This is a genomic window from Pedobacter sp. W3I1 (assembly GCF_030816015.1).
In the GTDB taxonomy this organism is placed as follows: domain Bacteria; phylum Bacteroidota; class Bacteroidia; order Sphingobacteriales; family Sphingobacteriaceae; genus Pedobacter.
This window is the reverse complement of the sequence record NZ_JAUSXN010000001.1, coordinates 576,716-692,058: the sequence shown is the minus strand read 5'-3', so window position 1 is coordinate 692,058 and position 115,343 is coordinate 576,716. Positions and strand designations below refer to the sequence as shown.

The 115,343-nt window shown below is 38.6% G+C and carries 99 protein-coding genes and 1 pseudogene (2 of these 100 running past the window's edge); 49 read left to right on the top strand and 51 right to left on the bottom strand.

All coding sequences use genetic code 11. The annotated features are described in order from the left end of the window. Both QF042_RS02990 and uvrB read right to left on the bottom strand, forming a co-directional pair. Window positions 1-936, bottom strand: partial view of a DUF3472 domain-containing protein gene (locus QF042_RS02990; RefSeq protein WP_307525218.1) — the 5' portion only. Its footprint begins 357 nt before the window's first position; only the first 936 of its 1,293 coding nucleotides appear in the window; the start codon lies at window positions 934-936; its stop codon lies beyond the left edge, outside the window. Between the two features lie 77 nt (window positions 937-1,013). Continuing rightward, a complete protein-coding gene (gene uvrB, locus QF042_RS02985; RefSeq protein WP_307525216.1) occupies window positions 1,014-3,056 on the bottom strand; it encodes an excinuclease ABC subunit UvrB in 2,043 nt (680 codons plus the stop codon). 335 nt (window positions 3,057-3,391) lie between these two features. Here uvrB and QF042_RS02980 point away from each other — a divergent pair, with 335 nt between their 5' ends. Then, complete coding sequence (locus QF042_RS02980) at window positions 3,392-4,492, top strand: ATP-binding protein (RefSeq protein ID WP_307533240.1); 1,101 nt, start codon at window positions 3,392-3,394, stop codon at window positions 4,490-4,492. A 132-nt stretch (window positions 4,493-4,624) separates the two neighbouring features. Here QF042_RS02980 and QF042_RS02975 read toward each other — a convergent pair whose 3' ends face one another. Both QF042_RS02975 and QF042_RS02970 read right to left on the bottom strand, forming a co-directional pair. Then, window positions 4,625-6,994, bottom strand: coding sequence for a M1 family metallopeptidase (locus tag QF042_RS02975; RefSeq protein ID WP_307525214.1), 2,370 nt, complete (start codon window positions 6,992-6,994; stop codon window positions 4,625-4,627). A gap of 11 nt (window positions 6,995-7,005) precedes the next feature. After that, window positions 7,006-7,557: a HupE/UreJ family protein gene (locus tag QF042_RS02970; protein WP_307525212.1), complete on the bottom strand. Its 552-nt coding sequence runs from the start codon at window positions 7,555-7,557 to the stop codon at window positions 7,006-7,008. 289 nt (window positions 7,558-7,846) lie between these two features. Between QF042_RS02970 and QF042_RS02965 the strand changes: the two genes are divergently transcribed. The 14 genes from QF042_RS02965 to QF042_RS02900 all read left to right on the top strand — a co-directional run bounded on the left by QF042_RS02965 (window position 7,847) and on the right by QF042_RS02900 (window position 18,773). Next, entirely contained in the window at window positions 7,847-8,512 is a 666-nt protein-coding gene (locus tag QF042_RS02965; protein WP_307525209.1) for a class I SAM-dependent methyltransferase, read from the top strand. Between the two features lie 59 nt (window positions 8,513-8,571). Next, entirely contained in the window at window positions 8,572-9,078 is a 507-nt protein-coding gene (locus QF042_RS02960) for a DUF6702 family protein (protein WP_307525207.1), read from the top strand. A gap of 134 nt (window positions 9,079-9,212) precedes the next feature. Then, window positions 9,213-10,481, top strand: a complete 1,269-nt coding sequence (locus tag QF042_RS02955; RefSeq protein ID WP_307525205.1) for a hypothetical protein — start codon at window positions 9,213-9,215, stop codon at window positions 10,479-10,481. A gap of 85 nt (window positions 10,482-10,566) precedes the next feature. After that, entirely contained in the window at window positions 10,567-11,211 is a 645-nt protein-coding gene (gene upp / locus QF042_RS02950) for a uracil phosphoribosyltransferase (protein ID WP_307525203.1), read from the top strand. A gap of 38 nt (window positions 11,212-11,249) precedes the next feature. After that, window positions 11,250-11,567: a low molecular weight protein tyrosine phosphatase family protein gene (locus tag QF042_RS02945; protein WP_307525201.1), complete on the top strand. Its 318-nt coding sequence runs from the start codon at window positions 11,250-11,252 to the stop codon at window positions 11,565-11,567. Between the two features lie 40 nt (window positions 11,568-11,607). Further along, window positions 11,608-12,297 (top strand): YjjG family noncanonical pyrimidine nucleotidase, encoded by a 690-nt coding sequence (locus QF042_RS02940; protein WP_307525199.1) that lies wholly within the window; start codon window positions 11,608-11,610, stop codon window positions 12,295-12,297. A gap of 77 nt (window positions 12,298-12,374) precedes the next feature. Beyond that, window positions 12,375-13,079: a DUF4476 domain-containing protein gene (locus tag QF042_RS02935; RefSeq protein ID WP_307525197.1), complete on the top strand. Its 705-nt coding sequence runs from the start codon at window positions 12,375-12,377 to the stop codon at window positions 13,077-13,079. Between the two features lie 19 nt (window positions 13,080-13,098). Beyond that, window positions 13,099-13,611, top strand: a complete 513-nt coding sequence (locus tag QF042_RS02930; RefSeq protein ID WP_307525194.1) for a DinB family protein — start codon at window positions 13,099-13,101, stop codon at window positions 13,609-13,611. A 44-nt stretch (window positions 13,612-13,655) separates the two neighbouring features. Then, window positions 13,656-14,273 carry a hypothetical protein gene (locus QF042_RS02925; RefSeq protein WP_307525192.1) on the top strand — a complete coding sequence of 206 codons (618 nt, stop codon included), beginning with the start codon at window positions 13,656-13,658 and terminating at the stop codon, window positions 14,271-14,273. A 78-nt stretch (window positions 14,274-14,351) separates the two neighbouring features. After that, a complete protein-coding gene (locus tag QF042_RS02920) occupies window positions 14,352-15,671 on the top strand; it encodes a flippase (protein ID WP_307525190.1) in 1,320 nt (439 codons plus the stop codon). Beyond that, on the top strand, window positions 15,668-16,315 hold the full coding sequence (locus QF042_RS02915) for an FkbM family methyltransferase (protein WP_307525188.1): 648 nt from the start codon (window positions 15,668-15,670) through the stop codon (window positions 16,313-16,315). The genes QF042_RS02920 and QF042_RS02915 overlap by 4 nt, the downstream gene beginning before the upstream one ends. 13 nt (window positions 16,316-16,328) lie before the next feature. Further along, window positions 16,329-17,090: a class I SAM-dependent methyltransferase gene (locus QF042_RS02910; RefSeq protein ID WP_307525186.1), complete on the top strand. Its 762-nt coding sequence runs from the start codon at window positions 16,329-16,331 to the stop codon at window positions 17,088-17,090. Window positions 17,091-17,258: 168 nt separating this feature from the next. Continuing rightward, window positions 17,259-18,176 carry a sugar transferase gene (locus tag QF042_RS02905; protein WP_307525184.1) on the top strand — a complete coding sequence of 306 codons (918 nt, stop codon included), beginning with the start codon at window positions 17,259-17,261 and terminating at the stop codon, window positions 18,174-18,176. A gap of 141 nt (window positions 18,177-18,317) precedes the next feature. Further along, window positions 18,318-18,773 carry a PA2169 family four-helix-bundle protein gene (locus QF042_RS02900; protein WP_307525181.1) on the top strand — a complete coding sequence of 152 codons (456 nt, stop codon included), beginning with the start codon at window positions 18,318-18,320 and terminating at the stop codon, window positions 18,771-18,773. Between the two features lie 197 nt (window positions 18,774-18,970). On the opposite strand, the gene cphA is transcribed toward QF042_RS02900, so the two are convergent. Continuing rightward, on the bottom strand, window positions 18,971-21,586 hold the full coding sequence (gene cphA, locus QF042_RS02895; RefSeq protein ID WP_307525179.1) for a cyanophycin synthetase: 2,616 nt from the start codon (window positions 21,584-21,586) through the stop codon (window positions 18,971-18,973). Window positions 21,587-21,856: 270 nt separating this feature from the next. Between cphA and QF042_RS02890 the strand changes: the two genes are divergently transcribed. From QF042_RS02890 to QF042_RS02875, 4 genes are all read left to right on the top strand, one after another. Further along, complete coding sequence (locus QF042_RS02890) at window positions 21,857-22,756, top strand: cyanophycinase (RefSeq protein WP_307525177.1); 900 nt, start codon at window positions 21,857-21,859, stop codon at window positions 22,754-22,756. Window positions 22,757-22,834: 78 nt separating this feature from the next. Next, window positions 22,835-23,677, top strand: coding sequence for an isoaspartyl peptidase/L-asparaginase (locus QF042_RS02885; protein ID WP_307525175.1), 843 nt, complete (start codon window positions 22,835-22,837; stop codon window positions 23,675-23,677). 29 nt (window positions 23,678-23,706) lie between these two features. Further along, window positions 23,707-24,396: a hypothetical protein gene (locus QF042_RS02880; RefSeq protein ID WP_307525173.1), complete on the top strand. Its 690-nt coding sequence runs from the start codon at window positions 23,707-23,709 to the stop codon at window positions 24,394-24,396. Window positions 24,397-24,661: 265 nt separating this feature from the next. After that, window positions 24,662-26,827 (top strand): carboxy terminal-processing peptidase, encoded by a 2,166-nt coding sequence (locus QF042_RS02875; protein WP_307525171.1) that lies wholly within the window; start codon window positions 24,662-24,664, stop codon window positions 26,825-26,827. Window positions 26,828-27,113: 286 nt separating this feature from the next. Here QF042_RS02875 and QF042_RS02870 read toward each other — a convergent pair whose 3' ends face one another. Then, window positions 27,114-28,052: an SPFH domain-containing protein gene (locus tag QF042_RS02870; RefSeq protein WP_307525169.1), complete on the bottom strand. Its 939-nt coding sequence runs from the start codon at window positions 28,050-28,052 to the stop codon at window positions 27,114-27,116. A 90-nt stretch (window positions 28,053-28,142) separates the two neighbouring features. Between QF042_RS02870 and QF042_RS02865 the strand changes: the two genes are divergently transcribed. Beyond that, window positions 28,143-30,185 (top strand): M13 family metallopeptidase, encoded by a 2,043-nt coding sequence (locus QF042_RS02865; protein WP_307525167.1) that lies wholly within the window; start codon window positions 28,143-28,145, stop codon window positions 30,183-30,185. A gap of 238 nt (window positions 30,186-30,423) precedes the next feature. Continuing rightward, window positions 30,424-30,609 (top strand): hypothetical protein, encoded by a 186-nt coding sequence (locus QF042_RS02860; RefSeq protein ID WP_029274977.1) that lies wholly within the window; start codon window positions 30,424-30,426, stop codon window positions 30,607-30,609. A 126-nt stretch (window positions 30,610-30,735) separates the two neighbouring features. On the opposite strand, the gene QF042_RS02855 is transcribed toward QF042_RS02860, so the two are convergent. The 3 genes from QF042_RS02855 to QF042_RS02845 all read right to left on the bottom strand — a co-directional run bounded on the left by QF042_RS02855 (window position 30,736) and on the right by QF042_RS02845 (window position 32,807). Next, entirely contained in the window at window positions 30,736-30,918 is a 183-nt protein-coding gene (locus QF042_RS02855; protein ID WP_307525163.1) for a hypothetical protein, read from the bottom strand. A 44-nt stretch (window positions 30,919-30,962) separates the two neighbouring features. Next, entirely contained in the window at window positions 30,963-32,060 is a 1,098-nt protein-coding gene (locus tag QF042_RS02850; RefSeq protein WP_307525162.1) for a CapA family protein, read from the bottom strand. A 189-nt stretch (window positions 32,061-32,249) separates the two neighbouring features. Continuing rightward, window positions 32,250-32,807 carry a C40 family peptidase gene (locus tag QF042_RS02845; protein WP_029274974.1) on the bottom strand — a complete coding sequence of 186 codons (558 nt, stop codon included), beginning with the start codon at window positions 32,805-32,807 and terminating at the stop codon, window positions 32,250-32,252. A gap of 494 nt (window positions 32,808-33,301) precedes the next feature. On the opposite strand from QF042_RS02845, the gene pdhA reads away from it, so the two are divergent. The 4 genes from pdhA (at window position 33,302) to QF042_RS02825 (ending at window position 39,310) form a co-directional block, all read left to right on the top strand. Then, window positions 33,302-34,297: a pyruvate dehydrogenase (acetyl-transferring) E1 component subunit alpha gene (gene pdhA / locus QF042_RS02840; RefSeq protein WP_029274973.1), complete on the top strand. Its 996-nt coding sequence runs from the start codon at window positions 33,302-33,304 to the stop codon at window positions 34,295-34,297. Window positions 34,298-34,327: 30 nt separating this feature from the next. Beyond that, window positions 34,328-36,001 carry a pyruvate dehydrogenase complex dihydrolipoamide acetyltransferase gene (locus tag QF042_RS02835; protein WP_307525156.1) on the top strand — a complete coding sequence of 558 codons (1,674 nt, stop codon included), beginning with the start codon at window positions 34,328-34,330 and terminating at the stop codon, window positions 35,999-36,001. Between the two features lie 162 nt (window positions 36,002-36,163). Continuing rightward, window positions 36,164-37,942 carry a DUF885 family protein gene (locus QF042_RS02830; protein WP_307525154.1) on the top strand — a complete coding sequence of 593 codons (1,779 nt, stop codon included), beginning with the start codon at window positions 36,164-36,166 and terminating at the stop codon, window positions 37,940-37,942. Window positions 37,943-38,143: 201 nt separating this feature from the next. Beyond that, window positions 38,144-39,310, top strand: a complete 1,167-nt coding sequence (locus QF042_RS02825; protein WP_307525152.1) for a DUF418 domain-containing protein — start codon at window positions 38,144-38,146, stop codon at window positions 39,308-39,310. A gap of 139 nt (window positions 39,311-39,449) precedes the next feature. Here QF042_RS02825 and QF042_RS02820 read toward each other — a convergent pair whose 3' ends face one another. Continuing rightward, complete coding sequence (locus QF042_RS02820; RefSeq protein ID WP_307525150.1) at window positions 39,450-39,827, bottom strand: GxxExxY protein; 378 nt, start codon at window positions 39,825-39,827, stop codon at window positions 39,450-39,452. Window positions 39,828-40,014: 187 nt separating this feature from the next. On the opposite strand from QF042_RS02820, the gene QF042_RS02815 reads away from it, so the two are divergent. From QF042_RS02815 to QF042_RS02795, 5 genes are all read left to right on the top strand, one after another. Further along, window positions 40,015-40,566, top strand: coding sequence for a cupin domain-containing protein (locus QF042_RS02815; RefSeq protein WP_307525148.1), 552 nt, complete (start codon window positions 40,015-40,017; stop codon window positions 40,564-40,566). A gap of 68 nt (window positions 40,567-40,634) precedes the next feature. Beyond that, window positions 40,635-41,867: a serine hydrolase gene (locus QF042_RS02810; protein ID WP_029274967.1), complete on the top strand. Its 1,233-nt coding sequence runs from the start codon at window positions 40,635-40,637 to the stop codon at window positions 41,865-41,867. Between the two features lie 5 nt (window positions 41,868-41,872). Next, window positions 41,873-42,856, top strand: coding sequence for a hypothetical protein (locus QF042_RS02805; protein WP_307525145.1), 984 nt, complete (start codon window positions 41,873-41,875; stop codon window positions 42,854-42,856). Window positions 42,857-42,879: 23 nt separating this feature from the next. Continuing rightward, entirely contained in the window at window positions 42,880-43,185 is a 306-nt protein-coding gene (locus QF042_RS02800; RefSeq protein ID WP_057930731.1) for a YbaB/EbfC family nucleoid-associated protein, read from the top strand. A 78-nt stretch (window positions 43,186-43,263) separates the two neighbouring features. Further along, window positions 43,264-43,941: a metal-dependent hydrolase gene (locus tag QF042_RS02795; RefSeq protein WP_307525141.1), complete on the top strand. Its 678-nt coding sequence runs from the start codon at window positions 43,264-43,266 to the stop codon at window positions 43,939-43,941. A 173-nt stretch (window positions 43,942-44,114) separates the two neighbouring features. Here QF042_RS02795 and QF042_RS02790 read toward each other — a convergent pair whose 3' ends face one another. The 3 genes from QF042_RS02790 to QF042_RS02780 form a co-directional block, all read right to left on the bottom strand. Continuing rightward, entirely contained in the window at window positions 44,115-44,456 is a 342-nt protein-coding gene (locus QF042_RS02790) for a hypothetical protein (protein ID WP_307525139.1), read from the bottom strand. A gap of 94 nt (window positions 44,457-44,550) precedes the next feature. After that, on the bottom strand, window positions 44,551-47,358 hold the full coding sequence (gene polA / locus QF042_RS02785; protein ID WP_307525137.1) for a DNA polymerase I: 2,808 nt from the start codon (window positions 47,356-47,358) through the stop codon (window positions 44,551-44,553). Window positions 47,359-47,448: 90 nt separating this feature from the next. Next, on the bottom strand, window positions 47,449-48,153 hold the full coding sequence (locus QF042_RS02780) for a type II CAAX prenyl endopeptidase Rce1 family protein (protein WP_307525135.1): 705 nt from the start codon (window positions 48,151-48,153) through the stop codon (window positions 47,449-47,451). 57 nt (window positions 48,154-48,210) lie between these two features. On the opposite strand from QF042_RS02780, the gene QF042_RS02775 reads away from it, so the two are divergent. Then, entirely contained in the window at window positions 48,211-48,891 is a 681-nt protein-coding gene (locus tag QF042_RS02775; RefSeq protein ID WP_307525134.1) for a hypothetical protein, read from the top strand. Window positions 48,892-48,960: 69 nt separating this feature from the next. Here QF042_RS02775 and QF042_RS02770 read toward each other — a convergent pair whose 3' ends face one another. From QF042_RS02770 to QF042_RS02745, 6 genes are all read right to left on the bottom strand, one after another. Then, entirely contained in the window at window positions 48,961-49,548 is a 588-nt protein-coding gene (locus tag QF042_RS02770) for a DNA-3-methyladenine glycosylase I (RefSeq protein ID WP_307525132.1), read from the bottom strand. Window position 49,549: 1 nt separating this feature from the next. Continuing rightward, complete coding sequence (locus QF042_RS02765; protein ID WP_307525130.1) at window positions 49,550-49,912, bottom strand: four helix bundle protein; 363 nt, start codon at window positions 49,910-49,912, stop codon at window positions 49,550-49,552. 57 nt (window positions 49,913-49,969) lie between these two features. Next, window positions 49,970-50,311: a carboxymuconolactone decarboxylase family protein gene (locus tag QF042_RS02760; protein ID WP_307525127.1), complete on the bottom strand. Its 342-nt coding sequence runs from the start codon at window positions 50,309-50,311 to the stop codon at window positions 49,970-49,972. 67 nt (window positions 50,312-50,378) lie between these two features. Then, window positions 50,379-50,714 carry an MGMT family protein gene (locus tag QF042_RS02755; RefSeq protein ID WP_307525125.1) on the bottom strand — a complete coding sequence of 112 codons (336 nt, stop codon included), beginning with the start codon at window positions 50,712-50,714 and terminating at the stop codon, window positions 50,379-50,381. Then, complete coding sequence (gene trmB / locus QF042_RS02750; protein ID WP_307525123.1) at window positions 50,714-51,304, bottom strand: tRNA (guanosine(46)-N7)-methyltransferase TrmB; 591 nt, start codon at window positions 51,302-51,304, stop codon at window positions 50,714-50,716. The genes QF042_RS02755 and trmB overlap by 1 nt, the downstream gene beginning before the upstream one ends. Further along, the gene (locus QF042_RS02745; RefSeq protein ID WP_307525121.1) at window positions 51,283-51,435 is read right to left on the bottom strand and encodes a hypothetical protein; all 153 of its coding nucleotides are present in this window, start codon (window positions 51,433-51,435) and stop codon (window positions 51,283-51,285) included. Before QF042_RS02745 ends, trmB begins: the two co-directional genes overlap by 22 nt. A gap of 42 nt (window positions 51,436-51,477) precedes the next feature. Here QF042_RS02745 and QF042_RS02740 point away from each other — a divergent pair, with 42 nt between their 5' ends. Beyond that, window positions 51,478-52,404: a GDP-L-fucose synthase gene (locus QF042_RS02740; RefSeq protein WP_307525119.1), complete on the top strand. Its 927-nt coding sequence runs from the start codon at window positions 51,478-51,480 to the stop codon at window positions 52,402-52,404. A gap of 54 nt (window positions 52,405-52,458) precedes the next feature. Here QF042_RS02740 and QF042_RS02735 read toward each other — a convergent pair whose 3' ends face one another. Next, a complete protein-coding gene (locus tag QF042_RS02735) occupies window positions 52,459-53,586 on the bottom strand; it encodes a glycoside hydrolase family 130 protein (RefSeq protein ID WP_307525117.1) in 1,128 nt (375 codons plus the stop codon). 218 nt (window positions 53,587-53,804) lie between these two features. On the opposite strand from QF042_RS02735, the gene QF042_RS02730 reads away from it, so the two are divergent. Next, entirely contained in the window at window positions 53,805-54,737 is a 933-nt protein-coding gene (locus QF042_RS02730; protein WP_307533238.1) for a hydrogen peroxide-inducible genes activator, read from the top strand. 167 nt (window positions 54,738-54,904) lie between these two features. Here the strand turns inward: QF042_RS02730 and QF042_RS02725 are convergent, their stop codons facing one another. The 5 genes from QF042_RS02725 to QF042_RS02705 form a co-directional block, all read right to left on the bottom strand. Further along, on the bottom strand, window positions 54,905-55,144 hold the full coding sequence (locus QF042_RS02725) for a hypothetical protein (RefSeq protein WP_307525115.1): 240 nt from the start codon (window positions 55,142-55,144) through the stop codon (window positions 54,905-54,907). Between the two features lie 47 nt (window positions 55,145-55,191). Continuing rightward, window positions 55,192-55,653: a hypothetical protein gene (locus tag QF042_RS02720; RefSeq protein ID WP_307525113.1), complete on the bottom strand. Its 462-nt coding sequence runs from the start codon at window positions 55,651-55,653 to the stop codon at window positions 55,192-55,194. A gap of 98 nt (window positions 55,654-55,751) precedes the next feature. Then, window positions 55,752-56,360, bottom strand: a complete 609-nt coding sequence (locus QF042_RS02715; protein WP_057930745.1) for a superoxide dismutase — start codon at window positions 56,358-56,360, stop codon at window positions 55,752-55,754. A gap of 261 nt (window positions 56,361-56,621) precedes the next feature. Next, window positions 56,622-57,089, bottom strand: a complete 468-nt coding sequence (locus QF042_RS02710) for a nucleoside deaminase (RefSeq protein ID WP_307525108.1) — start codon at window positions 57,087-57,089, stop codon at window positions 56,622-56,624. A 268-nt stretch (window positions 57,090-57,357) separates the two neighbouring features. After that, a complete protein-coding gene (locus QF042_RS02705) occupies window positions 57,358-57,693 on the bottom strand; it encodes a tRNA-binding protein (RefSeq protein WP_307525106.1) in 336 nt (111 codons plus the stop codon). A gap of 192 nt (window positions 57,694-57,885) precedes the next feature. Between QF042_RS02705 and QF042_RS02700 the strand changes: the two genes are divergently transcribed. The 3 genes from QF042_RS02700 to QF042_RS02690 all read left to right on the top strand — a co-directional run bounded on the left by QF042_RS02700 (window position 57,886) and on the right by QF042_RS02690 (window position 62,768). After that, entirely contained in the window at window positions 57,886-59,370 is a 1,485-nt protein-coding gene (locus QF042_RS02700; RefSeq protein WP_307525104.1) for a xylulokinase, read from the top strand. 62 nt (window positions 59,371-59,432) lie between these two features. Further along, entirely contained in the window at window positions 59,433-60,764 is a 1,332-nt protein-coding gene (gene xylA / locus QF042_RS02695; protein WP_307525102.1) for a xylose isomerase, read from the top strand. Window positions 60,765-61,091: 327 nt separating this feature from the next. After that, the gene (locus QF042_RS02690; RefSeq protein WP_307525100.1) at window positions 61,092-62,768 is read left to right on the top strand and encodes a sodium/sugar symporter; all 1,677 of its coding nucleotides are present in this window, start codon (window positions 61,092-61,094) and stop codon (window positions 62,766-62,768) included. Between the two features lie 958 nt (window positions 62,769-63,726). Here the strand turns inward: QF042_RS02690 and QF042_RS02685 are convergent. The 7 genes from QF042_RS02685 to QF042_RS02655 all read right to left on the bottom strand — a co-directional run bounded on the left by QF042_RS02685 (window position 63,727) and on the right by QF042_RS02655 (window position 69,951). Further along, complete coding sequence (locus QF042_RS02685; RefSeq protein ID WP_307525098.1) at window positions 63,727-64,107, bottom strand: hypothetical protein; 381 nt, start codon at window positions 64,105-64,107, stop codon at window positions 63,727-63,729. Between the two features lies 1 nt (window position 64,108). After that, complete coding sequence (locus QF042_RS02680) at window positions 64,109-65,344, bottom strand: ABC transporter permease (RefSeq protein WP_307525097.1); 1,236 nt, start codon at window positions 65,342-65,344, stop codon at window positions 64,109-64,111. Window positions 65,345-65,432: 88 nt separating this feature from the next. Beyond that, window positions 65,433-66,071: an MBL fold metallo-hydrolase gene (locus QF042_RS02675; protein ID WP_307525094.1), complete on the bottom strand. Its 639-nt coding sequence runs from the start codon at window positions 66,069-66,071 to the stop codon at window positions 65,433-65,435. Between the two features lie 48 nt (window positions 66,072-66,119). After that, window positions 66,120-66,710 (bottom strand): gliding motility lipoprotein GldD, encoded by a 591-nt coding sequence (locus QF042_RS02670; protein ID WP_307525092.1) that lies wholly within the window; start codon window positions 66,708-66,710, stop codon window positions 66,120-66,122. Window positions 66,711-66,786: 76 nt separating this feature from the next. Continuing rightward, window positions 66,787-67,530, bottom strand: a complete 744-nt coding sequence (locus tag QF042_RS02665) for a shikimate dehydrogenase (RefSeq protein ID WP_307525090.1) — start codon at window positions 67,528-67,530, stop codon at window positions 66,787-66,789. Window positions 67,531-67,719: 189 nt separating this feature from the next. After that, window positions 67,720-68,487 (bottom strand): phosphosulfolactate synthase, encoded by a 768-nt coding sequence (locus tag QF042_RS02660; protein WP_307525088.1) that lies wholly within the window; start codon window positions 68,485-68,487, stop codon window positions 67,720-67,722. Between the two features lie 60 nt (window positions 68,488-68,547). Next, the gene (locus QF042_RS02655) at window positions 68,548-69,951 is read right to left on the bottom strand and encodes a tetratricopeptide repeat protein (protein ID WP_307525086.1); all 1,404 of its coding nucleotides are present in this window, start codon (window positions 69,949-69,951) and stop codon (window positions 68,548-68,550) included. Between the two features lie 250 nt (window positions 69,952-70,201). Here QF042_RS02655 and QF042_RS02650 point away from each other — a divergent pair, with 250 nt between their 5' ends. Then, window positions 70,202-70,657 carry a nuclear transport factor 2 family protein gene (locus tag QF042_RS02650; protein ID WP_307525084.1) on the top strand — a complete coding sequence of 152 codons (456 nt, stop codon included), beginning with the start codon at window positions 70,202-70,204 and terminating at the stop codon, window positions 70,655-70,657. 9 nt (window positions 70,658-70,666) lie between these two features. Here the strand turns inward: QF042_RS02650 and QF042_RS02645 are convergent, their stop codons facing one another. The 3 genes from QF042_RS02645 to QF042_RS02635 form a co-directional block, all read right to left on the bottom strand. Continuing rightward, the gene (locus QF042_RS02645) at window positions 70,667-71,017 is read right to left on the bottom strand and encodes a hypothetical protein (protein ID WP_307525081.1); all 351 of its coding nucleotides are present in this window, start codon (window positions 71,015-71,017) and stop codon (window positions 70,667-70,669) included. A gap of 516 nt (window positions 71,018-71,533) precedes the next feature. Further along, window positions 71,534-74,044 (bottom strand): M1 family metallopeptidase, encoded by a 2,511-nt coding sequence (locus QF042_RS02640; RefSeq protein WP_307525079.1) that lies wholly within the window; start codon window positions 74,042-74,044, stop codon window positions 71,534-71,536. A gap of 296 nt (window positions 74,045-74,340) precedes the next feature. Continuing rightward, window positions 74,341-75,222, bottom strand: coding sequence for a TraB/GumN family protein (locus tag QF042_RS02635; protein WP_307525077.1), 882 nt, complete (start codon window positions 75,220-75,222; stop codon window positions 74,341-74,343). Window positions 75,223-75,573: 351 nt separating this feature from the next. Here QF042_RS02635 and QF042_RS02630 point away from each other — a divergent pair, with 351 nt between their 5' ends. Further along, complete coding sequence (locus QF042_RS02630; protein ID WP_307525076.1) at window positions 75,574-77,115, top strand: aldehyde dehydrogenase family protein; 1,542 nt, start codon at window positions 75,574-75,576, stop codon at window positions 77,113-77,115. 111 nt (window positions 77,116-77,226) lie between these two features. Here the strand turns inward: QF042_RS02630 and QF042_RS02625 are convergent, their stop codons facing one another. Continuing rightward, window positions 77,227-79,038 (bottom strand): DUF4153 domain-containing protein, encoded by a 1,812-nt coding sequence (locus QF042_RS02625; protein WP_307525075.1) that lies wholly within the window; start codon window positions 79,036-79,038, stop codon window positions 77,227-77,229. Between the two features lie 138 nt (window positions 79,039-79,176). On the opposite strand from QF042_RS02625, the gene QF042_RS02620 reads away from it, so the two are divergent. From QF042_RS02620 to QF042_RS02605, 4 genes are all read left to right on the top strand, one after another. Then, on the top strand, window positions 79,177-81,981 hold the full coding sequence (locus QF042_RS02620) for an outer membrane beta-barrel family protein (RefSeq protein ID WP_307525073.1): 2,805 nt from the start codon (window positions 79,177-79,179) through the stop codon (window positions 81,979-81,981). A 5-nt stretch (window positions 81,982-81,986) separates the two neighbouring features. Next, complete coding sequence (locus QF042_RS02615; protein ID WP_307525071.1) at window positions 81,987-82,769, top strand: GLPGLI family protein; 783 nt, start codon at window positions 81,987-81,989, stop codon at window positions 82,767-82,769. A gap of 96 nt (window positions 82,770-82,865) precedes the next feature. Then, window positions 82,866-83,393, top strand: a complete 528-nt coding sequence (locus QF042_RS02610; protein ID WP_307525070.1) for a Crp/Fnr family transcriptional regulator — start codon at window positions 82,866-82,868, stop codon at window positions 83,391-83,393. Window positions 83,394-83,736: 343 nt separating this feature from the next. Continuing rightward, a complete protein-coding gene (locus QF042_RS02605; protein WP_307525068.1) occupies window positions 83,737-84,171 on the top strand; it encodes a carboxymuconolactone decarboxylase family protein in 435 nt (144 codons plus the stop codon). 108 nt (window positions 84,172-84,279) lie between these two features. On the opposite strand, the pseudogene QF042_RS02600 reads toward QF042_RS02605, so the two are convergent. Together QF042_RS02600 and QF042_RS02595 are read right to left on the bottom strand one after the other, a co-directional pair. Beyond that, window positions 84,280-85,465: pseudogene (locus tag QF042_RS02600) on the bottom strand (class I SAM-dependent rRNA methyltransferase). An 82-nt stretch (window positions 85,466-85,547) separates the two neighbouring features. After that, entirely contained in the window at window positions 85,548-86,564 is a 1,017-nt protein-coding gene (locus tag QF042_RS02595; RefSeq protein WP_307525067.1) for a LacI family DNA-binding transcriptional regulator, read from the bottom strand. 265 nt (window positions 86,565-86,829) lie between these two features. On the opposite strand from QF042_RS02595, the gene QF042_RS02590 reads away from it, so the two are divergent. From QF042_RS02590 to QF042_RS02570, 5 genes are all read left to right on the top strand, one after another. Further along, entirely contained in the window at window positions 86,830-90,051 is a 3,222-nt protein-coding gene (locus QF042_RS02590) for a TonB-dependent receptor (RefSeq protein WP_307525064.1), read from the top strand. A gap of 12 nt (window positions 90,052-90,063) precedes the next feature. Then, a complete protein-coding gene (locus QF042_RS02585) occupies window positions 90,064-91,905 on the top strand; it encodes a RagB/SusD family nutrient uptake outer membrane protein (RefSeq protein WP_307525062.1) in 1,842 nt (613 codons plus the stop codon). 18 nt (window positions 91,906-91,923) lie between these two features. Then, window positions 91,924-93,573 (top strand): DUF4957 domain-containing protein, encoded by a 1,650-nt coding sequence (locus QF042_RS02580; RefSeq protein WP_307525060.1) that lies wholly within the window; start codon window positions 91,924-91,926, stop codon window positions 93,571-93,573. A gap of 73 nt (window positions 93,574-93,646) precedes the next feature. Continuing rightward, window positions 93,647-94,669 (top strand): pectinesterase family protein, encoded by a 1,023-nt coding sequence (locus QF042_RS02575; RefSeq protein WP_307525058.1) that lies wholly within the window; start codon window positions 93,647-93,649, stop codon window positions 94,667-94,669. A 14-nt stretch (window positions 94,670-94,683) separates the two neighbouring features. Beyond that, a complete protein-coding gene (locus tag QF042_RS02570; RefSeq protein WP_307525057.1) occupies window positions 94,684-95,424 on the top strand; it encodes a rhamnogalacturonan acetylesterase in 741 nt (246 codons plus the stop codon). Window positions 95,425-95,725: 301 nt separating this feature from the next. On the opposite strand, the gene QF042_RS02565 is transcribed toward QF042_RS02570, so the two are convergent. The 11 genes from QF042_RS02565 to QF042_RS02515 all read right to left on the bottom strand — a co-directional run bounded on the left by QF042_RS02565 (window position 95,726) and on the right by QF042_RS02515 (window position 111,704). Continuing rightward, window positions 95,726-97,351: an NADP-dependent glyceraldehyde-3-phosphate dehydrogenase gene (locus QF042_RS02565; RefSeq protein WP_307525055.1), complete on the bottom strand. Its 1,626-nt coding sequence runs from the start codon at window positions 97,349-97,351 to the stop codon at window positions 95,726-95,728. A 115-nt stretch (window positions 97,352-97,466) separates the two neighbouring features. Beyond that, window positions 97,467-98,906, bottom strand: a complete 1,440-nt coding sequence (locus QF042_RS02560; protein ID WP_307525053.1) for an MFS transporter — start codon at window positions 98,904-98,906, stop codon at window positions 97,467-97,469. A gap of 21 nt (window positions 98,907-98,927) precedes the next feature. Beyond that, window positions 98,928-99,590, bottom strand: a complete 663-nt coding sequence (locus QF042_RS02555) for a bifunctional 4-hydroxy-2-oxoglutarate aldolase/2-dehydro-3-deoxy-phosphogluconate aldolase (protein WP_307525051.1) — start codon at window positions 99,588-99,590, stop codon at window positions 98,928-98,930. Beyond that, entirely contained in the window at window positions 99,583-100,638 is a 1,056-nt protein-coding gene (locus tag QF042_RS02550) for a sugar kinase (RefSeq protein WP_307525049.1), read from the bottom strand. Before QF042_RS02550 ends, QF042_RS02555 begins: the two co-directional genes overlap by 8 nt. Before the next feature lie 114 nt (window positions 100,639-100,752). Next, a complete protein-coding gene (gene uxaC / locus QF042_RS02545; protein ID WP_307525047.1) occupies window positions 100,753-102,153 on the bottom strand; it encodes a glucuronate isomerase in 1,401 nt (466 codons plus the stop codon). A gap of 230 nt (window positions 102,154-102,383) precedes the next feature. Further along, a complete protein-coding gene (locus QF042_RS02540; protein ID WP_307525045.1) occupies window positions 102,384-104,030 on the bottom strand; it encodes a UxaA family hydrolase in 1,647 nt (548 codons plus the stop codon). A 1-nt stretch (window position 104,031) separates the two neighbouring features. Next, on the bottom strand, window positions 104,032-105,543 hold the full coding sequence (locus QF042_RS02535; RefSeq protein WP_307525042.1) for a tagaturonate reductase: 1,512 nt from the start codon (window positions 105,541-105,543) through the stop codon (window positions 104,032-104,034). A gap of 24 nt (window positions 105,544-105,567) precedes the next feature. Then, on the bottom strand, window positions 105,568-106,578 hold the full coding sequence (gene pelA / locus QF042_RS02530; RefSeq protein ID WP_307525040.1) for a pectate lyase: 1,011 nt from the start codon (window positions 106,576-106,578) through the stop codon (window positions 105,568-105,570). 399 nt (window positions 106,579-106,977) lie between these two features. Beyond that, a complete protein-coding gene (locus tag QF042_RS02525) occupies window positions 106,978-108,909 on the bottom strand; it encodes a glycoside hydrolase family 88 protein (RefSeq protein WP_307525038.1) in 1,932 nt (643 codons plus the stop codon). A 5-nt stretch (window positions 108,910-108,914) separates the two neighbouring features. After that, window positions 108,915-110,588 carry a glycoside hydrolase family 28 protein gene (locus QF042_RS02520; RefSeq protein WP_307525036.1) on the bottom strand — a complete coding sequence of 558 codons (1,674 nt, stop codon included), beginning with the start codon at window positions 110,586-110,588 and terminating at the stop codon, window positions 108,915-108,917. A 159-nt stretch (window positions 110,589-110,747) separates the two neighbouring features. Beyond that, window positions 110,748-111,704: a pectinesterase family protein gene (locus QF042_RS02515; RefSeq protein ID WP_307525034.1), complete on the bottom strand. Its 957-nt coding sequence runs from the start codon at window positions 111,702-111,704 to the stop codon at window positions 110,748-110,750. 360 nt (window positions 111,705-112,064) lie between these two features. Here QF042_RS02515 and QF042_RS02510 point away from each other — a divergent pair, with 360 nt between their 5' ends. After that, a complete protein-coding gene (locus tag QF042_RS02510; RefSeq protein ID WP_307525033.1) occupies window positions 112,065-113,705 on the top strand; it encodes a glycoside hydrolase 43 family protein in 1,641 nt (546 codons plus the stop codon). Window positions 113,706-113,709: 4 nt separating this feature from the next. Continuing rightward, entirely contained in the window at window positions 113,710-114,501 is a 792-nt protein-coding gene (locus QF042_RS02505; RefSeq protein WP_307525031.1) for a rhamnogalacturonan acetylesterase, read from the top strand. 21 nt (window positions 114,502-114,522) lie between these two features. Here the strand turns inward: QF042_RS02505 and QF042_RS02500 are convergent, their stop codons facing one another. Both QF042_RS02500 and QF042_RS02495 read right to left on the bottom strand, forming a co-directional pair. Next, window positions 114,523-114,774 carry a DUF6814 family protein gene (locus QF042_RS02500; RefSeq protein WP_307525029.1) on the bottom strand — a complete coding sequence of 84 codons (252 nt, stop codon included), beginning with the start codon at window positions 114,772-114,774 and terminating at the stop codon, window positions 114,523-114,525. A gap of 11 nt (window positions 114,775-114,785) precedes the next feature. Then, a protein-coding gene (locus QF042_RS02495; protein ID WP_307525025.1) for an MFS transporter crosses the window boundary here: on the bottom strand, window positions 114,786-115,343 show its end. The gene runs 966 nt beyond the window's last position; the window shows 558 of its 1,524 coding nt (coding positions 967-1,524); the start codon falls outside the window, past its right edge; the stop codon is at window positions 114,786-114,788.

Sequence of the window (115,343 nt, the reverse complement as noted above, 5' to 3'; positions counted from 1 at the left end):
ATTGGTTTCGGGCGCAAAGAAATAAGCCGTATACGTGGTTAGGCTATCTTTTCCAGGCGCACCATGCAACAAGAATTTATAGGTGTTTCCTGCCTTCCACATATAGTTCAGGTAACTCTGACCTCCTGCGCCTTCATTACCAAATTCTCCTGTGTGTACACCTTCTCCTTTCTTAAGCATTTTAATCTTATGCGATTCCGGAATGCTTTTAGGATCATCGGTATGGAAAGGGCTCCATACCGAAAACAAGATATGTCGTTCTGTTGGACTATTTACCTGCATACCGAAATAACCTTCACCAAATCCATTCGCCATAAAGTAAGAGCCTAAAATATCTTCACCTTTTGGTACGGTTACCTCATTGTAGTACCACTCTGCATTTACATTTTCTGGTTGTTGGTAGTTTAAATGAACTGATGGCCCGCGTCTGCCCCAATGAAAGAAGTTACCTTCGTTGTTTTTAACATAGGCCGTTTTGCCTTCAAGAGCTGTACCGCTGATGGTTAAGGTTTGTATTGAAGGAAATCTGCCAGCACTTTTGCTAATTCCTTTAATGGTTAGGGCAACATAGCCGGTATCTTTAACGGTCCATTCGCCAATCTTGCCATCGAAAGCTTTAGTTTCATCGATACTTACTTTTTTAGGTTGATTATTGATCGCAAATTCCAGGATAGATTGGCCCTCGGCAATAGGTTTATCGTTTAGTGAAATAACTACGGTACCCGGCCTGGAAACCCTGAAATACACCGTAAAATATTCTTTTGGATTAGACCAGTTTATAATTCCTCTATTAGACAGGGTCCTTTCAGAATCCTGATGTAGAGAACTGTAAGCATTGCCTGCAAGCGGCAGGGATATTGTCGCAGAATTTTGGGCCTGACTTTTCAGACCCATAACGCCGAGTACGATCAGCGTCACTAGTTTTAAAGATTTCATTTGATGATTTTTAGATAACTTATTGAATTGCAATTGTAATCCAAATTATCTAAAAATCATTCTTTAAAACTAAAACGTTACTTGCCGAACTTCTCGTTAAACATTTTCTCTAAAGCAAACATTTCATCACGCAGTTTGGCTGCCTGCAAAAAGTCCATGTCTTTTGCGGCTTTTTGCATATCCTTCCTGGTCGTATCAATTGCCCTCTGCAGTTCCGCTTTACCCATATACTGTACAATTGGATCTGCTGCAATACTGATTTCTGCATTTTCGACATAAGCTCTTGCTTTGTTATCGCTTGCTTTTTGCGAGAAATCGAGCACTGAGGTCTGTTCTAAAATTGCTTCTCTTGATTTACCAACGGTTTTAGGCGTAATGCCATGTTCAAGATTATAAGCAATCTGTATATCCCTACGCCTGTTCGTTTCAGAGATGGTTTTCGACATGCTATCTGTAATGCTATCGGCGTACATAATTACACGGCCTTTATCGTTCCGGGCAGCGCGTCCAATGGTTTGGATCAGCGATTTTTCAGACCTCAAGAAACCTTCTTTATCTGCATCTAAAATAGCCACCAAAGTAACCTCAGGTAAATCCAAACCTTCACGCAAGAGGTTAATCCCAACTAACACATCAAATTCTCCTAAACGTAAACCACGAAGAATTTCTACACGTTCTAAGGTTTTAATTTCGGAGTGGATATACCTGGTTTTGATATTTAAACGATCCAGGTATTTCGTTAATTCTTCAGCCATACGTTTGGTTAAAGTAGTAACCAGAATACGTCCACCCTCTTTGATGGTAATATCGATTTCATCTAAAAGATCATCAACCTGGTTAATTGCAGGTCTAATCTCTATAACAGGGTCCAATAATCCGGTTGGCCTAATTACCTGCTCTACTACCACACCTTCTGACTTTTCCAGTTCGTATTCGGCAGGCGTTGCACTTACATAAATGGTTTGTGGGGCAAGGGCTTCGAATTCGTTAAAGTTTAAAGGTCGGTTATCCAATGCGGCTGGTAAACGGAAGCCATATTCAACCAAAGATAATTTTCGAGACCTATCTCCGCCATACATGGCCCTGATTTGCGGAACGGTAACATGACTTTCATCTATCACCATTAAATAATCTTCCGGAAAATAATCTAACAAACAGAAAGGGCGCATGCCGGGTTGCCTTCCATCGAAGAAACGGGAGTAGTTTTCGATACCAGAACAATAACCCAATTCTTTCATCATTTCGATATCGAAATTAGTACGTTCTTCCAGACGTTTTGCTTCCAACAAATGCCTGTCTGCAATTAATTGGTTCTTACGAATTTCCAGCTCTTCTTGTATTCCCCAGATAGATGAATTAAATCTGTCTTTTGGCGTGACGAAAAGATTGGCAGGATAAATGGCCATGTCTTCCAGCTTCTCTATTGTTTTACCAGAAACGGGATCAATGGCTGAAAGTTCTTCAATATCATCACCGAAAAATGAAATCCGATAAGCATGATCAAGATATGCAGGATAGATATCGACCGTATCACCTTTAACCCTAAAGGTTCCGCGCTTGAAGTCTGTTGTAGTTCTGGAATATAAAATCTCTACCAAGCTATGCAAAAAAGCATTCCTCGAAATCCGTAAGCCCACGCCAAAACGGAAAACCATCCGTGAAAAATCTTCCGGATTACCCATACCATAAATACAGGAGATGGATGATACCACTATAATATCGCGTCTACCGCTCATTAACGAAGATGTAGTGCGTAACCGGAGTTTTTCAATTTCTTCGTTTATACTCAGATCTTTTTCGATATAAGTATTGCTTGATGCGATAAAAGCTTCTGGTTGATAATAATCGTAATAAGAAACAAAATAATTCACTGAGTTTTCAGGAAAGAAATTTTTGAACTCGCCGTAAAGCTGCGCCGCCAAAGTTTTATTGTGACTTAAAATTAAGGTGGGTTTCTGTGTCTGCTCAATCACATTGGCTATCGTAAATGTTTTTCCCGATCCCGTAACCCCTAATAAAGTTTGATAATGTTCGTTGGCATTTACGCCATCTACCAATTGTTTTATAGCGCTTGGCTGATCTCCGGTGGGTTGATATTCTGAGGTGATTTTAAATTTCATGAGTATACCAAACTTAGTTAAAATTGATCTTTAAATCAATTTTAATGTTCTCTCCTCCGCTTATAAAAACATAAACGGCCGGGAGGAAATATACGATTTAGGCTGCAAAGTCTAAAACAGGAGAAAGTCAGGAAAGTTGTGGTAAGAAGAAATTATTCCCATCAGAATTTTATACCTTCAATATTCAAATTTCTATTTAAATAAATTAAAGACACACTAACCTAGTAAATCAAAAGTTAAACTTTTGATTTACTAGGTTAGTACATATATTTGTGTATGTTGATTATTAGAAATCTTGCATCCCAATTAAGAAATAGGCTTAAAAAACTCCAGCTATTGCTATTCTCGGACCGCGACAGGTCGGAAAAACTGCGCTGGGAAAAGATTTAAGCAATGAGTATATATATCTTGATATGGAAAATCCTAGGGATGTTGCCAAACTACAAGATGCTTATACTTTTCTCGAAAGCCTCCAGGATTATACTGTAATTATTGATGAGGTACAGCTATTGCCAATATTGTTTTCCTTATTACGGCCATTAATTGATGCTAAAAGAACACCAAGAAGATTTATCTTGCTAGGATCTGCTTCACCTGAATTGGTCAAAGGTGTTTCTGAAACGCTGGCTGGTAGAATTTCTTATAATGAATTGTGTCCCATCGGATTAACCGAACTACCCGATACAATAGGTTTTGAACAACACTGGTTTCGTGGCGGATTTCCAGAATCCTTACTATCAGAAAACGACTTGCTTAGCAAAGAATGGATTGATGATTTTATCGTAAGTTATGTTGAAAGAGACTTAGCAAAGATGTTTGGTGTCGATTTAGCCCCGATGCTCCTAAGAAATTTCTGGAGTATGCTTGCGCATTTAAACGGAAATCTATTTAATGGGGAATCCTTTGCAAGATCTTTAGGAGTGAGTGCACCCACTGTAAACCGGTATTTAGATTTTTTAGAGGGAGGTTTTTTGATCAGAAGATTACAGCCATGGTTTGTTAATGCCAAAAAGCGCTTAATTAAGTCGCCAAAAACATATATCAGAGATACCGGCATTTTACACCGTTTATTAAACATCCCAAGTTACAGTGATTTGTTTGGCCATCCAGGCATTGGCGCATCCTGGGAAGGTTATGTAGTTGAGCAGATTTATCAAATAAAGGATAAGCAAACGGACCTTTTTTTTTACCGTACACAAACTGGGGCAGAATGTGATTTAATCCTTGTACAGGGGATTACCCCAATTGCATGTATTGAAATCAAACTATCAAATGCACCCACCATATCTAAAGGATTTATCAGCTGTATAAAAGATCTTGAGCCAAAATACAAGTATATTATTACGCCGAATAGTGAAACCTATACTTCATCAAATGATATTACAGTAACAAATATTAAAAACTTCTTACTGAATATTCTCCCTCAAATACAATAAAAATCCCCGTTGGTTTTCAACAGGGATTTTTATTGAACAAGGTCATTCTCGCAAAAACGGAAATCGTAATCCCATTAGCTTAAAGATTCTCCGATACGGTCGAAATGACGATCGCTCGGGATAAAAATACAACTATTTACTAGCGGCCTGCATTGGGTTTTTACCAACCGATTGGCCTCTTACTGCTCCGCCAGCTTTAGTTTTATATACTTTAAATTTGCTTTCTTTAACCTTACCGCCCCAAGCATTATTCGATGTATCAATATCGGCAGTTTCGCGTAATGGATCAATTAAGATTGAAGCTACTTCTTTATCTTTCACATAAAATTTAGCTGTTTTCAATTCATTATGTCTCCAAATCTGAGCTGGAATACGGTCTATTTCCTTTGTACCATCTTTATAGGTAAACTCAACAATTACTGGCATTACTAAGCCGCCTTTATTGCCAAAGCTCAATTCGTAAAGGAATTTGTTGTCATATTTACCCTGCTCTGCTGAGGGAACAGCTTCCAGCGTTGCAGCGGGTTGCGTTTTAGTGGCAACAGTAGTATCAACATTAACCATTCCCCTATCATATTTATAGTAGAAATCTTGTGCTGCAGGCGTTTTATCTACATAAAAATTAATCTTTTTATCCTCACGGTTTCTGATTTTCGAAATATCTTCAAAGGCATTAACAGCAGGTTTATCAATTTTAACCATTTTCGATTTAGCTTCTGGTAAATCCTTAGGAAAATCGGCTTTTGCAAATTTCACGCTATCTAAAGATATATCACATGGATCGGTTCCATAAAACCAACCTCTCCAAAACCAATCTAAATCTTCGCCACTGGCATCTTCCATCGTACGGAAAAGATCAGCAGGTTCTGGATGTTTAAAAGCCCATCTTCTCGAATATTCTTTAAATGCATAATCGAAAAGCTCCCTTCCCATGATGGTTTCGCGAAGGATATTTAAACCTGTAGCAGGTTTCGAATACGCATTCGGGCCGAAACGGGTAATATTTTCAGAGTTGGTCATAATTGGTTCCAGCTCATCTTTTGGCAGTTTCATGTAATCAACAATGGTATATGCCGGTCCTTTTTTACTTGGAAATTTGTTATCCCAAAGTTCTTCGGTTAAATACTCAACAAAAGAATTTAGTCCTTCATCCATCCAGGTCCATTGGCGCTCATCACTATTTACAATCATTGGGAAGAAGTTATGCCCAACCTCGTGAATAATTACACCTAACATGCCATTTTTTGTGCTTTCGCTGTATGTACCGTCAGTATCCGTACGGCCATAGTTAAAACAGATCATTGGGTATTCCATTCCGTTTGCAGCCTCAATACTTTGTGCAACCGGGTAAGGATAAGGGATGGTGAAATCTGAATAGGTTTTAATGGTATGTGCCACCGCACGGGTAGAAAACTTGCTGTACAGATTGTAGGCTTCTTTTCCATAAAAACTCATGCACATTACGGTATTGTTATTGGCCTGAATTTTTTGTGGCATGGCATCCCATATAAACTTACGGGAAGATGTCCATGCAAAATCGCGGACGTTACTGGCATTAAAAACCCAGGTTTTCTTAGTAGTAGATTTTTTAGTTTCCGCAGCTTTAGCTTCAGCTAAAGTTTGAATTTCTACAGGTGCAGCCGCAGTTTTTGCAGCATTGTACCTGCTTAACTGTGTTGGATTTAAAACAGCGCTATAATTGATGCACTCTCCTGTTGAACCCACCAGGTGATCTGCCGGAACAGTCATCTGCACTTTAAAATCGCCAAAAGTTAAAGCAAATTCGCCTCTGCCAGTAAATTGATGGTTTTGCCATCCCTGAAAATCGCTATATACACATAAGCGTGGGTACCACTGCGTCATGGTAAACAGGTAGTTTCCATCCGTTGGAAAAAACTCGTAACCTCCACGGCCACCAACACTCATCCGGTCAGAAATTTTATAGTTCCAATCGATATTGAAGATAAATTTTTGCCCGGTTCTCAGCGCAACTGGCAAATCTATCCTCATCATGGTTTTGTTAACCGTATAGGATAAGTTTTTACCTGCTGCATCGGTTAATCTGGTGATATTTATTCCAAAACCGTTGTTTCCTGTTGCACTTAACTGATCTAAATTTTTAGTAGTTCCGGTGGCAGGCATCTTAGTCGCATCCTGATAATTGGCATTTCTATCGGTACTGTGCTCGTTTTCATCAAGCTGCAACCAGATATAAGTTAACGGATCGGGAGAATTGTTGGTATAGGTAATTGTTTCAGATCCCGTTAACAACAGATTTTTTTCATCCAGCTCACATTTAATATTATAATCGGCCCGTTGCTGCCAATATTTAACACCAGGCGCCCCACTGGCGGTACGTTGTTCGTTAGGTGTTGGCAAAATGGTGCCCAACTGCTCAAACTTATTCCCATGGTTACTCCCTGGATTATTCTGAATATTTTGAGCCATAGCCAAACTACCAGAGAAGAATAGCAGGCCAGTTAAAGTAAATAGTTTATTCATGATACGATTTATTAAAAAGGAATACGTTCTAAAGCCATTTTTAAAGCCAGGCTAAATACGGCTGCTGATATAAATAAAACCCAGCTCATACGCTTGATGTGGGTATAATTAAAAATTAAAAAGGTAATCAGAAGAATGATCATCACCATAAAAATCTGTCCGGCTTCTAAGCCCACATTAAAGCCAAATAAGCCCCAGCCAATATTCTGATCTTTGGCCAGCATGATTCTGATGGAGTTGGCAAAGCCCATTCCGTGAATAAGCCCAAAGCCCAGTGCCAAAAAATAATTGATCTTAATGGATTTTAAGGAGAAATTCTTTCTAAACAAATTGCTGATCGCGGTAATTACAATGGTACAGGGAATCAAAAATTCTACCCATTTACTATCAAACCTGATCATATCCAATACGCTTAAAAGTAAGGTAAATGAATGACCGATGGTAAAGGCCGTAACCAAAATGAGCACCTGCTTTAAATTGACATAGCTGTAAATAGCCACCAGAGCTAAAACAAACAACTGGTGATCTAAAGCGTCGGCGCTGATAATGTGCGTCCAACCCAATTTAAAATAAAAAGATAAAATCTTGTAACGGCATGAATAATAAGCTAACTATTGAGAATGAAATAGTTTACAATAGCTAAAATTATATTTTTAATTACAAAAACCCGAAATATCCTTCAAAAAAACCCTAAATACCAAATTTGTTACTAATTTTTAACGCATTTGATGCTTTTTGATAAAATTTTATCATAAACAACTGGGTTTACAGTTGTAAACAAAATTGTTGTTTAATAAACATAGCCAATGCAGTAACTTGGTACTTATAACTATTGGTCTTCTATTCAACACTATGCTTTGGCTTAAATATTATTTCCAAAAACCAGAAAAAGGTTTCGATCCGGTTCCAAAAGCTTTTGCAGAAAAATATGCAGCAAACGAATACAAAAAAATTGACAGCAAAATAATAGAGGTTATAAAAACCCAATTAGGTGATTTCGAAGATAAAACTTTACTTGATCTCGGTGCTGGCCCAGGGCAATATAGTATTGAATTTGCCAGGAGGGGAGCAAAAGTTACCTGGCACGACATTAGCCTGAATTATTTAACCATAGCAAAAGCTAAAGCTAAGGAAGAAAATATGGTTATCAATTTTTCGTTGGGCTATTTAGAGGAAGCCCGGGGCAAGTTCGATATTATTTTTAATCGCATATGTTGGTATTACTGCATCAATGATTACCGGTTTGCAAAATGCATCTACAGCTTAGTCAAAAAAAACGGGTGCGGTTTTATTGTGGTTAACAATGAGAAGTACCTTCAGGAAGAACTTGTAAAAGAATCGGGTTTTAGAAAATTAGCCATTAAAACGAGCTATTGGCTCAATGAAAAATTTAACATTAAGCTTACGCATGTTCATCCATCCCATAAAAAACTCAGTAAAATATTTGCCAGCTTAAATTTCAGGCACTTACATTTAGAACAATGTGGGCACAACACCTTAATTACATTTAACAAGTAGACCGATTATCTGTTAACTTTGCCTCCTTAACTTTTTTAAGAAAAGATTTAAATATGTTGATGCGTAAGTTAAAATATAGCCTTTTGCTTTTGTGTGTTGCTTTTTTTTCTGTCAGTGCTGGAATAAAACATCCATTGCATGTGAGCACAACCGAAGTGAACTTTAATGCAAAGGATAAAACTTTAGAAGTAAGCTGCAAAATTTTTTCAGACGACTTTGAGGCAATTTTAACCAAATTATACAAACAAAAAACCGATCTGAGCAATCCGAATATGAAGAGTACGATGGATGAACTGGTAAAAAAATACCTGCTTTCTCATTTACAGCTAAAAGCCAATGGCAAAGCTGTTGCCATGAACTACATCGGATTTGAGATCGATCATGAGGCCACTAATATTTATCTTGAAGTGGAGAAAATTTCATCCATAAAATCGATTGAAGTGAGTAATACTATTTTATACGATATGTTTGATGATCAGATGAGCATTGTACATATTGTAAAAGGTCCTATCCGTAAAAGCACAAAAATCCTTTACCCTGAAAAAAAGTTCACAGCAAACTTTTAATTGTAATTTTTGTATTAGATAACGGTTCAATGTTAAATTACCGTTAATTTAGAAGGCAATATTATTTAGGTTAATATCTGCTGAGAAATATTTCTTGTACTCTTTTTTTAAATACCGTGTCGTTAAAATAAGTTATGCATCTAATCATCTTCTCCAATATATTAACGCCTCGGATAAAATATATCTTTAATTTTATTTTTAAAGATATTCTTAAAGCAGAATTAGAATTTACGGGCAATAGCCAGTATTTTCTACAGAGCGAGCACATCAAAGTCAGTTATGGGGAGGAGCCCTTAGGTGAGGAACTTTTTTTTAAGCGTACCGCTTTACTCTTCTCCAATAAATTAGAAGAAATTAAGCCAAAAACTATTCCTTTTGGCGAATATCAGGCTCCTTTTCCGGTTGCACAATCAGCCTTGCCATTTGATGTTTTTGCTGCCTCATTTTTTATATTAAGCCGGTATGAGGAATATTTTTATCCAAAAAAGAACGAAGAAGACTTTAAGCCATCCAAAAGCTACCAGCATAAATGGAAGATGTTAGATAAACCGATTATTGATGAATGGGCATTGATCATTAAAAGTTTGATCAAAAAAAAACATCCACATTTTAAGTTCCACGAAAAGAAATTCCAACATCAACCAACCATTCATTTTAATATTTTTCCCAACTTACCCGAGGGGTTATTAAATAGAACCAAATTTATTTTCAGTGCCCTCTTTAAAAAAGAAAACAATTACCTGAGTTCGAAATTCGACAGGCTAACAGGAATAGGAATTAATAATGAGCAGGTTTTGGGGGAGGTGAACCAACTATTTTCTTCGAAAAAAAGTAATCCTCTGTATTTTGTCGATTTCCCTGATGTGCCGATCAATTACATTAAAATAGACGGTGTTTCAAAAATGCTTACCGATCAATCAGTTGGATTATTAAGACCTTGCGCCAGCGATAAGCAAAAAATGCTCGAGATTAAGGAAGGCCTGATTAAACTCAAAAAAATCCATTCAAACCCTGCTTCAGTAAGTAGCCAGCAATTGGAAGTATTAAAATTCCCCATTTGCTATTTAAACATCCTCAATTCTGGCATTACTTCCGATTATTCTATGGGCTACAGCAATGTATTGGGTTTCAGGGCCGGAACCTGTACACCATTTAACTGGTACGACCTTCAGCTTGAAAAAGTAACTCCCTTAATCGTTAATTCTTATTGTATTACTGATCATATTCTTCAATTTTTGACGCATGATGCGGCTGTAAAAACAATACACCAATATGTCGATGCGGTGAAGATGGTAAACGGCACTTTTTATAGCAGCTGGAGCTTAAAAAGCCTGTCTGCAAATGCTAAATACAAAAAATTAAAATCGCTGTTCGCAGAAATGCTTAATTATGCCGGAAATTGATTTAGTTTAAATTATTCGGCTTAAAATTATTAAATTTAAGGAATAAACATCCCTTAGGATAAACCTTTGAGATACCGAAAACATTATGATTTTTGATGTAAGCAAGACAAAATCTATTGCCAATACCTTTGTTGCCGAACTTCGGGATGAAAATATCCAGAAGGATTCGATGCGTTTCCGCAAAAACATGGAAAGGCTTGGTGAATTTTTTGCCTACGAGATCAGCAAATCATTGAAATATACCAGCCAGGAAATTGTAACCCCATTAGGTGTATCGCCTTGCGAAGTTTTAACCGAGCAGCCCGTTTTGGCTACAATACTCCGGGCAGGGTTGCCACTTCAACAAGGTTTGCTCAACATCTTCGACAAAGCCGAATGCTGTTTTATTTCTGCCTATCGCAAAATAAAAAAGAGTGGCGATTTTGTGATCCAGATGGACTACATTTCTACCCCGGATTTAGAAGGAAAAGTTTTGATTATGGCCGATCCGATGTTGGCAACCGGACAAAGCATGGTGATGTGCTGTAAAGAACTGATCAACCGCTACAAAATTGCAGAACTTCATGTTGTTGCGGCAATAGCCAGTACAGAAGGTGTTGCACATGTTCGCGCTAATCTGCCTAAAGCAAAACTTTGGCTGGGAGCAATCGACGAGGAAATGACCAGTAAATCTTATATCGTACCCGGGCTTGGCGATGCCGGCGATCTGGCCTATGGGGAGAAGGTTTAGTTTTTAGTCCAAAGTCCTTTGTCTTAAGTCCAGAGCCAGTGAACATCCTCTTTGTCTGCAGCAGAAATAAATGGCGTAGTGCTACCGCCGAAAACATCTATAAAAACCATCCCGATCACCAGGTAAGATCAGCGGGAACAGCGCCATCGGCCAGGATTAAAATCAATGCAAAATTGATTACCTGGGCCGATCTGATCTTTGTGATGGAGAAAAAGCATAAGCAAAGGATCACTGAACGTTTTCCTGAAGAAACCTACGATAAGGAAATTATTACGCTTCATATCCCAGATGATTATCAGTATATGGATGAAGAACTTATTGAGGAGCTAAACGCAAAAGTTGCTGATTATTTATAAATCAAAAATCATTAGGCTACCTTTGTGAAAATAATTACCCATGAAAAAGCACATTTTCTTCGACCTTGACCACACCATTTGGGATTTTGACCGCAATGCCGAAGAAACATTAAATGAACTTTATCACGCTTACAAATTAGACACGCTTGGCCTTAAATCCTGTGCCGATTTTATCATTACTTATACGGAAAATAACCATCAGTTATGGGCCGATTATCACCTGGGCAAAATCACCAAAGATTTTTTAAGATCGGAGCGCTTTAGCAAAACTTTTATTCAGCTGGGTGTTCATCCTGACGTAGTGCCTCATCAGTTTGAGGATGATTACGTAAATATTTCGCCTACCAAAACCAATTTGTTCGAAGGGGCAGAGAACGTTCTGGCTTACTTACAGCAAAAATATACACTCCATATTATTTCTAACGGCTTTAAGGAAACGACCTTAACCAAAATGAATCTTTCGAATCTTAACCCCTATTTCGAAAATGTAATTATCTCAGAAGATGTAGGCGTAAATAAGCCAAATCCTATTATTTTCGAATATGCGTTGGATAAGGCCAAAGCCTTAAAGGCAGAAAGCATTATGATTGGCGATAGCCTTGAAGCCGATATTTATGGCGCATTAAACTTTGGTATGGAAGCGATATTTTTTAATCCTTTACAGAAAGAGAAACCTGATTATGTACAGCAAGAAATTAGGCATCTTGAAGAATTATTAAAACTTTTTTGACGTTACGTCTTTTTTCTTTGATTTTGGCATTTGTTTGGCAATAACTAAATACACACACAAATGAAACCTTAATTAAAATGAAGAAAACCATCTTTTTAGGATTGGCAATACTTTTTGCTACCCTAACTTTCGCTCAAAACAACCGCAGTTCGGCAGAAGTATTTCTGCAAATCGTTAATCCGGGCAAATATAACGCATATTTAGATGAAGAACTGGTTGGATCAGCCAACGGTAGGTTCCGTTTTTACGATGTATACAATTCTGCACCTATGTTATCTATTATTCTGGGCAATACAGTAGTGCTAAAACAGCGAATCAGGGTTATTCCGCAACAAAGGCTTGTATTAAGTTTTGAAGATAAAAGATTAATCACTTTAAAACAGCTAAATATCTATCGCAACAGGCAGTATGCCCTTAATGATTTTGATGGCTATACCGCAGATTACAATACCGGTATTGTTCCACCAATCCAACCACAACCTGATTTCAATTACAGATTGCTCTCTGATGAAGCTTTTCAGACTTTTTTAAGCCAGTACAAAAAAGAAAGTTTTGATGACGGCAGAACAAGAATGATTAATGTAGTGAGTAAAAATGCCTCATTGCTAAGTGCTCAGGCCAGGGTGCTTTTGAAATCTTTCGCCTTTGATGATGAACGCCTAAAAGTGGCGAGGAATCTTTACAAAACCATTGCCGACCCGCAGAATTACTTTACCTTATCTGATATTTTTATTTTTCCATCTAATAAGGACGACTTCTTAAAATATTTGGAGAACCAGTAATTCGGCTTATCTTTATTACATGACGGCTGCAAAAATAAAGGCATCGATCCATAAAATTGTCGATGCCTATAAATTGAAATTATCTCACTATTCTGAAGATATTTTTCAAACCACGCCACCCATTGCCGGATGGAGTTACAGCGAAGTATATTCGCATATTTTCGATTCAAGTCTGCTCTCTTTAATTGCACTCGAACATGCAGCAAATGGTAAAGGCGAAAGCAAATCCACCCATTTTATTGTAAAACTGATTTTAGCTTTAGGCACTTTACCGCCGGCAAAAAAGTATAAAGTTCCGAAAAGACTGGCCGAGCGTGTAAAAAAAATCAGTAAAACAGAAGCCCTCGATTTTATTTTGGAGTTTGAAAAAGGTCTTGATGATAATTATCCTGTAATTGCCAACGCAAAAGCCGATTGCAAAACAAAACACCCACGACTAGGATACTTAAATGCCAAACAATGGCTAAGATTTATCGAAATTCATTTAAAACATCATCTCAAGCAGTTAGAAAGGATAGAAAAGAGTTTTTAGACGTAAATTAATTTCGCCATATTTGGGTAAATAAATTCAGCGCCATGAAACATGTTTTTTATCTGTTCGCATTAACTCTACTTTGCGCCTGTAACAGCGAAAAGAAAGAAACTGCTCAAGCGGTTATTCCAACACCTACGGGAATACAGGGACTTCAAAAAAGCAATACTGTGCAGCCTGCAGCGCAAAGCGCTAAAACTAACCTTATTTTCAACCCTCCACATGGTGTGGCGGGACATACCTGTGCATTAGCTGTTGGTGCGCCCTTACACCAAACAGCTGCCGTTCAACCACAAAAAAGCGCTACTCCACAACCAGTAACCGTTCCAGCACCTTCTGTTGTAGTAAATACATCAGGTAAAAAACTTAATCCTAAACACGGAGAGCCTGGCCACAGATGTGACATTGCTATTGGCGCACCGCTGGATAGTAAACCAACACAAGTTGTAACTACACAGCCTGTAGTAAAACAAACCGTAGCCATAAAAACAGGAAAGGGCTTGAACCCACCACACGGTCAACCCAATCATAGATGCGATATTGCTGTTGGTGCACCTTTAAACAGCAAACCTGCCCAAGCTGTAAATACGGTTCCCGTACCAGCTCCTGAAACTAAAACTTCAGAAACTAAAATAGTGGAGACAAAAAGTGAAGGAAAATAATAGTACATATTTAGTGTACTTAATATTTTGAATTTCCAGCACCTAACTTAACGCACATTTTTTTACATCTTTGCGTTAATGAAATTACCCACCATAAAAGGTTTTGACGAAGAAGCATTTAACAAGTATTTAAAAAATACAGGGTGGGTGATATTTGGCAAGGGGCTCAGCCTTATTGTAAATGTATTAATTACAAGCTACCTGGGGCCTATTTTATTTGGAGATTTAAGTTTCGGATTGTCTTTGGTGGCTATACTTGCAGCAGTAGGTGCCTTGGGGCTTGATACTTTCATTATCCGGGAAATTATTCAGGAACCCGATAAGCGCGATGAAATCCTTGGCACTTCATTATGGCTCAGAATAGCTACAAACGGTTTGCTTATTCCAGTTGCTATTGGTATTTATTTAATCAGCCACAATTTATCATCAAACCCCGGCACTCCTTTAACTTTACTTGTTGGCCTACTTGCTTTCGCATCTTTTTTTAAATCATTTAATGTTATAGATGCGTATTTTCAGTCTCAGGTACAATCTAAATATGTTGTACAGGTTCAGAACGTCTGCCTGGTTACAGTTTCAATAATTAAGGTAGCCATTATTGTGCTGTCGCTTCCCTTGATTTATATTGTATTTGCATATGTTTTAGAAGGATTAATCTTGGCGATAGGCCTGATAATCGTTTATCAGAAACGGGGCTTTAGTATTTTTAACTGGCGTTTCGACAAACAACGAGCGAAATCATTATTAAGAAAATCATCTCCACTTATCCTTTCGGCAGTAATGGTTTCCATTTATATGAAGATAGACGTGGTGATGCTTAAAAGTGTTGGCAGTAAAGCCATCGGGATTTACAGTTCTGCACAAAATCTCAGCGAGGCCTGGTATTTCATTCCGGTAGCAATTGTTACCTCTGTATTCCCTGCTTTATTGAATGCCCGGAAAACAGATCTAAACCGTTACCAAAAGCGGCTTAAAAACCTTTACGATCTACTAATTTTTATAAGTTTACCTGTTGCCTTATTTATCAGCTTTTTTGCTGCAGATATTATTCACCTTATTTACAGAGGTAAATATGATGGCGCCGGGCCTATGCTGGCCATTCATATCTGGTCAGGGATTTTTGTATTTCTAGGTACTGCAAGTTCCCAGTATTTAGTTGCCGAGGGCTTTACCAAAATCTCATTTTACAGAACAGCCGCAGGTGCTATAGTCAATATTCTACTTAATCTTTGGTTAATTCCAAAATATGGCGGTGTAGGAGCATCAGTTGCGACCCTTATAGCTTGTTGTGTATCAACATTTTATCTTTTATTAATCCCCAAAACCAGGCAACAAGGTATAATGATGTTAAAATCATTATTTTTGGTCACCGCATTTCAAAAAATATTTAAACGTTGAGTACTCTTAAAGCATTAACTACATTAATTGCAAAGCCAAATAGGCTTAAGGCATTATTATCATACGGACATAAAGGCTACCTGAACAGCATTGGCTGGTTTACTGCTTTTGATAAGAAACAAGCCGTAGATGGCAAAGGAAAAGCACTGCCTTGGGTAACCTATTCGTTTATCGATTTTATTAAGGAGCGGATAAACAAAACACAGCATGTTTTTGAATATGGCTCTGGTAGTTCTACTATTTTTTATGCTGAAAGAGCTGGCTCGGTAACTTCTGTGGAGCACGACAAAGGCTGGTTTGATAAAGTAAAAAATACAAGCCCAGCCAATGCCGAGATGATATTCTGCCAATTGGAAAAAGATGGAGAATACGCTAAAAAAGCAACTTTGATCGATAAAAAGTTCGACATTATTATTGTTGATGGGCGCGATCGTGTAAACTGTTGCAAGTATAGCGTTGCTGCGTTATCCTCAAATGGTGTATTGGTTTTAGATGATAGTGAACGCGAAGCCTATAATCCTGCCCGTGTGCTTTTAAAGGCCCAGGGGTTTAAAGAAATCAGCTTCAGTGGGATTTCGCCAGGCCTTTTTTACGAAAAAGCAACCTCAGTTTTTTATAAGCAGGATAATTGTTTAGGTATTTAAATCAGTAAGCACCATGTTAAGCGAAGAAGTAAAAACGGCCTACGATAATTTTTATACCAATAGCGATGTAGCATGGAGAATGCTCGGTGCAAAATATAAAGCGCAAAACATTGTTGATGTTTGCAAAGGCTTAAAGCCTAAAAAAGTGCTTGAGGTTGGTGCCGGAGATGGTAGTATTCTGCATTTTTTAAATGAATGGCATTTCGCACCAGAATTGTATGCTTTGGAAATTGCACAAAGTGGTGTCGACATTATAAAAGACCGTAACCTCGCCAGTTTAAAAGAAGCACAAACTTTTGATGGATATAAAATCCCTTATGAAGATGATGCATTTGATCTGATTATTCTTGCGCACGTTTTAGAGCATGTAGAACATGAACGGATCCTAATCCGCGAATTGAAAAGAGTAGCAAAATACATTGTAGTAGAAGTACCTAAAGATTATCGCTTTGGTGTAGACCAAAGAATGAAACATTTTTTAGATTATGGACACATTAACATGTATACGCCAACTTCTTTAAGGTTTTTGTTGCAGAGTGAGGGTTTAGAAATTCTAGAAGATAAAGTTTCGATGACTGCACCAGAAACAGTAAAATTTAATGAGTTTATCAATAAAAAAGCACCAAAAACATTTGCTAAAAACTTAAAAATAGAGCTGGAATACCGGATCAAGAAAACTTTAGGTAAATGGTTTGGAAAGAAAAAGCAAGAACAGTTTGCCAATGCCTATACCGTATTAACTAAAAAGTCTGACCATAACCTGCAGATATTTTAGGGAATTAATCGGTAATTTAGAGAGTCGTCATTTCGAGCGGAGTGCAACGGAGCCGAGAAATCTTAACGCTTAATTTTATTTATAGATTTCTCCATTCCGCTTTGCTCCAGTCGAAATGACGGAGGAACTGAACAGTTTATTGATAGGCTTAATTGATAAAAAAACAAAATGCAAAACCTTGCCCCAATAGCACTTTTCGTATATAACCGTCCGCAACATACCGAGCGGACGCTACAATTTCTGCAACAAAATGGACTGGCTGCACAAAGCCATTTGTATATCTTTTCAGATGGCGCCAAAACAGTTCAGGATGAAGAAAAAGTTGCTGCGGTAAGAAAAATCATCAAAAAAGCAGATGGTTTTAAATCGGTTAAGGTAATTGAAAGTAAGGCAAATGCAGGCTTAGCCAATTCGGTAATTGCAGGGGTAACCCAATTAATAACAGAATACGATCAGGTAATTGTTTTTGAAGATGACCTGATTACTTCTCCACATACTTTAGCCTATTTCAACAATGCTTTAAACCATTACCGCGAGGAGGAAAAAGTAATGCATATCGGCGCCTATATGTACCCCTTAAAACCAGATAAACTTCCGCAATCTTTTTTCTACAGGGCAGCCACAAGTTGGGGTTGGGCCACATGGGGAAGGGCATGGAAAAACTTTGAACCGGATATTGATATCCTTTTAAAACAGTTTGACAAAAAGAAAAGAACTGCATTTTCCATTGATAATAAAATGAATTTCTGGAAACAGATGCAAGAGTTTAAGAAAGGGAAAAACAATAGCTGGGCCATTAGATGGTATGCTTCCATCTTTTTAAAAGGAGGAATCACCCTTAATCCATCGCAATCATTGGTTAACAATATTGGCCATGATGGCACAGGTGTGCATTCAGGGATAAACGATATTTATAACGTCATTATCAACCCTAAACCAATTGTCGAATTTCCAACTGTAATAGGTGAAGACCCCATTGCTTATAAAGCCATCAAAAGCTTTTTGATTAAACGGAAAGGTAATATGGTAACACGAGTTAGGCGTTTTGTAAAAGAAAAGCTGGCACAATACTTTTCGAAGAAATAATTAACCAACCACCATTCACACAGTCTGCTGATAAAAAATAGCTGATATAGCTACCTGTTGTAGACAATTAAAAAAAATGACAAACCTTTTTTTAATTGGTCATGTTGCTTTTATACATCGAAACTATAAAAAAATAAAAACATGAAAACGACAACAGCAACAGTAGAGGTATTAAACGATCTGGTTCAAATTAATAACGATCGTATTGAAGGTTATGAAAAAGCTCGTCAGGAATTAAAAGAGGGCGATGCCGATTTAAAGACTCTATTTTTAAATATGATAGGCGAAAGTCAAAAATATAAAATGGCTTTGGCAACCGAAATATCGGCTTTGGGTGAAGATATTGAAACAGGAACCACCAATTCGGGTAAAATTTACCGGGCCTGGATGGATGTTAAAGCACTATTTACTGGCCACGACCGTAAAACTGTTTTAAATAATTGTGAGTTTGGAGAGGATGCTGCACAAAATGCATATAAAATGGCATTAGAGGAAGAAGATATCCCTTCAAATATCAGGGATTTAATTTCAGAACAAAAGGCATCTTTAAGAGAATCGCATGATGAGATTAAAAGATTACGTGATGTTGAGGCATAGTAAACTTTAAAAATGAAAAAACCTCCTTCGATAATAAATCGAAGGAGGTTTTTTTATAGTATTTCGTCATCTCGACTGGAGCAACGCGGAACGGAGAGATCTATCTAGATAGATTTAGCTTCGCTGAGCACTACGTGGTTCTCGGCTTCATTGCATTCCGCTCGAAATGACGATCAGTGGCAGAATACATTAGTTACTTACGACTCTAATTCCCGATCTAAATGTTCGGTAACGCGTTGGATTGTATTGTCGATTGTGTTACTTAAAATCGTTAGATAAGAACCCTTTTTAGCGGTTTCAATAGCGATCTGCAAACACTCAGTGCTTTTATTGTTAATGATGATCTCCTTATTCGGATCAACTTCCTTAACGCCTTTTACCAGCAGATCAACCAATTCTTGTTGCTGTCTGCCTCGAAGGTATTTCTCCTGACAAATATAAATTTTATCAAACATCTGAGCAGAAATACGGGCAGTTTCAATAATATCCTCATCTCTTCTATCTCCGGTTGCCGAAATAATACCCACATGTTCGGTAGCTTCCACCCCTTGTAAAAAACCTTTTATGCCATTAAATCCATCAGGATTATGCGCAAAATCGACCAGTACTTTAAAATCTTTGAACCTGAAAATATTCATCCTTCCTGGGGTATGCGCTGCAGAAGGAATAAATGTTTCCAGCGATAAACGGATATCTTCAGGTTTATAGCCCCATAAATAGGTTGCTAACGTTGCTGCAAGTACATTCTGGATCATAAAGTTTACAGAACCACCAAAGGTTAAGGGAATATGGGTGGCTTTATCTACCCTTAATTTCCAGTCGCCTGTTTTAATGGTAATGTATCCGTTTTCATAAATGGCTGCAATTCCACCTTTTCTGCAATGCTCTTTAATCACAGGATTATTTTCATCCATGCTAAAATAAGCAACATTACAGCGGGCATCTTTGCCAATGCGAACACAATAACCATTGTCGGCATTCAATACTGCCCAACCTTTACGGCGCACGGCCCCAATTACAACTGCTTTAACCCGGGTTAAATCGTCAAGATTGTGGATATCAGAAATACCCAGGTGATCTTCCTGAATATTGGTGACTACGCCAATATCGCAGGCATTAAATCCCAGCCCTGCTCTTAAAATTCCGCCACGGGCAGTTTCCAGTACGGCAAACTCTACTGTCGGGTCTTTTAAAATGAACTCGGCACTTACCGGACCCGTGGTATCGCCCTTCATCAACATGGTGTTGTGTACATACACCCCATCACTGGTGGTAAAACCTACACGTTTACCATTGCTACGGATAATGTGCGCAATTAAACGCGTTGTAGTGGTTTTCCCATTTGTTCCGGTTACCGCAATAATTGGGATTTGCGATAGCTTTCCTTGAGGATAAAGCATATCGATAACCGATGCGGCTACGTTTCTAGGCAAACCTTCACTTGGTGCCAGGTGCATCCTGAATCCCGGCGCTGCATTTACCTCTAAAACCACACCTCCATTTTCGGTTAACGGCTGGGTAAGGTTCTGTGCCATGATGTCGATACCGCAGATATCCAATCCGATTACCCTCGAAATCCTTTCACAGATAAAAATATTCTGTGGGTGAACAATGTCTGTTACATCAATCGATGTTCCTCCTGTACTTAAATTCGCTGTAGATTTTAAGTAAACCACTTCTCCCTTTTCCGGGATGGTTTCTAAGGTATATTCCTTTTTGGCCAGCAGATCCAAAGTATCCCGGTCAACAGCAATTTCTGTTAACACATTCTCGTGGCCATAACCGCGGCGTGGATCTTCATTTTCCTTATCAATTAACTCTTGAATGGTATGAATTCCATTGCCCTTAACGTGTGCAGGATCGCGTTGTGCCGCAGCAATAACTTTATGATCAATTACCAGCACCCGAAAATCGAATCCTGTAATAAATTTCTCAATAATTACCTTTCTCGAATAGGTTTTGGCATATTCAAAAGCTGCCAAAGCATCTTCCATCGTTTTCACATTAATGGTTGCACCTTTACCATGGTTACCATCGAGTGGTTTAAAAACCAGCGGAAATCCAACTTTTTTAACAGACGCTTCCAGATCATCAGGGTTTGAAATGGTTACCCCTGAGGCTACCGGAATGGCGGCTTCGGTAAGCAAACGTTTCGTCTCTTCCTTGTTGCTCGCAATATCTACAGCGATACTACTGGTTTTTTCGGTCATGGTTGCCCTAAAGCGGACCTGGTTCTTACCATATCCTAACTGTACCAACGAACTTTTATTCAGCCTGATCCAGGGAATGCTTCTGCTTACGGCCTCTTCTACAATAGAGCCTGTACTTGGGCCTAATGCTTCTAGCTCGCGTATTTCCTTCATCCTTCGGATATCGTGCTCCAAATCGTACTCTTCGTTATTAATCAGGGCTTCGGCAATTTTAACAGCAGCTTCGGCAGCGTAAACACCAACCTTTTCCTCCAGATAACTGAATACTACATTATAAATGCCTTCAGTTTTAGTTTGGCGTGTTCTGCCAAAACCGGTTTCCATGCCAGCCAGTGTTTGTATTTCTAAGGCAATATGTTCAATTACATGCCCCATCCATGTTCCTTCTTTCACACGTGTAAAAAAACCTCCTTCTACGCCTTTAGAACAACGGTGTGTAAACATGCTAGGCAACAATTTCTCTATCCGCTCACTAAACCCCTCAATTACGTTAGTTGGTTTTTGCTCTAAATCTTCCAGATCTAAACGCATTTGGATCAATTTTTTTCGGCTAATTGACCATATGTTTGGCCCTCTTAATACTTGTATGTTTGATATCTTCATGTAATGTTTTATTCGTTTTTTTATTTAAACAAGGATTTGGGATAGCCTTTTTAACTCAATTTTTAGAATGAAATTGATGACTGTAAATTATGCATTTATTTTGAAATTAGGCGCCCCATTTACCTAAATCAATTTTAACGCCTATTTGTTTTATTTTCAAGCACAACACCGTTAATTTTATGTTATAATATTTTAACGTTTGTTAATAAATTGAATATTCTTGACAAAAAAAGTCGTGTTTTTTATCTTAAGCCTATATATTTGGGCTTTTTGATACAATTATATACACAAAGAATGGTTCCGAAAGGTAAACTCATCATCATTGGTGGCGCAATAAACACAGGTAGCTTCGCAGAAACGCAATTTGGACTGCCTGAGAATATGAATTTTTTTGAGCGTGGCATTTTAAAACGGATTACTACTGAATCATTAAGAGATACTTTATCTCGCTTTGAGATCATCACCACAGCATCATTAATGCCCGAAAAGGTTGGCGAAGAATATATCAAGGCTTATGCACAATTAGACGTGCATAATGTTGGCGTACTTAATATTACCAACCGTGAAGAAGCCAATTCTGATGAAAATTATGAACGTATCAAAGCAGCAGAGGTAATTATCTTTACCGGCGGAGATCAGCTCCGTCTTTCTTCAATTTTTGGCGGAACAAAAATCCACCAGATCCTGTTAGAAAAATATAGAAATGAACCTGTGGTAATTGCGGGTACTTCGGCTGGAGCCGCGGCAAGCTCTAAAAACATGATTTATCAGGGTAGCAGCAAAGATGCCTTACTTAAGGGAGAGGTTAAAATTACCGGCGGACTAGGCTTTATTGATGATGTTATTGTAGATACACATTTTGTTCAACGCGGCAGAATTGGCCGTTTGTTATATGCTGCTGCCAGCAATCCTGGTATTTTAGGGATTGGGCTTGGCGAAGATACCGGGCTTTTCATTTCTGATGGTCATACAATGGAAGCCATTGGCTCTGGCATGGTAATTTTAGTAGATGGCCGCAATATGGCCGATACCAATTTAACCGATGTAGAAATGGGGCAGCCTGTTTCGATTAAAAATATGGTGGTACACGTCATGTGCGATGGCGACGTTTATGATTTAACAGACCATAGCCTAGTGATTCATCATCCAAAGGTTATTCCGATAGGATAGTTCAGTTAGCAGTTAACAGTGGGCGATTTTCAGTTAGGATTTACCAATCTTGAATACTACAATAGTCAAATCTAACAAATGAAATTAATTATACACGGTGGCTTCTTCAGCGAATCATCTACCAACCAGGAAACAAAAAAGGCTAAACAAGATGCTTTAGCCTCGATTGTTACACTCGGACACGAATATTTAAAAACGCATACTGCATTAGAAACCGTGGTTTATACGGTGGCGTTGTTAGAAGATAACGAGCTGTTTAACGCAGGTATAGGCTCTCAGATCCAAAGCGATGGAAAAGTGAGGTTAAGTGCTGCCTTAATGGAGGGTAAAACAGAAAAATTTAGTGGTGTAATTAATGTAGAAGATGTTAAAAACCCTATACAAATTGCACAGCACCTGCTCACTTACGATGACCGGGTGCTAAGTGGCGATGGTGCCCGGCAATTTGCAAGGGCAAATGGATTTGAATATTTCAACCCCATTACCCCACAACGCCAATCCGAATACGAAGCCAAATTAAACCAAAAAAACAATAAAGGAACCGTAGGCTGTGTAGCACTCGATGCGGATGGGAACTTGGCAGCGGCAACCTCCACAGGGGGGAAAGGATTCGAAATCCCTTGCCGGGTTAGCGATTCTGCAACTGTGGCAGGCAACTACGCCAATCAATATGCAGGTATTTCTTGTACAGGAGTTGGCGAAGATATTGTAAGTGGCGCCTTAGCTGCAAAAATTGTAACCCGTGTTACCGATGGATTTTCTTTAAAGGAAGCATCAGATAAATCTTTTGCAGAACTTAAAGCTTTTGATGGCTTTGCAGGCGTTGTAGGCATTTCTGCAACAGGCGAAGTGTATCATTGCGACTCGCATCCATACATGGTTTGGGCATCTTTCGATGTTAATTTACAGGTATTTAGCTGAAATTAGATTTAAAGTATTATTTTTGTTGCATGACCAAAATTGTATTGGCTTTAATTGGCCTTTTTGCATCATTACAACTACAAGCTCAAAATATAGATAAATCTGAGGCACAAGAACCCAATGGCAGTGCTATAAATATAGCCGTATCTAAATTTGATTTGGAGGATGGGAATTCTTTTTTTGAGGAAGCAGAAGATTTAGAACGAAAAGGAGATTACAATGAAGCCCTCACCTTATTTGGCAAAGCCGCTTTCGAATATAATGCCGTAAAAAACTTCAACAGGTACGGACAGGCCGTTATCAAGATGAGCAGTATGCATTATCAACTTGGCCGTTTCACTGATGCAGAGCAGATTCTTTTAAATGTGGCGTTAAAAAATTATTCTAAAACCGGAAACAGAGCAGGAGTAATGAACACCTATAACCTTTTAGGCAAAGTTTATCTGGCAAATACCAAGTATACCCAATCGATGTGGTTTTACACGCAACAAGGTATTCTGGCAAAACAATTAAAAAGCAACAATTCTTACATTGAATCTATTTTAGGCATTGTTCAGGTTAAAATTAAAAAGAAAGATTTTACACTTGCACTCAGAGATCTAAAATCAGCTGAATGGCTTGCCAACTCGATTAAAACCACCCAATACAAAGCGCAAATTAAAGATGCCAGGGAAATTATTGCTAGCAAAACCACCAGTAAAAAGGTAAATCCAAGCTAAAGACTTATTTTTTCTTAAATCTTGCTCCATTACTGATCATATAGATTTTAAAGGTCTGTAATTGGTCAAATTTTGAGTATCGATCAAAACAAAAAATAACGCTCAACGTTCTACATAAGAAATTGTTAAATAAAAAGCTTTTAGTTAGATTTGATAAAGTTTTAACAAGAGACGGTAATAATGCTGTCTCTTTTTTGTTTTTTTGCTAAAATGGTATCATATTGGCTATATAGAATTGGAAATGGATTTTAAATCATTTAAAGAGATGTTAAAGAGAATATTTTTTGTAATTTTTACTGCGGCAGTACTTGCTTGTCATGCTGCACCTAAAACTCAGCCTATGGTTGAGGGGGTTACCAATGTGAAACCTGATGAGCAGCAACAACTTGTTATAAAAGAGGTTGTAAATTTGATCGAGAGTTATAATTATAAAAAAATTCAGATCAACGATTCTATATCTTCGATCATTTTAGATAAGTATATCAAGTCTCTGGATCAGGGTAAAAATTACTTTTTGGCTTCAGATATCAAAGAATTTGAAAAATACAGATATACTTTGGATGATGATTTTAAAAATGGCGATCTAAGTGGTCCATTTTTCATCTATAACGTTTACGCCAAAAGATTAAACGAATATTTTACCTATTCTTTAGCACAGATTAAAACCAAATATGATTTTAATCAAACCGACAGCTATGTATACGATAGAGAGAAGCAGCCTTGGGCAACTTCTTCAGCAGCATTAAACGATACCTGGAAAAAACGTGTTAAATACGAGCTGATCAATTTAAATTTAGCTGGAACAGCTGAAGCAAAGAACGTAGAAACATTAACTAAACGTTATCAAAACCTACAGTCGCAAACTTCAAAAACCAATAATCAAGATGTATTTCAGATTTTAATGGATGCTTTTACCGAATCGATTGATCCGCATACCAATTATTTTAATCCAACTAATGCTGCAGCATTTAACGAAGATATGTCTCGTTCTTTCGAAGGCATTGGTGCCCGTTTACAATTAGAAAACGAGGTAGTGAAAATTTCGGAAATTATTGCTGGCGGACCAGCGTTTAAAGGTAAACAACTGAGTGCCGGCGATCGTATTATTGCCGTGGCCCAGGGTGATGGAGAATTTGTTGATGTAGTAGGTTGGAGATTGGATAACACGGTATCGAAAATTAAAGGCCCGAAAGGGACTAAAGTGCGTTTAAAAGTAATCCCTGTGGGAAAAGAAATGTCATCTAAACCAGTAATTATAGAATTGGTTCGTGATAAAATTGTTTTGGAAGAAACATCTGCCAAGAAAAAAGTTAAAACCATTAACAATAATGGTAAAGATTATAAAATCGGGATTATTACGCTACCGGCATTTTATGCTGATTTTAAAGCGGCTAATGCAGGCGATAAAAATTACAAAAGTACCACCCGCGATGTTAGAAGACTAATCGACTCCCTAAAAACTTACGATAAGGTAAATGCAATAGTGATGGATTTACGTGGAAACGGCGGAGGTTCATTGGTTGAAGCCATCTCACTAACCGGTTTATTTATCGATAGAGGTCCGGTAGTTCAGGTGAAAGATTTACGCGGTAAAATTGAAGTGGATGAGGATGAAAATAGTGGTGTAACATGGGATGGGCCTTTTGGTGTTATCGTAGACCGCTTAAGTGCATCAGCATCTGAAATCTTTGCCGGTGCAATACAGGATTATGGCCGTGGTATTATTATGGGTAGCCAAACTTATGGTAAAGGTACCGTTCAGTCTTCTATCGATTTAAACAAATTAGTAAACCCAGGTATGTTGCAAAGGGTAGCAGGATTAATTTCTAAAGATAAAACTGTTGGCACATCGCCAAGCGGATCAAGTGCGGCTGATATTAACTTAGGTCAGATTAACCTAACCATGGCTAAATTTTACCGTGTAGCTGGTAGCAGCACCCAACATAAAGGGGTAACACCTGACGTTGTTTTCCCTTCAGTTTATCCAATGGATAAAATTGGAGAGGATACTGAATCATCTGCCTTACCATGGGATGTTATTCCAAGCTCAAACTTTAAACCGGTTGCAAATTTAACTCCTGTTAAAGCTCAATTGATTAAAAATAGCGAGCAACGTATTGCAAATTCATTGGATTTTAAATACTTGAAACAAGATATTGCCGATCTTAAAAAACGTGACAATGAAGTTTCTGTAACTTTAAACGAGGCAAAACTTAAAGCTGAGCGCGATGCGCAAGAAGCTAAAACACTTGCCAGACAAAATGAATTGAGGGCATTAAGAGGATTGCCAGCCATTAAAAAAGGTGATAAAATTACCAAACAAGATGCCTTCGATTTTATTGAAGATGAGTCGTTAAAAGTAATGGGCGATTTTATGCAACAATCGGGCAATTATGTGATGAATTTAGGCGTGATGCCGAAAAATAACTAGTTAGAAACATCTTTAACGTCAAAGGCCGCTTTAGTTTTGCTAAAGCGGCCTTTTTTGTAATTGGATTTCAGAGTTGTCAACTTTCTAGCCAATTGGTTATTAAAGTTGACAACTCTAAAGGTATATTAGACATTGGAATTTCGTGGTGTCGGATATTCCTATCCGACACTAAACCATTTATCTTTAATCTATTTAATCATCAGATGGTAACATCTGATAGCACTTCAAAAGACCCTGTGAGGTTTGATAGGCAAGGTGCTTATCAAACCTCACAGGTCTAAAATGGTTATTTCTTCGCCGTTGGCTCAGTCTGTTTGTTTAATTGCATGGCCATCATTTCTTTCATGGTTTTATTCATGCCATCGGCACTACCGTCAAGAAAAATAACGTTTCCATCGCCATTTTCAGCAAAATGTTTAATCGATTCAGTCCACATGGTGAATAAGATTACCGAAATATCCAGATTAGCCTGCTCCATTTCCTGAGCGGCTTTACTCATCCCATGCGCAACCTCTGCGCGGAATAGAGCAATACCCTGCCCGCGTAACTGTGCAGCCTCACGCTCGGCTGTGGCAGCAATTTTGATCGCATTACCATCCGCTTCAGCAGCTTTGGTTTTCGTAATCAATAATGCCTGACCTTCATTTTCAGCCGCTGCTTTTAAGTTGTTCGAAGCAACTACACGACTCATTGAACGCATAATTTCTTCATCAAAAGTAATATCATTCAATTGAAGATCCTGAAGATGGTAACCCCATCCGTCTAAAACCTGATCAATCTGTTCCTTAACATGAAGTACAATTTCGTTACGCTGTGCCAATACATTTGCCTGCTTTTGCGTAGCTACATAAGCCCTGATCGAACCTTCAATGGTTCTGATTAATGCCTGCATTAAGTTGGTCGCATCTACAAATTTAAAAGCCACATTTTTGATCGTTTCTTCATCCTGATTCACAACAGAATATAAAAGCATGGCCTTAAAGTAAACATTAGCCTGATCTTGTGTTACCGCTTGAAACGATAGCTCTACAGAGCGGTTTTGAATGGAAATGCGCGAATAAATCTGCTCTATTAATGGGATTTTAAAATTTAAACCTGGCCTTAACTGACGGCGGTACTTACCGAAAACCGTTACCACCGCAATGGTTCCCTGTTTAACGGTAACGAACGAGCTGAGTAGGATAATAAATGCTACGACGGCTACAATGTAAATGGTGTATTGCATAATTAGATTTTTTTATGAAGTTATAAAAAATTCATACAAACTACATGAGGCATTTTGTAGCTTTAAGTTTTCTAACTAATTCATAAACAAATGAAAATTAAATTAATTCTTCCGGCGGCAGGCATTTTGCTATTTGCTGCCTGCCAGAATAAAAGCCATCAAGATGCCGTTGTGGCGAATGCACGCACCGAATTTTTCGATAAAGCCGGCATGGATACCACTATAAAACCTGGTGATAACTTTTTCCTCTATGCCAATGGCAAATGGATGAAAAACACCGAAATTCCAAAAACCGAAACGGGATGGGGATCTTTTTATACTCTATATAACGATAACCTGAAGCATCTGAACAACATCCTTGAAAACGCTTCAAAAGTAAATGCAGCCAAAGGAAGTACCGAGCAGAAAGTTGGCGATTTTTACACCAGTGGAATGGACACCCTTACCATCGAAAAGTTGGGGATCGAACCTATAAAGCCGCTGTTAAGTAAAATAGAAGGGATTAAAAACGATAAGGATTTAATTAATTTTGTTGCCGAGGGCTACAAAAACGGCGAAGGAGATTTATTGGGTTTTGGCGTAGAACCAGATGATAAATTAAGCACCAAAAATGCCTTATCATTTTCGCAGGCCGGCCTTACCTTGCCTGATCGTAGTTATTATTTAGAACAAGATGATAAGGCAAAAAAAATCCGGGCCGAGTACATCAAATACATCACAAAAATTTTTAGCCTGTCAGGCGATTCTGCGAATGCAGCTCAATATGCCAGCGATATTTTAAAACTGGAAACAGCGATTGCACAGTCGCATTCAACTCCTGTCCAACTGCGCGATCCACAGAAAAATTATAACAAAATGACGGTGGCTGATTTTCAAAAACAGACCCCAAACATGGAGTGGAAATCCGTTTTAAATAAATTAGGTGCAAGTACGGATACCGTTATTGTGAGGCAGCCAAAATACTATCAAACCTTATCAGCCCTGGTAAAAAGCCAGCCTATCGAAATCTGGAAAGAAAAATTAAAGTTTGATGCCCTGAACAGATCAGCCAATGCTTTTACCAAAAAATTCAGGGCTGCTAAATTCGATTTTTTCTCTAAAACACTGTATGGTCAACAAGCACCAACAGAAAGATGGAAAGCTATTGTAAATGCTACCGATCGTAATTTAGGCGAGCTTTTAGGTCAATTATATGCCGAAAAGTATTTCAAACCAGAGGCTAAAGAGCGTATGTTAACCTTAGTAAACAATTTACAGAAAGTATATGCAGAAAGAATCCAGAAGGTTGATTGGATGACACCTGAAACCAAGAAGAAAGCTTTAGAAAAACTAAATGCATTCATCAAAAAAATCGGCTATCCAGATAAATGGAAAAAGTACGATGATGTGGAGGTTTCGAAAAATGCTTACTATGCAAACCTTCAGTCAGCAAGTAAACATGCCTACAAAGAAATGATGGATAAATTGGGCAAAAATGTTGATAAAACAGAGTGGGGAATGACTCCGCCAACCGTTAATGCCTATTACAATCCCTCTTTCAACGAAATTGTTTTCCCGGCAGGAATTTTACAGTTTCCGTTCTTTGATTTTGCCGCAGATGATGCCATTAACTATGGTGCAATAGGTGCAGTAATTGGTCACGAAATGACACATGGTTTTGACGATCAAGGTCGCCAGTATGATGCAGTAGGCAACTTAAAAGAATGGTGGACAAAGGCCGATGCTGATAAATTTAAAGCCAAAGCTGGTAAAGTAGAGACCTTTTATAACAACTTCTCATTATTGGATAATCAGCATGTAAACGGTTCATTAACATTGGGCGAAAACCTGGCTGATATTGGCGGATTAAACATTGCATACGATGCTTTTAAATTAACCGAACAAGGAAAAGGCGATCAGAAGATTGATGGTTTTACACCCGATCAACGTTTTTTCTTAAGTTTTGCACAGGTTTGGAGAATCAAATCCCGCGACGAAAGCATGCGTGTAAGATTAAAAACAGATCCACATAGCCCGGAGATGTTCCGTGTAAACGGCCCTGTTTATAATATGGAAGCCTTTTACAAAGCATTCAACATTCCTACAACAGCAAAAATGTATGTAACTCCGGCAAATAGATTAGGTGTTTGGTAAGTTATCTTTCACCTCATAAAAGAAGTGGCTGTATCATAAGTACAGAATTGTCATCCTGAGCATGTCGAAGGACCCGTTTAAATGCTCCGCAAAGCGTTTCGACTACTTGTCCCGATTCTTCGGGAAGCTCAACATGACAAGTTTGAATGGAATCAAAACTTATGAGACAGCCTCTTCTTTATTTGTTTAAAACAAAAACGGTAATATTTTGTCTTAATCATACTAAATAGATAACCATATGAATGTAAAACGCACTTTTGGAACCATCTTAACCGTACTTGGTATAATTGGTTTAATATACGCTGGCTATGGCTTTGTAAGCCACAGTGAAAACACAAGGGGATTAATGGTTTATGGCATCATCGGACTTATATTCTTTGTATCCGGAATTGGCCTGGTAAAGAACACAAAGGACGAAAGCTAAACCAGGCTTTCTTCCTTAACTTTTTGGATAGCAGAAATTTACTACCGCTGCACCGATTGCAAGTCCGAGATAGATCCCATCTTTAAATTTTCAGCCTTTGTAGCTTGTAGCGTGATAGCCACCTTGCTACTGCTTCTTTTTGTGTTTGATGATCTGGTACTGGCTAAAAGCAACCAGGCAACCCGCCAGGATAATAATTCCTGCAGACAATAAGTTCTCAGAATTTTGATTGATGTAGTATGCTGCTGCAAGCACTAAAATTGCAGCTGCAATACCTATAATATAATGAAGTATTAATCCTTTTTTCATACAACAAATATTCAGAAATAAGTTGAGATTGATGTCGCAGAAAATTAATCTTTTAAACTGATTCTGTTATCAGTGAATTTCAGCTGATGGCCGGTGAAATCAATATTTGTCAGTTCTTTAATACGTTTAAAGGCACCATGATTTTCGTCCAGGGTTAAACGGTTAATCTTATCCTGTTTAACCGATACAATATCAGCATATAGAAAATCGCCTTTGGCATTTATTTTTAGCTGAAGCAATGGCGCAATACCATTATTGCCTTTTAAGCTGAACATCCCATATGTACAGAAATTACCCAAACTGTAGGCAATGAATTTGTTTTTATAAACTTCAACGGCTCTGGTTACATGCGGACCATGCCCCAGCACTACATCGGCACCGGCATCAATAACAGCGTGTGCAAAGGCATAAACATTGCCTCTGTTCTCTTTATAAAAAATCTCATTTTTACGGGGAACATGCTCAAACCTTGCGCCTTCACCGCCGCCATGAAAAGAAACAATCACAATATCAGCCATCAATTTTAAACGGGCGACTAAAGCCTTAGCGCTGTCGATTTTATTAATCGATACCGTATTCTCATTAGGTGCAAAAGCACAGAACGCGTACTTTACACTATCTTTTTCAAAAACTTCAAAAGGTTTGTTTACCTGTCCGGCATAATGAATCTGCAACGAATCTAAAATCCTTGCTGTATTTTTTCTTCCCTTAGCATCAAAATCACCAACATGGTTATTGGCGATGCTCAAAACATTAAATCCTGCATTCTTGTATATCCCGGCATAGCGCTCGGGCATTCTAAAAGCGTAGCAGTTATTCGGGTTAATGCCATTGCATTTGTTCGAATTGCCTGAGTTGAGGAAACAACCTTCCAGGTTTCCAAAAACAATATCACCTTTCAATAAACTATCAACCGCCTGGAAGCTGTTTACAGCATCATCGGGGGGGAGGTTTGTTTTAGATGGAAATGCCGAGCCGAGCATCATATCGCCTACGGCAGTAATGGATATCGTATCCTTTATCTTTCTGATTACTGTATCTTGTTTGGCTACAGGCGTAGTAATCTGTGCATTATTGCTGGTGCAACTGATTAAAACAATTAGGATAATAGGTAAGATTAAAGTTGTGTTAATAAGCTTCATTGGATGTTCTGCAGGTTGTTTGGCTTCTTCTAACAATAATAAAAATACTGATCCAGAAGTTTCGGGACAGGATGACGATTGCTTGAGAGAAAATGCTAGTTCAATAAAAAATCCTCCAAAATTTCTTTAGGAGGATTGTATATTTTTAATTTATAACTGTCAACTGAAAATTGCCGACTGTATACTGGTCTATTCTACTGTAAACTCTTTCTTAAACGATTCCAAAACGCGACCGCCCTTGTAAAAATAACGGCTGTAATAAGGTTCGTTAAGGTTGCTAATTACTACACCACGGGAACTTGACGCATGTGCAAACCTATTATCACCGAGGTAAATACCAACATGTGAGATACTTCTGCTTTTAATCTTAAAGAAAACCAAATCGCCTTCTTTTAAATCTTCTTTTGATAATGGATCCACCATGCTAAAAATATCGCGTGAATTTCTCCTGATGGTAGTGTTGAAAACTTTATCGTAAATCGCTTTAGTAAAAGCCGAACAATCTATCCCTCTTTTGGTGTTTCCACCATAACTATAAGGGGTTCCGATCCATTCGTAAATAAACTTGTACAGTTTTAAATTCGAAGTCGCATCTACCGCAACACCCATAACCTGCGAAAAATATTGAGATGCAAGGTTGTCGGGATCATTTAATTCTTTACCAGATTCTTTTGTTTTTGTTTGCGCAAATGCGGCTGAGAGCGTGCATATAGCAATTAGAGTTGAAAACAAAAATTTTTTAATCATGTTATACAGTTATGTTTGGGTATTCACTTACACATTAACGTACACCACATGGGCTTATTGTTGGTTGCCAAAAGTATTAATTATACAAATGTTATCCAAATGTTAGACGTTAAAAAACGAAAGTTATTAACATTTTTGTTTTTCACCCACCATTTTTTGTTTATAAACTCCTTCTAAAAATTATCTTTTCCAAAAAAACGATGCAATCAATATTCCAAATAGGAATAAATGATTTTTATTTTAAATTAGGAGAATAAGCACATATGCAGAATTAAATTTCAGAATAATTTGATTCCATATTATGATAAAGGGTGTTGATTTAATTATAAGAAATCGCCATTAAATCAATATTGGTAGCCAGAGTTTATATTTAATTGTAAAACAACTGTTAAATCTGATTACAACCCTAATACTATGATGTTTTTACACTAAAAAGTGCCAAAAATTACAATAAAAAAATTAGATTTGCTGTCGCAAAAAACAAATACCCTAAAATGAGTGCAGTAGAAATAAATAAAGATACCTGGTTAAAGTGGTTTGAGTCGATGTTGCTAATGCGCAAGTTCGAAGAAAAAACTGGCCAGTTATACGGACAACAAAAAATACGTGGCTTTTGTCATTTATACATTGGACAAGAAGCTGTAGTTGCAGGTGCAATATCTGCCATGCAAAAAGGTGATTCAATGATTACTACATACCGTGATCATGCTCATGCCTTAGCTTTAGGAGTTAGTGCTGATAGTATTATGGCAGAAATGTACGGTAAAGCTACAGGTTGCTCTAAAGGTAAAGGTGGTTCAATGCACATGTTCAGCAAAGAGCATAACTTCTACGGTGGTCATGCAATTGTTGGCGGTCAGATTCCACTAGGTGCTGGCGTTGCTTTTGCAGAAAAATACAAAGGAACTGATAATGTTAACATTTGTTATATGGGCGATGGTGCTGTGCGCCAGGGTGCATTAAACGAAACTTTTAACATGGCCATGCTCTGGAAATTGCCTGTTATTTTTGTTTGCGAAAACAATGGTTATGCAATGGGTACCTCGGTACAACGTACGACTAACATGACCGATATTTATAAAATAGGTTTAGGTTTTGATATGCCATGTGCACCAGTTGATGGTATGGATCCGGTTGCTGTGCACAATGCAATGGACGAAGCGATTCAACGTGCACGTAAAGGTGAAGGACCTACTTTCTTAGAAATGAGAACTTACCGTTACCGTGGTCACTCCATGTCAGATCCGGCAAAATATCGTACCAAAGAAGAATTAGAAGATTATAAAGCAAAAGATCCGGTTGAGCATGCAAGAGAAACTATTCTTAAAGAAAAGTATGCAGATCAAGCCTGGATTGAAGAGGTAGAAGCTAAAGTAAAAGCAATTGTAGATCAGGCAGTAAAATTTGCTGAAGAATCTCCTTGGCCTGATGCATCTGAATTATATAAAGATGTATATATGCAACAGGACTACCCTTACGTAATGGACTAATATTAATAAGATTTCAATTAATTAGATATAATGGCTGATGTAATTAAAATGCCCAAAATGAGCGACACCATGACCGAAGGGGTTTTGGCAAAGTGGCATAAAAAAGTGGGCGATAAAGTGAAAAGCGGCGATGTTTTGGCAGAAGTAGAAACTGACAAAGCAACAATGGATATGGAATCTTATTGGGATGGTACGCTTTTATACGTAGGTATAGAAGAAGGAACAGCTGTTCCTGTTGATGCTGTCATGGCCGTTATTGGTAAAGAAGGCGAAGATTATAAAGCAGCACTGGAAGCAGAACAATCGGCAAGTCCGAAGTCTGAAAGCAAAGATGAAGCCCCTAAAGCTGAAGATAAAAAAGAAGAGGCTGCACCTGCTCAAGGCGGTGGCTTAAGTGAAGAAGAATTAGCAGCAAAAGGTGTTACGGTTATCCGCATGCCTTTGTTAAGCGATACCATGACTGAAGGCGTAATTGCCGAATGGCATAAAAAAGTTGGCGACAAAGTAAAAGATGATGATGTTCTTGCTGATGTAGAAACCGATAAGGCAACTATGGAAGTAATGGGCTACGCAACAGGAACTTTATTACACATTGGTGTAGAAAAAGGCCAGGCTGCTAAAGTAAACGGAATTATCGCCATTGTTGGTCCTGAAGGAACTGATGTAAGTGGAATTTTAGCTGGAGGAGCTCAAAGTCCAAAGGCTAAAGACCAAAGCGAAGAGAAAGCAGAGACCCCTAAAGAAGAAAAACAAGCTATAAGCGCTGATACAAGTGCATCTGCTCCAATTGCAGAAAGCGCTTCAGATAGCCGTGTTAAAGCGTCTCCTTTGGCTAAGAAAATTGCTAAAGATAAAGGGATCGATTTAGCACAGGTTGCAGGTAGCGCAGAAGGTGGTCGTATCATTAAAAAAGATATCGAAAACTTTAAACCAGCTGCTGCTCCGGCAAAAGCAGAATCTGCATCAGCTCCTGCTGAGAAAACTACAGCTGCTGCGCCAGTTATTCCTACATTTGTTGGTGAGGTTAAATACACCGAACAACCTGTTTCGCAAATGCGTAAAGTAATTGCAAAACGTTTAGCTGAAAGTTTATTTACTGCTCCACACTTTTACCTAACGGTAAGTATCGATATGGACAATGCAATGGCTGCACGTACAGCAATCAACGCAGTTGCTCCTGTTAAGGTTTCTTTCAACGATATCGTAATTAAAGCAGTTGCCGTTGCACTGAAAAAACACCCTGCTGTTAACTCATCATGGGGTGGCGATAAAATCAGGTTTAACGAACATACCAACATTGGTGTAGCTATGGCTGTTGAAGATGGTTTATTGGTACCAGTAGTGCGTTTCGCTGATGGCAAATCTTTATCACACATATCTGCAGAAGTAAAAGATTTTGGTGGTAAAGCAAAAGCTAAAAAATTACAACCAGCAGATTGGGAAGGTTCTACTTTCACCGTTTCTAACTTAGGTATGTTTGGTATTGACGAGTTTACTTCAATTATCAACTCTCCTGATGGTGCCATTTTATCAGTAGGTGCTATACAACAAGTTCCGGTGGTAAAAAACGGCGCTGTTGTTCCTGGTAACGTAATGAAATTGACTTTAGGCTGCGATCACCGTGTGGTTGATGGCGCAACCGGAGCACAGTTCTTACAAACCTTAAAAGGTTTATTAGAAGAACCAATCAGATTATTAGCTTAATGTATTTGTCATGCTGAGCTAGCCTGCACTGAGCAAGTCGAAGTGAAGGATCTCATTATAAATTTAAAGCCATCCTAAGGGATGGCTTTTTTGCGTTAAGGCGAACACTAGCAAATGGTGACTTAATTTCCTATTTTTGGTTAAAACCTTAAACCAAAATAAATGAAAAAGATATTTCTTTTTGCAGCCTGCATCACGGTAGTGATCGCTTGTAAGCAAAAAAGCAATTCGGATGGTACTGTAGAAAATAAAACTTTTGCTGCCCTATGTGAACAATATTATCAGGATGGACTAAAACTGAATCCCCTTAACGCTACCTACATTGGCGATGAGCGTTATAATGATCTTTTAGCCAACGATGGGTCGCAAGCTTATATTAAAGAATTTAAAAGCTATAACGAACGTTATTTAGATAGCCTGGGCAAATACGATCGGGAAAGCCTAAGCGCAAACGACAGATTATCTTTCGATTATTTAAAAGATCAATTGAATATTAATATCGAAGGATTTAAATATCACTTCGAATACCTGCCGTTTAACCAGATGTTTGCTTTGCCCTTAACCATTGGCCAGTTTGGTTCCGGTACGGGCATACAGCCTTTTAAAACGGTAAAAAATTATGAAGATTGGTTAAAACGGATTAATGCATTTTCGGTATGGGCCGATACCGCTATTGGCAATTTTAAAAAAGGTGCTGCCGCCGGTATTGTATTGCCAAAAGCATTGGTGATAAAAATGATCCCTCAAATGCAGAGTATGGTTGTGGCTACACCCGAAGAAAGTTTATTTTACGGGCCAATTAAATTAATGCCAGCAAATTTTTCTGCAGCAGATAAACAAAAGTTAACAGAAGCTTACCGAAATTCGATCACCAAAGTAATTATCCCGACCTATAAAAAGTTGGGCGATTACCTGCAGAACGAATACCTGCCAAAATCAAGAACTACCTCTGGTTATTCTGCCATGCCAGGTGGTTTGGCCTGGTACACCTATTTGGTTAAACAGCAAACTACCACGAATAAAACACCTGAAGAGATTTATCAAACGGGTTTAAAAGAGGTTGCCCGCATTAAAGGCCAAATGGATAGCATCAAAACCTTAGAGGGCTTTAAGGGCGATTTAAAGGCTTTTTTCGAATACATGAAAACGGATAAAAAATTCATGCCTTATAAAACACCAAAAGAAGTTTTAGCGGCCTTTGAGAATATCCATCAGCGCATGAAACCCAATTTGAAAAAGATGTTTGATGTTGAACCTAAAACACCTTTTGAAATCCGGCAAACAGAAGCTTTCAGAGCAGCATCTGCCAGTGCAGAGTATAATCAGGGTTCGGCTGACGGATCACGTCCAGGGATCTTTTATGTGCCAATTTTAGATGCTAAAACATTTAACACTACCTCGGGCATGGAATCTCTTTTTTTGCATGAAGCTATACCTGGTCACCATTATCAGATTTCTTTAACCCAGGAAAATAAATCGCTACCTAATTTCCGCCGTTTTGGTGGCCATAATGCTTATGTAGAAGGCTGGGCCTTATATTGCGAATCGTTGGGGAAAGAACTAGGCCTGTATCAAGATCCTTACCAGCATATGGGTGCTTTGGGCGATGAAATGCACAGGGCCATCCGTTTAGTGGTTGATGTGGCCATCCATACCAAAAACATGAGTAGAGAAGAAGCCATAAAATACATGACAGACAATGAAGCCATTAGTACTGAAGGTGCAACAGCGGAAATCGAACGTTATATGGGTATACCTGCACAAGCTTTAGGCTATAAAACAGGTGCAATGAAAATAAGAGCGTTGAGAACCAAATATGAGAAAGCATTAGGTCCGAAGTTTAAATTAGCAGCTTTTCATACTGCCGTTTTAAAAGATGGATCCTTTCCCTTATCGGTGTTTGAAGCCAAGATGGATACCTGGGCAGAAAGCCAGAAGTAAAAAAAGAGGATATCAGAAATGGTATCCTCTTTTTTACTTTCATTGTCCTCGTTTGCAACGAGGATTTATGAGAAAGGCGATTTCATCGCTATTTGAGTTCTTGTCCAGCATTATAAATGCAGATTTCACTAATCCTCGTTGCAAACGAGGACTATTAAGTCTAAAAACATTCTATAGTACATTCTAATTAATCCTTACTCTATGAATAACTTGTCAAGCCAACCTATCCAACTCAATCAGCGTACAATGATTGTTGATATACTTAGAGGCTGGGCGCTTTTGGGTGTTGTTTTGATGAACTATTATGATTTTTTTGTACTGGATAAAGACCCCGTTCTCTTTAAGCCCGATGATATAACCGACGGCTTAATGTATTTCGCAAGAACGGTTTTTGCAGCCAAATCGTGGACAATGCTCAGCCTGCTCTTTGGTTATGGTTTTGCTGTTTTAATGAACAACATAAGCAATAAAGGGCAGAATCCTTATACTTTTTTTGCTGGACGCATGTTCTGGCTACTGGTGCTTGCATTAATTAATAGTGCGCTTTTTTTTGGCGACATTCTAAAAGATTATGCCATTTTAGGGCTGTTACTGTTATTTTTCTACCGAAGCTCGGCCAAAACCACTATTGTGGTAAGCTTAGTGCTATTGTTGATCATCCCGGCATTAAGTGCTTTTATCAATTCGCTGCATGATACCGGCCGGGAAGATTTCACAAAGCTGTTTTATCTATATAGGAGCAATCGACTGTCAGATGTGCTGTACTTCGGGTTAAAAGGCACCTATGTTGCCCAAATGGTCAGCAAACCATACTTATATACAGTGCATGTTGTAATGTTCTGTTGTTTCTTATGGGGTTTTAGTTTGTATAAAATCAATTTCTTTAATGCGTTGCCAACCAAAATAAAGCTGGTAAAAAAAATGTTCTGGATTTCATTGGGTGTCACCCTATTACTTTCTGCCTATTTCCCTATTATCGACAAATTAAAGTGGAACGTTAAAGATTATTATAACATACGTTATTGGCTGATTTTAAGCACCATGTTATTTATTTCCAGTGCCATTTGCTGGCTATACATTTCAGGCAAATGCAAAGTTTTTTTTGGCAACTTGGCTATTATGGGCAAAATGACGTTGACAAATTATATGGTGCAAAATCTGATTGGGCTGCTTATTTTTTCTGGCTTTGGTCTTGGCATTTGGACATCTATGCCAATAGGCTTTTATTTAATATTTGCCATTATTATTTATACGATGCAGGTTTACTTTAGCAAATGGTGGCTTTCCAGGTATAATTATGGCCCCATCGAATGGATCTGGCGGCAATTAAGCTATTGGAAGAGATTGCCGCTAAGAAAAACAGTTTAAAAGATCCAACTCTGCGGTGGTCATCTTAAATCTGCGGGACAAAACCAAATAGCAAAATTGTTTCCCGCAGATATCGCAAAGTACGCAGATAAAATAGTTGAATCTGTATTAATCTTCTTAGATCCATAGAAAACACTTGTTAAAGCCCATTTACTTTTCTCCAGATTGATTGTGATATGTTTGAAGAATTAAAATTAACAAGCAGTCCAAGTTTTAGTCCCGAAAGCTTTAGATAAGTAAGTACCTGCTTATGGTGAACAGGCGCAAGTGTTTCTACTGATTTTACTTCGATAATGACCAGATCGTTTATTAATAAATCTATCCGATAGCCAGCATCGAGGGTTATACCTTCAAAAACAACCGGTAATTTTACCTGTTGCTTAACATCTAAGCCATTTTCGGTTAAAACATAAGCTAGTACCGTTTCATAAACAGATTCTAATAGTCCTGGGCCTAATGCATTGTAAACTGTAAATACTGCACCCCTTATTTGATAGGAGATATCGTTCTCATCCATGTAGAAAAATTAATTAGGTATTCTTAAATCAGGATGATGAAATAAAAATATTATAATCTCTGTAATTAAATTCAGTTTGGAAAAAAGAGAACAGCTCTGCGTCAATCTTCTTAAATCTGCAGGAGAAAACCTGATAACGCTAAACCCTTTGCCTATTACTTTGTTAACTATTAAACACCCCAAAATCATGGACAAAGAAAAATTGATACAAGAAGCTTACTTAGTTGCGCATAAAATAGAGGAGAATGGCAATTTTCCAAACAACCCCACTTTACCATTAATGATTTACAAAGGTACATTCAGGTTGCACCCTGATGATACCGAAGAAGTGATCAAGAAAGTTTTCGCCCAGAATGGTTATACCAATGCCTGGGTAGATGGTATTTTTGATTACCACCATTACCATAGCAATACGCATGAAGTAATGGGCGTATTTTGTGGCAAGGCCGATGTGCAGTTTGGGGGCGATCATGGTGTTTGCATAGAGCTGGATAAAGGTGATGTAATTATCATTCCTGCAGGTGTAGCCCATAAAAAACTGAACTCAACCGAGGACTTCACTGTTGTTGGAGCATATCCAAATGGCTCAGATTATGACATTAAATATGGCAAAGCTGAGGAGCGGCCTGAAGCAGATGAAACCATTGCCAAAGTGAAAAATCCAGACAGCGACCCTGTTTATGGAAGTAAAGGTCACCTATTTGAATGCTGGTATAATCAAAATTGCGAAAATGTGTAAAACTCTTTCGTTTTAACCGTCTAAAATTCTTTAATTTTCGGGTTTTAAATACACTATCCTTAATATAAATGAATTTTCGATATATATGTTCAGCATTAGCCCTCTCTGTAACTTTACTAACCGCATGTTCAAGCAAAAAATCTGAAGAGAAAAAGGCTGCTGAAAAAAAAATCCGCACCAAAGACGACGACAAAGCAGACAGCCTCTTACTGGTCTATAATCCGCAAAAAGGCGATAAATGGATTGCTGATTTTGTAGATAATCTACACCGGAAATTCAATTTCAACGGAAATATGCTGGTAGCCAAAGATGGAAAAATTCTTTACGAAAAAGCCGTAGGCTGGGCTGATTACCTGCACCGCGATAGTTTAACCATCAACTCAGAATTTGAGTTGGCCTCAATTACCAAAACCTTTACCGGTACAGCCATTATGCAATTGGTAGAAGCCGGGAAGCTTTCGTTAAACGATAATGTAAAAAAATTCTATCCTAACTTCCCATACGAAGGAATAACGGTGAAATTATTGCTTTCTCACCGCAGCGGTATGATGAATTATGTTTACTTCATTGACGACATTTGGCGTAAGGAAAAACGCAACATGAAAAAAGGTGTAACCAATCAGGAAGTAATGAATGTTATTGCTGAGCGGAAACCAAACCCATACACTAAACCCGATAACCGTTTTCACTACAACAACTCCAACTTTATGGTTTTGGGAGCTATTATTGAAAAGGTAACCGGACAACGTTATTCGCAGTATATGATGGAGCATGTGTTTAAACCTGCCGGATTAAAGCATACGCATGTGTATAGTACCACTGAGTATGAAAAAATTCCGGTTGATGTGGTTGGTCATGACCGCAATAGTTTTAGATATTCTGTTGCACAGAATTTTTTAGACGGTCCTGTTGGAGATAAAGGCATTTATAGCACGGTACACGATCTGGTATTATTTGATAAATACTTGAAGAACGGAAGATTGCTGACCAAAAAGAGTCTAGATTCAGCATATGTAGGTCGCAATAAACCTATAAACGGTCATTTTAACTATGGTTATGGCTGGAGGATGTTCGATGGCGAAAAGATGGACAAAGTAGTTTACCACACCGGTTGGTGGCATGGTTTTCGCCATATTTATGTGCGAGATTTAGACAAAAACATTGTGATTATATTTTTAGGCAACCTTACTAATGGAAGTTTAATGCATCTTGACGAACTTTATAAACACTTCAACATGCCGGTTATCCGTAAGGGGGCTTACCATGGTAACGGCAGTTTACCAGGAAGCGACGAAGATTAATTTTTATGGGAAAAACTAAATGGATTATTGAATCAGGTACATTAACCATCTATCCTAAAAGAAATTTAAGGATAGTTGGCCTTATATTCTTTGTAGTTATTGCGGCCATTATTTTTTTTCTGTCCAGATCGTGGCAAGATTATTCTTCTGGCTTTACCATCGGGTATTATGGTTTCCTGTTACTAATGCCTTTACTGTTAATTTTTATCGCCGAAACTAAAGTCATTTTTGATGGTAATAGTAGAAAGCTATATAAAAAGATCGGTTTTTTGCCTACAGGTTCGATCCCATTTGATGATATTGCCTCAATACAAGCTTACGAAATACTGGGAAGCGGTTATAATTATCGGTTGTTTAAAAAGAGCAACAGGCACGGAAAAGACTTAATTATTTCGTCTGGTTACAGTAAAGCGACCAATGCCAATCTTATTCAATTTCAACAGGAAGTATTGCCAAAAATTGATGAGCTGGTTTTTGCAAATGCTCCTGTCATTCCTAAACAGATCATTTACGACTTTCAATTTTTTAAAGAAGAAGGTGGCGTATACCTATTGCGCGATAATAAAATAGGCAGTTTAATCATTGGGTTGATTTTGATCGGTGTTACCGTGGCTATACTGTTTAATCCAGATTTTTTAACAAATGAAGGAGCGTTTCAAAAAATACTAATTACCTATTTTCCGGCGGTTATTGGCTTAGCACTTCTTTTTGCAGCAACCTCTAACATCCGTTTTGATAAAAGCCAAAGGAAAATTATCCGCTCCACTTTTGCTGGCCGTATATTAAAAGAATATCCATTTGATGACCTGATTCGTTTTCAGATTATCCGTAAAACAACCAATCTTATTTATTCGGGTACTGAAGTTAGGGCAGAGATTTTATTGCCTGCCAAAAACAAAACAACCACTTTAATCCTTAAAAGCTTTATAGGCACTAAAAAGATTGAGCGCTTTCTTGATGAAGCCAATACGATTTTAGGCCGGATTTAATTTGATTATAAAACAAAACGATTATGTTCGATAAATTATTTGCGGCTCAACAAAAAGCCGAAGAAATTAAAAAACGCCTGGATACCATCTCGGTATTTGGCGAAGTTGAAAATGGTGCGATAAAAATCACCGCTACAGCAAACAAAGCCATCACCGGAATTTCCATTGATGAGGAGTTTTTAAAAAATGCGGATAAGGAAGAATTAGAAGAACTTTTGTTAACGGCTATTAATAAAGCCATGGCAAGCGCCGAACAGGTAAGCGCTGCCGAAATGCAGGCATCAGCACAAGATATGCTTGGAGGCTTAGGCGGTATGTTCGGGCAATAAAACCATTAGTTAACTTAACTGTTTATCCTAAGAAAAATCGATCTTGCTACTTGAGACTCAAATCTTGATACTGTTATTATGAAATATACCTACTACGGCCAATCTTGCTTCCTGTTAGAAGCAGCCGGCAAAAAATTACTATTCGATCCGTTTATATCGCATAATCAATTAGCTAAAAATATAGATATTAAAGCCATTGAGGCCGATTATATACTGGTTAGCCATGGCCATAGCGATCATGTGGCCGATTTGGTAACCCTGGCAAAACAAACCCAGGCTACGGTTATAGCCATGCCAGAAATTATTGAGTGGGTTTCGAAACAGGGCGTAGAAAAAGTGCATGGAATGAATTTCGGTAAATTTACTTTTGATTGGGGAGCTGTACGCATGGTGCCAGCTACACACTCATCAGGCTTACCAGATGGAAGTTACGGCGGAAATCCTGCCGGTTTTGTACTTGAAGTAGGCGGTAAACAGATTTACTTTGCAGGCGATACGGGTTTAACCATCGAGATGAAAGTTTTGGCTGACATTTACAACCTGGATTATGCCATCTTACCGATCGGCGGGAATTACACCATGGATGTTGATGACGCATTAATTGCTACCAAATATTTCGATTGCGACAATGTAATCGGTGTACATTACAATACATTTCCGGTTATCGAAATTGATACCCAGGCTGCGTTAGATAAATTTAAACGCGAAAACAAAACTTTATTATTGCCAGCAATTGGTGAGACGATAAACTTATAACCTTAGTTCGATTTAGGTTGATGTGATCGTCATGCTGAATTTATTTCAGCATCTTTCCGGCTATTAAAGACCCTGAAATGAATTCAGGGTGACGCCACTAATATTAAAATGTCTTAAAACAAAAAAAGGGCCTCCGATTTTCATTGGAGACCCTTCAAATTATAAACCTGAACCTAATTCTTTTTAGCAGCAGCTTTGTTTGCTTTATAACGCATATCAGCTGTTCCGTCTTTTTTAGTTGGACCAGCAACTTTAGTTACCGCTTTTGCTTTATTTTCTTTAAAACGCATATCTGGCGTACCATCTGCTTTTACTTTAGCAGCGGTAGTAGTAGTTTTAGTTTCTACTTTTTTGGCCTCTTGTTTTACACCTGCTTTTACTGGAGCAGTAGTAGTTTTAACTTCTTTTTTAGCAACTGTTTTAGCCTTAGCAGGAGTTGTTGTTGCTGGTGTTTGAGCAAATGCTGTTGTTAAACCAAATGCTGCGATTGCGATTAAACTCAATAACTTTTTCATAATTTTCGATTTTTGTTTTACTCGTTTATTTGTTGATATAAAATTGATTAATCGGGATGAAGTTTTAATGAAGATAACGAATATTTTTATTTTTTTAATGTGCAGCCAACCAATTATCTCCCTCGCCAATCTCTACTACAATGGGTACAGTGAGTTTAATGGCGTTGGCCATTTTATCCTGAATAATTGCTTTCATTGCTTCCTTTTCCGTTCTCAGCACGTCAAACACCAACTCATCATGCACCTGCATGGTCATGGTTGATTGCATATGCTGCGCTTTCATTTCTTTATGAATATTAATCATCGCAATCTTGATCATATCGGCTGCAGACCCTTGTATAGGCGCGTTAATGGCATTTCGTTCTGCAAAACCTCTTACGGTTTGGTTGGCAGAGTTAATGTCTCTTAAATAACGTCTTCTGCCCATTATCGTTTCTACAAATCCGTTTTCGCGGGCGAAGTTCATGGTATCGCTCATGTAACGTTTAATACCTGGGTATTGGGCAAAATATTGTTCTATAATTTCGGCAGCTTCTTTACGTGGAATACCTAAATTTTGCGATAAACCAAAAGCAGACTGACCATAAATGATTCCGAAGTTAACGGCCTTGGCATTTCTGCGCTGCGTTCCATCAACTTCTTCGATACTTACGCCATATACTTTTGCTGCTGTGGCCGTGTGGATATCGATCCCTTTGTTAAAAGCATCGAGCATGTTCTCTTCCTTACTTATTTCGGCAATAATGCGCAATTCTATCTGCGAATAATCGGCTGATAACAAGATGTGATTTTCATCCCTTGCAATAAAGGCTTTACGTACCTCTCTGCCGCGTTCGGTACGGATCGGGATATTCTGTAAATTTGGATTGTTAGAACTTAATCTTCCCGTTGCCGCCACAGCCTGGTTATAAGAAGTGTGTACTCTTCCTGTTTTTGGGTTAACCATCAAAGGCAATGCATCAACATAGGTTGATTTAAGTTTCTGTAACTGGCGGAAATCTAAAATATCCTGCACAATATCACTTTTACTCGCTAATGCCAACAAAACATCTTCTCCGGTTTGATACTGACCTGTTTTAGTCTTTTTAGCTTTCGGATCGAGCTGAAGTTTATCAAATAAAACCTCACCCAATTGTTTTGGTGAAGCCAGGTTAAATTTAATCCCTGCTTTATCGTAAACATTCTGTTCGAACTTAATAATTTCAATTTCGAGCTCTTTAGAGTAGGCTTTTAAGGTTTCGATGTCAATGCGAACACCTTCTTTTTCTATATCTGCCAAAACATAAACCAAAGGGTTCTCAATTTCTTCGGCTAGTTTGGCCGCATTTAATTCTTTTAATTTTGGCTCGAAGATATGTGCCAGTTGTAGCGTCACATCAGCATCTTCGGCAGCATAATCTACCACATCAATTACCGGAACATCGCGCATGGTGCCCTGGTTTTTACCTTTTGCACCAATCAGTTTGGTAATGGAGATCGGGGAGTAACCAAGGTAGTTCTCTGATAAAACATCCATACCATGGCGGGTATCGGGATCAATCAGATAATGAGCAAGCATGGTATCGAAAAGTTTACCTTTTACCTCTACGCCATACCATTTCAGCACTAAAATATCGTATTTGGTATTCTGACCAATTTTTTCGATTGCCTCATTTTCCAATACTACCCTAAACTCATCAACAATAACCTGAGCTTCTTCTCTGGCCGCAGGAACCGGAATGTAATAACCTGTACCTGGTTTTATCGAGAAAGATAAACCAACTAACTCGGCCATGTTTGCATCGGTTCCTGTGGTTTCGGTATCAAATGAGATCCGTTTTTCGGCAAGCAATAATTTAATTAGGTCTGCACGTTGCTCAGCAGTATCAATCAATTGATAATCGTGTTCTGTATTTTCGATGGTTTTAGCAGGAAGCTTTTCTGCTGGCTCTTCTTCAAGCGTATTGGTATATTGAATGGCTTCCCCAGTCTGGTTACCAAATAAATCGGTCTGCGTACCTTCCTGAAAGCGCGCTGTAGTAACCGAAAATTCATCACCAAATACCCTGCGGCCCAAAGTCCTGAATTCTAATTCGGTAAATAAAGGTTCTAATAAATCGCGACTTGGATCGCAGAGTTCCAAACTGGCTTCGTCCAGTTCAACAGGTACATCCAATAAGATGGTGGCTAATTTTTTGGATATTAAACCTTGTTCTGCAAAATTTTCCACATTTTCGCGCTGTTTGCCTTTTAACTCGTGCGAATTTGCAATAATGTTCTCCATAGAGCCATATTGTTTGATCAAAGCTTTCGCTGTTTTCTCGCCTATACCAGGAATGCCTGGAATATTATCTACCGCATCGCCCCATAGTCCTAAAATGTCAATAACTTGTAATACATTTTCGATCTCCCATTTTGCCAGCACTTCTTTAACCCCCAATATTTCCATATCGTTACCCATACGGGAAGGTTTGTAAATAAAAATATTTTCGGAAACCAATTGTGCAAAATCCTTATCCGGTGTCATACAATAAACCTGATAACCTTTTTGTTCGGCTTTTTTGGCCAGCGTACCAATAATATCATCAGCCTCGTAACCATCAGAGGTGATTACAGGAATATTGAAACCAGTAATTAACTTGATCACATAAGGCATTGCCGCAGCCAGATCTTCGGGCATGGCCTGGCGGTGTGCTTTATACGCTTCAAAAGAGATATGCCTTTCTGTTGGCGCCTCAGTATCGAACACAACAGCCATATGCGTTGGTTTTTCTTTCTTCAAAACATCTAACAAAGTATTGGTAAAGCCCATTACTGCCGATGTATTAATGCCTGTTGAGGTAAAACGAGGGTTTTTACTTAATGCAAAATGCGCCCTGTACATCAGCGCCATACCATCTAAGAGAAAGAGTTTTTTATTCATGTGATTACACCGATTTAATGATTACACCGACAAACAGATTTATCGGATGATAAAAGTAACCAAAGTTAAAGGTTTAGAAAAGATATACGCTCAATTTAACTGAAAAAGAATCTCCAATGCTACCATGACAAAATTTAAAAAGCAGTGCAGCAAGATGGAATATAATAAGCCATATTTAATACGCAGATAACCCAAAGATAAACCTGCAAAAGCTTGAGAGATTACAAATATGATGAATGCAGGATCGCTTAGGGTTAAACCTTTAATATTGCCTAAATGTGTTAAACCAAATACAATAGCGGAATAATAAAAGAGATAAACAAACGACCGTTGTTGAAAGACCAGTCTTTTACGAATGCCTATCCGTTTAAAATATCCTTGAATAACTAGTGCTACGAGAAGAAAAAAGATATAGACAGGCCACGTGAGATTGCTGCTTTTAATAAAATAATTGCATATCATACCAAGCGTAAAACACACAAAATAAATTGGGATATATTTTTTTGTTAGATGCCATCTGAACAAAAACTCTTCTACTATCGGAGCAAAAATACAAGCAATAAATAAGGTTGTTATGATGCCATATTTTTTTAGTAGGTCCGTTTCCTCTACATACTCTTTAATAATATTAAAGTGCACCAACACGTAATAAGTGCTCATTACTAAACCTGCAAATAATAGATCAAGTATGAGCAGCCACAACAGATCTCTCCAAAGAGATTTATTATCTTTACTGAGTTTTAAAGGTTTTGGCTTTTTTAAGAATTGCCAGAATGCAGAGAGCGTTTGTATCATTCGTATATTGAATATTATTTTTGAATAACTTGCGTTATATCCCGAGATTACTAACATATGAAGATTTTTAGCTTTTTTATTTTATTTTTTTCAATAATTAGTACCGTTCAAGCCCAGGATTTTATTATTAAAAACAATGATGAGGTCATCCGCGGAACGATAAAGGGAACCGATTATTTTTCTGTTTTTATCAGTGCCAATGATGAAGCTGATGTGATTTTGCCGGCAAAGGATGTTAAAAACTTCTTCTGGAACGGCAATAGTTTTGTGAGCAAGGGATTTGCAAATGGCCGTAATTTCGAATATCGTTTTGTTAAGGTAATCGAAATGGGAACGGTTAATCTTTATTCTTTTGGCGGAGGCACCCTGGTTCCTGAGGTGAAAGAGAAAAAAGTAAAGTTCAGGCCATCAATTGGTATTGGAACAGGAACCGGTGGTTATGGCGGCATGGGCATGGGTGGAGGCATTAGCATTGGCGGCGGACGTAATGCAGCACCAGAAAGACCTGCAGGCGCACCTGTTGTTCGTTACTTTATTGAAAAACCTGGTGCCGGACCTTTACAGGAAGTACCCATGAAAGCAATAACTGATGATACAAAAAAGACTGAGGTTAAAAATATTTTATTGCAAAAGATCGGCGATCAGCCCACCTTAAAAGCTAAAGTAGAAGCTGGAACAGATTTTAACAGCAGGGATGTAATTGAATGGGTGAAGGAATATAACGCAACTAAAAAGTAAATAAGATTATTAATTGATTATAGGATTGTAGGAACAGTTCGGCTAAATATTTAATCCAACCTATTAGGTCTATCTTGCACAACAGTTTAATAAGTGGTCGTTAACCATTCCCGTTGCCTGCATGTGTGCGTAGCAAATAGTTGTGCCGAAAAATTTGAAACCACGTTTTTTCATGTCTTTACTAATCTGATCGGAGAGTTCTGTTCGTGGAGGAACATCGCTCATTTTTTCGATGTGATTTTGGATCGGCTTACCACCTGGAACAAAACTCCACATGTATTTAGAGAAATTGCCAAATTCTTTCTGGATTTCGATAAACAATTTAGCGTTGCTAATGGCACCGTTAACTTTTAAGCGGTTGCGGATAATGCCCTCATCGTTCATCAAACGCTCCACATCTTTCTCGGTAAAAGCCGCTACTTTTTCCACATCAAAATTGGCAAAGGCTTTACGGTAGTTTTCGCGCCTTCTAAGAATAGTAATCCAGCTTAAACCTGCCTGCGCACCTTCGAGGATCAGGAATTCAAATAAAATTTTATCATCATAAACTGGTTTTCCCCATTCTTCATCGTGATATTTGATGTAGAGTGGGTCGTTTCCAGCCCAACTACAGCGGGTTACTAAGTCCTTAGTCTTGAGTCCAGAGTCTTGAGTCATATTATGCGAATTTTGCAGGATTGTTAATCATGAAGTTTAATAATTTGCTTATCTCTTCACATTGACTATCCAAGTGATTGAATTTTTCCTCAGAAATATAGTTACATGCAAGCGCTACATCTAACCAAACTTGCGTTTCACCATTTTCCATATCGGCGTCTGATAGTTTGCTGATGAAATGATTTGGATACCTTCTTTTTTTATAAGCTTCACCAATACTACTGCAAACAGATCTTGAAGATCTGCGGATCTGATCAACCAAACTATACTGCTCTGATTTTGGAAAATCTTTCGTTAATGTAAAGATATCCATCAGAAGTGTAAATCCTTTTTTATAGGCTATTAATTCTCTAAACTTACCCATTGTTTTTTAAAACTAATATAACAATTTGGGAGCAGACTACAGACTTAGGACTCAGGACTAAGCATTCAACTCATCCCAATACTCCACAGCTCTCCTATAATGCGGGATTACAATACTACCGCCTACAAGATTGGCGATCATGAAAATTTCGTTCATCTCATCATTGTTTACACCGGCATCGAAACATTTACCTAAATGGTATTTAATGCAATCATCACAACGCAAAACCATCGAGGCTACCAGGCCTAACATTTCTTTCGTTTTAACATCTAAGGCTCCATCAGCATAGGAGGTTGTATCGAGCGCAAAAAAACGTTTAATATTTGTATTTGCTGTTTCCATTATCCTATCGTTCATTTTTTCACGATAGCCATTAAATTCTTCTACAAGCTTTCCCATGTTTAATTATTGAGTGAATGATTTTTGAATGAATGATTGTTAAGCATTGCGCTTAAAAATCGAAAGATTAATCTAGATTTATTTCTTCCAAAGGATTCCAGAATACTTTTTTAAAGTTTACCACCTTATCGTCTTTCACTTCAACGCCTTCTTTCCTTAACAGCTCCTCCATCAGTTCGGGTGGTTTAAAATGAAACTTTCCGGTAAGCAGGCCACTACTGTTTACCACCCTATGTGCAGGCACTTTGGGATGGGCTGTTTCGGCATAAAGCATAGCATGCCCCACCATTCTTGAGGATTTTGCTGCACCTAAACTTTTCGCGATAGCGCCATAAGAGGTAACCCTTCCTATCGGAATTAACCGGGCAATCTCATAAACCTGTTCGTAAAAGTTGGTATCCATTATTCAAAAGAAAATTGAATATAATTAATATTTTTATCGTGCAACAAGTATTTTTTCTCGTAATAGGTTTTGATCGACAATACCTCATCAACTAGATCAGAAGTATATAGATGATCGGTATTTTTATGTACAGGCAAGCCTAATTCGGTCACCTTTTCGCAGGTATAAGCATACAGTTGGTCGTTATCCGTTTTCAAATTAACGTTACCGCCTGGTTTTAAAACGAGTTTATAACGGTTCAGGAATGCCGGAAAAGTCAAGCGTTTTTTCTCACGACTGTCCTGCGGTTGCGGATCGGGGAAAGTGATCCAGATCTCATCAATTTCTCCTTCGTTGAAATATTCCAGTAAATTTTCAATCTGGATTCTTAAAAAAGCAACGTTGTTAATTCCATCTTCAATAGCTGTTTTGGCTCCTCTCCAAATGCGGTTACCTTTATAATCAACACCTATAAAGTTTTTTTCAGGGAATAACCTGGCTAAGTTTACCGAATATTCGCCTTTTCCACAGGCCAGTTCGAGTACAATGGGATTCGTATTTTTAAAGTGTTCCGAAGCCCAGTTTCCTTTTAAAGCTTTTCCTTGTTCCAATTGATATACGTTTGCAAATGTTTCGATTTCTGCAAAACGCCTAAGTTTATCTTTACCCAAAAGTTTTTTTTCTGCAAAAGTACAATTAAATCAATAATCGAAGTTTCTTTTGCCAGAAAGATTAATGCCATTCTTATTTAGGAATCGTATTTTTGTAACCTATAAAAAATACCGTGGAAAAAAACGCTAAAATATATGTTGCAGGCCATCGGGGCATGGTGGGCTCGGCCATTTACCGCAAACTGCAAAAAGAGGGTTACGAGAATATCATAACCAAAACTTCGGGCGAGTTAGATTTACGCAACCAACAGGCCGTTACAGATTTCTTTGCAGCAGAAAAACCAGATTACGTATTTCTCGCCGCAGCGAAAGTGGGTGGCATTGTAGCTAATAATACATACAGGGCCGACTTTCTCTACGAGAATTTAGCCATACAAAATAACGTGATCCACAATGCTTATGTAATAGGCGTTAAGAAACTAATGTTTTTGGGGTCGAGCTGCATTTATCCTAAAATGGCCCCACAGCCTTTAAAAGAGGATTACCTTTTAACCGGAATTTTAGAGCATACCAACGAACCTTATGCCATTGCAAAAATTGCAGGAATCAAAATGTGCGATGCTTATCGTGATCAGTATGGCTGTAATTTCATCTCGGTAATGCCAACAAATTTATATGGCTTTAATGATAATTATCACCCTCAAAATTCGCATGTTTTACCAGCTTTGATCCGTAAGGTACACGAAGCAAAAGCGAATAACGAAAAAGAGATTGTGGTTTGGGGATCAGGTTCGCCCATGCGCGAATTTTTGTTTGCAGATGATCTGGCAGATGCCTGTTATTTCCTGATGCAAAACTATAACGAACCACATTTGATTAACGTGGGTACCGGACACGATTTAACCATTAAAGATTTAGCTTTATTAATCAAAGACGTATTGGGCTTTGAAGGCGAATTGGTATTCGATGCCAGCAAACCTGACGGAACACCGCGTAAGTTGATGGACGTAAGCAAACTCCATAACCTGGGCTGGAAACATAAAATCGAACTTAAAGAAGGTATTGCCCTGGCATATCAGGATTTTGAAAGCCGGTACTAAAATAAAATTTACCACAGTGCACAGTATAACATCCTGCGCAATTTTATTTATAGCTTATTTTTTAGCAGCGGGATCATAAATCGCTACTGCCACCCTGCTATCGGCACAGCCATAGTATAAAAACCATTTCTTTTTGAAATAAACCAGCCCTTCTATAAAAACCGTGCCTGACGGGTATTGTCCGCTTTTTTCGAAAGGTGCAGTAGGCACGAAAAAAGGTTGATCAAGTCGCGCTATCACTTTTGAAGGATTTTTCAGATCGAATAATACTTGCCCGGCCGAATAGGTATTGGCCACATAATTGGTATCCCTTTCGGCATCACCCCTGTTTTTACCATTGTATAAAACTAAAATACCTTTATCGGTAACAATTGCCGGCGGACCACATTCGGTCAGGTCGCTATCGAAATAATTTTTTCGGGGTTCCAAAATTAAGTCTAAATCACCTTTTGTATTTAAAGTGGGCTCCCAGTTGATAAGATCGACCGAGGTTGCAATATTCATGAAACGTTCGCCCCAGTACATCATATACTTGCCGTTTATTTTGGCAATTACCTGTTTACCATTTTCTACCCTGGTTACAATAGAACCAGATTTGCATTTGAGATCCTGAAATTTACCCCTATAGGCCTTACTAAACGCAGCACCGTATTTGGTCCAGTGTTTCAAATCTTTGGAAGTGGCTACAGCCAAACGAAATATATTTCGGTTCCATTGGGTATACATCATCACGTATAAACCCTCTGCGGTAACTGCAATGCGTGGGTCTTCGCAACCACCCGGCCATTCGTATGCTTTCTGACTGTCTTCATTAGGATAGAGCACAGGCTCTGGATTCCGTTTCATTTTAATGCCATCAATACTTTCGGCAATGCCTATTCTTGAGGTACGCTTGCCAATACCAACGCCTGATCGGTCTTCTCCGCGATAAAGTACGTATACTTTATTTTTGCTTACCACAGCAGCAGGATTAAAAACATCGCCGGCTTCCCAGGCAATCTTTTGGTTACTCATCGGGTCGAAGAAAAGACTTTCGGTTTTTGGAGAAATAATGGGATTAACATTTTCGGGTCGTATAAACGGCCCTAGTGCCCATTCGGGAAATTGACTCTGGGCATTTGTTGTAAAGGCCAGTGGAAGAAAAAATACAAGAAGAAATAAGCGTAAGACGATTCTGTTCATAAAGCTAAAATAGCTAATTAATCTGGTAAGCAGGTGATGGTTAGATTATCGCTAATTAAATGAATGATACTTAAATATTCTATTCAACCTTTTGTTTAAATGTCTCATTAAATAAAGAATTTATCATCTAAATCAATCTTTCATTCCTTAGCCTTTCAGATCATTTTTTATTATAGCTAAAATTTATATATTTGAAAATATTAATCAATTTTAACTATATGACTTTAGTTCAGCTAGAATATATCGTTGCCGTAGATACTTACAGAAGTTTTGTTACTGCTGCAGATAAATGTTTTGTAACGCAGCCTACCCTCAGCATGCAGGTGCAAAAACTGGAGGAACTGATTAGCGTTAAAATTTTCGACAGGAGCAAACAGCCTGTAAGCCCAACTGAAATTGGTGCCCAGATTATTGCTCAGGCAAGAATTATTTTACAGGAAAGCGGAAAAATAAAAGAACTGATCAGCAGCCAGCAGCAAGATGTTTTAGGCGAGTTAAGAATAGGTGTAATCCCAACTGTTGCGCCTTATTTACTACCCGAAGTAATTTCGGCCATGCTCGAGAAATATCCTGAATTAAAACTTTTAATCTGGGAATATACTACCGAAGATATTATTCACCACCTAAAAACAGGTGTGCTCGATTGCGGTATTTTAGCCACGCCACTTACCGACCCGAACATTACCGAAATGCCATTATATTACGAGAACTTTGTGAGTTACATCAGTAAAAACAGCAAGCTTTATAAAAAGAAGGCCGTTGCTGCTGAAGATCTGAATGACGAAAATATCTGGCTTTTAAACGAAGGTCATTGTATGCGCAACCAGGTACTGAACATTTGCCGCTCTACAAAAAACAACAGGCTACAAGGACTGGAATACAATACAGGTAGTGTAGAAACCCTGGTGCGTATGGTTGATTTAAATGGTGGTGCAACATTGCTTCCTGAGCTGGCCATTGCTGAATTAAATGCAAAGCAGACCAGTAAAATCCGCCACTTTAAATCGCCTGAGCCTGTGCGCGAAATCAGTTTGGTAACCCATAAAAACTTCATTAAGAAACGGATGCTTAATGCTTTAAAAGATGAAATTTTAGAAATTATCCCCAAAGCGATGAAGCAGAAAAAGAAAAAAGATATTGTTGGGATTTAGACTCTTTGCGAAGTTTAAGAGGGGGTAGCTGAAGGAAATATTTCATCAATTTTTATCTTGCGATCGTCATGCTGAATTTATTTCAGCATCTTTCGTGCTATAAAGACCCTGAAATAAATTCAGGGTGACGGCACTCTAGTAAGTGCCTAATCAATAAAAGATGCTTTTTAAACTTCGTGAATTAACTCCCGATCTTTATCTACATGTTCAGCTAACTTATAGCCTGATGTAGCTGGATTTTTATCTTCTAAAAAGATCAAAATAATTAATGAAATAATGGGGATTAAAAAGGAAATAAAAAACCAGAACCAAAAATTCCGGCCTGTTCGCTTTGCCAAAAAACCTGCAAGTAACTGTGGCGACAATAGTAGTCCGAGTACAATAGTACCCAGTATGATCTCTGGCATTTGTTATTGATTTAATCGATTACAAACCGCTAAATGCTCAATAAATACTACTGATTTTGTTTTTGTGCCGGAGGTGCGGATAACAGTCCTTTAATATCGCTCTCCACTTCTTCCTCTTCCCCTTTTTTCTTTTTCTTGTTTTTAGCTTTTAAGCCTTTACCACTTAAACGTTCCTCAATAATTTTATCATATTCGGTTTGTTGCTCTGGTCTTAAAACATTGCGGATATTTTTTGAAGTTTCGTTCTGGAGTTTATAAAATTTATCTACATCCTCTTCACGTGAGTTGCCTGCCTGTTGTCTTTTAATTAAATCTGCCTGCTCTTTCGCCTGGTTAAAAGTAAAACTATAGATTACGCTTTTTTGCGTTCCATTTAGTTTTAACCGTTTATCCAGATCCTCCACATTCTTCTGTGCAATTTCCCCTGGCGTAGGTACTTTATTCTGTTGTGCACGCACCAATCCATTTACACCAACAATAACTAAAAATAAAATTACAAGCCTTTTCATTTTGAATATTTTATATCTGCGAAGTTACTTAATTATCTTAAAACAAGAAAGTCCCGATTTGCATCGGGACTTCTCTTAAATTTTATTGAATGCTTAGCTTATAAAGCTTTTTTGTAAAGCTCAGCAACTGCATCCCAGTTAATTACATTCCAAATTGCCGCTAAATAATCAGGGCGTTTGTTTTGGTATTTTAAGTAATAAGCGTGCTCCCAAACATCGATACCTAAAATTGGTGTTCCTTTTACTTCAGCAACATCCATTAAAGGGTTATCCTGGTTTGGCGTAGAAGAAACCTGAAGTTTTTTATCAGCACCGACAGATAACCAGGCCCAGCCAGAACCAAAACGGGTAGCACCAGCTTCTTGTAATTTAGTTTTAAGATCAGCAAACGAACCAAAAGTTTCGTTAATTGCTTTAGCTAAATCGCCAGTTGGCTCACCACCTTTATTTGGACCTAAAATGTTCCAGAATAAAGAGTGATTATAATGGCCACCACCATTGTTTCTAACAGCAGCAGGGAATTTTGAAATGTTTTTTACAATTTCCTCGATGCTCGAAGTCGCTTCTGGCTTACCTTCTAAAGCTTTGTTTAGGTTGGTAACGTAAGCTTGATGGTGTTTATCATGGTGGATTTCCATGGTAGTTTTATCAATATGCGGTTCTAATGCATCGGTTGCGTAGTGTAACGCAGGTAATTCAAAAGCCATAATGTTTATGTTTAAAGATTTAAAAATGTTTCTTGTAGCAAATATAACATTAGAACGTTAAGATTTGTTCATGTTATTATCATCAAATCGTTTTCTGCGCTGTTGTTGTAAAGTTGGAAAGATCGAAAGTTGTAAGGTTCAGGGCTATAGCCAAACAGTTTTAATGAAAAAATTTGCTATTTAGTCAATAGTTGATGGCCGATAGTAAAATAGCCCGCTTGCCTATGAACTATAAAACCATGAGCCATTAACTCATCTTTTCTACCGTTTCTTTGCAAAAAAATCTTTCATCAGCACAGCGCACTCCTCTGCCATTACCCCACCTTTTAATATCGTTTTAGGATGGAGCAGATTCGCATTTTTGGAGATAAAGCCTCTTTTTTCTTCTCTGGCACCATAAACAATCCGGCCAATCTGTGTCCAATAACTTGCACCGGCACACATTACACAAGGTTCGATGGTTACATATAAGGTACAATCTCTTAAATATTTCCCGCCAATGGTTTGCGCAGCAGAGGTAAAAGCCTGCATTTCTGCATGAGCAGTAACATCGTTAAAGCGCTCGGTTAAATTATAGCCACGCCCAATAATCCTGTTCTTGCTTACCACTATAGCGCCGATTGGAATCTCATCATCAGCCAAAGCTTTTTTTGCTTCTTCCAAAGCCAATTTCATATAATGGATATCTTCTTCTTCAGGATCGGTATTTTCGAAATTGTAAAAACTCATGGAGCAAATATAGGGTAAGACTACCGAAGTTTCCAAGGGCAGGGGCGAGCAAAACTTCGGAAGTCTAGTTAGGTTTCGGAGCGCAATGTTATTGCCAGTCGGCTACTTGAGTCCTGCTTTTCATTGCAAGTCCTCGCTACGCTGCGGGCTTTACATTTCAATCAGGGCTATTGAACAAAAGTTTGTGCTAATGGTGAACAAATGACCCGCAGACTTCCGAAATTCTCAAAGGCAAGGGGGCCAGCAAAACTTCGTAAGTCTACACGCATTAAACTAGTTTACTCCCATTCGGCACTTTACTTTCCACTGCAGTTAATACGATATCGCCATTTTCATCGGCAAAACCGGTAACTAAAAATTCGGACATAAATTTTCCGATCTGTTTTTTAGGGAAGTTAATCACCCCAACAATCTGTTTTCCAGGTAATTCTTCCAAAGTATAATGTTTGGTAATTTGCGCGCTACTCATTTTAATGCCGAATTCGCCAAAGTCTACCTTTACTTTATAGGCTGGTCTTCGGGCTTCAGGAAAATCGAAAGCCTCTAAAATGGTTCCTACCCTTAATTCTACCTTTTCGAAATCATTCCAGGTAATCTCTTCCATAGCTTAATCTTATTATAGACGGCAAAAATATAAATTATTAAATAATTCAACGGTAGTTTAAATTATCATGAATATCCAATTCAATCGATTGCATTAAATGGAATTGATTTTACAAAAAATTTGCATTTTATATTTTAACCACTATCTTTATGCAACCGTTTGCATAACCAAATATTAAAATTATTTAAAACCATGTATTTATTAGGGATTGATTTAGGTACCTCATCTATAAAAGTTGCAGTTGTTGATGCAACTACACAGAAAAATGTAGCAACCGCTCAGTATCCAGAGGAGGAAACAGCTATCAAATCTCTACAGTCGGGCTGGGCAGAACAATCACCTGATGATTGGTGGCAAAATGTTCAGCAGGCAATCCTCAAATTAAATTTGATAGGCTTATTTGATCCGAAAGAAATTAAAGCCATTGGTATTGCCTACCAAATGCATGGGTTGGTTGTTGTAGATAAAAACCAGGAGGCACTGCGCGATAGTATTATTTGGTGCGATAGCAGAGCGGTAGAACTAGGCAATAGTGCTTTTGATGCGATAGGAAGTGAAAAATCGTTAAAACATTTATTAAACTCCCCCGGAAACTTTACAGCATCAAAACTGGCCTGGGTAAAAGCAAACGAGCCAGACATCTATAGCCAAATTGATAAAATAATGCTACCGGGCGATTTTATCGCAATGAAATTAACCGGAGAAATTACAACAAGTATTTCTGCATTATCTGAAGGCATTTTTTGGGATTTTGAAAATCACGAAATCTCTAAAGATGTAATGGATTATTACGGCATTAACAATAATCTTATTCCAACCGTGAAACCTTTATTTTCGGAACACGGTTATTTAAAAGCCGATATTGCCCATTCTTTGGGCCTACCAACTGGTATTCCGGTTGCCTATAAATCTGGCGATCAGCCCAACAACGCACTTTCGCTAAATGTATTAAAACCCGGGGAAGTTGCCGCTACAGCCGGAACATCGGGGGTGATTTATGGCGTAAGCGATGGGCTTACTTACGATAAACAATCGAGAGTAAATACCTTTGCGCACGTAACCTATTCGGAAGAGAAAAAACACACCGGGGTTTTACTTTGTATCAATGGCACCGGTAGCATGTACCGTTGGGCAAAACATAATTTCGCACCACAGTCTACCTATGCTGAACTGAATAACCTGGCATCAAAAGCACCAATAGGCAGCAATGGCTTAAAAGTGCTTCCATTTGGAAATGGTGCCGAACGGATGTTAAACAACAAATATACCGGAGCCCAGTTGTTAGGCATCGATTTAAACCTTCACAATCAATCAGATATTTTCAGGGCAGTACAAGAGGGTATTGCCTTTTCTTTCCGCTATGGACTGGATATTATGCGGGAAAATGGCATGAAACCTAAAGTAATCCGGGCTGGGAGGGCCAACCTCTTTTTAAGTGATGTATTTGCACAAACTTTTGTAGATGTTACGGGCATACCTGTAGAACTTTACGAAAACGACGGTAGCGTAGGCGCAGCCTTAGGTGCGGGTATAGGTGCTGGAATTTTTAAAAGCGCAGAAGAAGCTTTTAGCAACCACGAAGTAATTAAGACTTTAATACCACAACATTCAGCTGTATATGAAGCAATCTATCAGGATTGGAAAGAAATATTAGAAAAAAAATTAGCAATTGGTTAATGGTTCATAGCCAGATGGCTATCAACTATGAACCAACAAACCATGAATCAAAAACAAAAAACATGACAAAAGTAGTAACAGGAGCAACAGAATTTTTCAAAGGTATTGAGCAGATCAAGTTTGAAGGTCTGGAAAGCGATAATCCATTAGCATTTAGATGGTATGATGCCAACAAAATAGTAGCGGGCAAAACCATGAACGAGCATTTTAAGTTTGCTTGTGCTTACTGGCATTCATTCAATGGCAATGGTGCCGATCCGTTTGGAGGCGCAACGCACATTTTCCCTTGGGATGAAAAAAAAGATGCAGTAGAAAGGGCAAAAGATAAAATGGACGCTGCTTTTGAGTTTATTACCAAAATGCAGATCCCTTATTATTGTTTCCATGATGTGGATGTGGTAGATTATGGCAACGATATTGCCGAAAACGAACGCAGATTACAAGCCCTTGTGGAATATGCCAAGCAAAAACAAGCAGATAGCGGCGTAAAACTGTTGTGGGGAACAGCAAATTTATTTAGCCATAAGCGCTACATGAATGGTGCATCTACCAATCCTGATTTTCATGTGCTGGCACACGGAGCTGCACAGGTTAAAGCTGCTTTGGATGCTACCATTGCCCTTGGTGGCGAAAATTATGTTTTCTGGGGAGGAAGAGAAGGCTATATGAGCTTATTGAATACCAACATGAAACGTGAGCAGGAACATTTGGCAAAATTCTTACATGCCGCTAAAGATTATGCACGCAAACAGGGTTTCAAGGGAACATTCTTCATTGAACCGAAACCATGCGAACCCTCTAAACACCAATATGATTACGATGCCGCAACAGTAAAAGGCTTTTTACAACAATACGATCTATTGGCCGATTTCAAATTAAACTTAGAAGTTAACCACGCTACTTTGGCCGGTCATACTTTCCAGCATGAATTACAGGTTGCCGTAGATAATGGCTTACTAGGATCTATCGACGCTAACCGTGGCGATTATCAAAATGGCTGGGATACCGATCAGTTCCCGAACGATATTAACGAACTAACAGAAACCATGTTAATCATTTTAGAAGGTGGTGGTTTGCAAGGTGGGGGTGTAAACTTCGATGCGAAGATTCGTCGAAACTCTACTGATCCAAAAGATTTATTTTATGCACACGTAGGTGGCATGGATATCTTCGCAAGGGCATTAATCACTGCAGATGCCATTCTTCAAAAATCTGATTACAAAAAAGTAAGGGCCGATCGTTATGCTTCATTTGATAGTGGAAAGGGTGCCGAATTTGAACAAGGCAAACTAAGTTTAGAAGATTTAAGGAATTACGCTGCAGAAAACGGCGAACCAGAGGTACGTAGCGGAAAGCAAGAATACCTGGAAAACTTAATCAACAGGTATATTTAATCTATTTTTATAAAATGTAATCTCCGTGGTCTGTGTCCTCACAGACCACTAGCATTTGATTTAATTAGAATGGTCTGTGGAGACACAGACCATGGATGAGACTACGGATGATACGGCACTAATTTTTTACCATTTCAAAGATTTCTCTGCTGCGCTGCAGTTGAAATGACGATAATTTTAGTTAGTCTTAGCTCAACAACCTCAATTTTAAGGGAAGGCTAAATTAATAAACGTCATCTTAACATTTTTTAATTTAAAAAAAAGCATAGATTAATTTATGATTTTACTACATTTAGATTTCTAAACCAAATAACCGCTATTATATTAATGAAAAACAATTTATTGGACACGAAAGATTACATTGTATTTGCAATCTACTTCGTTATTGTGGCTGCTTACGGTCTGTACATCTACAATAAGAAAAAATCCGCATCCACAGGCTCAAAAGATTATTTCCTGGCTGAAGGTTCACTTACATGGTGGGCAATCGGTGCATCTTTAATTGCATCGAATATTTCTGCAGAGCAGTTTATCGGCATGAGCGGATCGGGCTTTAAGATGGGACTGGCCATTGCGACCTACGAATGGATGGCTGCCCTTACCCTGGTTATTGTTGCTGTTTTCTTTATTCCGGTTTACCTGAAAAACAAAATTGCTACAATGCCTCAGTTCTTGCACCAACGCTACAACGGAACCGTAGCCATGATTATGGCTGTATTCTGGTTATTGCTATACGTAGTGGTAAACTTAACTTCAATCCTTTATTTAGGTGCTTTAGCGGTTAGCAGTATCTCTGGATTCGATTTAACCTTCTGTATGTATGCCATTGCTGCTTTTGCCATTGTAATTACACTGGGTGGAATGAAAGTAATTGGTTATACCGATGTTATCCAGGTATTTTTCTTAATTCTGGGTGGTTTGGCCACAACATACCTGGCATTAAACCTGGTTTCTACTCATTACGGCACCTCAGGTATTTTTGAAGGATATAGCCTGATGACTTCAAAAGCATCAGAACATTTCCACATGATCTTAAAACCTGAAAACGAAAATTATATCGATTTGCCGGGATTAAGCGTACTAGTGGGTGGTATGTGGATTGTAAACCTGAACTATTGGGGCTGTAATCAATACATCACGCAACGCGCCTTGGGTGCAGATTTAAAAACCGCCCGTGGTGGTATTTTATTTGCTGCATTTTTAAAATTATTAATGCCGATTATTGTGGTATTACCAGGTATTGCGGCTTATGTATTGTATAAAGATGGGGCTTTCCAATCGGAGATGTTGCAGGATGGATCTGTTAATCCAGACCGTGCCTACCCGGTACTGTTAAACTTATTACCTGCAGGCTTAAAAGGTTTATCGTTTGCCGCATTAACAGCAGCGGTTGTAGCCTCATTAGCTGGTAAAGCAAACAGTATTGCAACCATTTTTACATTAGATATTTATAAAAAAGTATTAAAAACCGATGCTTCTGAAAAGAACCTCGTTTTTACAGGCAAAATTGCCGTAGTTGTAGCCATGGTATTGGGCGTTATTATTGCACCATACTTAGGTATCGACAAAAAAGGTGGTTTCCAATATATTCAAGAGTATACCGGTTTTGTATCTCCGGGTATATTTGCGATGTTCATTCTTGGTTTCTTCTGGAAAAGAGCAACCTCAAATGCAGCACTTTTTGCAACAATTGGTGGTTTCGGATTATCTTTATTGTTAAAGGTTCTTCCTACATGGACCGATCTTTCCTGGTTATCAACAATGGGCTTCTCGGTTAAAAACGGAGTAGGCATTTACGAAATCCCTTTCTTAGATAGAATGGGGATTGTATTCGTATTCTGTATTATCGGTATGGTAATTATCAGTTTGTTCGAAAACAAAAATGGTGTTAATCCAAAAGGTCTGGAAATCGATTCGAAAATGTTCAAAACCACAACAGGCTTTGCTGTTGGTTCATTGATTATTATCGGCTTATTGGTAGCCCTTTACAGTGTATACTGGTAGGAAATATTTTTAGTATAATTTCAAAAGCTTTTCTGGAAACAGGAAAGCTTTTTTGTTTTGATATAAATCGATGATTTCAACAGGTAATTGTTTATTCAAAGCTCAATTCAGCAAATTATGAATGTGTTCATTATTTTGGAAAGCAAATCCAGTGATAATTAGGGAAAGGCCATCCTGCTCTCCGTTCTTTCTGATGAAGGATCAGAACCACTCAGATCAGGTTTAGGTGGCGCGGACAGCGTTGCTATTTGCGGTTGTAAGCGTGGAAAGAAAAATTTGGATGACTTTTTATTTTCGATAGCAGCAAATCACTTTATAAACTAGCCCTGATTGAAGCGTAAAGCCCGGAGCGAGGAACGAGTGAGGACTTGGAGCGAAAAAGCAGGAATGCTGTAACCCATTAGTACTGCAATTGCGCTCCAAGAACAATAAAATATTCAACGCAAAACTATCAATCTAACAAAAGGAAGGTATTTACTTATAAAGCAGTTTGGTTCGTGAAGACACGAACCAAGGCGGTTACAGGGAATTAAATTTTTCCAAAAAAGCCTATTGAGCAAATTATGAATGTGTTCATTTTTTTGGAAAGCAAATCCAGTGATAATTAGGGAAAGGCCATCCTGCTCTCCGTTCTTTCTGATGAAGGATCAGAACCACTCCGATCAGGTTTAGGTGGCGTGGACAGCGTTGCTATTTGCGATTGTAAGCATGGAAAGAAAAGAAGATTTTGGATGACATTGTTTTACCTTCAATAGTAGCAAATCACTTTATAAACTAGCCCTGATTGAAGCGTAAAGCCCGGAGCGAGGAACGAGTGAGGACTTGGAGCGAAAAGCAGGAATACCGTAACCGACTAGCAAGCAATTGCGCTTCAAGAAAAAAAATTTAAATCTCCCTTATACCATTGGTTTAGTTCGTGGAGACACGAACCAAGGCGGTTGTTAATATTATTGAACGGTTACTGCGAACAAGGTCCGTCAGGGATTTCTTTACTGATTTTAAGCACTTTCATCACCACTAAAGTAGAATCGAAATCTGGAGAAACTGTGGCGGTATCAGATTTTGCAAAATAACCTTCTAATTCTACATATACAGGCTCGTAGGGCTTTTCGAACCCTAGCTTGCTATAAGAGAGCTCCAGGTTTTTTACACTGTCTGTAACCCAATATTCACGTCCGTCTTCGCATAAGGTAAAAGACTTCATTTCAGGCCCAAAACTATACAAACCTTTAACAGTTTTCAGATTACTTTTTTCTCCCTCGGCTTTATCGTTTCTACAAGCTGTAGCGGCCACGCCAAGGAGCACAACAAATACAATTGCTTGTTTAAATAACTTCATTTTATATAGTTTGATTAATTTGATCTATCTGTTTAACACTTAAATTGGATGACAAAGCAGATGCCAAAAATGAGAAGATGCCTACTGTAACAAAAACTAAAACAAAATCTTTCCATTTTAGTCCGATTGGATAAGAACTTACCAAGGTTTTGTTTACTTCATCACCCATTTTGATAAAACCATAAGTGTGCTGAAAATAATAAAATATGAGGCCTATAATTAAGCCCAACACACAGCCAGACATGGTGATCATCATGCCCTCAAATAAAAATATACGTTTGATTAATTTCTTCCCTGCGCCTAAACTGCTCAGAATGGCTACATCCTTTACCTTATCGATTACTAACATGGTTAACGACCCTATGATATTAAATATAGCAATAATCAGAATAAAAGTAAGAATAATATATACGGCCCATTTTTCGGTATTTAAAATGTGGTAGAGTGATTTATTTTGCTCGGCCTGATTCCTGACTTCATAATCTTTACCTGCTTTTTCGATTACTTCTTTTTGAAAATCGTCTACATCAATACCAGGCTGGAGATTGATCTCTATTGCAGACACTTTTTTATCTTCGCCTAAAAGTTCGCGGGCAAAATTCAATGGTACAATAATGCCATTGTCGAAATCTTGCTGTACCTCAAAAACACCGCTTACCCGAATGTTCTTTACCACAAAATCGTCGGCAGGATTTAAGGTACTGGGCGCGATATCTTTCTTTGGCGAATAAATTTCCAGCTCCGTAAAGGGATCAACCGTATTTACTGCCAAATAACTTTGTAAGGCAGAACCAATTACCGCGTTATCACCGCTTCTGTTATGCAATATAAAATGTCCTTCTTTAATGGTACTATCTAATTTAGTGTTCTTCAAATAGTCTAAACTTACACCTTTAACCATTCCAACAGCTTGTTTGTTGTTGTATTTTAGCAAAGCATTTTCTTGCAGCACCTCGGTAAAAGCGGCAACACCTTTATCTTTTCTGAGCTGATTAAAATAGCTTGTGTTTGGATCAAAAGTTTTCCCCTTAACCGGTGTAATGGCTATTTGCGGGGTAATGGTATCGAACATACTCAATACCACTGTTTCTAAACCGTTAAATACCGAAAGGATAATAATCAATGCAGCGCTACCCACCATAACACCTACCATCGATATGCCCGATATCAGGTTAATGGCATTGGTTGATTTTTTGGCAAAGAGATACCTTTTGGCAATATAAAACGATGTATTCACAGCGGCAAAGATAAATAAAAGGTTTAGGGTTTAAAGGTAAAAGACTTAAGGTTGTAAACCCTTTAACAATTATGAACTTTTAATCCTGCTAAAAAAACGGGTTATGTTGTTTTTCAAAACCAATGCTCGTGGCTGGTCCATGGCCAGGATAAACTTTGGTTTCATCAGGTAAGACAAAAAGTTTATCGGAAATGTTTTGGATTAATTGCTGATGATTACCTCCTGGCAGATCGGTACGGCCAATACTACCATAAAAAAGCACATCGCCACCTATTAAAATATGATCGGCTGCACTGTAAAAACAAAGGTGCGCTGGCGAATGCCCGGGAGCAAAAATTAAGGTAAGCGTGCTATTGCCAAAAGAAATAGTTCCTGTTTCGGGCAAAAAGGTATCTGGCAAGGGGGATACCTCATAACGGGTAAAGCCCATTGATGGCGCATAACCGGGAACCGCATTTAAAATTGGTAATTCGCCCTGATGAAACTGTGGTTTTAAGCCATAGCTTTCGAACACAAATTTATTACCGAAAACATGATCGAGATGACAATGTGTATTGAGCAATAAAACAGGCTTTAAGCCTTCATATTTGATGAAAGCCGCCAATTCATTTTGCTCAAAACCCTCGTACGTACCCGGATCGATAATGACACATTCTTTGGTTTCATCGTAAAGCACATAGGTATTTTCGCTGTAAGCATTAAAAGTGAAGGTCTTTATTGTAATCATAAATTTTTAGCAAAATCCTGTCTCAGCAACAGGATAACAAATAATAAATTAATTTTTCCACCTAAAGGTAGAAATCAAAGTATCGATATCCTTTTTAATAAATTTAACAACGGGTTCAATAGAATCGTATTGTGGGCGCTCATTAAAATATAAAGCTCCTCTAAAATAATGTTTAGCACTATCGGTTAAAAAAAACTGAACAGAAGAAGCGGTATTCCCTTCAATGGCGTAGTATATGCCATAAACTTTATGTTCAGGGTAATTGATGAGCTTTTGATCAATCGCACTTGCTTTTATCGTATGTTTAAAGGCAAGTTTTCGGGCATCTTCTACCATTTCATCATATTCGCCTTTACCCGAAACATCGTAATAAGTTAAATGCAAAAAGCCATTAAACTGCTTAAAGTGCAAATTGTACCAGCCTTTCTGAGCATCGCGGCTTTGATCTTGCTCTACCGCTGCATAAGTAGGGTATTTGAACGTAAAGGGAACAGGCCTGGTAAATGTGGTGTAGTCTTTTTTAGGAAACACAATCCTGAAATAAGCTTTTGGCTTCGGACTATAATCGTGGTTTTGGCAAGCTGTTATGAACAGAAGCAGTACAAAGGGCAAAAGAAGAATCAATTGTTTTAATTTCATAACATGCTATCAAAAATTGCGTTCCCGAAAAGTCGGGGCAGGCTATCGTTCCTCCTCGTAATGACGATAAGTTAAATTATTTATTCCAGATTGCCCAGGCTTTTTCTGCTTGTTTATACAGCATCTCCAAACCGTTTTTAATCGCCGCACCACGTTCGGCAGCTTTAGCTAAAAATGCACTCTCTAAGGGGTTATACACTAAATCGTAAGCTAAATAACCTGGCCCTAGTAAACTGTAATCAATTTCGGGAAAGGTATCTATACTTGGCGACATTCCCAAAGGCGTGGTATTGATCAATAACCGGTGTGAGGCTAAAATCGCAGGTGTAATTTCTGAATATAGCAGAGCACCAGGAACAGCTGTTCGTACCACAACCTGATATTGGATATTTAACTTTTCTAAAACGTATTTTACAGCTTTCGCCGCTCCGCCATCACCAAAAACAAGCGCTTTTGTGTGTTGTGGTCCTAACAATGGTTTTAGCGATTCTTCAAAGCCGTATGCATCGGTATTATAGCCTTTTAAATAGGTTTCACCTTCAAAACTTTTGATCGAAATACAATTTACGGCACCAATTTTTTCTGCTGCTTCATCTACTTCATTTAAATAGCAAAGCACATTAACTTTGTGTGGAATAGTTACATTAAGGCCGCAAAGCGATGGATTTTCACTCAGCAGATCGGGCAGTGATTTAATATCGGCAATAGGAAAAAGCTCATATTGATGATCGGCTATGTCTTCATTTTGAAATTTTTCTGTGAAATATTTTTTCGAGAAAGAATGAGAAAGTGGATATCCGATTAAGCCGTATGTTTTCATATTGATATAAACAAGCAAAGAGGGTATATCATAAGGACGATTTTAGCCCAGATGCTGTCATGTTGAGCCTGTCGAAACACCTTAAAGCGTATTTAAACAGGTCCTTCGACAGGCTCAGGATGACAAATCTATATTTATGATACAACCTCTTTATTTAACTATGCGCCTCGCAATGACGAATTTTATCTTTTATTTTACCTGGTTCAGGAAATAGTCAAAAGTATCTCCACGTAATCCTAAACGAATGGTTTCTAAAGGAATTACTTCTGCCGGGGCAATATTACCAAGGTTTACATTACTACCGATTAGTTTAATAAACCAAACCTGCTGTTCTTTTTGAGGTGCTTCCCAAATAATAGTTTCTTCAGGAATCTGGGTTAAAATTTCATCAACCAATCCTTCACGCACTTCGCCACTTCCCCGGTAAATACCTACGTTACCACCCTCGCGGGCTTCGGCAATTACTTTCCACGAACCGGCCTCAATTTCAGCCTGCATTAATTTAATCCACTTATATGGGGCAAATATTTTAGCGGCATCTTTACTGCCTACTTCCGAAATAACGGTTACCTGGTTCGACAGTTCACGGATGAACTCACATTTTTTGTCGTGCTCAATTTCAATAGAACCATCAGAAACTTCTGCATATTCCATTCCGTATTGATCTAAAATACGTTGATAATCTGAAAACTGGTTACGGATGATAAAGGCTTCAAATAATGTTCCGCCAAAATAGGTGGGAATGCCTGCACTTTTATATAAAGCTAATTTTTCTTTAAGTCTTGGGGTAACATGCGATGTAGCCCAACCTAATTTTACGATATCTGTATGTACGCCGGCAACTTCAATAAAATCTTCAACCTGGCGTAGGCTCAATCCCTTATCCATAACCATTGTTAAGCCTTTTTGGCGTGGTTTAGCTGGACGTTGGGGAACGTTTAATAATGGATAATTCATATGCGTACAAAAGTGAAAAAAATTTTGAGATTTATTTGTTAAATTTTTCTCACAAGGTCGTTACCTTATATATCTGTTTATAACGTTCAAAATGGCACTATTATCCTGCAATTGTGGCAAATATTCAAATAAAATATAGTGTTTATCAGGGTCAGTTGTTAAAGCTGTTTCCAAATAACCCAGCGCATCGCTATAATTCCCCTGGGCAAAAAGATAGGCTACCATCCGGTAATAAAGTTCCGCTGCTTCCGGATTATTCTTAATCGCCTCCGCCATTGTTTCTGATGCTTCCAGCAACTTTCCCTGCTCGTAAAGCACGGTACTAAAATCTAACCAGGCTTCAATATCCAAAGGATTAAACTCCAATACTTTTTCATAAGCTTCGATCGATTCATCAATCTGGCCTAATTTATAATAAGCATCAGCCATGGCAAACCAGAAATCAGGATTTTCGGCTTCTAAATCAATAGCTTTTTTATAAAAATGCAGCGATTCGAAATAACGCTCTTCAAAATTCAGCGTAACACCGATCCCAAACCAGGCATCTGCCATTTTAGGATCCATTTTTACCGATTTTTTATAATAAGACCGGGCTTCGTCCATTTTTTCCAGTTTCTCGTAACATTCACCAATGGCGCAATAGGTATCGGCATTAGGCTGTTCATATTCGAAAGTCTGTTTATAAACATCTATCGCTTCATCATATTTATCGAGCTGAACCAGTGCATTGCCTTTATTGAAATACGCAGAGCTAAAATCTTCTTTGATCAGGATCGCGTAATCATAAGCATCAATAGCTTTTTCAAAAAGGTTCAACTTGTGGAAACTATTGCCCAAATTGTACCAGGCCGCATAAGAATACGGATCAGTATCGATGTATTGCTGATAAAATTTGATACTTTCTTCTTGTTTATCTAATACATCGTAACAGAAAGCCAGCTCATACAAACCATCCTGGTTCTCCATATTCTGCTCTAAACTGAGCTTAATATAAGTAATGGCGCTTTCATAATCGCCCATGCTCTGGTAAACATAAGCCATCTGTAATAAAATCTCATCCGTACTTTCGGCCAGCCCCAAAGCTTTTTCGTAATTTTCCAAAGCCTCGTCAAAACGTTCGGTATTTTGAAAAATATTACCGCGAAGCAAATAAATATCTGGTTCAGACGGTTCTAAAAGCTCGGCCTTTTGCAAAGCAATAAAGGCCTTTTCGTTATTGTTGGTTAAAATGTAAAGGTGAGCCTGTTTGATTAAAAATATTGTTGCATAAGGGTGTTGACTGATTGCAAAATCAACAACCTGCAAAGCTTTGACCGGATCATTTTTCTCAATGTAGAAATCTACAATGTATTCGAATGCCCCTGCATCGAAGAAATACTGATCCTGGTTCCGGAGCATTTCTTCGTAACGTTCTACTGAGCGTTGTGCATCTTCGTTGGATTCAAAAAAAAATTCTTCTTCCATATATTATACTATTAAAGAACCGTGCCAATTAGCATAAAAACACATGATAAGTTTACCAATTTTAATTATCCGTTTTTAAAATAATTATTAACATCAATCGGTTAAAACAGCGTAAATAGCTGACTATAAAGCGTATTGACTGTGATTAAGATGTGTGGATAATCGATAGATTTTTTGCAACATCGCGGTTCCTTTTCCCTTCTTTGACAAAAATACTATAAATTTATGGTATATACGTAATGGAGAAGTCATGAAAGAATTAGTCATTTTTGCCCTGTTTTTACTATATTTTACTACAAACGGCTTTGCACAAAGCGATGAAGAAAGTGCGGTTAAAAAAACCATAACCAACCTTTTTACCGGCATGAAAGATGGAGACAGCACCTTAACCCGAACTGCCTTTGCACCAGCAGCGATCATGCAAACCATCGCTAACAAAGAAGGTAAAGTAAGTATACGCACAGAATCCGTTAACGACTTTATCAAATTTATCGGCACTCCACATCAGGAAAAATACGATGAGCGTATTGTTTTTACAAAAATATTAATCGATGGTCCTTTGGCTTCAGTTTGGACAGACTATAAATTTTACCTGGGCGACAAGTTCAGCCATTGCGGCGTAAACTCCTTCCAGTTGGTAAAGGGAGATCAGGGCTGGCAGATTGTTTATATTATTGATACCAGGAGAAAGGATGAATGTAACTGATGCTGTTTATTAATTTAGATATTGAGCGAGGGGATTCGGCTTTAAAACTCTTAGGGTTTCAACGAGCTTGGTGTCAAAATAGTTAGCAATGATAAGTGCTTCTTTCTTATCCTGTTTAAGTATGATAACACCCTTTTCCATATCGAAAATATTGGGAATAGGATACGATATTCTTGTCATTGCCATTTTATCAATATCAAATATTATTTCTTTGGCTTCTTGATTTATCCAGAATAAAACTTTGCACGGAGGAGTTATGATTACGATCTGCGTTTTACTAACCGTCACCAAAGCAGCGGTTGAGTTTATTGTTTTAGCACGGGGCAAAATATGCCATTTCTGAATGTAAATAATGAGCAAAACAAATACGATTTCGCTGAAAAAATATTCAAAGCTAAAATTCCTTGTTTACGAGAAAATAAATAAGGATGGAATGTGCAATAAAAACTATCCAACCTAAAATTACAACACGCCCCATGCGTTTCTGGTCTTTTTTCAATAAATCGATTAAAAAAGGTACAATTGAATATTGCATATCAAATTAAAGATTGAAATATACGCATAATCAACCTACAGGCTATAGGACTGGAAATGTTTTTTGGAAAGCAAAGCCTGTAGCTTGCTTATTGTTAGTCGGGCTTTCCATTGTAGTCCCGATTTTTAATAAAATCGAGAGCTGCCATTTCAATCCCGTTTATGTACAACTGTCTTTGCTACTATTTAGGGCTGCTATATGCAAATTTATAAGCCGTTCCATCGGAACGCTTGATGGGTAAAAAAAAATGTTTACATATTTTTTCGTTCCGTAGGAACGTTTGATGACAGAAAGGGCCAGCGATGTTTCCATGCCAGCCCTTTCTATATGAAATTTGCCCATTATTCTTTTCCTAAATCAGCTGCTCCTTTTTTAAATAATTCGGCCTGCTTGCTCAAGTTGGCTTTAGCTTCACCGCTTACTGCGGCAGCTTGTTGCGTTTTAGCCTGGGCAGCTGCAGCATAGGCACCTGCAAGTTGTTTATTTAAATAGGATTGTAATTTTAACCTTTCAATGGCACTGCTAATATTCGTGATACCTTTATCGGTAACTGCCGGATTATTGTTAGCCCTCAGATACTGAAAATACTGGCCAACTACAGCAAAAACTTTGCTCCTATCGCCTGTAAGCATAATATTATCATAAAATGCTTGGTACTCATCCTTTGGTTCGTTGATGTATAACGATGCAATAGAAGGCGCAATATGTGCTTTCGTATCCTCATCTAATGCTGCTAAAGCAGCAGTGCTCTCTTGCGGCGCCAGCTTGGCCAGGCCATCAATACCGGCAGCAATCACTTTGTACGATCTATCTTTTAAACTTTCTAACACTAAAGTTTTGTAAGCCTGATCGCCGGTTTCTGCCAATTTCACAATTGCTGCTGATCTTGTTTCGGTATTTTTATCTGTTTTAGCCATCTGAAGTAAAATTGGCAAAGCTGCTGCTTTAATCTGAGCATCTTCTAAGTTAATGCCATCAATGCTTAAAGCGCGTAAATCTGCCGATTTATCTTTTAAACCTTCCAGCAACACCAGCTGGCCGCTTGTGGCTTTGCTTTGCATAATAAATTGTAAGGCTTCAATTCTATTGGCATAACTAGGGGCATTTTTGTATTGAAAATAATAGTTTTCAGCGGTTTTATTGTCATTGGTTTCACCAACCAAAATTTTATCCACATCGAAATCGATTAAATCGGGTTTAGCACTCACTTCAAAACTAAAGTTCTGCTCACGGCTATTGATCAAAATTTCTTTTCTGATTTTTTTTCCGCCGGCATAAATATCAAGTTTGATCGGTAATGTAAAGGTCTGCACGCTTGCATCTTGGGTTTGTTTAACCTTAATTGTTGCTTTGCCGTTTTCGTAACCATAATCGATACTTAAAACCGGGTGACCGCCATTGTAATACCACTGATTAAAATAAGGGCTCCAATCTTTTCCGGTAACATCTTCCATAGCCAAACGCAATTGATGTGTTTCGCCATTTTTAAAGGCATTGGTAGTGAGGTAGCGGTTAAGTGATTTGTAGAAAGCTGCATCGCCCATTTGATTTTTTAAGGCATATAGAATAATTGATCCTTTGGCATAACTCACATTATCGAACATATCTTCTTTATCACCATAATAAAAACGTGCTAAAACAGGACTTTCGCCTTTTTTGGTGGATCCTAAATAGGACTGCAATTTATCATAACGGGATTTATCTTCAGCATCCTGGCCAGCATCATGTCCGTGCCAGATTACCTCACCAAAAGTGGCAAAAGATTCGTTCATGGTTAAGTTAGACCACGATTCTGCGGTTACATAATCGCCAAACCATTGGTGAAAAAGTTCATGTGCAATAGTTCCTTCTTCATTTTCATCTAATAACTCACGATCGGTTTTTTGTACCTGCTCGCCGTGTAAAGTAGCTGTAGTATTTTCCATTGCTCCTGAAACATAATCTCTGGCTACCACCTGTGCATATTTGTTCCATGGATAATCTACGCCTAATAAATTACTGTAAAACTGGATCATATCTGGTGTTTTACCAAAAATCTGTTTGGCATAAGGCGCAAATTTTGGCTCCAGGTAATAACTTACTTCCTTGCCTTTATAAGTATCTTTTGTGATTTTGAATTCACCCACAGCCATCATAAACAAATATGGCGAGTGGGGAAGATCCATTTTCCAGGTATCGGTTCGGGTCCCATCTGCATTGGCTTTCTGACTCACTAATTTTCCGTTAGAAAGCGTGGTATATTTCGATTTTACCGTCATCGAAATCTCTTCAGTAGTTTTCTGATCGGGCTTATCGATCGTTGGAAACCATGCTGAAGATGATTCCGTTTCCCCCTGTGTCCAGATCTGTGTTGGTTTGTTTTTATCCGTACCATCCGGGTTAATAAAATATAAACCTTTAGCATCGGTTATAGCCGCACTCCCCTTTACTTTCAGTTCGTCTGGTTTTGCAGTATACGCAATATACACCGTGTACTTTTCGGCATTAGTGTATTTTTTATTTAGCGTGATGTGCAGTTTATTGTCGTTGTAAACATATTTAAGTGGTGTATTTCCTTTTGCGCCAACCAAGGCAACGGTTTTAATATCCATTCCCTGGGCATCAAGGGTTAACGAATCCGTAGGGTAAAAATGGGGTTTTAGCGTAACCCATTCTTTTCCGTATAGGTACCGTTTTGCGTAATCGAAAGATACATCGAGTTTGGTATGCACTAAATCGTTAACTTTTGTTGCAGTAACACGATAAACACTTAGGTTATTTGATTTTTCTACAGGCTGTTCCTGTGCAAAAAGTGACTTAGCCATAAAAGCCGAGACCAGCACTACGCCACAGGCAATCAGTTTTTTATTCATTTTTAAGATTTTTCAAGTTAGTTTTAACTTTAATGATGGTATTGGTATTAAAGTAAAGATGCAAATGTAACTTGCTTTATTTTATTTTTCGTAAACGCGGTAGAAATTTTACTTAAGCAGCCACGCTGCTAAATTGAGGCTGAAGATTACAACAACTTAATAAGGTAAGTGTAATTTGGTAGCAGCATTCTGTAACTGGTGCTTGTTAACTGGTTTTTGCTGTGTATTATCCACGCGAAAAATATAGACACGGCGTATTATTCCACAAAAAAATCTATAACCTGGCGATTTTATCCTTAATTAGTTGCAACAGGCTTTAAATTATACCCCTTAGCCTGCAATCCTTTAATTAAGCCTTCATTGCCGACTAAATGTCCTGCGCCAACTGCAACAAATAACGATTGCTTTTGCATCATAGCAGGTAGTTGATCTAACCACCTGTTATTTCGGTTTTTTAAGAGCTCTGTCATAAATTCTTTCGATTCTTCATCTTCAATTTTAAACAGTTCAGTTAATTTATCAATGTCCTGGGCGATATAATAAGTTTTCAGCTCCTCCATTTTTTGTTTGCTTTTATCTACTTCTCTAATCGATTTTAGCAATGCTTTTTTTTGTTTTTGCAGATCACTGTCAAATAAAAGTGCACCCTGGTATTCGGCAGTTTCCAAACCATATAATGATTTTCCATTTTTTTTGGCATATTTCTGAAAGCTATCATCTATACCTTCGCCTATATCCTTCAACATATCCGGGCTCTCAAAAAGCATCATCATTATGGCTACCATTGCAGGCTTGAAATTGTTCAGTTGCTTTAATTCAAAACCTGGTTGTTTGCTTTTAAAATAATTCTCTATTTCTTTGTACTCCGCTTTCGTAAATAAACTATCCAGCGTATTATTTTTCATGACTAAAAACGGGGCCATTTTAGTTTGCGTGGTACTATCCATTACAATTTCGCCAACTACTGCATCAGCCGATTTCAATTTCTCTTGCAAAACCTTCATGGTATCAGCAAATTTGGCCCCTATTAAATGATGGGTGCCAAACAAATAAGAAGGCATTTTTAATCCATTGCCCGAAATTTCCCACAAAAGCGAGTTTGTTGCCTTTTTGGTTTGCGCACAAAGCACAGCGCTGAATCCAATAAAAACGATCAATAATAATTTTATATTCTTCATTCTATTTTATAGCTAGCGATAAGTTAATTGTATAATGGTTATTAATTTCCCGCTGATCACACAGATTAACGCAGCGTAAATTACAAATCTGCGCTTTTTCGCGAAATTAGCGGGAGATTATATGCGTCTTTTTATGCTGAACATAACACTAGATGTGTATTTTCTTTGGCCCGCATTATTTTGGAAAACTACACTATTTATGCTACAAAGCAAAAAACAGAAATTTATTAAAGTCTTTTATTCATCCAGTGATCTTTAAAATAGGATATTAACGATTGTGCTAATTAAAGGAGCTGGATGTAGCCTGCTTTATCTTATTTTTTTCGTTTTTTTGTATAAATCGTTAGATATATGACAACAGATATTCAATCCATTTTAAATAAATTGGGCGTAAAAGCGAACAATGCTGCCTATAGTACGGGCAGTAATTGGGGCGGAGAATCGAATGTAAATGCATTAGAAAGTTTTTCTCCTGTTGATGGCAAATTGATTGCCTCGGCTAAGGTTGCAAGCGCTGCTGATTACGACGCTGTTGTGTTAAAGGCCCAATCGGCATTTACGGAGTGGCGTACGGTTCCATCTCCAAAAAGAGGAGAAATTGTTCGTCAGTTTGGCGATGCTTTACGCGAGCATAAGGATGCGCTGGGCACCCTGGTTTCTTACGAAATGGGAAAAAGTTTACAGGAAGGATTTGGTGAAGTACAGGAAATGATCGATATCTGCGATTTTGCAGTGGGTTTATCGCGGCAACTTTACGGCTTAACCATGCACAGCGAACGCCCGAGTCACCGCATGTACGAACAATGGCATCCATTGGGCATTGTGGGAATCATTTCTGCATTTAATTTTCCTGTAGCCGTTTGGAGTTGGAATACCGCCCTGGCTTTGGTTTGCGGGAATGTTTGCATCTGGAAACCTTCAGAAAAAACACCTTTAACCGCCATCGCCTGCCAACATATTATTGCAAAAGTTTTTAAAGATAATGATATAGCCGAAGGAGTATGTAATCTGGTTTTAGGTGATAGGGAAGTTGGCGAACTGATGACCAACGATGGCCGGGTTCCCTTAATTTCTGCAACCGGATCAACCCGAATGGGTAAGGCCGTTGGCGCTGCAGTTGGCGCACGTTTAGGAAAGAGTTTGCTGGAGCTTGGTGGCAATAATGCCATTATCATTTCAGAACATGCTGATTTAGACATGAGTTTAATTGGTGCTGTTTTTGGTGCTGTTGGTACCGCAGGCCAGCGCTGTACTTCTACCAGAAGGTTAATTATACACGAAAGTGTATACGACGCTTTTACAGCTAAACTAGTTAAAGCTTACGGACAATTGCGCATTGGCGATCCATTAGATCAAAATAATCATGTCGGCCCGCTGATTGATACCGATGCGGTTGCGGCCTACTTAGATTCTATAGCAAAATGTAAGGCTGAAGGCGGCAATTTTGTGGTAGAAGGCGGTGTTTTATCTGGAGACGCCTATGCAAGCGGATGTTATGTAAAGCCATGCATTGCGGAGGTTCAGAATGATTTCAAGATTGTTCAACACGAAACGTTTGCGCCAATTTTATATCTGATTAAGTACAAAACATTAGATGAAGCCATTGCTTTGCAAAACGGTGTACCACAAGGATTATCATCAGCCATTATGACCTTGAATTTAAGAGAGGCAGAGCAGTTCTTATCGGCTAAAGGCTCTGACTGTGGTATAGCCAATGTAAATATCGGTACATCAGGCGCAGAAATTGGTGGTGCTTTTGGCGGCGAGAAAGAAACAGGTGGCGGCAGGGAAAGTGGATCGGATGCCTGGAGAGCTTATATGCGCAGGCAAACCAATACCATCAATTATTCGAATACTTTGCCATTAGCACAGGGCATAAAATTTGATTTATAAAGCGATCTTAACGCGATAAACCTATACGAAATCGTGTTGATTTTTTGAAACATTGACAAATAAAAATGGCCGGTCTTTAAAGACCGGTCATTTATTGGAAATAGGTTTAACTTAAAGTTTTTTAATGAGCAGATAACTTTTTGCCTCAAACCATGAATTGCCATCATGATCATTTTTGTAATATGTGCCCTGCAATGAAGTAATTACAATGGCATAGTTATACCCATTAATATTTTTCGAAACACTCATCAGCTTGGCAGGGTACAAGTATTCCTGTTTCTTTTTAGAAGCTTTTAATGTCCCATTTTTATATGCTTTAGTGGCATGAGCAAACAATTCTTTTAAATCGATCTGTAGTGCCTGTTGATTATTAACCAATAGCGAAATTTTTGATCTGATTTTATTTGTGGTTAAATCTGTACCGTAAAGACGTGTTACTTTTTCCTCGGGGTATCCGTTTAATTCGATCAGATAATCGTAGCCCTTAATGTTTAAAACCTGGTTTTCATCATTTTGAAGGGTAATGCTCATACCGGAATCATATTCCAAATCGCCTTTAACCTTAAAAATTGCCAGTGCGGTATCTACCTTGTCCATCCGCATGCTATAACGATAGTTATTTGTACCATCTATCTTTTGCTCTATTTTACTGAGGTCTTTTTTGGTAAAAGGCTGCAGCGTTTTTAATCCATGTGTATAAACCAGATACCTGATTACGGCCGGCTTTTCCTTAATATCGTCCTTTTTCTTGCTGTTCATTATCCGCTTTAAACGATTTAGCTGTGAATATTTAGACAGAGAAAAAGCACTCTGCGGACCATAAGTAGCCAATAGCGAAATGATGCACAAACTTATTGGGATTACCTTGATGTTCTGCTTTTTACTAAAAAGGAAATAGATCGTTATACCGGCAAGCCATAATGCCAGCGCCGTTAAAATATACCGGCTTTCTGTTATACCATAATGACCAACTCTTTTCCAAACAGCGAGCAGTAAAAGCACCACCAATGGAATCATCATCACATAAAAGAACCTGGAAAACAATTTAATCCAACTATTGCCGGCCGTTTCTTTAACCGGATAAACCAGGAGTAGCGATAAGATCCCAAAAACGGCATAGCCCAAAATCAGGCTTGATACCAAACCTTTCGGCAGCTCCCATAACAAAGCAATTTTAATTTCATACACCAGCAAAATCGCTAAGTAGATCGTTACCAATGGAATCAGTACAAACTGTGCAAATATTTTTAAACCTTTCGGATAGCTGTGATCTTCCTCCAGCAATTTATAATCAGTTGGGATTCCTGCTAAAAAGAAAGTAGTATTAAACCCAGCACTAATAATGGCAAATAAGGTCATATAGGTTTGCCATTTTATGTCGGCATTAAACAATCCATCAATGGCAACCAAGGCAATGGCCAATCCCGCATATAGTACTGCAGAATAAAGTGCGGAGGTAAGAAACCGAAGGAAAAGCGCTTTATTAAACTGCCAGAACCCATTCACGTTCTCCTGACCGATAAAGGGTGCAAATGCGACCAGTAAATGAAACGCAAATGCAAATAAGAAAATGCGGTAAAGATCTGCAGAATAGTTGGTAGGATCGAGGCTGAAGTAAAGCAAAACGCTGATGAGTAAGCCGCCTAAACGCAGTAGCCATTTTTTCTTTAATGGGTATTGATTACGCTCTGAAATTAAATCGAGCGCCAATATGAGCGCCAGTGCCAGGTTTAAAATGGCTATGGCCTTTATTAAATGATCTTTTAAATTCTCGTTCTGTTCTGAATAGTCACGATAATCAGAAATATGGATGTAATAGCACCAGCACAATGTTGCGGCAATCGCAAAAATAAATTGTAGGGGAAAACGCTTAATCACAGTTACAAACCCATTGTATAGCTGTTGGAGAGAGGGTAATTTCATCTGATTTTTTTTATTAAAGATATAACCTTTTGTGCTTAATGGCTATGCATCAGTCTTTAAATTGTTAAAAAAGGTTAAATCATTACCAACAACTAACATATTAGTTTTATATTCGGCAAACAAAACCAAATCCTATCTATGAAACGCCTATTACTCTCGTTGTGCTTTTTTATTTTTATTACTACTTATTCAAAAGCACAGAGCCTTCATACCATTAAAGGCCGAACGATTGATACTGCATCGACAACTCTTTTATCGGGAACCTCTATTGCCGTTTTAAATGCAAAAGATTCTACTTTGGTAAAATTTACCCGGGCAGCAGAAAATGGCTCATTCGAGCTTACCGGAATTAAAAACGGGAAGTTTATCCTATTGGTTTCTTATCCTAAGTACGCAGATTTTGTAGATCATTTTACACTCGATTCTACCGCTCTGGTTAAAGATTATGGAAAGATTAACCTTACCGGGATGGCCAAAATCCTAGCCGATGTAATTATTAAAGGAAACAGAACAGCCATAAAAATTAAAGGTGATACCACAGAGTTTGATCCAAAAGCATATAATATCGAACCAAACTCAAAAGTGGAAGATCTGATTAAACAGTTTCCGGGCTTTCAGGTAGATAAGGACGGGAAAATTACAGCTCAAGGCAAAACGGTTCCGAAGGTATTGGTAGATGGTGAAGAATTTTTTGGTGATGATCCTACATTGGTCACGAAAAATCTTCGTGCTGATATGGTAGAATCGGTTCAACTTTACGATAAAGCAAGCGATCAGGCCAGCTTTACTGGCGTTGATGATGGCGAAAAAACCAAAACACTTAACATCAAACTAAAAGAAGATAAAAAGAACGGTTATTTCGGTAAAGTGCAAGGTGGTTATGGAACAAAAGATTTTTATCAGGGCCAGGGAATGTTTAATAAATTCTGGGGCAAAAAGAAATTTTCGGCCTACGGCATTTTGGGCAATAATGGAACAGTAGGTTTAGGCTGGGATGACCGGGATAAATACGGAGCTTCTGGTGGCCTGACGATGAGTGATGATGGTGGAATGTATTTTAGTAGCGGAGGCGATGATTTTGATAGTTATGATGGACAATATAATGGTCAGGGTTTACCAGTAGCCAGAACCGGTGGTTTGCATTTCGATAACAAATGGAATAAGGATAAAGAATCGTTAAACACCAATTACAAAATTGGATCGATCAGGGTTCAGGGTACTCGAAACTCAATAAGTCAGAACAATTTGGAATCGGGAGTACAGAATAATACCTCTGATGAATCTTTCGATAATGACATGTTCAGACAAAAACTGGATGCCATGTATGAGCTAAAAATCGATACGACTTTGACCATGAAAGTTAATGTTGATGGCGCATTGAAAAAAAGTAATACCTCAAACCATTTTTTAACCTCAACTACCGGTGAGAATGATAAATTCCTAAATTCATCAGATAGAACGCTAAGCAATGAGGTAGATGATCAAAGTTTTAACATGAACGTTTTATTCACCAAAAAATTAAAGAAAAAAGGTCGCACATTATCATTAAATTTAAATCAATCGATCAACAAAAGTAACAGCGAAGGGTACTTAAACTCGCTTAACAAACGGGCAAACCAGACTGGAACTGGAATAATAGATAGTCTCACTAATCAATTAAAGACTAACGATATCACAAATAGTGCCTTTAAGTTAAATGCTGCTTATACCGAGCCTCTTTCAAAAACTTTAACCGTGATTATTAACTATGGCCTAACTTTAATGAATGGAAAATCAGATCGGCTATCCTTTAATCAATCATTAAGTGGCAGGTATGATATATTAGATACCCTTTACAGCAACAACTTTGAACTGAACCAGACCATTAATCAGGCTGGTGCAATTTTCAACTATAAAAAAGGTAAAACTGTTATCAATTTTGGATCGAAGTTTAGTGGTGTAAATTTTAAGCAGGATGACATTTACCACAACAAAACCTATGTCAGAAACTTTATTAATTACATGCCGCAAGCATCTTATCAATATCGTTTTTCTCAGCAAAAATCATTACGGATCAACTATAATGGTAATACCAACCAACCCTCACTTGATCAACTTCAGCCGGTTAGGATAAATAATGATCCGTTTAATGTTGTGGAAGGAAATCAAGATTTAAGACCGTCGTTTAGGAGCAATGTTAGCGCTAGTTATAGCTCTTACAAAGTTTTAACCAATCAATCGGTTTGGTTAAGCGGTTCCTACAGCTTTACTGCAAATCCAATTATTAGCGATGTAACAACTGATAATGTTGGTAAAAGTACCTATCGCTATATCAATTACAATGATAAAATGCAGACGAATTTTTATTTATATGGACAAATCAGCAGGAAGGTAAACGCGCTTGGAGAGATAAATATTGGTTTAAACGCAAACGCAAGTGGAAGTTCTTCTTATAACTTTATTACCACTGATTTAGGCAGGACCTTAAATAACACTAAAAACTATAGCTACAGCGGGGGATTAAATATCTCGAAATACAAAGATAAAAGTTATAGCTTTTATACACGCTTTGGCCCCTCATATAATATGGCAAGAGCAAGTATTGGCAGGAATAGTGATGGGTGGGGATGGACTGGTTATGCGTCAGGTAATGTGCAATTACCTGGGAAGTTTGAAATATCAACAGATGCAGAATACCAGTACAATGGAAAAACACAAGTGCTAACCGAAAGCTTTGAGCGTCTGATCTGGAATGCATCCTTAAGCAAAAAATTCTTCAAAGCCGAAAATTTAAAGTTCTCTGCAACCGTAAATGATATCTTAAACCAAAATATCGGTTTTAACCGTTCGGCCAACAATACAACCATAAGCCAAAGCAGTTATACCACTATAAGGCGGTATTTAATGTTCTCGGTATCATGGGATTTTAGCAAAATGGGCGGCGGTATTAAAACTCAAAAATAATGATCATGAAAACTACACTAAAATATATCATCTTATTTGCTGTTATTTTCATCAGCAAGAGCTTATCTGCTCAAAATATACACTTCGTACAAAATGGCATAATCGAGTTTGAAAAAAGATCGAATATGTATGCTTTGATCAAAAAGAAAATCAATAAAGATAATGAGTCTTATATGGCCCAGGCTTTTGATCAATACAAGAAGAATAATCCTCAATTTAAAGTTGCTAAAAGTACCCTAAGCTTTAACAAGGATAAAAGCTTATATAAATGGCCATCTGTAGAGGAAACCGCAAACCCAAGCTGGGTTGCAAGGGATGCGCTTGTCGATTTAAAAAATACAATAGCTACCGATTATAATACCAGCACCAGTATTGCTCAAAAAGCAGTTTATGAAGATACCTATCTGGTTAAAGACAGTCTGCGTAAGATTAACTGGAAAATTACCGATGAAACAAGAGAAATTGCGGGTTACGAATGCCGCAGAGCCAACGCCATTATTATGGATTCGATTTATGTAGTGGCTTATTATGCTAACCAGATCGCCGTTTCTGGTGGCCCAGAATCATTTACCGGGTTGCCAGGGATGATTTTAGGTTTGGCTTTGCCGCACGAAAACATAACATGGTTTGCTACTAAAGTAACAGAAGTTGTCGTTCCTGAAAAAGACTTAACTCCACCTACAAAAGGAAAACCAACCAATAATAAAGGTTTAGCGGATAAAATAACTTCAGCATTAAAGAATTACGGCCCTGAAGCGCTTTCGGAGCTAAAGGCTTTTTCACTTTAAGCTATTGATTTCGTTTTTATAATTTTGCCTATTTTAGCTCATCAATATATAGCAATGGGTAGCGCACTTTATAAGCATATTAATAAATTTATAGATTTGAGTAACGAAGAGCAGGAAATTCTTGCCCCGTTTCTCAAATCTTTTTCTGTTAAAAAGAAGGCTTTTTTATTAGAAGAAGGACAAACCTGCAGGGCGAATTATTTTGTAGTAAAAGGCTGCCTGAGGCTTTATTTCATTGACATAAAGGGTGCTGAGCAAACCACACAGTTTGCAATCGAAAACTGGTGGATTACTGATCTAACCAGCTTTCTATTTCATGAGCAATCTGAATTTTATATCCAGGCAGCAGAAACAACGGAGGTGATTGCCATTGAACACCATCATTATGAAGAAATGTTCCATAAATTACCTAAGCTGGAGCGATATTTCAGATTGATTCTGCAGAAAAATCATCAGGCCTCACAGCGGAGGATAAAATTCCTATACAGCCAAACCGCTGAAGAAAGATACCGCCATTTTAATAGTTTATTCCCCGAATTTGTACAGCGTGTGCCACAGTATATGCTGGCTTCTTACCTCGGCTTTACACCAGAATTTTTAAGTAAAATCAGGGCGAAGAAATAGGACTTTGTTAACCGCAAAGTTCGCAGAGAAAGAAACGCGAAGCACACAGAGTTGGGCTTATTGATTTTCGTCATTTCGACTGGAGCGAAGCGGAATGGAGAAATCTGTAAGTTCTGTTATTAAATAAATTACCCATAAATTTCTCCACTGCGGTTGAAATGAAGAATCGCATAAATTTTATCGAGTAACATTAAATGGCGAAATAACAGGCCTTTTAACCCTATTTAGCGCACTTTGCGAAAGCCTTTGTGCCCTTTGTGTTAGCTAATCATTTCTTAAACTACATTAAGTTTTTTGATCGTTAAGTTGCAGACCTTTACATCGTAATCAAAAAACAAATAAAATGGAAAGTAGAATTGATATCCCAAAAGTAGAGCCTGCAGCTTACCAAGCCATGTACGGTTTAGAGAAATATTTATCAACCAGCAAACTAGATCCGATTCTTTTGGAACTGATTAAAATGCGTGCATCGCAGATTAACGGCTGTGCATTTTGCTTGAATATGCACTCAACCGATGCCCGTAAAATAGGAGAAACTGAACAACGTTTGTATTTATTAAATGCCTGGAGAGAAACTACCTTATTTACGCCGCAAGAGGAAGCTGTTTTAGCCTTAACGGAAGAAGTAACTTTAATTAGCCACCATGTTTCTGATGCAACTTATCAAAAAGCAGCAAGCTTTTTTAACGAGCAGGAATTAGCGCAGATTATTGTGGCGATAGTAACTATTAATGCCTGGAACAGGCTGGCCATTACCGCTAAAGTAATGGTTGGATAATTAGATTCCGCTTTCAGCTTATCACAAAGACACGATAACACCTGGTTAATGTTTAAAATCTTGGTGCTATTGTGTCTTTGTGGTTTAAAATCGATGTACGGATTACGTTTATAGTACCCTTAACAACAATCCCTTTAAGTATTCTCCTTCTGGAAAAGAAATCCGGACCGGATGATCTTCTGGTTGGCAGAATTGTTTAATAATCTGAACTTCTTTGCCTGCATCAAGTGCTGCCCAGGCGATAATCTGTTTAAAGGTTTCAATATCAACCGCTCCCGAGCAAGAGAAAGTAGCCAATAAGCCCCCTTTTTCTAGTAATAACATACCTAAACGGTTCAAATCTTTATAGGCTCTTGCTGCACGATCCAAAGCTGATCGTGAAGGTGCATATTTAGGTGGGTCGAGCACAATCACATCAAACAATTCTCCCGATTCTTTGAAAACCCTGAGTTGTTTATTTACATCTGATTGAATGGTCGTTACTTTATCCACATCGAATTTGTTTAGGGCTACGTTCTGTTTTAATGTTTCAACAGCTAAACCCGAACTATCAACACTGGTAATGCTTGCAGCACCATTCGCCAGGCTATTCAAGCTAAAACCGCCACTATAGCTAAAGCAGTCTAAAACCTTCTTACCTTTAGTATAACTGGCCAAAATGCGCCTGTTATCACGCTGATCGCAGTAAAATCCTGATTTTTGTCCTTCAGCAATATTGATGTGGTAAATAATTCCATTTTCTTTTACCTCCAAAAATTCTGGTGGGTTTTCGCCCCAAAGTAATCCATTTTCAATGGGTAAACCTTCATGGGTACGTGCGGTTGCATCACTTTTATCGAATATTCCTTTTGGTTTTAATTCTGCTTTCAGTATTTCTACGATCTCTGTTTTAAACCTTTTCAATTCCAGAACTTAAAATCTGCACCGACAAGAAATCGGCATATTGATCAACAATTAAACCTGGCAGAAAATCAGCCTCGCTAAAAACCAGTCGGCAGGTATTGGTCTGCTCACTTAAAATAAACTGACGTGAAGCAATGGCCTGTTTTAACCGGTTCTGGTACCAGCTATTATCAATAGTTTGCGCTTCATCCCATTCTAAAAGACGAACGGCAACACGCGAATTGCTATTGTAATACCCATAGGCCAGAAATTCATTATCGAAAGCAAAAACTTTTACTACATCACCATCTTCAGGTTTTCCCTTAACTTTTTCTAATGCACCGGAAAATACCCATGGATGTCTTTGTAATGCCGCTTTTTCTTTACCCTTTTTTAATGTGATTTCTACCATGTTGCAAAGGTAATAATTTGTAGAGCGTTTGGCGACTAGCGTTAAGCGTTTAATTGTACGCCAATCGCTCTTCGCTTAGCGCTCATCGCTTCTGCATCTTCACCAGTTCAGTATCCAAAACTTTCGTTTCGAACTCAGTTATAGGTCTTTTGGCTTCGATCATGGAGATTAACAATTCGGTGGCTACCTGTCCCATTTCGAATGCCGGTTGTTTGACCGAGGTTAGCGATGGCGAAAACAATTCAACCAGATTAGAATTGGTAAAACCTGCAATCGCAATTTTATGTGCCACCTCAGGATTGGTTTTCTTCAGCGCCATAATACAGCCTGTGGTTAAGCGGTCGCTCGAAATAAAAATCCCATCAGGTTGTAATGGCAAAATTTCTTTCACCGCCTGTTCCAGTTCTGCACTATGCATACCACCATGCTGGCAATATTTAACCAGCTCGGGCCTAAATTCGATGTGATATTTAAGTAAAGCCGCTTTATAACCTTCTAACCTTTCTTTCGTGATCGAAAGGTTTTCGGAATTTGTTAAATGGGCAATAGTTCTTTTTCCTGATAAAATAAGATGTTCTGTGGCATCAAATGACCCCTTAAAGTTATTTGCGATTACCTTATGGGTTTCAAAATCTTTTGGCACGCGATCAAAAAATACAATTGGCAAACCCTTAGCGTATAAATCTCTTAAATAATCGATATCCTGTGTTTCTGAAGAAAGCGCAATTAATAAACCGTCAATAGAACGCGATGCTAAGTGTTCTACGTTTAGTTTCTCCTGCTTGTACGATTCGTGGCTTTGAGAAATAATAACATGATAATCTTTATCGTAGGCGATTGATTCAATGCCATTTATAACCTGTGAAAAAAAGTTGTTGGCAATTTCGCTTACAATAATGCCGATAGAATAGCTACGACGCTCCTTTAAACTTCTGGCAATTGGATTGGCACGGTAATTTACTTTTTCGGCATAGGCTAAAACAAGCTTCTTGGTTTCCTCACTAATTTCGTAACGGTCTCTTAAAGCCCTGGAAACTGTAGAGGTAGACAGGCCTAATGCTTTAGCAATATCTTTTATGGTAGATGTTTCAAATCTCATGTTTCGTATTGCGTACAAGTTACAAAAAATATCTCTTTAAGGGGATCACTCAGCAATATTAATAAACGTTAAGCTAACGTTTTTGGGAACGTTTGCACACTTTTTTAGTTAAATCTGGTTTCAATTGGTTTTAAGTTTGTAAAATTGTTACATCAACGTAACCAAATATAAACTAACTTATAACATCCCGAAATAGAATTATATTCTATCTGCAAGCGATTGCAGCATCATAAAAAACCAAATTACTTCAAATAAATAAATAACTATGAGCAGAGTTTTACTCTTTTTAGCGCTTCTCTCTTTTTTTGGATTATCTGTAGCTCAGGCACAAAACAGGCAATTAACAGGAACTGTGAAGGATAAATCTGATGGGCAGCCACTAATAGGCGTGAGTGTATCAATAAAGGATTCGAAAACTGGAGCGAGTACTGATGCGAATGGCGTTTACAAAATTACCATTCCGGCTAAGGGTGCAATTGTAGCCTTTACTTATGTAGGTTATAAAACCAGAAACGTTGTCATTACCGATCAAAGTAAACTAGATGTTAACTTAGAAGAAGATGCAAACAATCTACAGGAAGTTACGGTGAATGTGGGCTACGGAACAGTTTCTAGAGATAAGCTTTCTTCGGCAGTATCTAGCGTAACTGCAAAAGATTTAGCCGATTTCCCAGTGAGTACGGCAGCACAAGCACTTGCTGGTAAACTCGCCGGTGTTTCGGTAACCACAACAGAGGGAGCTCCTGGTGCAGAAATCGAAGTTAAAGTTAGGGGAGGCGGCTCATTAACCCAAAGTAATGCACCACTCTACATTGTAGATGGTGTTCAATTGGATAACGCACTTTCGTTACTTTCTCCTAACGAAATCCAATCTATCGATGTATTAAAAGATATCGCTTCTACAGCAATTTATGGTGCCCGTGCAGCTAACGGTGTTGTAATTATTACGACAAAAGGTGGCAAGGAAATGAAAACAACCGTTTCCTTTGATGCCTATGCTGGTGCGAGGCAAATTGTTAACGAATTATCCGTAATGAACCCTTATGAGTATGTTTCTTACCAATATCAGCTTTACAACTACAATACTTCTCAAGATGTTAAAGATTCCTTTACAAAACGTTATGGCACTTTTGAGGATTTAGATATCTACAAAAACGTTCAAAACATGGATTGGCAGGATAAAGTTTTTGGGCGCCAGGCATTCTCCAATACCCAAGTTTTAAATTTGGCCGGTGGAACCAAAACCACCACTTTCAATTTTACGGCAAACAATACCAGTGAAGATGGAATTATGTTGAATTCTGGCTATCGCCGTACTTTTGCTTCGTTTCGTTTTGATCATAAAATATCTGATAAATTCCGTACAGGAATTAACTTGCGTTACAGTCGCCAGCGTATAGACGGGGTTGGTACTTCTAGCACAGGGTCGCAAGGCACAAATCGTTTACGTAATTCGGTACGTTATCAACCTTATAACGGCGCCGGAGATTCTGGCGATCAGTTTGATGCGGATTATGGAGCAACGCTATTAACCAACCCAATTACTTTGGCTAATCAGGAACTGAAATACGATTACCGCAACGATTTTATTAGCAGTGCTTATTTAAGTTATCAAATATTAAAAAACCTAAGCTTTAAAAGCACATTGGGTTTAAACTTTACCGATCGAAAAACCAATACTTTTAACGGTCCGCTAAGTGGTGTTGCCCGTAATTCTGCTGGTTTGCCTGTAGTAGTTTTAGCAAATTCGAATACTACTACCTTAACCAACTCCAATACGCTTAATTATAGACCAAATCTTGGAGGCAAACATGAATTGGACATTTTGCTTGGCCAGGAGATTAACCAGTCTGACAACAAAAATAACAGCACAACGGTTAAATATTTTCCAACTAATATTACAGCAGATGAAGCCTTTGGAAATATTCAAAAAGCAAGTCCGGGAACTGGTCAGGTTCAGGATGCACCAACAACAGGTGTAAGCGGTTTTAGGTTATTCTCTTATTTTGGCAGGGCAACTTATACATTCGATAACAAATATATTTTAACCGCTTTGGTTAGGCGTGATGGTTCTTCATTATTTGCAGAAAACAATCGCTGGGGAACCTTTCCATCGGCACAATTTGCCTGGAGGGCATCAGAAGAAGGTTTCGTCAAAAATGCACAGTTAAACTGGTTAGATAATTTAAAAGTGAGGGCAAGTTATGGTTCTGCTGGCAATAACAGGATTGATCCAGATTTGTACAAAACATTATTTTACACCAATTCGGTAAGTGCAGGTTATGCAGCAAGCGATGCGTCTATTACTCCGGGACTTGCCACAACAGCTTTGGCCAATCCACTATTAAAATGGGAAACTACCATTTCTTTAAATTTTGGTGTCGATTTCAGTTTGTTCAAAAACCGTTTATCAGGATCGATTGATGTGTACAACAATCATGTTAAGAATTTAATCCTTAATGCAGACATCCCATCAATCTTAGGAAATGCATTTCAACTTCAAAATGTTGGATCTACACAAAATAATGGGCTTGAATTTCAACTAACAGGTTTAATTGCAAAAACAAAAAGCTTTACATACAGCAGTAGTTTTAATATCGCCTTTAATAGAAATAAAGTTTTAGGTCTTGCATCTGGTGTTACAGCTGTTAAAGCGGCTTCAGGCTGGGTAAATAGCCTGGATGATTTTTATGTTGAAGTTGGAAAACCGGTTGGCCAGTTTTATGGATATGTTTCGAACGGTTTTTACACCCTGGATGATTTTGACCGTGCAGCTTACGAATCGACAAATAAGTGGGTTTTAAAAAGTGGGGTAACAGATAATGCTGCCATCATTGGAAAAGCAACTGTTGCACCAGGTGATATGAAATTGTTAAAAACAACCAATTCAGCAAGCAATGTGATCACCGTTGATGACAGAACTGTTTTAGGTAATGCGCAACCAAAATTTACAGGAGGTTTTAACCAACAGTTGGCTTATAAAGGATTCGACATGAGCATTTTTGTCAACTTCTCCGTTGGCGGAAAAGAATACAACGCCAACAAAGTAGAGTTTACGTCTCAATACAATGTAAAAGACAACAACCTACTTTCGGTAATGAACGATAGATGGAAATGGTACAATACAAACGGCGCATTGATTACCAACTGGGATCAACTTGCAGCTGCCAATGCCGATACTAAAATCTGGACACCAGTTACCAATAACTATTTCCTAACCTCGTACAGCATCGAAGATGCTTCTTATTTAAGGATCAGCAATGTTACCCTTGGTTATTCATTGCCTTCAAAATTATTGTCAAGAACCAAAATAATTAACAAGGTGCGTTTTTATGCCACGGTAAATAATCTTTACACTATAACTGGTTATAAAGGTTACGATCCTGAAGCAAGTACCCGGAGAAACAACCCATTAACACCTGGTGTAGATTATGCGGCCTATCCGCGTAGCCGTTACATTTTGGCTGGCTTAAATGTTACATTTTAATCTAAACTGATCATGAACAAAGCATATTTAAAATATAAATTATTGGTGGTGATGCTAGGGCTAATGGCATTTACCTCATGTAAAAAATACCTTGATGTAACTTCTCCATCTACTACATCACCAGAATCAGCATTTGGAAGCACTTCAAATACCAATGCAGTATTGATTGGTATCTACAATAAATTATCTGGCGATAACGGGTATGGAAATCGGTTATCTGCACTTTTCCCTCAGATGGCAGATGATTTCAGAACATCTGGAAACTATACCAACGGATCTGACCGCAGGGGGATCAGCATGTATGCAGCAACACCCGATAATTCAGATTTATACAATCCATGGCTTCAATTATACAGTGGTATCTCCAGAGCAAATTATGCCATCAAATACATTCCACTTTCGGCATTATATACGGGTGGGTCGGACGCAGAAAAGGCAGAGATGAAACGTTATTATGGTGAAGCATTAGCGCTTAGGGCCCAATTTTATTCGGAGTTGTTGCGCAATTGGGGTGATGTTCCAGCTTATTTTGATGCACCAACCGATGTGGAGGATGTTTACATCCCTAATGTTAACCGCGATGAAACGTATGATCGTATAATTGCTGATTTAAAAACTGCTGAAGATTTAGTGCCCTGGAGAAGTGAGTTTCCGACCTATGGCGATTTTCGCTTTACAAAAGGAGCAATTAAAGGATTGAGAGCAAGAATTGCCTTAGCAAGAGGTGGTTATTCTTTCCGCAGCAAAGAAAGCGCAATGGTACGCAGGGCAGATTACCTGGATTTTTATAAAATAGCTAAAGATGAATGTTTGGATATTATGAACCACAGAGGAGACCATAACCTAAACCCAGTTTTCGAAAATGTTTTTAAAACCTTACATACCACTACCCGTTATGATGATGCACATGAATTGATGTTTGAAGTAGGCGCATTTGGCACAAACGCTTCTACTGATAGTAAAATTGGTTATTATGACGGTTTGGTTTTCGCCGCTGGTTCATCTTATGCTTCGCAGCAAGCAGGTGGCGGTGTAAACGCTATTCCCACCTATTTTTACGAATTCGATCAAACTAAAGATTGCCGCAGAGATGTAACCATTGGTTCTTACCAAATAAATGCATCTTCATTAAAAATCCCCGTTATTCCTACCTCACAAACTAATTCTAAATTCCGTAAATCGTGGACAGCTTTTAACAATGCAAGTACCTCACAAAATTTCTCTATAAATTGGCCAATTCTACGCTTTGCAGATATTTTATTGATGTATGCAGAAGCTGATAACGAAATCAATGGAGCGCCATCAGCTACAGCAATATCGGCACTGCAGGAAGTCCAAAAACGTGCTTTTGTTGGCTTTGAAGGTCAAATACCAGCAACACCAACGGATAAAAATGGCTTTTTCAATGCTATTGTTAAAGAACGTTTATTAGAATTCGGTGGCGAGGGCATCCGTAAATATGATTTAATCAGATGGAATCTTTTACAAACAAAGCTCGAAGAAACAAGAACTAAACTCAGGTTGTTTATGACTAATAGCGGGGCTTTTGCCAGTGTACCAAAAACAGTTTATTACATTGCATCTGCTTACAACTTATCTCCTAGTGTTACAGAGGTGGCGACCATTAACTTTTTCGGTGGTCCTGCAAATACAACATTATTTCAACCCACAACAGCACCTTCAACACCAACTGGTTATACATCTTTAGCATGGTCTACCAATATTACTGAAGATGTGATCACGAGTGCAGCGAAAGGTGTTGCTCCAGGTTATATTCCGGCAAAATCGTTATTTCCATTTCCCGCGACGGCAATCATTCAGGATCCAAAAATTACTCAGAATTTTAGTTATTAATCGCCCCAGGTATTAATCATGAAAAAATATATAAGCAAATCAGGCATTAAAATGATTTTCCTTTTAGGAACAATTGTTTTGATATCAGCGTGTAAAAAAGATGTCGATCAACCAACTGATGTTGCACGTTCTTTTAAGCCGAGTGATGTTAAAATAAGCGCTTCGGCAACTTCGGCAAAGCTAACATGGACCGCGCCTTTAATGTCGACAGGGAAAGCACTAAAATACAGCATCGATTTTTCTACGGATTCACTCTTCTCCAATGTGAAATATTCCACCACATCTGATACCACCGGTGTTTCGGTAACGGAAGACAATTTATCTGTTAGGACGAAATATTTTGCAAGGATAAAAGCCAATGCAACTGAAACACAGCCAGAATCTAAATACCTGGTAAGCTCATCGTTTCAGTTGACAGGAATTCAATTGTTTTTACCGGTGAGAGATTCAGAAATAAAAGAAACCGGAATTACTTTACGTTATACCCCAACAGTGGGTTTAACTTCAATCGTTTTAACACCTGCAACAGGAACGGCAATAACGGCTACACTGAGTCCTACCGATGCAGCTGCCGGACTAAAAGCCATTACTGGTTTAACCGCTGGAATTAAATATACTGCTGAATTATTCGCGGGCACAAAAAGCAAGGGAATAAGCACTTTTACTACGCAATTGCCAACAACATACTCTATTAAGATTTCTCCATCTGATGATCTGGCTGCTACCATTACTGCAGCTGCAAATGGTGCAGTAATTGGTTTAAATCCGGGCACATACAATTTAACTGCCGCCGTTACATTTATTACCCAGAAAACGATCACGCTAAAATCGACTTCTGGCAATGCAACAGATACAAAAATCAACTATAAAGAATTCGATTTGGAAGGCACTGGAGCTGGTTTAACTTTATCAGGATTGGAACTTGATGGTACAATAGGAGCTTCGCCTTATTTCATCAACCTGATCGGCTCGCAAGCCAATGTTGCTGCAGCCGCAACTTTTACCAACATTTTAATTGATAACTGTATTGCACATGGTTCTACTACGGCATTTTTACGTGGAGACCGTGGTGCAGCCATCAAAGATTTTAAAATTACAGCAATCACCGTTAATAATTCTATTGTTTATGATATGGGCAATAACGGAACTTCAACATACTACACTTTTAACATCACAAAATTGCAGTTCAACACACTTACCGTATCCAAGTCTACACTCTACAACTGCGGGCCAGGCCTGGTGCTTTCTTCAACCCCTTTTGTGGGTGATCAAACACCAACCGTGTTAATCAGCTATTCTACTATTAATGCATTTGGTGGAAGCAGTAAATACGCCCTGCTAGATGCCGCTACCAATCCGATCAATTTCAGCATCCAGAACAGCATTTTGGCCAATACCCCAAAATCCGGAACGGTTAATGCAGCAGCCATAAGGGGTACTGGGGCAGGAAGTTCCATCACCATTTCGAATACCAATTATTTTAATCTGAACAGTGCGTTAACTTCTGGTACTGCGCTAACATTTGGTCCGGCAACTTTAAGCGTAACACAGCAGCAAAACTTGGGCTGGACACCCACTACAACAGACTTCACTTTACCAGTGGGATCAACATTGAGGACTTCAAGTACAACCGGAACAGCAATCGGCGATCCTAGATGGGCTTTATAATTTATTTAAGGAAGGGCAGGTTTTAATCTGCCCTTTTTTTATGAACTTTATGCTGCAGAATTAATTCATCAAAATGACAAAAATTTCCTATTTTAAGCTGATCACACTACTTTTTATAAGCACCTTTTCCCTTCTTTACACCCACGCTCAAGACCCCAAATACCCATCGCTTATAACCGTTGCACAGGATGGCAGTGGCAATTACAAAACCATCCAGGAGGCAGTAAATTCGGTGCGTGATTTAGGCGAAAAAGAAGTTAAAATTCATGTTAAAAACGGCATATATAAAGAAAAACTAATTATTCCCTCGTGGAAGATTAAGATTTCGATTATTGGAGAAAACACCGAAAATACCATTATTACATGTGGTGATTATTCGGGGAAGCCAAACCCGATGGGTAAAGATGCTTTTGGCAATGCTAAATTCAGCACTTATACCTCATTCACTGTATTGGTTCAGGGCAATGATATCCATCTCGAAAATTTAAGTATTATCAATTCATCTGGAAGAGTTGGGCAGGCTGTTGCATTACATGTAGAAGGCGATCGTTTTATAGCAAAAAACTGCAGATTTTTGGGCAACCAGGATACGCTTTATGCTGCGACCGAAAATAGCCGTCAATATTATCAGGATTGCTATATCGAAGGCACAACCGATTTTATTTTCGGCAAGGCAATCGTAGTGTTTCAAAATTGTACCATCAAAAGTTTAAGCGATTCTTATATCACCGCAGCCTCAACTTCGGCACAACAAAAATTCGGATTTGTTTTTCTAAATTGTAAACTTATTGCAGATTCAGCTGTAGCAAAAGTTTATCTCGGCAGACCATGGAGGCCTTATGCAAAAACGGTATTTATTGCCTGTGATCTGGGAAAACATATTTTGCCTGAAGGCTGGAATCCATGGAAAGGTGATCTCATGTTCCCAAATAAGGAACTGACCGCTTTTTACGCGGAATATAAAAATAAGGGCGATGGCGCGTCACCTAAAACGAGATTGCCCTGGGCAAAGCAATTAACCGATAAAGAGGCCAAAAACTATACTTTAAAAAATATACTAGGTGTAACGGATCAATGGAATCCGTTACATTTATAGATCAAATAGAAAATATGAAAACGAATTTCTTTAAAATTTTAGCTGCCGGAACTTTAGCTGTTTTACTATCTTTTACCTTCATCCAAAAGAAAACTAAACTATATATCATTGGAGATTCTACCGCCGCCAACAAGGAAGAAAAGGCCTATCCCGAAACGGGCTGGGGAATGGCACTACAATCTTATTTTAAAACCGATGTTACGGTTGATAACCAGGCCTTAAATGGCAGGAGCACAAAATCGTTCAGGGCCGAAAAACGCTGGGACCCGATATTGGCACAGTTAAATCCTGGTGATTATGTTTTTATCGAATTTGGACATAATGATGAGAAAGTTGATAAACCAACTGTTGGTGTTTCGTTAGCCGATTTCAAAATCAACCTGGTTAATTATGTAAAAGAAACCAGAAGCAAAAAAGCTTTCCCTGTTTTACTCACGCCAATTTCACGCAGAAGTTTTAAAAATGGGGTTTTGCTCGATTCTCATGGCGATTATCCACGAATTACCCGTCAGGTTGCCGATTCGTTAAATGTTCCTTTGATTGATATGCTGGTGAAAACGGAAAGTCTGTTAAACCGCCTGGGCGAAGAACCTTCTATCAAATTATTCAATTACGTTGATTCAGGAAATGTAAACTATCCAAATGGCAAGAAAGACAATACACACTTAAGTCCGGAAGGTGCCAAACAAGTTGCAGGTTTAGTGGTGAAGGGCATTAAGGAGTTGAAGTTAAGTTTGGTGAAGAGTTTGAAGTAAAATAGAGTTGCGATCGTCCTCGTTTGAAACGAGGATGCATGAGAAAGGCGATTGTATCGCCGATAAGTAAGTACATTAGCCCGCATTACAAATGCGGATCTCCCTAATCCTCGTTACAAACGAGGACTATAAATTATTACTCCTATCACGTCCACTTGACCTGTATTGAAAGTGGGAGATCTGCCAGATATAGATTTCTCGACTGTGTTGCACTCCGCTCGAAATGACGGCCAGTGTATAAAAACAAAAAAGCCGCAAATTCATAGAACTTTGATCTGCGGCTTAGTTTTATAAACTAATCTTAAAAAATATACTTCGTACTTAAAAAGTTCGAATCATCTCCTTTAACAATTTCGTTCAATAACTTTTTATTATTGTCTGTAAATTTGGTGGCTACCAATGAACGGATCGAGAACGAACGCAATGCATCCACTACAGAAAGGGTTCCTTCAGCACTGTCTTTGCGGCCGGTAAAAGGGAAAGCATCCGGTCCACGCTGGCATTGACAGTTGATATTTACACGGCTCACCTGGTTAACCAAAGGATCGATTAATGAAGAAATTACCGCAGCATTATTGCTAAAAATACTCACCTGCTGGCCATGTGGCGAACCGATTAAATATTCGATAGGCTCTTCCAGGTCATCAAATGGAACAACCGGAACTATCGGACCAAACTGCTCTTCGCGGTATAGTTTCATATTACTGTTTACCGGATACATAATGGCTGGGTAAACGAAAGTTTCCAGGGTTTGTCCACCATTTTTATTGATCACTTTAGCGCCGTGCGAAACAGCATCATCAATACATTCCTTTAAGTATTCAGGTTTGTTCAGCTCAGGCAGCGGTGTAAGGTTTACACCTTTTTCCCAGGGCATACCAAATTTCAGTTTTTCTACTTCTGCAGATAAACGTTTTAAAAATTCCTGCGCCAAACTGCGGTGAACATAAACGATTTTAATGGCTGTACAACGTTGTCCGTTAAAAGAAAGCGAACCCAAAACGGTTTCAGAAACCGCCAGATCAAGATCTGCATCTTTAGTGATGATAGCCGCATTTTTAGCATCCAGACCTAAAATTGCCCTTAAACGGTTTACTTTAGGATGCAGTTTTTTAAGTTCATTGGCTACCTTACTTGAGCCAATTAAGGTAAGTACATTAATTTTTCCCGATTTCATTAAGCCAGGAACAATGGTATTACCACGACCATAAATCGTATTTACAACACCCTTAGGAAAACTAGAACGGAAAGCTTCTAATAAAGGGTAGTGCAATAAAGTACCGTGTTTAGGTGGTTTGAATAAAAGCGTATTGCCCATAATCAAAGCTGGAATAAGTGTAGTAAAAGTCTCGTTTAACGGATAGTTAAACGGCCCCATACAAAGTACCACTCCCAAAGGAGAACGACGCACCTGAGCCACAATACCCTGCTCTATTTCGAAACGTGACGATTGTCTGTCGATATCTTTCAACGCATCGATAGTGGCATAAATATATTCAACCGTACGGTCGAATTCTTTAACCGAATCGGCATAAGATTTACCGATTTCCCACATAATCAATTTCGCAACGATTTCCTTTTGCTCAATCATTTTATGGGTGAAGTTTTCTACGCAGCTAATCCGATCAGCAACGCTCATGGTTGGCCACTGCCCTCTACCATTGTCATAAGCGGCTACGGCTGCATCTAAAGCTTCTGTTGACTCTTTCTCCGTGCAAACAGGGAAACTACCAATACGCTTTCGTTTTAAACCTTCAGGGGTTTTTATGCATACAGGAGAAAACACTTCATTAAATGGTCCATTCCATGGTTTCATCTCTCCATTTGAAAGAAACTCTTTTTGATTGATTTCTTCCTTGAGCCTAAATTCATCTGGAATCTGGCTCTCTTCAACGAAAATGCTTTCGAGGTTTAGCGATGTACTCAATTTGGGTTGTTTGTTAGGGTTAAATTAATGTTAAGTCTATAGTTTAAGTATAGATTTATTGTTGTAAAAAAGCTGAAGATCAGGATTAGTTTACCCCTAAGCCTCAGCTTATAAATTATTTTAGTTCGATAACTTTATATTTTGGCACTAAGGTTTTCATTACCGTCCAGCCGATGAGGTAACATACCGCGCAGATAGAGAAGATAATAAAATAACCTGCTTCCTCACCTTTAAAGCCCATAAAAACGATCTCGTTTTTGCCTGTATAATCAAACAATAAACCAGAGCCTTTATTGATAATGAAAGAGCCTAATCCGCCTGCCATACCACCAATACCCGTAATGGTAGCAATAGCCTTTTTAGGGAACATATCGCCAACGGTTGAAAATATATTTGCTGACCATGCCTGGTGCGCCGCACCTGCAATACCGATAATGATTACAGGAATCCAATAGGTAATGTGCCCAAGAGGTTGTGCGGCTAACGCTAAAAGTGGAAAAAATGCAAAGATCAACATCGCCCTCATTCTACCTTCATACGGATTCATGCCCTTTTTTTCAACGAAATAGGTTGGTAACCATCCACCAATTATAGACAGTAAGGTAATCATGTAGAGTACAAATAACGGAAGGGCACTTTGAGTAGAATCCATTCCATAAACCGATTTTAAATAGGCAGGTGTCCAGAATAAAAAGAACCACCACACCCCATCTGTCATAAATTTACCGAAAGCAAAAGCCCAGGTTTGTTTATATTTAAAACAGTCGATAAACGAAACCTTTTCTTTGGTCTCTTCTACATAATCAGCTAATTTACGATCATTAATCACATCCTGCTGAATATAAGCCAATTCTTCAGGACTAACTCTTTTATGCAACTCGGGTTTGTTATACACAAATACCCATAATCCCATCCATACAAAACCCAGTGCACCGATAATGATGAACGACATTTCCCATCCATAAGCTTTTGCAATAAAAGGGATGGTAATCGGTGCCGCTAATGCACCTACAGTAGCGCCTGCATTGAAAATACTGGTTGCAAATGCCCTGTCTTTTTTAGGGAAATATTCGGCGGTAGCTTTAATCGCAGCCGGAAAATTTCCTGCCTCTCCAACAGCCAATACAAAACGCGCAAAAATAAACAAGGTAACACTTACCGAAACCACAAGTCCGGTGTCGTTAACGCGGGCAATTATTTCTTTAGCACCCTCAAATCCTACAAACCAGTTTCCATTGATGATCCCGGCAGTTGCAATACCACAAAAAGCATGTAAACAGGCCCCAATAGACCAAACGCCTATTGCCCATAAAAAGCCTTTTTTGGTATCTAGTTTATCAACCAAACGACCTGCAAAAAGCATCGAGATGGCATAGAAAATAGAGAACAGGGCTGTAATATTTCCATAATCATTATTATCCCAGTGGAATTCAGGTTTAATAAAATCTGTCCAGGTTAAAGAAAGTACCTGTCTATCTAAATAATTTATGGTCGTAGCTAGAAATAACAGCAAACATATGGTCCATCTGTATTTGCTTGTTTTGGGTTGGTTCATTTGGTTAGGTGTGTTAAATTTTTATTTGCTTTGCTGAATGAGGTCAAGCGCTAATTTTGTATTGTCGAATAACTCTTCATAAAGACCTTTACTCATCACGTCTTTACTGATTAATTTGCTGCCCATACCCACGGCACAAACGCCTGATTTAAACCAGGTTTTTAAATTGTCGGCATTGATCTCTACACCACCAGTTGGCATAAATAGCTGTCCTGCGAAAAGATCTTTAATTGATGAAATAAATTCAGGGCCTAAAATATTGGCAGGGAAAATTTTAATCAACATGGCTTTGTGCTCTTGAGCAACACTGATTTCGGTCGGCGTCATACAACCAGGGATCCAGAGCATACCGATTTTGTTGGCAATTTCGGCAACTGCCGGATTTATGATTGGTGCTACAATAAAATCTGTTCCTGCTTCGATAAAAGCGTGTGCATCTGCCGGGGTTTTGATGGTTCCGATACCCAGATAAAGATCTGGCATTTCGGCATCGCGGATTTCTTTTAACTTTTTAAAGTTTGGCAAGGCCGATTTACCACGGTTAGTATATTCGAAAACACGAACACCGGCTTTATACAAGGTGCGTAATATTTCTACGCTACCCGATTCGCTGTCCTGGTAAAAAAGGGGTAACATGCCCTGCTCTAAAATGGCATCTAAAATTTTGTGCTTGTTGCTAATCATTGCGTATTATTCTTTTTTCTATATCGGCTACAGTACTGGTTGTAGCATCGCTTGGAATATATAATTTATCATATGCTGCTGCAGTGGCAAAGTTTAAGGTTTCTTTGGCCGATAATTGGTTGTAAAAACCATAAATCAGGCCGGCCATAAAACAATCGCCGCTGCCTACTTTATCTAAAATTTCATCTGAAACATATTCTTCAGAAACGGTTAGTTCATCAGCGGTGTAAATAGCGGTGTAATATCTGATGCCTTTACCATGATCAAACCTGAATGTATTGGCAACCGCCTTACACGCCGGAAACAAACTTAATATTTCTTTAGAAGTATCAGTTGCCTGTTGCAGTAACGTTTCCTTTGCATAACCTTCAGTTGGCGTTAAATCTTCGTGAAGTGCAGTGCCCAACATTTTATTGGCCGCCCAAACATTGCCCATAATCAACGTGCAATACTGAGCCAGTTCAGGTAAAACATCAATCGGATCTTTACCATATTTCCACAGTTTGGCACGATAGTTTAAATCAAGTGAAATGGTGATGTTTTTTGCCCTCGCTACTTTTAAAGCTTCCAGGCAAACATCAGCAATAGATTGATTGATTGCCGGACATATGGCGCTAAAATGAAACCAGCTAACACCTTCAAAAACCTCATCCCAGTTAATCTGACCAACCTTTAAATCGGCATAGGCCGAATTTGCCCGATCGTAAATTACGCCTGCATTTTTAAGGTCTTTCCCTTTTGGAAGATAATATAAACCCAAACGTTCGCCATGGTAAACCATCGGTGAAGTATCGATATTTCGGGCATCAAGGTAATCTACAATCTCCCTGGTTACCGAATTATCTGGCACTGCCGATAAATAGGCCGAGGGTACGTTCCAAAGTGCAAGTGCAGTAGCTACATTCAGCTCCGCACCGCCCACATAAAATGGAAGTTTGTTTTCTTTTAGCCATTGGCCATCCATGTCCGGACAGATGCGTAAAAGTATTTCACCAAAGCTTAAAACTTTTTCTCCTTTTTTTGATGAAGTGAATATTTCGGTGCTCATTTTTGTATCTAATCGGCGTATTTCATGCTGTTTTCTGCAGCGGGATGAAAATAGAAGGAAAACGATTGAAATGATTTAATTCGAACGAAATACCTTCTTAAAGCCTGATTTTGGTTAAAATTTAAAGTAATTTTTTGCGTTAAAGTACGAAATATCCTGCACAATTTTGCCAACCCACTCCAAGTCGTTCGGCAATTCGCCATTCTCAATGTCTTCTCCAAACAGGTTACAAACAATTCTTCTGAAATATTCGTGACGAGGGAAAGAAAGAAAACTGCGTGAATCGGTAAGCATACCTACCAGGCGGCTTAAAAGCCCCATGTTCGATAGTGCATTTAATTGTTTGATCATCCCATCTTTTTGATCTAAGAACCACCAGGCCGAACCGAATTGCACCTTACCCGCGACAGAACCGTCGTTAAAGTTTCCAATCATGGTTGCAATTAATTCGTTATCGGCAGGATTAAGGTTATAGATAATGGTCTTGGCCAGTTTATCCTGATTATCTAAGCGGTTTAAGAATTTAGAAAGCATTCTGGCCTGACTAAAATCGCCGATCGAATCCCAACCCGTATCTGGGCCTAACTGTCTTAACATCCGGGCATTGTTATTACGCAATGCACCTAAATGATATTGTTGTACCCAACCTTTTTCATGGTCCCATTCTGCGAAATAAACCAGCATAGCCGATTTAAATTTCAGGTTTTCCTCGTAAGAAATATTTTGTTTACTGCGGATTTTATCAAAAATTGATGAAATTTCGGCTTCGGTATAATCTTCAGCATAAATCTGCTCTAAGCCATGATCAGAAACCGAACAGCCATTTGCAGCAAAGTAATCGTGACGACTTTTTAAAGCATCGATGTAATCCTGAAAGCTGCTAATGGTTTTATCAACAACGCTTTCTAATTTGTCGATATATTCGTTTAAACCTTCAATATCATCGCTATTCATCGCTTTATCCGGACGAAAGGCCGGCAACATTTTAAGGTTAGCACCTTCTCTTGCCAATTGCTGGTGAAAGTTTAAACTATCCAAAGGATCATCGGTAGTACAAACGGCTTCAACATTCATTTTAGCTAACAAACCACGCACAGAATATTCTGGCGTTTGCAGTTTTGCTGAGCATTCATCATAAATTTTCTGAGCCGTTTTACCCGAAAGCAGATCGTTTATACCGAAATAACGCTGAAGTTCCAAATGTGTCCAGTGGTAGAGCGGGTTGCGTAAGGTATAAGGAACGGTTTCTGCCCATTTCTCAAATTTCTCATAATCAGATCCCACACCGGTGATGTATTTTTCATCAACACCATTGGCACGCATGGCTCTCCATTTGTAATGATCGCCGGCAAGCCAAACCTGGCTGATATTGGCAAACTGCGTGTTATTGGCAATCTGCTCTGGAATAAGGTGATTATGGTAATCGATAATTGGCAATGATTTTGCAAAATTGTGATAAAGCTTTTCAGCAGTTTTACTTTGCAAAAGAAAATTTTCGTCTAAAAAAGGTTTCATTCTATGTGATTTGAGACATTAGATAATCGATTTGAGATGATCAAACCGCTTATCTATTAATTTTTTTATTTATGTAATCTATATCCCCTGTCTGTGCCCTCACAGACCGGAATTAAGTTTTTATTGGGTTTCTATTAGTGGTCTGTGGAGACACAGACCACCGCGATTAGACCACGGAATCTGGCTTTGCACCCAAGACTCACGACTCCAGACTTATGACTCCAGACTCACTAAAGACTAACTCCCCTTTTCCATGGAATAAAATCATCCTGATTAAGCAATACCGCTTTAGGAATTACTTCGCCACTGGCAGCTTTAATGCAATATTCCAGGATATCTTCTCCCATTTGTTCAATGGTTTTTTCGCCTTCGATTACCGGCCCACAGTTGATATCGATAATATCGCCCATACGTTTGGTTAATGCATTATTGGTTGAAACCTTAATGGTTGGGCAAACCGGATTTCCGGTAGGCGTACCTAAACCTGTAGTAAACAAAATTAGGGTTGCTCCAGAGGCTGCTTTTCCTGTAGTGGCCTCAACATCATTTCCGGGAGTACAAACTAAGTTTAATCCTGGTTTTGTAGCAGGCTCGGTATAATCTAAAACATCCTCTACTGGCGATGTTCCACCTTTTTTGGCTGCTCCGGTACTCTTAATGGCATCGGTAATCAAACCATCTTTTATATTTCCCGGCGATGGATTCATGAAAAACCCAGAGCCTACATTTTCTGCCGCTTGATTATAAGCAGTCATCAACTGGATGAATTTACGGGCAGCAGTTTCATCTTTTGTACGGTCGATTAACTGTTGTTCAGCGCCGCAAAGTTCAGGGAATTCGGCAAGCAGCACAGTACCCCCTAAAGCTACCAATAAATCGGAAGTATAACCTACTGCCGGATTTGCACTGATTCCGCTAAAACCATCGCTTCCACCACATTTCACCCCTAAAACCAGTTTGCTTAACGGTGCAGGCTGACGTTCTATTTTATTAATTTCTGTTAAACCGATAAAGGTTTTTCTGATGGCCTCTTTAACCAATTGTTCTTCGCTCTGCGATTGCTGCTGCTCAAAAATGAACAAAGGTTTATCAAAGTTCGGACTGCGGTGTTTTAAATCGTCCATAAAATCTTTAACTTGTAGGTTCTGACAACCTAAGCTCAACACCGTAACACCGGCAACATTAGGATGATCGGCATACGCAGCTAATAATTTACTTAACACAGCAGCATCCTGACGGGTACCGCCGCAACCACCCTGGTGATTTAAGAATTTAATGCCATCTACATTTTTAAAAACACGGTTGGCCGATGGATTCGCCTGTCCGATAGAATCTGGATCAGCCTCAGCTAAAATTTCACCGTTTTTATACGCCTCAACCAATTGGTGGGCGTAAGATTTGTATTTATCGGTTACCGCATAACCCAGTTCGTTGTGTAAAGCCTCACGGATGACATCAAGATTGCGGTTTTCGCAGAAAACAGTCGGAATAAATAACCAATAATTTGCAGTACCCACGCGGCCATCACTACGGATATAACCGTTAAAGGTCCGGCCTTCAAATTTAGAAACATCAGGTGCATGCCATTCGTAATGATACGGGCGGAACTCATATGGATCTGAAGCATGTTTAGTGTTTTCAGTATCCATTAAACCACCTTTTAGGATGAAATGCTGCGCTTTCCCCACCAGTACACCGTACATAATAATGTGATCGCCTGCATTCATATCCTGCATAAAAAACTTATGCTTGGCCTGGATATCATCCTGTAAAATATATTCGTGCCCATCGTAAATAACGGTTTCGCCTTTGGCCAGATTTTGCAGGGCAACAAGTACGTTATCGTTAGGATGGATTTTTAAAATTCTAGTAACCATTTTAAATTGTTCTTTCTGAATGCAAGTTACTTAAAGTTTCTTTTGCACCTTTATTTTGTAATAAATCAACGTAAGATTTTACGGCCGCGTTAAAGCCCGGGTAATTATTAAGGTTTTTATCCCAAAGGCGTCTGTCGCCAAGGGTATTATCGATTACCGTTTCAGGGTTTTTCCAGTACTCGTATAAAATTTCTGCAAATTCATCCTGTACCGGATAGGTTTTTCCGTTCGCGCTGGCCGTGTAAGTATCGCCATCTTTGTTCACATTCATGAAAAGAATATAAGCTGCTACACCTAAAGCGGTAAGTTGAGGAACTTCATTTTTTAAAGCGTAATACCTTCTGATGAGCGGCATATTACGCAGTTGCATTTTTGAGGTGAAGTTTAGCGTTATAGCCTGCCACTGGTGTTCTAATGATGGATTGCTAAAACGGTCGATTACGCTTTCAGCAAAGGCAATCGCTTCATCATAGGTAATATCTTCATTAACTACAACAGGTGCAATTTCATCTTTCATCAGTTTTAATACATTGGCTGAGAAATCTTGATTCGCCATCGCTTCTTTTACCGTATTAAAACCTGCTAAGATTGCTAATCCACAACTGATGGTATGGGTACCGTTAAGCAAACGAAGTTTTAACTCTTTAAATTTATCGATAGATGGGACAATAACAACACCTTTATCAGCCTTTGCAAATGATAAAATTTCTTTAACCTTTTCACTCGCTGATTCAATCGCCCAAAGCCTGAAAGGCTCGGCCATGATCATCAATTCATCTTCATAACCCAGTGCGCTTTCAATAGCTTTTTGCTCTGTTTCCGGAAGTTTTCCCGGCACAATCCGATCTACCAAAGTTTTACAAAAATGGTTGGCTGTTTTTAACCAGTTTTCGAAATCCCAGCCCAGCTTATTCTGGATAGCAAGATCCAATAATATTTCTTTCAGTTTATCAGCATTGTCGCTAATTAACTCTGTTGGTACAATCACCATTCCGCTTTCGGCCGAACCATTAAAGGCTTTATATCTTTCGTGCAAGAATGCCAGTAATTTTCCCGGGTAAGATTGTGGTGGATTATCGGTTATTTTATCTTCACTGTTAACAATCCCAACTTCGGTGGTATTTGAAATTACAACCTGCATTTCTGACTGGTGGGCAGCTTTTAAAATTTCTGCCCAATCTTGCGACGCTGATAATACACGGCTGATTGAAGCGTTAATTGAATTTTCCTCAACCTGAACACCATCTTCGATACCTTTTACACAAAGCGTGTATAAATTATCCTGTTTCGAAAATGCATCAGCACCACCTTTTGAAGTAGATTTAACCACTAAAACACGACCATTAAAAATTCCTTTCTGGTTGGCTTTACCAATAAAATAATCAGGTAAACCACGTAGTAAAACCCCTGTCCCAAACTGGATTACTTTTTCTGGTAATGCTAAAATTTCTGCGCTTGGTTTAGTAACCTTGTCGCCGTTAATGTTTTTTAAATTTTCTTTGTTTAAAATCATAATCTTACGATTTTTATTTTTTAGTTATTTCCCCTTTGTGCTTAACCACTTCGGGTATTCTTTTTCAATTAATTTTTGCCCCCAGTTACCATACCAGGCATAACCATTTCGTCGCTCGGGACTTAACTCTTCTAATTTTGTTTTAATCGTATTGTCGCGATCTCCAAAAATCGGAGTGTTTTTATCCATATCGTAAAAGCGGGCCCAGGTCATACTGGTGTTATCAGCAACCAAAGCTGAAATATTTTTGTTCCGATCGAAACGGTAGCCAGCAATTTTGTAGGTATCAAACCATTTCACTGCTGCTGCAATTGCATTTTTTACTTCTGGTGATGGGTTTTTAAGCCTCATCAGGAAACGGACAATACCTGCCGATTCACTTGTGCTTAACGAAGCGGGCTCAAATGCTCTTGCTTTTGCAGGTAACAGCGAGTCTTTATCGTATTGCGCAGCCCAGATGGTTAAAGTTCCATGCTGTTTTACCTGCGTTTTGATAATGCAATCGATACCTTTTGCAATGGCTTTCTCTGCTTTTTTGATGTAGGCCGGATTCACGACCTCAAAATCATTTTTCTGTGTAACAATATCCTGTAAAATATTAAGCACATTAATCATTGCATCATCATTGTAAGTAATTTCCGAACGGTACAAAGTTTTATCAGGATAATATTGAGGCCAGCCACCATTGGCATATTGAGCAGATAAAATATAATCTAATCCTTTTTCAGCTGCCGTTAAATAAGCCTTATTCTGTGTTTTTTTATACGCTTGAACGAGGTATACCACCTCTCTGCTGGTGGCCTTGTTATCAAATGTGGCATGCAGATCTTTGGTGGCTTTTATCCTGGCTAAAAGCTCTGGCGTTAGGGTTGCACCATAATTAACCACACTTTTATCTTCCAACTGCTTCGGCCAACCGCCATTACCCAATTGGTAAACGAGCATTTTATCTGCCGTAGAATCGGCAGGCTGCTGCGCATAACAGGATAGCATTAAGCTCGTACAGATCAGGGTTAACCATATTTTTATTTTCATCTTGTTTTTCTTTGTTTGCCACGGAAGCACGGATTACACGGAAAACTTTTCTTATCCATGATCTGTGTCCACACAGACCATTAATTTTTCATTTCCTTGTCCATGCGCCATGGTTCGTGCCCCCACAAACCATTTAGGCTTTTTTCCGTGCCTCCGGGTTTCCGTGGCTAATGTTTAATCTATCTGTAATCCATGGTCTGTGTCCCCACAGACCATTAGCTATTTTTTGTGTCTCTGCGTTTGGTGGCCAATATTAATTATCTGTGTTCATCCTTTTCATCTGTGGTTAACTTCTATTTTTTACCATGCGCCATGGTTTGTGTCCCCACGAACCATTTAGGCTTTTTCCCGTGCCTCCGGGTTTCCGTGGCTAATATTTAATCTATCTGTGGTTAAATCCTACTTTTTCCCCGGAACCTGTTTAATCAACCAGTTTACCAGATCGTTCGTTGCTTTAAAGTTTTCAAATTCAGCGGGCAATTTCCTGCCATCGATATATTCATTATAAAACCACGGGTCACCTACCGCGAAAACAGTTCCCTTGCCATATTTTGCCGTTGCAATAAGCACATCACCACTATCTGTTAAGGCTGAAACCGCAGGGCTTTTTGCTACTATAGTCGAAATTTCCTTGATATAAACTTTCCTGGCCGTTTTAAAAATTGAATTACCAGTCGGGATTTTTACCGCGCCCTGCTCAAAATTTGAACCCTGAACCTTATTGCGACTATCCTCGTTAAAATGGATGCCGAAAGTTTCTGGCAGCACGTTGAATTTTGAAATTTCGCAATTACCGGCATCATTTAACAACAGCACTAATACACCTCCAGCTTTAACCCAATCACTAACCTGTTTGGCATGTTCGGCATTCATAAAGTTTGGATTCGCCGTTTCTTTCTCCGTATCAGGATCAACAATAATGTAAATATTACTTCCTTTTAAGTTTGATGCTGTTGGTGCTGTTTTAAGCGTAGCGGTTTTAACCCCCGCATCGTTAAATACTTTACCGAATAATGAAAATCCATTATTGTCATCTTCCCCCCAAACATAATGGAAAGGGATTTTATCTCCGGTAGGGCCATTCATGTACTCGTTGTTGAAGAAATTATCCACGGTAACGGTTAAACCTTTGCCTGGTTTTGCTAAGGCATCAATCTCCATCTCAGCAGCCGCACAAATAAATGAACCTACACCTTTTGGATCATTGGTGATTACTTTTTCGCTGATATAGTAGTCGAAACTTCCGTCGCGATATTTAGGTTTTCCGCCAAGGCCTGATACCGAAACGGTTTTGGTCAGGTTTATTCTTTCAACTCCCGCTTGTTCAACAAATTCTTTCTTTAAACCCGCGTAACCTTTATTAGCAGCAGCCATAAATGATGGCGACAACCAGCCTTTACGCACCCCTTTGGCCAAACCATATACAAACATGCTCGATGCCGAGCTTTCCAGGTAATTTCCTTTTCTGATCGGCATATCTAAAATATCAAACCAAACCCCTGATTTTGGATCCTGGTATTTTACTGCCGCGGTGGCCGTACGGTTTAAAATGGCAATTAATTCTTTCCGCTGCGGGTGATTGGCAGGAAAATTATCCAGCACATCTACCAAGGCCATAATATACCAGCCCATAGCCCTGGCCCAGAAATTTGGAGAACGACCTGTTTTTTTATCGGCCCATTGCTCTGTTCTACTTTCATCATAACCGTGATAAAGCAATCCTGTTTTAGCATCGCGGGCATTTTTCTCCATCAGGATAAACTGTTTGGCTATATCGTCGAAAGCTGCATCTTTTTTCATCAGCTTAGCATATTCCGCGTAAAAAGGCTCGCCCATATACAATCCATCCAACCACATCTGATTTGGATAAATCTTCTTGTGCCAAAACCCACCTTCTTTGGTACGCGGTTGTTTTTGAAGCTGATCATATAATTTAGTTGCCGCTAGCAGGTATTTCTGTTGCCCGGTAACCTTGTACAAAAGCAATAACGAACGACCGTTTTTGATGTTATCGATGTTAAAGTCATCTGGTTTATAGGTGGTGATATTCCCTTCCTTATCCAAATAAGCATCCATTGAACTCTGGATGTACTTAAAATATTTCCCATCGCCAGTATTCCGCCAAACTGCTGCTGCACCTTCCAGCACCACGCCCATGTCGTATGTCCATTTAGGGCCTTTGGCGCCTTTTAATAGCGTGGTGTCCTGAAACAGTTTTTCCATCGCAGTTAAGGTTAACTGTTCTGATAATTTCTTTTGAGCAAATCCACTTAGCGATAAAATAGAAAATCCGATAAGGGCTGCTACTGTATATAAAATTGATCTCTTCATGTTTGTTATTTTGAAATTTCCAGTGCTTTTTTATCTACTTCGGTACCTAAAAGTGAAGTCATTTTGGCTTTAGAAACATCTGTTCCACTAATTTTTACACCTTTTGTTTTTTCTCCGGTCACATCAAATAAAACTTTGCTGTTATCAGGATATTTTAAGTTGCTGATATTGATGTTCGAACTGTTCTGGATCATTACAACCGGACTGGTATCTTCGGTAATGATGTTTATGTTTTTAAGAAAAATTCCTGCGGCCTCTATAATTTCAATCCCTTTTTTCGCTTTTATGGTTACGTTTTCCAGGTGGATATCTTTGATGTTCATTTCTGGTAAACCCCTAAAAAATATTGCTTTTTCAGCACCGTTGGCAACCACATCTTTAATATAAAAGTTTCTGAACTGAGGGGTAGCTTCGGTTACAGGAACCATTACGGTTTTAATGGCTTCACGTTTTTCGCCTGCTAAAGGAACCGGATCAACCGCAGCATAATACATATCAAACAGAATCGCTTCACCAGGAATATCAATCATGTTGATGTTATTGATGTAAATATTTTCGACTACACCACCACGGCCACGGGTAGTTTTAAAGCGCAGTCCAATATCAGTACCAATAAAAGAGCAGTCGTACACCCAGATATTTTTCGCACCACCACTCATTTCGCTACCGATTACGAAACCGCCATGCGCATGGTAAACTACATTATTCCGAACAATTACATTTTCTGTAGGCACACCACGTTTACGGCCAGCTTCATCCCTTCCTGATTTAATGCAGATTCCATCGTCACCCACATCGAAAGTGCTGCCTTCAATCAATACGTTTTTGCACGATTCTACATCAACACCATCACCATTTTGTGCAAACCAGGGGTTTTTTACCTGTAAGTTTCTTAAGGTCAAATCCTCACAAAGTAAAGGGTGTAAATTCCATGCTGGTGAATTTTGAAAGGTAACGCCTTCTAAAAGAATTTTTTTACAACCCGTTAACACCAACAAATTCGGACGAAGAAAATCTTTGATATCTTCATAATCTGCTGCTGTTTTACCCGCCTCAATTACGCCTGCATTTTTAGTATTCGAACCTTTAACGGTTTTCTCTGATGGATACCACATTTTCCCATCAGCCCTCACTACGCCTCCAGAGGCTACCAAAGTTTTCCACTGTGTTTCGGTGAGTTTATCTTTTTTAACCATGCGCCAGGCGCCACCGTTTCCATCAATAATTCCGGTTCCGGTAATGGCTATATTTTCGAGATTAACACCCGAAATTGGACTTTGATTTCTCCACGCGGGTTGGCCTTCCCAATTTCCCTGCACCAATTTATATTGGTTAAAATCGTCGGTAAACTGAAGAATAGCATCGCGTTTTAAATGTAGGTTTACGTTGCTTTTTAACTCGATAGGGCCAGATAACCAAAGGCCCGAAGGAATTAAAACAACACCACCACCTTTTTGACTCACGCTGGCAATGGTTTTATTAATGCTTTGGGTATTTAAGGTAATCCCATCGCCTTTTGCCCCGAAGCTAACAATGCTCGTGGTATCTTTTTTAAATTTAACCTGCTGAATAACGGGTAAGGTTTGCTTTTGTTGCGCGATAGCAGAACTTGCAGAAGATAAAATTAAGCATGCCAGAGCTATCTTAATACGGCATAAACGACCAGAAATATGTTTCATTATTTGCGCTGTTAAATTATACTTGGTTATTGTAATAACAAGTGTACGTTGTTTGCACTTAAAACAGAAGAGAAATCTATGCAATCGTTACCGGAAAATAAAGCAAAAAAGCACCTTATTTAAGGTGATTATGTGTTGTTTATCAGATACTTGCATGACTTATTTAGTCTCCGGATTCCACCCACGGAAAACGTTTTCCAAAATGTAACTTTTATACGCTTCTTCTGTTAATTGGTGCGACCAGTTTACCCTGTTTTTTGGATCGGCTCCTTTTCCAGTACTTTTATATTCAGCGTAATAGGCAGTTTTCTCGTTACTTTCTTTGCCCCAGTTGTTCCAACCCTCGGGGCGAATTAAATCCGGAAGTTCGCAGTTGAGGTAGGCAACTTTTGCATAAGGCCTCCAGGGGCGGCCCAGATAGAAACTATTGGCTGGTGCATCTCCCTTGATTTTGCATTTGTTTAATACATAACCAAATTTTGTGGTATCGGCGGTTGAAGCAGCAGTGATATAACCAGCTTTCTTACAGAAAATGGTGCAGCTTTCGAACCAGGCTGTCGAAGCCCCAAAGATAAAGTCGACTGTTCCTTCGATGTAGCAGTTTTTATAATATTGACGGTTGTTTCCTCCATAGGTATAAAGTGTATCCTGAAAGCCTAAAAACCTGCAATTGGTAAAAATTAATTTATCACCCCCGGCCCAAACCGCAACGGCCTGACCCACCGGGCCTGATGAATTTTCGAAAGTAATGTTCTCAGCAGAAAAGCCTTCGCCATAAATATAAAAGCTGGAGGAACCAGAAGTACCTTTTTCTTCGCCAAAAGCATTTTTCTTCTGGGCATAATCATCATAGGTTAAAATGGTTTCGTTTAAACTCTCGCCGATAAACCTTACATTCTTTTTAGAAGCGGCCAATATCAGTTTTTCTTTATAAATGCCTTTTTTGATAAAGATTACAGTTGTTTTGTTCCTGAAATCGGGCACCGCGTGTATCGCTTCCTGTACGGTTTTAAAGTTTCCGCTTCCATCGGCAGCCACAATAAAATCGGGTTTAACATCAAAGGCATTTGCAACGAATGAAATCACTACGAGAAAGAACAGGATGATTGTTTTCATATCAATTCGGTTAGGCTTAAATTAAAATCGGCCACGTAAAAGTATAAACTTTGTAACGCAGCCGTGTTTTAAAATATATGATAAACAATTTTAAACATTAATATTCATCAGAAAGAAGTTTTTTAAAGATTAAACATTGCAAACGATGTCGGGAACGATTGCACAATAACAACTTGCCTGAAAATAAAAAAAGCCTTAACCTTGTTAGTAGGCTAATTTGATAAAATACATGCATTGTCATTCCCAACCTGATTGGGAATCTTAATGCCAATCACAAGCCGCATTAAGATTCACGCTGCGCGGGAATGACGTAACGCTAAATAAATAACTGACCAAATATTAAAAAAACATCATTGTAAAATGAAATATCTATTTAGTTCAATCCTTGTTTTAAGCCTTAACATACATACGTTTGCACAACTCGCTCCAAAAAGTGGGTATGTATCCAAGGTTTGGGTTTCAGACCTAGGTAATGGAAACTATAAAAACCCGGTGATCAACGCCGATTATTCTGATCCCGATGCCATCCGTGTAGGAGATGATTTTTATATGATTGCTTCCAGTTTCGACGCCATACCTGGATTACCGATTCTGCATTCGAAAGATCTGGTGAACTGGAAAATAATTGGTCATGCTTTAAAACGTCAGCCTCCATTCGATCATTTCGAAAAAACACAACATGGCAATGGCGTTTGGGCACCTTCCATCCGTTATCGAAATGGCGAATTTTATATTTATTATCCAGATCCTGACTTTGGCATTTATTTAACCAAAGCAAAAACCATAACAGGAGAGTGGTCTGCACCAAAACTGGTTGCCGCAGGTAAAGGATTGATTGATCCTTGCCCATTTTGGGATGAAGACGGCAAAGCCTACCTGGCTTATGCCTATGCGGGGAGCCGTGCAGGGATAAAAAGTGTATTAGCCATTATGCCATTAACCAACGACGGAGCGCAAGCTACAGAAACTGGTAGAATTGTTTACGATGGACATGAGCTCGACCCAACCATTGAAGGTCCAAAATTTTATAAACGCAACGGCTTTTACTATTTATTTGCGCCAGCTGGAGGTGTTTCTACAGGCTGGCAATTAATTTTGAGAAGTAAGAATATTTATGGCCCATATGAAAGGAAAGTAGCAATGGATCAAGGAAAATCTTCAGTAAATGGTCCTCATCAAGGTGCCTGGGTAAATACGCAAACAGGTGAAGACTGGTTCCTTCATTTTCAGGACAAAGATGCTTATGGTCGCGTGCTTCATTTACAGCCCATGAAATGGATCAATAACTGGCCTGTTATCGGTATTGATGCTGACGGCGACGGCAAAGGTGAGCCCGTTATCCCCTATAAAAAGCCGAATGTAGGTAAGGTTTATCCGATCGAAACTCCGGTGGAGAGTGATGAGTTCGACACGCCAAAATTAGGCTTGCAATGGCAATGGCAGGCCAATCCGCAACCAACCTGGTTATTTACTGATGCCGGTAAGGGCTTACTAAAATTATACACTTCGAAAATTCCTGAGGAAGCTAAAAACCTTTGGGATGTTCCGAATCTGCTGATGCAGAAATTTCCTGCCGATGAATTTATGGTAACAACCAAACTCTTGTTTAAACCTAATCCAAAATTAGAAAATGAAAAAACGGGTTTGGTGGTAATGGGGAGAAGTTATGCACAGATTAGCATTCAAAGTAAAAAAGACGGATTATACCTCATGTACGGTGTTTGCCAAAGTGCCGACAAGGGGAAAGCCGAAAATGAAAAGGAAATTACCAAACTAAAATCGAGCTTGGTATATTTCAGGGTTAAAGTTACTGCTGGTGCAAAATGCCAGTTTAGTTACAGTGAAGATGGAACTCGATTTACTCATGTGGGAGATGAGTTTCAGGCAACAGCAGGACAATGGATCGGCGCAAAAATGGGAATCTTTGCTATTCGGGATAGCCAAACCAATGATTCAGGAATTGCCGAATATGATTGGTTCCGTGTACAAGCATTAAAATAACAAGATGAAAAAATACAAATACTTTATAGCAGCCCTTGGCATCGTTTTACTGATGTCTTTCATTATAAAACCAAAACCTGTTAAGGTGTATTTAATCGGTGATTCTACTGTAGCAGACTATACTTTGGATGAAGGTTATCTGCAGAAAAAATATCCCATTACGGGCTGGGGACAGGTTTTTCAACAATTCTTAAGAAAAGACAGCTTAAAAAAATTAAACAGGCTGATTAAAAGCGACAGTGCTTTGGTTATCGACAAGGCAAAAGGGGGAAGAAGCACCAGAACATTTTTTGAAGAGGGAAGGTGGAAAGAAGTTTTATCAACCCTGGAAAAGAATGACCTGGTATTGATCCAGTTTGGGCACAACGATGCCGCGAAAGATAAACCTGAACGTTATGTTGATATCCCGGGCTATAAAGATTTTTTAAGAATGTATGTGAAAGAAACAAGAGCGAAAGGTGCTTTACCGATCCTGATTACCCCGGTTACCCGCAATTATCCCTGGAAAGATGGCAAATTGGGCAGTGCACATGGGGAATATCCACAAGCGGTGAAAGATATAGCCAAAGAATTAAATACGCCCATCATCGATCTAACCTCACTTTCAGCAAGCTTTTTCACCACGAAAGGCAATGAATTTGTAAGCAAACATTACTTTATGAATTTAGACTCGGCAAAATATGAGGCTTATCCAAAAGGACAAAAAGATAATACCCACTTTCAGCCGGAAGGCGCCAAAGCAGTTGCGCAGTTGGTTTATAATGAATTAAAAAATATCAATCACAAGGCGAATTAAGGAAAAGGAATGAGGTATAAATTATAATTCCTCTGAACTTTCGGGGAGGCGATCATACTCACCTTTCCATGCATAAAAACCAAATATCATCAATCCCAAACTAATTGGGAAGAAAATAAACAGGATAATTGCCCATTGCAGAATGGTATTGGTACGTTCAATATCTGTATGGGTCAAGCCTACCTTATCTATTGCCTGGATAAACAAAAAAGTCATTGTTAATGGTCCTAAAACCATCCAGATTAATCCTAAAAATTTCTTTAACGTATTCATCTTCTTCGTATCTAGTCGTTAATATTTTCGTCTCTTTTATTCGATAAATAAATGGTGCCAATACCGAGGCTCAGTGCCGCTATACCTATCGGATACCAAAGGCCAGATAGTGGCGTAGAACCTGAAAAGCTTGCAATCAGTGTGGCAATAAATGGCACAAGCCCTCCAAAAACACCATTACCGATATGATAGGGTAGAGACATAGAAGTGTACCGGATTTTAGTAGGGAATAACTCTACCAAGAAAGCCGCAATTGGCCCATAAACCATGGTTACCAGCAAAATCTGGAAGAAAATTAAGCCAACAAATTTCCAGAATAATGGCGTAGGCAAAACTTTATCTTTTATTACTTCTTTACCTAAGAGAATTCCTTTTGTTGCAGAAACCGTATCGGTTTGCACCCTGTTAAAGGAAGCGCCATTTCTAAGCATTACTTTAGTAGAAACTGTTCGTAAACTATCAGTTGAATTCGCAATTAAAACAGAACTTACCGGAGCCGGGGTAGCAGATAAAATATCAGTCTGTTCAATTTTTGTATAATCGGTATCATCCAAAAACATTTGATAGAT

Excerpts from the sequence above, each read along its gene's own strand:
- QF042_RS02800 (WP_057930731.1), top strand. The coding sequence starts at position 42,880 with ATGTTCGATAAATTATTTGCGGCTCAACAAAAAGCCGAAGAAATTAAA.
- QF042_RS02585 (WP_307525062.1), top strand. The coding sequence starts at position 90,064 with ATGAACAAAGCATATTTAAAATATAAATTATTGGTGGTGATGCTAGGG.
- QF042_RS02775 (WP_307525134.1), top strand. The coding sequence starts at position 48,211 with ATGAAGATTTTTAGCTTTTTTATTTTATTTTTTTCAATAATTAGTACC.
- QF042_RS02795 (WP_307525141.1), top strand. The coding sequence starts at position 43,264 with ATGAAATATACCTACTACGGCCAATCTTGCTTCCTGTTAGAAGCAGCC.
- QF042_RS02615 (WP_307525071.1), top strand. The coding sequence starts at position 81,987 with ATGAAAACTACACTAAAATATATCATCTTATTTGCTGTTATTTTCATC.
- QF042_RS02870 (WP_307525169.1), bottom strand. The coding sequence starts at position 28,052 with ATGCAATACACCATTTACATTGTAGCCGTCGTAGCATTTATTATCCTA.
- QF042_RS02670 (WP_307525092.1), bottom strand. The coding sequence starts at position 66,710 with ATGAAATTAAAACAATTGATTCTTCTTTTGCCCTTTGTACTGCTTCTG.
- QF042_RS02570 (WP_307525057.1), top strand. The coding sequence starts at position 94,684 with ATGAAAACGAATTTCTTTAAAATTTTAGCTGCCGGAACTTTAGCTGTT.
- QF042_RS02550 (WP_307525049.1), bottom strand. The coding sequence starts at position 100,638 with ATGAGCACCGAAATATTCACTTCATCAAAAAAAGGAGAAAAAGTTTTA.
- QF042_RS02605 (WP_307525068.1), top strand. The coding sequence starts at position 83,737 with ATGGAAAGTAGAATTGATATCCCAAAAGTAGAGCCTGCAGCTTACCAA.
- QF042_RS02885 (WP_307525175.1), top strand. The coding sequence starts at position 22,835 with ATGAAATTAATTATACACGGTGGCTTCTTCAGCGAATCATCTACCAAC.
- QF042_RS02685 (WP_307525098.1), bottom strand. The coding sequence starts at position 64,107 with ATGAAGTTATTTAAACAAGCAATTGTATTTGTTGTGCTCCTTGGCGTG.
- QF042_RS02855 (WP_307525163.1), bottom strand. The coding sequence starts at position 30,918 with ATGAAAAAAGGATTAATACTTCATTATATTATAGGTATTGCAGCTGCA.
- QF042_RS02850 (WP_307525162.1), bottom strand. The coding sequence starts at position 32,060 with ATGAAGCTTATTAACACAACTTTAATCTTACCTATTATCCTAATTGTT.
- uxaC (WP_307525047.1), bottom strand. The coding sequence starts at position 102,153 with ATGAAACCTTTTTTAGACGAAAATTTTCTTTTGCAAAGTAAAACTGCT.
- QF042_RS02595 (WP_307525067.1), bottom strand. The coding sequence starts at position 86,564 with ATGAGATTTGAAACATCTACCATAAAAGATATTGCTAAAGCATTAGGC.
- QF042_RS02665 (WP_307525090.1), bottom strand. The coding sequence starts at position 67,530 with ATGAAAACATACGGCTTAATCGGATATCCACTTTCTCATTCTTTCTCG.
- QF042_RS02925 (WP_307525192.1), top strand. The coding sequence starts at position 13,656 with ATGAAACATGTTTTTTATCTGTTCGCATTAACTCTACTTTGCGCCTGT.
- QF042_RS02660 (WP_307525088.1), bottom strand. The coding sequence starts at position 68,487 with ATGAATTATCCATTATTAAACGTTCCCCAACGTCCAGCTAAACCACGC.
- QF042_RS02935 (WP_307525197.1), top strand. The coding sequence starts at position 12,375 with ATGAAGAAAACCATCTTTTTAGGATTGGCAATACTTTTTGCTACCCTA.
- QF042_RS02705 (WP_307525106.1), bottom strand. The coding sequence starts at position 57,693 with ATGGAAGAGATTACCTGGAATGATTTCGAAAAGGTAGAATTAAGGGTA.
- QF042_RS02505 (WP_307525031.1), top strand. The coding sequence starts at position 113,710 with ATGAAAAAATACAAATACTTTATAGCAGCCCTTGGCATCGTTTTACTG.
- QF042_RS02515 (WP_307525034.1), bottom strand. The coding sequence starts at position 111,704 with ATGAAAACAATCATCCTGTTCTTTCTCGTAGTGATTTCATTCGTTGCA.
- QF042_RS02900 (WP_307525181.1), top strand. The coding sequence starts at position 18,318 with ATGAAAACGACAACAGCAACAGTAGAGGTATTAAACGATCTGGTTCAA.
- QF042_RS02875 (WP_307525171.1), top strand. The coding sequence starts at position 24,662 with ATGTTAAAGAGAATATTTTTTGTAATTTTTACTGCGGCAGTACTTGCT.
- QF042_RS02805 (WP_307525145.1), top strand. The coding sequence starts at position 41,873 with ATGGGAAAAACTAAATGGATTATTGAATCAGGTACATTAACCATCTAT.
- upp (WP_307525203.1), top strand. The coding sequence starts at position 10,567 with ATGATTTTTGATGTAAGCAAGACAAAATCTATTGCCAATACCTTTGTT.
- QF042_RS02780 (WP_307525135.1), bottom strand. The coding sequence starts at position 48,153 with ATGATACAAACGCTCTCTGCATTCTGGCAATTCTTAAAAAAGCCAAAA.
- QF042_RS02590 (WP_307525064.1), top strand. The coding sequence starts at position 86,830 with ATGAGCAGAGTTTTACTCTTTTTAGCGCTTCTCTCTTTTTTTGGATTA.
- pelA (WP_307525040.1), bottom strand. The coding sequence starts at position 106,578 with ATGAAAATAAAAATATGGTTAACCCTGATCTGTACGAGCTTAATGCTA.
- QF042_RS02520 (WP_307525036.1), bottom strand. The coding sequence starts at position 110,588 with ATGAAACATATTTCTGGTCGTTTATGCCGTATTAAGATAGCTCTGGCA.
- QF042_RS02640 (WP_307525079.1), bottom strand. The coding sequence starts at position 74,044 with ATGAATAAAAAACTGATTGCCTGTGGCGTAGTGCTGGTCTCGGCTTTT.
- QF042_RS02745 (WP_307525121.1), bottom strand. The coding sequence starts at position 51,435 with ATGGCATTAATCTTTCTGGCAAAAGAAACTTCGATTATTGATTTAATT.
- QF042_RS02880 (WP_307525173.1), top strand. The coding sequence starts at position 23,707 with ATGACCAAAATTGTATTGGCTTTAATTGGCCTTTTTGCATCATTACAA.
- QF042_RS02760 (WP_307525127.1), bottom strand. The coding sequence starts at position 50,311 with ATGGGAAAGCTTGTAGAAGAATTTAATGGCTATCGTGAAAAAATGAAC.
- QF042_RS02815 (WP_307525148.1), top strand. The coding sequence starts at position 40,015 with ATGGACAAAGAAAAATTGATACAAGAAGCTTACTTAGTTGCGCATAAA.
- uvrB (WP_307525216.1), bottom strand. The coding sequence starts at position 3,056 with ATGAAATTTAAAATCACCTCAGAATATCAACCCACCGGAGATCAGCCA.
- QF042_RS02580 (WP_307525060.1), top strand. The coding sequence starts at position 91,924 with ATGAAAAAATATATAAGCAAATCAGGCATTAAAATGATTTTCCTTTTA.
- QF042_RS02700 (WP_307525104.1), top strand. The coding sequence starts at position 57,886 with ATGTATTTATTAGGGATTGATTTAGGTACCTCATCTATAAAAGTTGCA.
- pdhA (WP_029274973.1), top strand. The coding sequence starts at position 33,302 with ATGAGTGCAGTAGAAATAAATAAAGATACCTGGTTAAAGTGGTTTGAG.
- QF042_RS02910 (WP_307525186.1), top strand. The coding sequence starts at position 16,329 with ATGTTAAGCGAAGAAGTAAAAACGGCCTACGATAATTTTTATACCAAT.
- QF042_RS02940 (WP_307525199.1), top strand. The coding sequence starts at position 11,608 with ATGAAAAAGCACATTTTCTTCGACCTTGACCACACCATTTGGGATTTT.
- QF042_RS02960 (WP_307525207.1), top strand. The coding sequence starts at position 8,572 with ATGCGTAAGTTAAAATATAGCCTTTTGCTTTTGTGTGTTGCTTTTTTT.
- QF042_RS02770 (WP_307525132.1), bottom strand. The coding sequence starts at position 49,548 with ATGACTCAAGACTCTGGACTCAAGACTAAGGACTTAGTAACCCGCTGT.
- QF042_RS02690 (WP_307525100.1), top strand. The coding sequence starts at position 61,092 with ATGAAAAACAATTTATTGGACACGAAAGATTACATTGTATTTGCAATC.
- QF042_RS02765 (WP_307525130.1), bottom strand. The coding sequence starts at position 49,912 with ATGGGTAAGTTTAGAGAATTAATAGCCTATAAAAAAGGATTTACACTT.
- QF042_RS02630 (WP_307525076.1), top strand. The coding sequence starts at position 75,574 with ATGACAACAGATATTCAATCCATTTTAAATAAATTGGGCGTAAAAGCG.
- QF042_RS02830 (WP_307525154.1), top strand. The coding sequence starts at position 36,164 with ATGAAAAAGATATTTCTTTTTGCAGCCTGCATCACGGTAGTGATCGCT.
- QF042_RS02755 (WP_307525125.1), bottom strand. The coding sequence starts at position 50,714 with ATGGATACCAACTTTTACGAACAGGTTTATGAGATTGCCCGGTTAATT.
- polA (WP_307525137.1), bottom strand. The coding sequence starts at position 47,358 with ATGAATAAAAAACTCTTTCTCTTAGATGGTATGGCGCTGATGTACAGG.
- QF042_RS02555 (WP_307525051.1), bottom strand. The coding sequence starts at position 99,590 with ATGATTAGCAACAAGCACAAAATTTTAGATGCCATTTTAGAGCAGGGC.
- QF042_RS02560 (WP_307525053.1), bottom strand. The coding sequence starts at position 98,906 with ATGAACCAACCCAAAACAAGCAAATACAGATGGACCATATGTTTGCTG.
- QF042_RS02920 (WP_307525190.1), top strand. The coding sequence starts at position 14,352 with ATGAAATTACCCACCATAAAAGGTTTTGACGAAGAAGCATTTAACAAG.
- QF042_RS02930 (WP_307525194.1), top strand. The coding sequence starts at position 13,099 with ATGACGGCTGCAAAAATAAAGGCATCGATCCATAAAATTGTCGATGCC.
- QF042_RS02730 (WP_307533238.1), top strand. The coding sequence starts at position 53,805 with ATGACTTTAGTTCAGCTAGAATATATCGTTGCCGTAGATACTTACAGA.
- QF042_RS02635 (WP_307525077.1), bottom strand. The coding sequence starts at position 75,222 with ATGAAGAATATAAAATTATTATTGATCGTTTTTATTGGATTCAGCGCT.
- QF042_RS02715 (WP_057930745.1), bottom strand. The coding sequence starts at position 56,360 with ATGGCTTTTGAATTACCTGCGTTACACTACGCAACCGATGCATTAGAA.
- xylA (WP_307525102.1), top strand. The coding sequence starts at position 59,433 with ATGACAAAAGTAGTAACAGGAGCAACAGAATTTTTCAAAGGTATTGAG.
- QF042_RS02865 (WP_307525167.1), top strand. The coding sequence starts at position 28,143 with ATGAAAATTAAATTAATTCTTCCGGCGGCAGGCATTTTGCTATTTGCT.
- QF042_RS02835 (WP_307525156.1), top strand. The coding sequence starts at position 34,328 with ATGGCTGATGTAATTAAAATGCCCAAAATGAGCGACACCATGACCGAA.
- QF042_RS02525 (WP_307525038.1), bottom strand. The coding sequence starts at position 108,909 with ATGAAGAGATCAATTTTATATACAGTAGCAGCCCTTATCGGATTTTCT.
- QF042_RS02735 (WP_307525117.1), bottom strand. The coding sequence starts at position 53,586 with ATGAACAGAATCGTCTTACGCTTATTTCTTCTTGTATTTTTTCTTCCA.
- QF042_RS02625 (WP_307525075.1), bottom strand. The coding sequence starts at position 79,038 with ATGAAATTACCCTCTCTCCAACAGCTATACAATGGGTTTGTAACTGTG.
- QF042_RS02955 (WP_307525205.1), top strand. The coding sequence starts at position 9,213 with ATGCATCTAATCATCTTCTCCAATATATTAACGCCTCGGATAAAATAT.
- QF042_RS02860 (WP_029274977.1), top strand. The coding sequence starts at position 30,424 with ATGAATGTAAAACGCACTTTTGGAACCATCTTAACCGTACTTGGTATA.
- QF042_RS02825 (WP_307525152.1), top strand. The coding sequence starts at position 38,144 with ATGAATAACTTGTCAAGCCAACCTATCCAACTCAATCAGCGTACAATG.
- QF042_RS02905 (WP_307525184.1), top strand. The coding sequence starts at position 17,259 with ATGCAAAACCTTGCCCCAATAGCACTTTTCGTATATAACCGTCCGCAA.
- QF042_RS02975 (WP_307525214.1), bottom strand. The coding sequence starts at position 6,994 with ATGAATAAACTATTTACTTTAACTGGCCTGCTATTCTTCTCTGGTAGT.
- QF042_RS02535 (WP_307525042.1), bottom strand. The coding sequence starts at position 105,543 with ATGATTTTAAACAAAGAAAATTTAAAAAACATTAACGGCGACAAGGTT.
- QF042_RS02510 (WP_307525033.1), top strand. The coding sequence starts at position 112,065 with ATGAAATATCTATTTAGTTCAATCCTTGTTTTAAGCCTTAACATACAT.
- QF042_RS02540 (WP_307525045.1), bottom strand. The coding sequence starts at position 104,030 with ATGGTTACTAGAATTTTAAAAATCCATCCTAACGATAACGTACTTGTT.
- QF042_RS02620 (WP_307525073.1), top strand. The coding sequence starts at position 79,177 with ATGAAACGCCTATTACTCTCGTTGTGCTTTTTTATTTTTATTACTACT.
- QF042_RS02650 (WP_307525084.1), top strand. The coding sequence starts at position 70,202 with ATGAAAGAATTAGTCATTTTTGCCCTGTTTTTACTATATTTTACTACA.
- cphA (WP_307525179.1), bottom strand. The coding sequence starts at position 21,586 with ATGAAGATATCAAACATACAAGTATTAAGAGGGCCAAACATATGGTCA.
- QF042_RS02790 (WP_307525139.1), bottom strand. The coding sequence starts at position 44,456 with ATGAAAAAGTTATTGAGTTTAATCGCAATCGCAGCATTTGGTTTAACA.
- QF042_RS02655 (WP_307525086.1), bottom strand. The coding sequence starts at position 69,951 with ATGGAAGAAGAATTTTTTTTTGAATCCAACGAAGATGCACAACGCTCA.
- QF042_RS02965 (WP_307525209.1), top strand. The coding sequence starts at position 7,847 with ATGCTTTGGCTTAAATATTATTTCCAAAAACCAGAAAAAGGTTTCGAT.
- QF042_RS02675 (WP_307525094.1), bottom strand. The coding sequence starts at position 66,071 with ATGATTACAATAAAGACCTTCACTTTTAATGCTTACAGCGAAAATACC.
- QF042_RS02710 (WP_307525108.1), bottom strand. The coding sequence starts at position 57,089 with ATGAGTTTTTACAATTTCGAAAATACCGATCCTGAAGAAGAAGATATC.
- QF042_RS02720 (WP_307525113.1), bottom strand. The coding sequence starts at position 55,653 with ATGAAAAGGCTTGTAATTTTATTTTTAGTTATTGTTGGTGTAAATGGA.
- QF042_RS02500 (WP_307525029.1), bottom strand. The coding sequence starts at position 114,774 with ATGAATACGTTAAAGAAATTTTTAGGATTAATCTGGATGGTTTTAGGA.
- QF042_RS02820 (WP_307525150.1), bottom strand. The coding sequence starts at position 39,827 with ATGGATGAGAACGATATCTCCTATCAAATAAGGGGTGCAGTATTTACA.
- QF042_RS02575 (WP_307525058.1), top strand. The coding sequence starts at position 93,647 with ATGACAAAAATTTCCTATTTTAAGCTGATCACACTACTTTTTATAAGC.
- QF042_RS02725 (WP_307525115.1), bottom strand. The coding sequence starts at position 55,144 with ATGCCAGAGATCATACTGGGTACTATTGTACTCGGACTACTATTGTCG.
- QF042_RS02845 (WP_029274974.1), bottom strand. The coding sequence starts at position 32,807 with ATGATTAAAAAATTTTTGTTTTCAACTCTAATTGCTATATGCACGCTC.
- QF042_RS02810 (WP_029274967.1), top strand. The coding sequence starts at position 40,635 with ATGAATTTTCGATATATATGTTCAGCATTAGCCCTCTCTGTAACTTTA.